The following is a 115,343-nucleotide window of genomic DNA, read 5'->3' on the forward strand; positions in this document are numbered from 1 at the left end:
TTCTTAGAAGAACTGCAATTCACCGGTAGTCTCGGTGACCTCTCTTTTTACCGCATGCGCGGTACGGACAAGATCGTAGTGCGGCGTAAAGGCGGCGCCTCAAAAGAGACGATCAAAAAATCACCCAAATTTGCTCTTCCACGACTTTACATGAGCGAATTTGGCGGCTGCTCGACCATGGGCAAAGAAATTCGTTTTATGATGCACCCGATGCGTGCACTCGCCGACTATAATTTCAGCGGGTTCATCAACAAATCGCTCAAGCTTATTCAGAAGCAAGATTCCACCAGCAAATTAGGCCAACGTGCGATCGAGCTTTCGAAACACCCCAAGTTACTGGAAGGTTTTCAACTTAACAAATATACTACATTCGATTCGATGCTGCGCAGTACCTTGAGCTGGTCGATCGATGTAGAAAAAGGCTCGGCGAAGGTGGAGATCCCGGCGTTGGTGCGCGACATTAATTTCTTCCCGAATAACCGGCATTCGAAGTTTAGTATTACGATCTCTTTGGGGATTGTGCCGGATTTTAAGTTCAATCAAGGAACTGGTAAATTTACAGCGCCGAAGTGGTATGATACAATGTATGGATGCAGTTATACTTCGTCGGAGTGGCATTCGGCGCTGAAGGGATCACCGGCCACTACGTTGGAATTGTCGTTAGATCAACTTCCGCCGGATGGTGGGTATAGCTTGATGTTGGGGATTGGGGTTTGTTTTGGGGATTCGATGGATGGTGGTGAGGTGAAACAGATTAAGCGTGCGGGGGCGGCGAAGATTTTGGGGATTGTAGCAGGAAAGGAGAATCAGAGCGAGAGCGAGCCTGAGAGCGAGAGTGGGATGAATGTGGATCGTGAGGCTGAGGAATTTGCGAATGGTAGCAAAGATATTGCTGTTGTCGATACCAGCAATGATGTAGAGAATACAAGGGTAGCGTCTCCGATCGCCACGGCTGCCGTGCTGAGCGATGTGAAACGGGGCGCGGCTTTGAATCGTAAGGAGCCGGCGGCAGCTGTTCAATCCTTGGTGTACCATTATACGGTAGGCCTTGCGCAGCCTGGTACGACGGTAAAAGAGGTAACATATTCGTACGCGATGACCACGGGTTTAGATTGTACCTGGTCTTCCGGCAGTTTGGAGACTGCAGGCAGTTCCAGGCACAAGTTCCGCACCTTCGCTAACGCTTGGCGCTAAAACTTGCGCCAGCAACGCTGGTTCGCTCTCACACTTCACACTCACACTGTCTCTCCTGCCGGTCATCCTGTTATTTTGCTGTTCGTATCAGCGTTAAGTGGATTTTAACGGGTTATTAAGTGGGTGCGTTTAGTATTGTGTATATTCTGATACTAAACAACTTTGTATGTTGCAATCTACACGCACGCTCGCCTTCATTCTTTTCATGCTCTCCTGCTGGGGGACGGTTTGTCACGCTCAGTCTGCGAGCCAGGCGGAGCTGTTGCGGCTATGGTATGACAAGCCGGCGACGAATTGGAATGAGGCACTGCCCATTGGCAACGGAAGGCTGGGGGCCATGGTGTTTGGCGGGGCGGCGCAGGAGCGACTGCAACTGAACGAGGAGACGGTGTGGGCCGGTGGACCGGGAAACAATCTGCCCGACAACAGATTTCGGGAGGCGTTGCCGGAGCTCCGCAAGTTGATCTTTGATGGCAAGTATCAGGAGGCACAGGACCTGGCCGCACAGAAGGTGGCCGGGCCGAATGTCAATCATGGCATGCCCTATCAGACGGTGGGTGATCTGCTCATTGACTTTCCGGGGCATGATGGGGCTACCGGTTATACGCGCGACTTGAATATTGATCAGGCGGTGGCGTCGACGGCGTATACGGTGGGTAATGTGCGGTATACACGCGAAGTCTTCGCTTCGTTTACCGACCAGGTAATTGTGATGAAGGTGACGGCGGGGAAAGGTGGTACGGTGGATTGTACGATTCGGCTGAAGAGTCCGCATACGAGTAAGCGCATCTATACTGAAGGGCAACGGTTGGTGTTGACGGGGACTTCGGGCAGTCATGAGGGTAAGACAGGACAGGTAAAATTTGAGACGCTCGTAGCGCCTGTGCTGGACGGTGGTAAACTGACCACGACGGATAGCGCCTTAGTCGTATCGAAGGCCAGGGCTGTGACAGTATATATATCGATGGGAACGAACTTCCGGAATTACCATGACCTGCGTGGTGATGCCCATCAAAAGACCTTTGGTTACTTAACCGCCGCCTTGAAGCAACCCTATGCCAGTGCGAAAAGCAATCACACCGCGTATTACCAAAAATTCTTTCACCGGGTGTCGCTTGACCTCGGCACAACGCCTGCAACAAAACAGCCTATCCCGGCCCGCTTGCAACAATTTGCAACGGGGAATGATCCACAGCTTGCGGCGCTATACTTCCAATTTGGACGCTATCTATTGATCTCCGCTTCGCAGCCGGGTACGCAGCCCGCAACGTTGCAGGGATTGTGGAATCATCAACTGATGCCGCCGTGGGATAGCAAGTATACTATCAACATCAATACGGAAATGAACTACTGGCCGGCGGAGGTTACGGACCTGCCGGAAATGCACGAGCCGTTGTTTACCATGCTAAAAGAACTGGCTGTTACGGGGCAGGCGAGCGCAAAAGAGATGTATGGCGCGCGCGGATGGATGGCGCATCACAACACGGACCTGTGGCGCATTACGGGTCCGGTAGACGGTGCGTTCTATGGCATGTGGCCGATGGGGGGCGCATGGTTGTCACAGCATCTTTGGCAACATTATCAATACACCGGCGATACGAATTTCCTAAAGAGTGTATACGATGTTCTGAAGGGCGCGGCGTTATTCTATGCCGATGCTTTGCAGACGGAACCTTCGCATGAATGGCTGGTGGTGGTCCCGTCGATGTCGCCGGAGAACGAACATCGTCGGGGGGTGTCGATGACCGCGGGCACTACGATGGATAATCAACTGGTGTTTGATGTGTTTTCGAATTTCCTGGGAGCGGCGGCGGTGCTTCGTGCGGATCAGGCGTTGGCGGATTCCATTCGCGTGAAGCTGGGGAAGCTGCCACCGATGCAAATCGGGAAGCATGGGCAGTTGCAGGAGTGGCTGGAGGATTTGGATCGACCGGATGATAAGCACCGGCATGTGTCGCATTTATATCGGTTGTATCCGAGTAATCAAGTGTCACCATACAGAAATCCAGCGTTGTTTCAAGCTGCGCGAACGTCGCTGGTGTATCGGGGGGATAAGTCTACCGGGTGGTCTATGGGTTGGAAGGTGAACTGGTGGGCACGGTTGCAAGATGGTAATCGTGCGTATAAGTTGATGCAGGATCAGCTGACGCCTTCGCATGATGATGAAGGCGGGACCTATCCGAATTTGTTGGATGCCCATCCGCCGTTTCAGATTGACGGGAATTTTGGATGTACCTCGGGGATTGCCGAGATGTTGGTGCAGAGCCATGACGGGGCAGTGCATCTGCTGCCGGCGTTGCCGGATGCCTGGCATACCGGGAAGGTGACGGGATTGAAGGCACGTGGCGGCTTTACGGTTGATCTGGATTGGAACGATGGGAAGATTAGCCGGTTGGTGGTGAAGTCGGCGTTGGGTGGGAAGTGTCGCTTCCGAATATATGACGAGCTGAAGCATGCGGGGTTACACGTTGCGCAGGGCATGAATGGCAATCCGTTCTTTGCTGTAGCAGCCGTGAAAGAACCCGTGATCGTTGCTGCGGAGCAAGTTGAGCAAGTGCGGCGTGTGTATGAGTATGATTTGGCTACCGAGGCGGGGAAGGTTTATACTTTCTCGTTTTAGATTCGTTAACGCAATTTTAATACCACTATCCTTTATTCCCGGATAGCGTTCACATTGCGCGCATATCCTAATACGTTGATAAAACTGGTCTAACGCTATCGTAAATCTCATAGACGATCTTCGTACTATGAGGTTTACGTTGCTTTTCTGTTTGTTGATTTCTTTCAACGCACTGGCGCAGCAGGGGCCGCGGAAGGTTGTGTTGGTTACGCTGGACGGACTGCGGTGGCGTGAGCTGTTTCAGGGAGCGAATCCGGATAGGCTTCGTGATACGAAGGTTACCAGAGATGCAGGGGCTGTTGAACAATTTGGGGCGACGGATGCTGAAGCGCGGCGGAAAAACCTTATGCCTTTTATGTGGAATACGATCGCCGGGAAAGGGCAGCTTTATGGTGATCGTACGGTAGGCAGTAAGGTCAACTGCTCGAATTCACATTTGTTTTCGTATCCGGGGTATAGTGAGCTGTTGGTGGGATTTGCGGACCGGCGCGTGAAGTCGAACAAGAAGGTGGAGAATCCGAATCGGACGGTGTTGGAGTTTATTGCATCGGATCCGGCGTATGAGGATAAGGTGGCGGTGTTTTCTACGTGGGAGGCGATTCCGTATGCGGCAGGAGCCTTACGGGGCGGACTGCCGTTTGCATCGAAGTATGAGACGACGTTGGGCGAGCGACGCTACGAGTCTCACGGACCGCAGGCACAGGAGCCTGATGTAATCGCGAAACATTCGGATCGTGTTACGTTTGTGCGGGCGTTTGCGTATTTACAAGAGTATAGGCCACATGTTTTGTTTATTGGATTTGACGAGACGGATGACTACGGACACAAAGGGCAGTATGATAAATATCTACGTGCCGCGCACGACACCGATAGCCTGCTGGCGTCGTTATGGGAATGGATTCAGAACGATGAGGAGTATCGGAATAATACGACGCTGATTATAACGACGGATCATGGGCGCGGGTATCTGTTTCGGAGCTCGTGGCGGAATCATGGGATTCTTTCGCCGGGATCGCGGCATATTTGGATGGCCGTAATGGGACCGGATACGCCCGCGACGGGCGTAGTGGTGGATGGGAAGAAGTATTATCAGAAACAGGTAGCCCAAACGATAGCGGCGTTGGTTAATCTCGACTATAGCAATACGCGACCGGTTGGGGCGGTGATGCAGGGGGTGCTGCATGCCGGGATGTTGACGAGGAAGTAGAGAAGAGAGCGTAGCGTAGGCTTTGCTGAGCACATTTTACCCTTCTATTTACAGATATTACCCACGTTCTGAATAAGGGGTCGCACGTATTACGTTCGATTTGTATATTGCGTTTTATCATATTATCCCTAAACATGGTATCACGCTTCTCTCCCACGCGGCTGCGCTTGTCTGCTGACCTTCTTCTATCACTTCTTTTAGTTTTTGTACTTAGTGCTTGTCAGGGACCCGCTGAAGAAAGTACGCTGGCATTTACCGTGTCAATGCCGAAGCCGGCGAATCAGTTGTTTGAGGTGGAGTTGGTGTGTGAGAATCTGTCGCGTGATACAGTCGTGTTTAAGATGCCGGCGTGGATGCCGGGGCTTTACCAGGTGCGGAATTATGCGGACCATGTCACGAATTTCGGAGTGAAGGATGGCAACGGCCAGGCCGTGCGCTGGGAAAAAGCTGGACGCTCGGGGTGGCGGGTGTTTAGTCAACGGGCGAAACGGATTACCCTCCAATATTCTGTCAAGGCTACGATGTCTTTTGTGGCGGCTAACTTCCTCGACGACACGCACGGGTATATTGCTCCTACCGGACTTTTTATGCACGCTGATGGGATTCTGCAACATCCTGTAACAGTCACGCTAAAGCCTGCGCCACAGTGGAACCGCGTGGCGACCGGGCTCGACTCGGTGGCGGGTAAGAAGTATACGTATACTGCGCCGGACTTTGATGTTTTGTACGACAGCCCGATCCTGCTCGGCAACCTGGAGGAACTGCCGGCGTTTACGGTGCATGGTGTTCCACACCGGTTTATCGGATATAAGCTTGGGAGCTTTGACCGCAAGGTGTTTATGGAGGAGCTGAAGCGCTCTATTACCCTAGCGGCAGATTTGATCGGGGATATTCCGTATAAGCATTATACGTTTATCGCCATCGGTCCGGGGCGCGGTGGCATCGAGCATTTGAACTCAACGGCTGTAAGCTTTGATGGGAACGAGCTAAATAACCCGGAAGGGCGTGAGCGCATGTTGAGCTTTCTTTCCCATGAATATTTTCATCATTACAACGTAAAGCGTATTCGCCCGGTGGAGCTGGGACCGTTTAATTACGAACGTGAGAACCGCACCAACTTGCTGTGGGTTTCAGAAGGGTTCACGTCGTATTACGAGTATATCATGCTGCGCCGGTCCGGGCTAATTACACGCGAGGCGTTCCTGGCGGCTTTTCAGCGAACCATTGCATCGTATGAAAACAACGCGGGACATTTATACCAGTCACTGGTGCAAGCCAGCTACAACACCTGGGATGGTAATCCTTTTGAGCGGCCGGATGTATCGAAGACGGTTTCATATTACGACAAAGGTACCGCCATGGGCCTGTTGCTGGACCTGGGCATCCGGCAGGCGAGTGGAAACAAACAGTCGCTTGACGATGTCATGCGGTACTTATACCGGCATTATTATCAGGACCTGAAGCGCGGCTTTACGGATGCCGAGTTTCAGCAGGCGTGTGAGGCTGCTGCCGGCACACCCTTGAAAGAGCTGTTTGAGTATGTGTATACTACTAAGCCTGTTGACTATGCCAGGTACCTCGCCTATGCGGGGTTGGCTATCGATACGACTGTGCGGGATGGGAAAGCTTCTTTTGCCATTACGCCAATCGCTACGCCTGATGCGCAACAGTTGGCTATATTGAAAAACTGGTTGGGTGATAACACTCGCCAGCAATAGATTGTAGGAAGTTCATGTGCGTGCCTCGAATTGTTACGCCCTTTCAGATTCTGTATCGTCTGTGTCCGTCTGCCCAGGCCTTCGCTGCCGCTCTGACCTGGGCTATTGTATTACGCCCTTTTCAGGGCTGGCTGGAATTAAGAAAACTTATCTAAACACCCTTGCATAAACTTATAGAAATCGCCAGTTACCGTCGGCTTTTCTTACACTTCTTGCAACTGTGGAGATATTTGCAAAATTTGCATAGATTCACTGTTGCTTTTTTGTTCTATGCGTTCATTTCTTCCTTTCTGTCTTTTGGTGTTGGCGGCTTGCGGCCCGATGGCGTTTGTCGACCTGCACGATGTCAACCGTTTCCTGGAGTCGCCGACGATCATTAAGTCGGGTGACCGGTATTTTATCCGTTTCCGGTATGCGGATAAGGAGGAAGGTCCGCCGTTGACGTTTATGGCGATCCGTACCCGGATTCAAAAAGACACATTGCTATTCTATATTCCGGCCATGGCCAGCGATGGCAGCATGGCGGGCCGGCTGCAAATTGAAGAGATCACCGAATCCAGGCAGATCACCCTGATCGACCAGGGCAAGTTCTTTTGGAAGGAAGTGAACAACGCGCGGGCACCGCTGCCGTTGCAACCCCCTACCGAGGAAGACCTTGCCCTGATCGAAGCCGGGGTACAGGAGGTATATTAAACCACCCGCTCTGCCACGCGCAGGTTATAGATCGAGGCAGAAATAATCTCGCCGGCGCGTTTCAGGAATTCGAGCTCGTGCGGCTGAAGCGTCGCGAATGTCGCGAGCTCGATGGCGCCGACGGCATGCGTTTCGGTACGCAACGGCAACAATGCCAGCATCGCCGGGGTTGCTTCGCCCAGGCCGGACGTGATGCGAATGTAACCTGCGGGTATGTCTTTCAGGTGTATGATCTCCCCTTCCAGTATACATTGGCCAATGAGCGACTCGCCCCAGCCGAGGCGGCGCGAGAGGTATTTTTTGCGCTCGTAGGCATAGACCGATACCAGCTCGATGTAACGATCTTCGTCCTCACCGTGGATGATAAACAGGCCGCCCTGGTTGGCTTTAAGGATTTGTACCAGTGTTTTGAGCACGTGGTCGTAGAAGCCTTCGGTATTACTCGCGTTGCGGCGGATGACATCGTTGAGGCGTGCCAGACCATCGTTTTGCCATACGCCTTTGGCCTCTTCTTCGCGGAAGCGTTTCAGGTTGGTGCGCATGGACTCCAGCGCCAGGCCCAGCGTGTCGTCTTGTCCGGATACCTGGAATACGCTGTCGAACTTTCCTTTTCCGATGTCGACGGCAAAGTCGATCTTGTCTTTCAGGTTGGCTTCCAGCGCATAGACAGATTCGGTCATTTCGCGCAGCTCGCCCCGCAGCCTTCGCGTTGTACGCGCCATGCCGATCTGTCCACGGGCCAGCGCCTTGAGGCGGGCATTGATGGCGTTCATGGGATGCGTGATGCTGTTTGCTATTAAGACGACGCTTACAATCAGCAGGACAAGGCCCAGGGTGCTGAGCAGCAACGTGCGGAGCAGGATTGTGTTGATGCCTCCGTTGATGGATGCTGTCGGTACGATGGTGCCAATGGACCAGGGGTTGTCGGAGCGGCCAATGTGTAGTGGTGTGAAGGCAATCAACGCATCGCCTGCCGTGCTGTCGTTGTACGACAGGATGTTGCCTTGCTGAATGCTGGCGAGGACGGCCGTGGTGTCGCCTTTTATGACGGCTGACAAAGGTTTGCCGATCATTTCGGGTACTTCGTGCGAGACGATGATACCCTGGTTGGATACGAGGAAGCTGGTGGCCCCTTCGAAAGGTTTTATGCGGGCGATAAAATCAAGGGCGTCCAGCGTGATGTCCATGCCTACCAGGCCGAGGAAGCGGCCGTCTTTTAACAGGGGAACGCAGACCGACGTGCCCAGGTAGTTGTTGCGTTGGTCTTTTACCGACGATGTGGACGACAGTATATACGGTTCGGTGAGGGCTTCTTCCTTCGCCGCTTTCAGCGTCGCGTACAGGCTGCCGGGTATGTCGCCGGTGGTGTTTACGGTATCGATCAGCGGCGCACCCGCGCGGTAGTAGGTATAGCGCTTGCGGCCGTAGGGTCTTGTCCAGGCGGTGTCCACGGCCGAGAGTTCCATGCTGAGCCAGGCGCGAGGTATCGCGGACTCTGCGCGACGGCACCGGTAAGCGCTGCTTCTACAACCTGTTCGCGCACATTCGTTTCCAATGATGTCGTGCGCGTAAACGTCTCGGACAGGGTGCGGGCAATTTCGAAATCTCCCTGTACAATCACGCGGGCGCTACTGGCCTTTTCGGCAAGTTGCGACAGGGCTACCTGGCGTGCGCGTTCCGTTAAGTTTTTTCGAAAGTTTACGATGGTGAAGGCGATGGCAATTCCGTAGATGCCAACAATAATCCAGACTAATAGGAACAGTCTGTTCCGAATGGTCCATTTCATGGGTCAAGGTAGGTTTAGGTTAATTGAGTTGGTGTCTAAAAATAGACACAATGGTCTCCAATGTCAAATAATTGCGACAAAACCAAACGAATCAATCGATTGTTTCCTTAAAATTATATTTACTATATATCTTCTGTCAGCTCGTCGGGGGTATTGGTAGTATAAATCTGCGGTTTCGACCAATGGTTCAGGGTTCTGACGCTTGGTCGGTCATTGGCGACCTTTCATCCGCTTTCTCGTCCGTTCGACAGTATTTCTATGCGGCCCCGGGTCGGTTGATTGCTTATACAGCAGATTAAAACCTATACCATTTTGTTCTATGCGCTTCCCCTGTTGTTTACTGATTCTTGCCCTTTTGGCGAGCTGCTCTCCGATGGCCATCGTCGATCTTCGCGACGAGGCTCACTTTACCGAATGCCCTACGATCGTAAAAACCGGTAACCGGTATTTTATACGGTTCCGGTATGCTGACAAAGAGAACATGCCACTGTATTTTATGACGGTTCGTTCCAGGATCATGGCCGACAAGCTGGTGTTTTTTATACCGGCCACGGCCAGCTCCGGCAACATGGCCGGCGAGCTCCAGCTCGAAGAGATCACGTCGCGCAAACAACTGGACATGATCCGCCAACAACATGCCTTCTGGAAAGAAGTCAATGGCCAGCTGGTGACGATGCCCGTACGCGATGCCGACGAAACAGACGTTGCGCTGATCCAGAGCGGCGACGGGTATGTCTACTACTAAAAAGTTGTAAATTCCGGCAATCCTGGTCATCTTGACGGAGCATCCACGCGATGTCAAAAAGACCACCTCATGAGAATTTTTCTTTCGCTGCTGCTGGCAGTGCTGTTCATGCACGGCCATGCCCAAGAGGAAACCGAAATCCGGGTTCACAAGTATTATATCCCCGCCTCGAAGGAGGTATTTTATGTTCTGAAGTATAAGCCTTCGATCAAGCATGGCTCCTATCAAAAGCAAGTGCAGGGGCCGGCCGCGTATAAAGAGAAAGGACAGTATGACCACAATGTGCGGACGGGAATTTGGGAGTATTCGGATGTAAAGGGGAAGGTGATCCAGCGAATTGATTTTAGCAAGGACTCGGTGTTGTTGAGTGATGGTTTTCCGGATCCGACGGATGTAAAGATCCTGGACGGTGCGGAGGCCAGGACAAATGATACGGGCAGGACCCCTTTATTGTTGGGGGGACGGAGTAAGCTGGCGTACTATATGCTCGGATTTAGATATCCTACTGCTGCGCGGCAGGCGGGGATTAAGGGGACCGTTGTGGTTAGTGCCACGATCACGCGCGAAGGGAAGATGGTGAATGAGAAAGTTGTGTCCGGTCTCGGACATGGGTTGGATGAAGAGGCGCTGCGCGTGGCGCGGTTGATACCGGATGATTGGTTGTCGTTGAAGGTTAACGGCGTGGCCGTTGATGCCAGGATACTCATTCCGATGACGTTGAAGCCGGGATTTTAGAAACAGCTTGAATGTGGAGGCGAGGCGAATACCAGGCGGAAGCATAAAAAAGTCCACATCCACATTTACTGAAAAATATTACAAGCCTCGCAGGGTGTGAACGCACTTGTATACAAATCAAAAACTTTGTATATTAGTAATAACTATAGAGCCCATCTATTCAGCCAGAGAATATTCTGGAGGATAGATGGGCTTTTTTTTTGTGAATAAAGATAGCCTTGAGCTAACCCGCGCTATATACAAGGTGCAGTAGGGAATTACCGGTTCATATCAACACGTACTACCATGATTTTAAAAGTACCAAACTTTAAGGAGTTACTTATTGAGTTAAATATCGACCCCAAAATCATTGAGAATATTACACGATTTTCACTTGACGATTATAAACTAACCTTCGCAGAGGCCGTGCTCCTATATGAAGGAACAAGTCTGGGAATTGCCGATTGCCGAATCTCCGCTGGAGAGATCGAAAAAAAGAATCTAAGCATATACAATCTATGCATCAGCGGCGAGTTTCTAGAACTACTCTTAATGCCAAAGATATCCAAAATCCTATTTTCCACAGATAAATTAATTATTCAGGGCGCAAATATATATCGGCGTACAGACATCATCCGATTAACCAACAATGCAATCCTAAAAGAAAATTATGCTTTAAACATTCATGACACTGCCATAGATCTTGACATCATTTTCAGGGACTGCATTTTTGGAGGAGGACTCAATTTACAGAACTCGCAAACAAAAAGTTTAACATTCGAACGTGTCAAAATCTACAAGTCACAAAACCTATTGAATTCAAAATGGGAAAGTTTTTCCGGAATGAATTTGAAGATAAATGGCAGTTTGGTTTTTACAAACCGCCATACAGAAAGCCATAGTAAACAGGAAATTACTCTAAGCACAAAGATAAGCCACGGCGGTTTACCCAAAGAAGAAATTACCAATTCCGAGGTGGATACAGAGTCTAGTTCCCTGGACCGAATGGATCTCAGCTATTACTCGGCCAATATCAATCTACAAAACGCTCGTATTACCGATCAACTGGAATTTCAAGACATCAAATTAAGCGAGGGAATTGATTGTACAAATATCAGGGCTACGGGAATCGTTTCAGAAAACTGCTATATGCAACACGACTGGATCTTAAGCGGTGCGATCATACAAAATCTGTTTGAAATCACAAACCTGAGGACACATGCCAGTATAAATTGCTATAACCTTAAAGCATATCAGCTTTTCATCCGTACATCTGTCATTCAAAAAAGCCTACACTTGACATTTGCCAAAATCGAACACTTGTTTGCCTGTACCGATACACTGCTAATTGGCGGCTCTGATAGATCAAGTATGGATTTTAGCAATTCGTATTCACTCAACGCAAGAGGAATGGTTGCGGGAAACATCTTCTTACGCGAAGGATTTGTAGCAGCAAACGGAGTCGATTTACTACGGTGTGACATCAAAGATGGAATTGATTTTTCAGAGTCCTTGATTGTCGCAAATCTGCAAGACGGAATTGCCGTCAACTTATCGGGCTCCAGAATAGCAAGCGATGTTCAATTTTCTTCGGAGGCGATCTTTATGGGCTCTATTTCACTGGATGAATCCAATATTGGCGGAAATATCACATTTTACAGAAGCAAGTTTATCAATACAATTGGAGGCCCCTATACCATAAGCGCCAAAAACGCACGAGTAGCTAAATCTATTCGATTTTCACCATCTAACATTATAAAACAATCACGATACGAAAAACATCTCTTAGACAGAAAATCTGAGGAAGATATCTCCGCGTTAATCCCGCACGCTGCGACTGTACAACGAAAAATAGTCGCCGCGAGAGCTAAACTTTATCGAAACAACGATCGGATAGTCTTTAATTATCTTAAAGACATTACGCATACCGCAAAGGAAAACTTCAGTCATGAGCTATATAAAGAACAAGATCACTATTTCGAGGTGTTAAAAAAAGATGAAACCTTTATCGAAAATGCGCTGTCATGTTACGACAAAGCGCTTCAATACTTGCATTTCACCGCCGAAAAGGAATCAAAGTGCCTGTTGCCGGAAAATAAATTATTCGAACTTATCCTCGAAAACACCGTGGTAATAGGCGAAACTTTTTTCTCTGGAATCCATGTTTGCGGCCAGGCCGATTTTTCAGGCGCACTGTTCTATGCTATGGATAAATCAATAGGGAATGATAAGACCTTGACCTCTACTTCGATTTTCAGAAGTAAAAAGATCAATAAAAAAGAAGAAGACTTCCCCAACGCGTTGACGATGAAATTCTCCAGAATAGACGGAGAATTATTTTTAAACGAAGGATCTAAAAAGAACAATTTACCTTTCCGTGTATGCGGCGAAGTAAACTTACATTCCTCAAAAATCGGACAATTGTTTATTTCACCGGGCAGAGGCATTGAAGATAATGCAAAATGGAAAATCATTGGTGTTAAATACAATTATATTTATAGCAGTGAATCATATGCAGAAACAAGTCTTCTAGAACTGTGTAAGTGGTTTCATAATTATAATGAGGAAAACAACAGGCAACCTTACGAAGAACTTGCAGCCGCCTACTTAAGGGCAGGAGACGACACGAAAGCCAGGAAAGTTCTATTGAGGACTGTTCCCCGAAATACTCTTGAAAAAATCAGCACCGAAGTATTAAAGACAATTTCAAGATTAGGCATACCGCATTATCGTTCATTAATCGCGTTATTAATCCTTTATATTTCCGGCTGTCTCGTCTTCTATCGTGCAGCGCATACAGGTGCCATTATACCCCTGAACCGTTTCCCTGCTGCAGTAGAAATCACACAAAAAAACTCCAACGCCGCCATTTATTTTTCTCCTTCAAGCTACTCCTATCAAAGTCTGTTTCCCTTCCTAAGCTCAGAACAAAAACAAGCCTTTGCGATCGCAAATCATAGCAACCAGAATTTCTTCCCTTCCTGGATGCGAGTATTTTTGGATTCCGGGAGCGTCGTTTCAGTCTATGCAAGCATCCATATGTTCGCCGGAGTGCTATTCTTATCTATGTTTATTATTGGTATTACTCGAATAATTAAACGTCATTAAAATATGAATTACAGAAATCAAATTTACCAATGGGAAGTTATCGACCACAACAAAGAGTTTACAGCAGAAGATTTTTTTAATTTAAATGGATCTTTCAACACCATTAAATTCAATCCCAAGCATAACATGACGATCAAAAAATCCATTGGCATGGACATCTATCGCAAAAGCCAAAAGGAGTACATCTGCTATGATTTGAACAATACATCTATTATACGTCCATTTTCCACGAAGATACTATACAACAAGGAAACCGGCACTGTAAAAAATCTATTGGGGTCCAATCGTCCAATATATGACGCTAATGAAGAGGCCAAGCTATTTAACGATATCACCGTTGACTTAGATGATAAAGTGCTGCGATCCAATAATCTCGAAAACATCAGAAAATATATTCGCTTTTTCTTCGACCATGTAAGTGGCAAAAAAGGATTCTTCTACGTCTGTGAAAGTTATGAAGAAATCCAGGAAGCGATAAATATTTATTATAAAGACGATGAAAACAAAAAAGATCTGGATGACCAAAAAGTGCATCTGAACGAAATAAAAAAGAGAAACGACATGACGAGGCTTAGAGTTCTTCTTGAAAAGCACTTTGCTACCCCTTCTAGAAATAATAAATTCAAAATAAGTCTACTGGATGATTTTGAGCGCAAAAAATACAGCAGTTCAGTTCGCGCGTTTATGGTATTCAAAAATGCATTATTTAAAGTGAATGTCAATATTGAAAAGGATAGCCCATCAAAATACATATCACTCGACAACGAAACACTTGGAATCAGCGACAATGATATTTTCGGGCAAGGTGCCAACGATGCATTTAAAGAATTCGATTACGACGAAAAATTACCGCCATTTGATTTAATCTAACAACTCTATGAAAAATGAATACTTTAATTTTACCATCTCGGCACACTTTGTTAATGAAATCAACTTTGCAAATCCCGAAGGAATCAGAAGCTTGAATGGAGAAGAAGCGCCAACGGTTGAAGTGAACGTACATGTAGACTCATCTCCATTATCAGAGTACTTTTATGAATCGAAGCTTATCATCAAGTTCAATGCCACAAGGAAGTTAATCAAAGACGGTACAAGTGAAGCCGAACAAGTGATTGCTTTTATCGGATATATTTCTTATTCAACAATTGTAAATATAATTTACCCAAAAGACTTACTGTTAGCCAATCTGGAAGAAAAAGAGGAAATGGAACGTCGAGAAAGGCTGAGGTTTACATTGATGGTAGAAGCACCTAATTTGGCCTTCCCATTTATTCGCCATCAAGTCGCTAATATCACCAAAGATGGCGGCTTCCCCCCTTTACTTATCAATCCGATCGATTTTACTGAAATGTATTATAAAAATACTATCGACGCAGAGAACCAAGAATAAATTAATACAAATTACCACGCCATTGATAATGGGAATTTCAAACAAATTATCTATGAATCGATGAAGAGTACAATTGCGTTGTTCGACAGCGCTTCGAAGGTCACTTCAGAGGTATTCCAGAGGGCGATCGCGTCGCGGGGTTCGAGGAGGCGGTTTTCGATTTCGAACGCGCCGTGGATCACGAAGGCGAAGGTGCCTTTGTTGGAGTCGCGCGGAATGTATATGCCTTCGGCACGGCCCTGGTATTGGCCGATGTGAAGGTCGGGAGTGAGGTCGCCAAGGGGAATTAGTGTGTTTTGTTGGTTCAGGTCTATGGTATACTCTTGTACTTCCAGGGTGCGTGTCATGGGCTCGGGGATGAGCCAGAGATGCAGGAAATTTATACGTTCGTCTTCGTAGGAATTTGTGATGCTTAGCTGCGAGCCCGTGGAGAGCCCGAGGCGGTGCGTTTGGCCGGGCTCTACCGAGCCCTGTACGCCGGTGGCGGTTTCGTATTGGAAGGCTCCGACGAGCGGTATCAGCCAGACGATACTGTCGGCGCGGGCGGTGAGCATGCGTGTGCCGCCGGCGCCGAGGGTATCGTCATTGAGGGACTGGAGGTTGCCGAAGGTGCCTCTCCCCTCGCGTATATAATTTTCAAAACTTAGTGTGTGGTCACTGCGGTATATATCCGTTTGCGAGCAGCCGCGGCGTCCTGCCAGGTAGATCGTTGCTTCGGCTGCCGACATCATGCGGGCGGCTTAAGCGTTGACGACAATGGTGTGCGTGAGCTCAAAGCCGTCGGCGACACTGCCTGTGATCGTGCCGATCTCGTTGTCGAGGGAGTCGGCAAAGATGTTATCGCTGGCATTGGTGGTATAGCCACTCATGCCTTTGGTATAGCCGTTGACCGTCGAGGCGTTCACCAGGCTTACGGCGCTGTTGGAGCCTTCGGGGAACGCGATCTGCGTCACGAGGAGCGAGTCACCATCGGCGTTGTAAATATGCACGTGGATGTGCGTGGCGCGGCCCTGGTACCAGCCGGGAAAGATCGATGTGAAGCCTACTTTTCCGTCGGCATTTGTTACCTGACGGCCGCGCAGGAAGTGCATGCTCGTGAAATCCTGCTGCTGCATTTGTGTGCCGCCGTATTCAGAATAATAGCCGTCTTTGTCACAGTGCCATACGTCCACGATGGCGCCTTCGAGCGCAGTGCAGTTTTCGGCTTTGTTTTGTACGGTGATCGTGAAATTAAATAGTACGCCGGTGCGGTCGGAGCGAATGTCGGTCAGGACGAGGGAAGCCGGGCTCTTGGTGGGAAATGGGCCGGCGGTTTCGCTGTCGGTGAGGGCGCAGTCGCCCGTTTCGGTGGTAGCGTTGGCGTCGTCATCACTGCTGCATGCGTGCAATAAAGGCATCAGCATGCTTGTCATCCCCAGGGTCTTCAAAAATTGCTTCCGCTGCATGTTCGTTGTTGGTTAGGTAAGTCTTTGTTGGTATGCATGTCTGCATTACGTCTTTTGTAACCACTTTCGTATGTGCAGGATCGCGAGCTTGCGACAAGCCACGCCTTTGTGTAGACAAGTTACGTACTTCTTCAGAAAAAACAGACAACGAATAGCGGAAAGTATGGGCGCGGCCGTTATGATAAATGCACGTGATACACTAAATTCCACTTTTCTCTTTATTACGTTAACCATACCACCAAAACCCATGAACACGACATCCCCCTCCCAGAGCCGCAGAAGCTTTCTGCGCACGACAACACAACTGACGGCCGGCCTCGCCGGACTAACTGCCGGACTTAGCGCCTTTGCGGCAGATGCCGCCGTGCCATCGGTAAAAGACGGTGTATATGTCATCGGGCCTATACCCGGTTATTCACCGCAGATCGGCACACTGGTGTCGATGTTGAATTACAACCGGTTTACGATTTTGAGTATGACGAAGGCGTTTACGAAACAGGAACTGGATTACCTGGTTGATCCGAAGGCCAATACTATTGGCGCGTTGTTACTGCACCTGGGGGCGACAGAGACTTTCTATCAGGCCAATACGTTTGAAGGGCGTCAGGATCTCAATGATGCGGAGAAGAAGGAATGGGGTGCGGCGATGGAGCTTGGTGATGAGGGACGGAAACAGATTAAGGGCAATGAGATAAAATATTATGTAGATAAGATCACGGCGGTGCGGGAGAAGACGTTGGCGATGTTAAAGACGAAAGATGATGCATGGTTGCTGGCGGTTGATCCCGAGTGGTCGAAGGAGGAGCCGTTGAATACCTATTGGAAATGGTTTCATGTGTGCGAGCACGAGTCGAATCATAGAGGGCAGATTGCTTTTCTGAAGAGTCGGTTGCCGGGGGCGAAGGCTTCGAAGGAGTAGCATCGCTACGTTTAGATTTGCGCCGGTTATGCTGCTGGCGCAAGAGTTAGCGCGTAGCGCGGCTCTTGTGACTGAAACTGCAGCCAGTCTTAGACTGGCGGGGAATATTTTAATGCCGCCCCGCTTCGCGGGACACACGGCAGTCTAAGACTGCATACAGTTTCAGTCACAAGTTCCGCACCTCCGCTAACGCTCGGCACTAAAACTTGCGCCAGCAAACATTCGCGATAGCTTGTGCATTTATATACTTTCATACATTTTATATACTTCTATATATCTTCTAACGCAACAACGACAACGCTGCCGCGCTCATAGCAGTGATGCCCGTTTGTAGCGATGGATTCACTGCGGGGGCAAAGGTGGCGGCGTGTAGCGACGGTAAGGGTTTGCCGGTTTGTTGGGATGTCTTTAAGGCTTCTGCGCCGGCAGTGCCGAGCCAGAACATGCAGAGAGGGACTTTCTTTTGTTGGAGGGCGAACCAGCTGAAGTCTTCGCCGACCATGGCGGAGGGGATTTCGGAGACGCGGTCTTTGCCGAAGGTTGTTTCAAATACGTTGACCAGTTTTAGGGTGAGGTCCTTGTCGTTGATCGTGGCCGGGACACGCGGTTCGTTGATGGTGATTTCGGGAAGCTTGGTTTCGGGAAGGCCCGCCTGGAGGGCCAGGTGTTTTGCTTTGTTCCCGATGGAAGCGATGATTTGTTTGCGTACCGCGGGGGAGTATGAGCGGAGTGTGAGCTGTAATTTTACTTCGTCGGAGATAATGTTGTGTACGGTGCCGCCGTGGATCGAGCCGACGGTGATGACTGCCGGTTCAAGAGGATTTATTTCGCGGCTGACGATGGTCTGAAAGGCGAGGATCATCTGGGCACTGAGGACGATCGGGTCGATCGTTTGATGCGGCGCGGCACCGTGTCCCCCCTGGCCGCGGACGGTAATGTTCATCATGTCTACGCTGGCCATGAAGTTGCCGGGATTGTAACCGACACTTCCGGCGGGTAGTGTGGCGTGGTTGTGTAACGCCAGGGCTACGTCGGGGTAAGGGATCTTTCCGTAGAGTCCGTTGCTGAACATCTTCTCGGCGCCAAAACCATTTTCCTCGGACGGCTGTGCTACCATCACCAATGTTCCATGCCAGTGTTTTCGCGCGTGTACCAGCGCCCGTGCTGTACCGATGAATACGGACATGTGCAGGTCGTGGCCGCAGGCGTGCATGATGCCTACCTCCTGCCCCGCTGCGTTGATCCCGCGGGCCTTGCTGGCATACGGCAACGCCGTCTTCTCTTCTAGCGGCAGTGCGTCCATGTCGGTGCGGATCAGGACTACGGGACCGTCGCCGTTCTTTAATATCCCGGCAAGGCCATAGCCACCGATCTTTTCGATGACGCCAAAGCCGAGTTGTTTTAACTCCTGCGCCATGCGTGCAGAGGTCTTCTCTTCCTGTACGGACAATTCGGGATGTTCGTGCAGGTAGCGGTAGAGCTGTTCCAGGCTGGCCTGCTCGGTGGCAATGCTTTCCGCCACCTTCTTCATGGCGGGTGTTTGAGCATAAGCAACACTGGCGAGGAGAAATACTATCGCGGGAAGAACGCTTTTCTTTTTATACATGGCGATTATCGTTATATACCCTTTGCTGTCTCTGACTGGCCTTCGGCGTGATAGTTTTTCTCACCAGCCTCTACGGATACTTTCAATATGTTTTGCACGGGTGGTAGCGGGCAGGTGGCGTAGGGGGTGAAGACGCAGGGTGGATTGTGCGCTTTGTTGAAGTCAATATACACTTTGTTTTCGGCATTCGGTTTATCGGTGTATATGAAGCGGCCGCCGCCGTAGGTGTCTTTGCCGCTGGTCTCGTCGCCGAAGATGATAAAAAGCTCGTCGCCTTCCTCGAGGGCGTCCAGACGATATTCCTGACCGTGCAATGTGAAGACCAGAGCGCCTGGCGAGGACTGGGCGGTTGTCTGGCCAATGACATTGATTATGTCGATGGTGTGCGTAGAGTCGGCACGCTCAAAGGTGGCTTCGATGCGATAGGCAGGATCGACAGGGTATCGGTCGATGCCCTTGAATGCTTTTACGGTTGGGCTGTTCAGGTCGCGTAAGCGGATGCCGAGGCGGGTGTCGCGACGGAGGATGTACCACTCCAATGAGCCACAGGTGAAGGTGGCGCCGCGGAGGGAGTCGAGGGGAATGGTCGTTTCTTTTACAATAGGTCGACCGTTGATGGCGATGGCCGCTTCGATGGGCAGGAAGGTTATGTCCTGTTGGTTCACCCTATAGTAGCCGGCGTTGGCGGCGATTGTTTCTTCGGGGAAGATGATCTTGTTGTCAGGGGCCGTGCCGAAGGTGTTGATGCCGGGTTCCAGCCAGTATAAGCCGACGAGGTTGAGCCAGCCCTGGGGGGACTTTACCTCGTCGAGGCGCTCCTGGTGCCAGACTTCTATTTCGGACTGGTAGGCCTGGAACTCTTCGGGGGTGAGCTTTTTTGGGGAGCAGGTGGTTAGGGCTGCTATGATTAAAATAAAATATAGGCGTTGTGTGTGCATATGATTGCGTTAGACAAATATACACGGTGGGATGGAAAATGAAAGCTATAGGGAGTTGGCTGGCGCAAAGTTTAAGCACCAAGCAACTCCTCGATTTTCAGTGGCGTGAGGGCGAACTTCTTTCCGAACATCCGCTCGATGGCGCGTACTATACCGCCGTTGTATTTCCAGTCCAGCTTTTGTTTTAACAATACCGAGGGGTCGATCTTGCGGACGATGGTTTCCAGCGACTGGCGGTCTTCGGCAGCGGGATGCTCAAAGATCTGGCGCAGGTAGCCACGGAATTCTTTCACATTCCAATAATGAAAGACGTAGGCGTCGAGCGGGTTCAAGCGCCTGTCGCGTTGGAAGGTATAGGAGATGGCGAACTGCTCGATGATGTGACGGATGTAATAGTCCAGCAGTTGGTCCGTTAAGGCCAGGCTTTTTTCCAGCAGCGGTGCGGCGGCGTTGGTATAGCCTACGGCACCGGTGTTCCAGATCTCTACCTCCTCGGTGAAGGTGACGGGTACACCGTCTATGGTGGCGGTATGGTTCAGCAGTGGCTTATAGATCTTCGAGCGGTCCAGGTGTTTTTCCATGCGGTCCATGAAAAGCTCGCCGGCCTGGATGCGATTGAAAATAGGTGCGAGGTTTTGCTGGGCGTAGGTGTCGGAGTCGAGGAAGAGGAAGTTGCCGGTGTATTTGGTCAGCACGTCTTGCAGCGTCCGGACCTTGGCGCGGTGTACGAAGTTGTGTTTGCCGCGCCACTCGCGCATGATCTCGGGTGTCATGGTCTCGTAGTGCACCTGCAGATGGCCCAGGTATTTTTGAAAGGCCGTCGAATCGTCGGTGTAGATAATGAATGAGACATCCCGCAGGTCCTGGCGTATGGCCAGGGAGTAAATGGAGTACAGGGCTTCGTAGTAGATGTCTTTGCTGGAGTGCGAAAGATAGACGATATAGTTCATGCGAGTTGTGCTTTGATGATGGGAACGATGCCTTCGGCATGGGGTGCAGCGGCAATGTCATGGTCAACCTTGACGAGGTGGTCGGTATAGTTGCCAGGCGTCTGGCCGGGCATGGCGGGGGTACCGATGATGGTGCACTGGAAGACGTGGTATTGTTCGTCGCGTACGTCGTAGACGATCCAGGGACCCAGCTCGCCCAGGGCGGGGTCCGCGCCTTTGAGGAATATGGGGAAGTCGAACAGGTCGATGTCGCTCAGCTCGGGAATGAGGTTGCCGTCGAAGAATTCATATTGATATAACGTCGTGGCGATGCCGGCCTGTTGAAGCTCTTCTTGTATGGCCTCCAGTCTCTGGCGCATCACCAGCAAGGGATTTACGACAGGCGAGAACAGCTCGATGGGCTCCCACTGGCCGGTGCCTACCTGCAGGAACTGCAGCAGGTCGCGGTTCATGTCAAGCTTGTAGTCGAACAAGGCATAGCCGGGCACAAAATAGCCGGGGTAAAAATACTGAAAGCCCTGCTGGCGGCAGTATGCCATCTTGAGGTATATCAGGTAACGGCCGAGGCTGTATTTACGGTATTCGGGATCGTAGATGCTGGTGATGCCGGCGGCGCCGTTACGGCCGAGGTCGAAGAAGCCGCTGGCAATGAGGCGGTCTCCATCGTATATATTTACTTCGTAGGTATCGTATATCGCGTAGAATACTTTACCATATAGCAGGCTATTGAGTGACGTGGCGGCTTCAAACGATACGCTGGCACGGTAAGTAGCGAAGAGGGCCTCTTGTGCCAGTGAAACCTTGGCGGGTTGTATCTCCGTGCGGAAGGCGCTGTTGCGTTTGATGATTTTTTGCTGGGTTTTGTCGGCGGTAAACTTCTCCAATGCCACGCGCAGCCAGATGGCACTATAGAACTGTCCTTTAAAGTTTAGGAAATTGGTGGTAAAGATGCTTTGGGCCATGCGAAACCAGCCAGCGGCCAGGTACACATCGAGGTCTTCGGGAGCAAGCTTTTGCGGGAAATGTACGTGTGAAAACATAGTGCTCCTGGTGCGTATAATGGCAGACCGGTACCTGCTCCGCAAAATTAAGCGGAATCACCCATTTTCCCTAAAACATTCATAATCAGCTTGTCTTTGAACCCTGCTTGAATCGTTACGGGGATATTTCCGGGTATTGACTGGTAAAATAGTACTATGCCTTTACGACCGGGTGTTGGCAGGATTTGCTAACATTACAGTATGATAAAAACGAACATGTCTTTCGTTCTCTATGGAATTCAATCCTGAGCTTCATCAAAAGGTCCGATATTTCAACCACCTCTACGTCGTCTTTCTAGACGAGTTTCCCGACTTTCTGTCGGCGGGTCGTACCTATACCGTGGTATTACATCCGATCTGGAAGGACTGGATCGTGCGTATGACCAGCGAGGCCGTACGCCGCGAAATGACCGTCACCAAAGGCGATTGTATCCTGGAAGAGCACGCTGTCTTGCAATAGCGCTTCTCTCCTAAACTGTTGCCATTTTTCCACACGGATATCTTATAAAAAAACACCCCGACATTTTTTGCCGGGGTGCCATGCTATCGTAATGCCTATGCGTTGGTTTGCTTAGGCCAACAGTTGCGGTTTCTGTTTATATACTTTCCACAGGAACTCACCAAAGAGGGTGTTGGTCCAGGCGAACCATGAACGGGTGAATTTCTTCGCATCGTCTTTGTGGAACGACTCGTGCATAAAGCCGGTGTCGCCGTGCGAACGCTTCAGAATATCGATGCACGCTTTGATCTCCTGCTCGTCGTCGCTGGTAAGACCGCGCATGATGAGGCTCATGGGCCAGATCATGTCCTGTCCTACGTGCGGACCACCAATACCTTCGCCGGCCGTGCCTTTGAAGAAGAAGGGGTTCTCGTCCGAGAACAGGAATTTGCGGGTGGTGACATATACCGGGTCGTTCTTCGCGACGGCGCCCAGGTACGGCAGGGCCAGCAGGCTGGGGATGTTGGCATCGTCCATGAGCAGGTAGCTACCAAAGCCGTTTACTTCGAACGCGTAGAGCTTACCGAAATCTTTGTGCTCCGTTGTCGCGTAGAGCTGCAGTGCTTTTTCTACTTCGTCGGCCAGTGCTTTCAGCTCGCCGGCGGTCTGGTTGTCTTTGGCAATGGCCACGAACATTTCCGCTGCCTGGCGCAAGCTTACTACGGCGAAGTAGTTAGACGGTATGAGGAATGAATGCACTGTGGCGTCGTCGCTGGGACGAAAGGCCGAGCAGATGAGGCCTACGGGTTTTACCGGATAGCCATAGCCGCTCATCGGCTGCGTATCGGTTGCCACGGCCGTCTCGCGTTGGAACTTGTAAGGCCCGAGGTTTTCTTTGCGTTGCTGATCTTTGAATGTTTTCAAGATCGCCTTGACAGACTGCTGCCAGTTGTTGTCGAAAGGCGCGGTGTCGCCGCTGATCTTCCAGTAGTGATAGGCCAGGCGGATGGGGTAACACAGGGAGTCGATTTCCCACTTGCGTTCGTGCACGCCGGGCTTCATGTCGGTGTGGTCTTTTGCCCACTCTCCTACTTTGCTCTCGTCGCCGTAGAAGGCGTTGGCGTAAGGATCTTTCAGCACGCACGCTGTCTGACGGTTGATGACGCCGGCGATGAGCTGCTGCAGGGGCTTGTCGGCTTTCATGAAGTCGAGGTAGGGCCACACTTGCGCGCTGCTGTCGCGGAGCCACATGGCGTCGATATCGCCGGTGATGACGTAGGTATCGGGGCGACCGTTTTTGGTGGTGTGGAATACGGTGGTGTCGAGCGTATTGGGGAAGCAATTTTCAAACAACCAGGCCAGCTCTTTGTTCTTGACGTTTTTGCGAAACTCGGCGATGGCTTGTTCCACGGCCTTGCTCGTGAATTTACGTTTGGACGGCGCCGTGCGTACGATGGGGAAGCCCGCATCTTCTGCACCCAGTGCCAGTTGGCTGCTTAACAGAATGCCTGTTCCTGCCATTCCGGCCTGCTGCATAAATGTTCTTCTGTTCATAGTTGGTGTTTCGGTTGCTTAGTGGAAACGGATTATCCTACTGCCGCACCCCGCGGGTGGGCTTTGGAATCCGCAAAGCCAAATGTAATAATCAGTTTTTGACGTTAGCGCATCAGAAGACAAATTTCGTGCGGATTATGGGCTGTGGGCCGTGTGATTTTACTGTCAGGTGGTACGATTTAGCATTTTTCTATGGTTTGGACCAGCGTTGTGTTGGGCCGATGCCCTATTTCCGAACATGTTCACGTTGGTTACATTGCCTGCAAAACCCGTATTTACACGATCCTGATGCCGTATCTTTTTTTGCGCTGGGACACCATGGAGCACGTTTATTCCTTCCCTGCGGAAGAGCTCAGATTGGAAGCATGTCTTTAATTTTTTAGAGCAGGTCTGGTACCACCAGGACTTAATAACGAACACAAGAAAAAAAACAACCATGCAAAGCTTTTTGCGCGTATGTATGTGGGTAGCGTTGGCAATCCTGACAACCCAAAGCCTATCTGCCGCGGTGGTGGCGCCTACCATCAGCTCGTCCGAGATCAATAACAACACCACCGGTAACAGGTTTACATTGACGATTGTGACAGACCAGAATGCCACCGGCTATTATGTGGTCAGTACAGTCGCCGCATCTCCCTCGGCTGCCGATATACGGAGTGGTAATCTTAGCAGCGGAAATCCAGCCTCCATAAAGGGTTCTTTTGGCACTACCTCGGCAGGTTCTTCCAATACGATCATTACAGGTCTTACGCGCAACCGGACATATTTTATCTACTTTATCGTAGAGAATTCCAGTGGTGAGCAATCCGCTGTCGGCAACCTCACGGCTGTGGCTGCGGATGTGACGGCACCTGGTTTTCTCATATCTTCGATCGTCAATATTGGCGAGACACAGTTTGACCTGAGGGTCAGTCTGAATGAGGTTGGTACCGTTTATTATGTCGTCAGTACCAGCACTGCCGAGCCGTCGGCTGCGCAGATCATCAGTGGTCGCGATCACACCAATAACACCGCGTTTAAGTATGGCTTATTTAGTGTTACTTCGACCAATACGAATACGTCCATGCCCATTATGGGGCTCAACAGCGGCGTGACATATTACGTATATTTTGTGGCGGAAGACGCCGCGGGCAATCTATCGCTGGTGAATGCTAAGTCTGCCACCACGGGTTCTTCCGCTACACCGCCTGTCTATAATTCATCGTCGATCATCAATGTGACAACCAGTCAGTTTAACCTGCGTGTCAATATCACCAAAGATGCTACCGTCTATTATGTCGTGACGACCAGCAATGTTGCACCGTCTGCCACCCAGATTATCGGCGGATTGGACCAAAGCAATAGTCCTGCGTTAAAATCCGGGTCTGTGGCTGCCACGGGAGGGGTGGATGCCACTACTTCGGATATTGCCGGTCTCACGGCAAATACACTCTACTACGTCTATTCTGTCGCGCGTGATGCTGACAGTAATAATTCGTCCGTGAATACGCTTAACACACTCACGGCGTGCACGGCGACCAATGCGACCGCGTTGACGCTGCAGGACGGCGTTACCACTGCCGTGCTAGCGTGGACGAACCCTGCTTGCTTTGACGAGATCCTGGTGGTGGGCAGACAAGATAACGCAGTGACTGCCGTCCCTACCGGCAACGGCTCGGCCTACACTGCGAGCGCCAACTTCGGTGCAGGTACGGCGCTCCTTGCCAATCAATATGCGGTCTATAAGGGCATTGGATCAACCGTGTCGATCTCATCGTTGAGCTCAAACGCGAGTTACCACTTTACGGTGTTCACCCGCAAGGGCACAACGTGGTCGGCAGGCGCACCGGTAAGCGCGGTGGTGGGCCCTCCCGCGGTTGCATCATTCTCACCGGCGGACAACAGTACGAATATCCCTACGACCCAGGTCTTTACCATTGCCTTCACCGAACCGGTATTTATCTCGACCAACAGTGGCGGAACCACGTCTATTACATTTGACGGCCCGGGTACGTCGGACCTGGTTATAAACCGTAACAGTACTGGGAGCAATGGCACGATCAGTATAGCGGGCAACGTAGCCACACTGACCCTTAATACCGAACTGGATATTGCGTCTACCTACAATGTGCTGGTGGGGAACCGCGTGTTCAGCGACCAGTATGGCAACGACTACTCCGGCACACTATCCGGTCACTGGAATTTTACCACCGCCACGACTGTTACTGCCGTCACCGCACCCACTACTGCTGTCTGTATAGATCAATCCCGTGCGTTGGGCAATATTGTGCTGACAGAGGTTGCCACGAATAACTTTCAGGGAACGGACAACGGCACCCTGACGCTCGCCCTTGCATTCAATAAGACGGGCTTTAGCTTCAGTCCGGGTACGACCGGTGTTACCGCTACGGCGGCGGCGGGTGGTGATGTAGAATCGGTGACGGTCACGTCGGTGACTGCGACACAGGCTCTTTTCTCCGTGAAATTCAAAGATGTCGCCAACGACGCAGCAGCCCGCGATAACGTTGATGTCATTACACTGTCAGGTCTGAAAGTGACTCGGAACGGTGCGAGTACTCCGCCTGCCGACATTGTTTTAAGCGCTTCGAGTACCTTGCCTGTGCAAGGCGTTACGCCGGGTACTACTGTGCTGGCAAATATTACTGCCGGTACCATACCGGCTGCCCCCACGGTGGCCTGGCCGAATAGCAAGAGCGCCTATTGTCAGGGTACAGACCTGAGCGGCATTGCCGTTACGGCGTCAGGAGGAACTTCTTACAATTGGTATAGCGATGCAGGGCTGACGACATTGATCGCCGGCGGAACGTCGTCACAAACCGCTGCGCAGCTCTTTGGCACATCGCCGGGGGTAGGTGCTACGAAACGGTATGTCACCAATGTGAACGGCTGTCAAAGTACGGCTACGGAGGTAACGCTCACCACCCTGTCAGTGCCCGTGGCAGATGCCGGTGCGGCACAGACTGTTTGTCCGCAGGCATCGGTAACGCTTGGCGGGGCGCCGACGGCCAGTGGCGGTGCCGGAAACTATACGTATGCGTGGACGGATGCAGGCGAATTTTCTTCGACCCTGGCAAACCCTGTGCTTAGCGCCCGAGAGAATACAACCAATGCCAATATGAATATTGTGTATACACTTACCGTGACCGATAGTAAAGGTTGCCAGGCGTCAGATAATGTTACCGTTACCGTGAAGGAATTGTCACAGGCCGTAACGATAACACAGCCGACCAAATTTACCTATGCCATCACCGGCGGTCCGGTGACCCTGCAGGGTCAGCCGACCAATGGTAGCTTCAGCGGAACAGGCGTGACGCAGCAAAGTGGAGTGTATCAGTTTGATCCCGAGGTGGCAGGCATCGGCACAACATCGGTAATCTATACCGCTACACTGTCTAACGGCTGCACAAAATCCATTACACAGCAATTTGAGGTAAAAGAACAGCTTGTGACGGGCATTGAACCCTCTGTCGCAGCGCAGATCGGTATGCACCCGAATCCGGCCAACGAGGCGATCTCTATTACCCTGCCGGAGGTGGTATTCCGCGAGTCCGTGACGTTGATCGTGATCGATGCCTTTGGTCGCACGGCCACGGTTACAGAAATTCCCCAAGGGCAGAAAGTTACCACAGTTCATACCGCGGCATTTGCTCCTGGAGTATATATCGTCAGATTGGAAACTTCGGCCGGAGCGTTGCACCGCCGGGTTGTTGTGACGCACGACTAAACTTGTCTCCTCCATAAACAAAAATCCCGGCAGGTATCTACCGGGATTTTTTTTGGCTCCAGGCCCGATGCTACGAAGATCACTTCAAATGTGCACGGAGCATCCAGGCCATCTTTTCGTGCTGTTCCATCAGGCCGGTGATGAAGTCGCTGGTGCCGGCGTCGCGGTATTCGTTGGCGAACGGTTCAATGTTTTCGCGCAGGAAGGTGATGATGCTGTCGTGGTCGGTCAGCAGCTCTTCGAGGAAACCTTTGCTGGTGTTTTCACGCTCGCTATATTCGGTCAGGTGCGTGAGCTGCAGAAAGCTCTTGAGGGTACCCGGGGCGTAATGGCCCAGGGCGCGCACGCGCTCGGCTACGTTGTCGATGATCTCATCCAGTTGCCCGTACTGGCTTTCGAAGAAAAGGTGCATGTTGTGAAAGTCCGGACCTTCTACGTTCCAATGCGCATTGCGTGTCTTGGTGTAGAGTACATACTCGTCTGCCAGCAGCTTGGACAATTGGACGGCCACCGCCTGGGTACGATCTTCCTGAATTCCGATGTTTGTTTTCATAAAGGGGTTGGTTAGTATATCATCTTTACTATTATACGGGTTGAGGTGTCGGGTCGGGCACTTCCGTTTCCCGTTTTTGTTGGATACGGATCAACCCCGCCGCCGCCAGCGCACCGGTCAGCGCCATGAGCACGCCTACCCACTCGGGTGCGGTATAGCCCAGACCGGCCGCGATGGGCAAGCCTCCTAAATAGGCACCCAACGCATTGCCCAGGTTAAAGCATGCCTGCGATACCGCGGCGGCCAGCATCTCTGCACCTTTTGCTGCCTGGATCATCAGCACCTGAATGGGCGCTGCCAGGGCAAAGGCAATACCGCCGGTGAGAAATGTCATGATCAGGGCGAAGGCTTTGTTATACGATAGGAAATATACAAGAATAAGTGATACGGCCATGGCGACCAGCAATGCCGCCGAAGTTTTGGCCGGTGAAAAACGGTCGGCGAGCCAACCGCCCAGGATGTTACCGAACACCATGCCCAGACCCGCGAAGGCCAGAATATAGGGAACGGATTCCGGAGCGAAGCCCGAGACCTCTGTCAGCAGCGGTGCGATGTAGCTGATCCAGCAGAACAGTCCGCCGGTGCCAATGGCGGTGATACAGATGATCAGCCAGGCGTCGGCGCTGCGGAAGAACTTCATTTGCTCTTTCAGGCTGCCGTCACTTTTTGCTTCCAGGCGTGGCATCCACAGCTGTATACACAACAAGGTGACCAGGCCGATGAAGGCGATGAGTACGAATGCATACCGCCAGTCGATGTGGTGGCCAATATAGGTTCCCAGCGGTACACCGGCGAGGTTGGCAACGGTAAGACCGGCAAACATGATCGATACGGCTTGCGCCTCTTTACCTTTGTCCGCCAGGCGGCTTGCTACCACGGCGCCTACTCCGAAGAAAGCTCCGTGCGGCAACCCGGACAACAGGCGTGTGAGAAACAACAGGTCGTAGCCCGGTGCCAGCATAGAGAGTGCGTTGAAGCCGGTGATCATCATGACCAGTGCCAGCAATATCTTCTTCGGCGGATATGTGCCGGCCAGTATCACCAGCAATGGTGCACCGATCACTACCCCGAGCGCATACGCCGAGATCAGGTGACCGGCTACGGGAATGGATATGTCGAGGTCTTTGGCGATGTCCGGCAGGATGCCCATCATCACAAACTCCGTCGTACCGAGGGCCAATCCGCCCAACATCAATGCGAGTAAACTCTTCTTCATCTTTTTATTCGTATGGCTGGAATCTTGCAGCAGGCAAAAATACTGAACATATTCTGCCCCTCGAATAATTCCCGCATCGCGACTATAAAAAACCACCGACATCGTTACCGATCTTTAGTATGCTGCTTCGCCTACGAATCAATATTTCGTTAGCTAACGTTTGCAGCAATATAACAAGTGGCATCCCCCGTTTTGCAAGAGCGATGATCGATACAGTTTTTTTTACGAAAAGCATACAACACTATCTTCCCGGCACATCGTCCTGCGACGTCCCATAGAACGCGCTGATCCAGGCAAGGGACTCCCACACAACTTCTTCCCGGCCCGCTTCGATGGCATACAATAGCTCGACAGCAATGCCGGCTTCGGCGGCGATGGATTCGATGCTCCTCCCCTGCTCCTCGCGAAGCGCTTTTAGCTTGGTTCCGATGCGTTGTAGAATGGCCCGTTGCGAAGGGGTCAGGTCTTCTGACTTGCTCATGCTGTATATTTTAATAACCGTTTCTTTTTTTCGGCGCGGGCGGGAGCAACCTTTCTGAATAAAAAAACCAGGTGATGATCTGCGGGAGGATCATTACCTGGTCTAAAGGTATCATTTACTTTTAATTCTATGCTAAAGGTATAGCCATCATCATTTTCGTTTCCGGCAACGGAATAAAAATTTATACACTCTCGATCTGCTTATCAGGATGTAATGAAGTCCAGGTCTTTGCGAAACTCTTTTTGCACGAGCTCATCGATCTGCGCGAGGCGAATGGACAGCTCTTCGTTAACTTGTTCGGTGTCGAGGATGCCGTGCTGGAGCAGGGCTTTCAACTCGAGCTGTCGCTTCATGATGGAGGTAAGCTTGATTGAGTTCTCGATGTTGTACTTCAGCAGCGTGATCAAGGCTTTATCGGTGCTGATGTGGGGCGTTGTGGTATTGTCGGGTGTCTGGTTCATGGGCAAAAGGTACTAATTTCCGGAAAACATTACGCGGTTGTGCGTTGATAATACAACGTGACTACACCCGACGTATAGGGTACCGCTTTCAGGAACGTAAGGCCTATCCGTTGTTTTATATCCTGGAAGAGTGCCTTGCCGCCGCCGAGTACAATAGGATGTACAGACAACCGGTATTCATCCACAAGGTCCTGGTTTACAAAGGTGGTAATCAGCGACGCGCCGCCGAACAGCCAAATGTCTTTGCCGGGTTGTTCTTTGATCTTGTTTACTTCTTCGGCGACGTTGTCTTTGACTAACGTGGTGTTGCCCGTTACGGTATTGAGTGTGCGCGAGAAGACGTACTTCTTCATCTGGTTGATATCGCGGTAGAAGTCGATGACCTCCTGTGGACTGTTGGCGTCGGGTTGGTGATTACCAAATTCCTGGTAGCTGGTGCGGCCGTACAACACGGTGTCGATGGACGCGCGGAATGCCCGGAAGTATTTTCCGACTTCATCGTCCATGATGCACCAATCGATTTCCCCGTTGGGGCCTTCGATAAAACCGTCGAGTGTGACGGCAAGGTCTAAGATCACTTTTCGCATATCGCTGTTGTTTTATTTGTACACCGCAAGGTGGCAACGGGCAGTGACAAGGGTATGTCAGTAGTTATAAAAAAAGCTGCCCAGGTTTCCCCGGGCAGCTTTTTTTATGCGATTCGTTTATTGGTGCGGCGTTATCGGCTGCTCTACGGCATATGCCGGTGGTTCATCCACCTTCCTATTGCGGTATGCAATCTTGGTCACCAGCACATACAGCACGGGCACCACAAAGATTGCCAGCGAGCTGGCGGCAAGCATCCCCCCGGCTACTGTCCAGCCGATGGTTTTACGTGCTTCGGCACCGGCACCGGCCGAGAAGGCCAGCGGCAATACACCCAGGATGAACGCCAGCGACGTCATGATGATGGGGCGGAGACGCAGCTGCACGGCTTCGAGTGTAGCCGGTATCACATCGATACCCCGGTCAAAACGTTCTTTGGCGAACTCGACGATCAGGATGGCATTCTTCGCCGCCAACCCAATGAGGGTAATGAGACCAATCTGCGCGTAGATGTTGTTGGTCAGACTGGGCAGGAACGTCAGCGTGAGGATCGACCCGAGCGCGCCAACCGGTACTGCAAAGAGTACCGAGAAGGGTACCGACCAGCTTTCATACAGCGCCGCCAGGAAGAGGAACACAAACACGATGGAGATCGCGAAGATCATACCGGTACTGCTACCAGCCTTGATCTCTTCGCGGCTCATGCCGGAGAAGTCGTAACTGTATCCCGCAGGCAACGTTTGGTCTGCTACCTCGCGTAGCGCCGCGATGGCCTGACCGCTACTGAACCCGGGCTTCGCAGCACCCATGATCTCCGCTGAGCGGTAGAGGTTGTAGTGCGATACCACGGCAGGGGTTTCGATCACGCGTGTGGTGATCAGCGCGCTGAGCGGCACCATGCCGCCGGCACTGTTGCGCACGCGGTAGCGACCGATGTCGTTGATATTACCACGGTAGGATGAGTCGGCCTGCGCCATTACGCGGAAGTTACGACCATAGATATTAAAGTCGTTTACGTACGAGCTTCCCAACAAGGTGGCCAATGTGCCATACGCTTCCGCAACGGATACACCGAGCTTCCTGGCTTTCTCTTTGTCCACATCAACCTGGTAGCTAGGCGTGCGGGCAGTGAAGAACGAGTAGGCCATGGCAATCTCCGGACGCTGGTTAACAGCACCGAGGAATTTACGCATCACGCCTTCAAATTTCTGCACGTCGTCGGTGCTGGTCGTTTGTTGCAATTCGAATGTAAAACCAGACGATTGACCCAAGCCCGGAATGGCGGGCGGCGAGATCGCGATAACGCGTGCCTCTTTAATGTCGGCGGTACGTTTCTGGATTTCGGCTATAATAGCGGGTACACTTTCGGTCTTGAGGTTACGATCGTTCCAATGCTTCAAGGCAATAAACACCGTACCGGAGTTAGACTTGTTGGAGAATGTCAGTACGTTCAAGCCGGCCAGACCACCCACTACGTCTACGGCGGGGATTTGTTTGAGGCGTTTCTGCAGGTCCAACATCATGGCGATGCTCCGCTGGGTAGACGCACCTTCCGGCAGTTCATAGGTTACGATCACACGCTTTTCATCTTCCGTCGGGATAAAGCCCGTTGGTTTATTTTTAAAGAGCAGGAACAGTCCGACAAATACACAGACCATCATGATCATGACCAGCGGGGTACGTTTAATCCAGGAGTGTACACCACCGGTATACGCGTGTGATACGCGATCGAACCAGCGGTTGAAGGCATCAAAGAAGCGGTCCAGGAAGTTTTTCTTGCCATTCTTATCTGCCGGCTTCAGCATGAGCATACACAGCGCGGGTGTCAGCGAAAGAGCAACAAATGCTGAGATCAGTACGGAGATGGCGATGGTAATGGCGAACTGCTGGTACAGTTTACCGACGATACCGGGCACAAAACCTACGGGTACGAATACGGCCGTCAGGATCAGCGCAATGGCGATTACCGGACCACTAATTTCACGCATCGCTTTCTGCGTTGCTTCTTTCGGCGTAAGCCCTTCATGGTCCATATTATGCTGTACCGCTTCCACCACGACGATCGCGTCGTCCACCACGATACCGATGGCCAGCACGAAGGCGAACAGTGTCAGTGTATTGATCGTGAAGCCGAACGGTATAAAGAAAATGAATGTACCGATCAACGACACCGGGATGGCCAGGATGGGGATCAGGGTCGAGCGCCAGTTCTGGAGGAACAGGAACACCACGAAGATCACGAGTAACAGGGCTTCCACGAGGGTGTGCAATACTTCTTCGATGGATACTTCCACAACCGAGGTTGTTTCTACGGGAACGAGGTAGTCCACATCTTTCGGGAAATTTTTCTTCATTTCCGCCAGCGCATGATTTACGCCTTCGGCTGTTTCCAGGGCGTTGGCACCGGGCGCGAGGTATATCAGCAGGAACGCGCAGGGCTTGCCGTTTACATACGAATTGTTGCCATAGTCAAATCGTTTCAACTCGACGCGGGCTACATCTCTCAGGTATACCATGTTGCCCGTGGCCGGGTTGCTGCGCACGACGATGTTCTCGAAGTCTTCTTTTTTGTTGATCCGGCTATTGGTCAGTACGTTGTATTCAAACGCCTGTACACTGCGTTGCGGGTTACCGCCAACTGAACCGGCAGCTACCTGCAGGTTTTGTTCCGCCAGGGCCGCCGTTACTTCGGCCGGTGTCATGTTCAGGGCGGCGAGTTTTTCCGGGTTCAGCCAGATGCGCATACTGAAGTCGTCACCGCGGCTGAAGATATCACCGACACCTTTCACACGTGACAGGGCGTCTTTCATGTAGATGTTGGAGAAGTTCCCGAGGAACACAGCGTCGTGTGTGCCTTCGGGCGAGTACAGCGCCAACGCCATGAAGATACTGGGGTTACGTTTCCGCACGGTTACACCGAGACGACGCACTACTTCGGGCAGGGTCGGTTCGGCCACGCTCACGCGGTTTTGCACGTCGAGGGTGGCGATGTTGATGTCGGTACCGATGTCGAATGTTACCGTGATACTGCTTTGACCACTGCCGGTACTGTTGGAGGACATGTAGGCCATGCCGGGTGTACCGTTGATCTGAGTCTCCATGGCCGTGGTCGTGGTCTGTTCCACCGTTTGCGCGTCGGCGCCGGTATAGATACCCGTTACCGACACCGTGGGCGGTGTAATGTCGGGGTATTGCGAAATGGGAAGAGTCGTCATGGCGATCAATCCCACCAGTACAATCACCACCGATACGACGATGGAAGTGACCGGCCTTTTTATAAATACGTCTGCTATCATTGCTTTTCCGTATGGTAATTCAATCCGTCTCGGTTATTTCTTTTCTGCCTTGGCCTCAGGCTTCGCCGCGCCCGCTGCCGGGGCACCAGCCGCAGGAGCACCAGGCGCTGCGCCAGGCTGTACTACTGCATAGGAGGCGCCTTCGCGCAGGTTCTGCACACCTTCTACCACGATCGTTTCGCCGGCTTGCAAGCCACTCTTCACGATGACGTTGTTTCCGATCTGCTGACCCAGCACTACTTTGCGCTGCGTTACTTTGTTGTCAGGTACTGTTACATATATGAAGAACTCACCCAGCTGCTCGGTAACGGCTTTGTAAGGAACCAGTACCGCTGCCGTGTTTGACGTTGACAATACTTGCAGTGTGCCACTCATGCCCGCGCGCAGTACGTTGTCGGCGTTCGGGAAGGTGAGACGCATGCGGATGGAACCGGTGTTTTGGTCTACCGCGCGGTCAATCACGCTGATCTTACCGGGTTTGTTATATACTTCACCACCGAAGGCCAGACGGAAGGTAGAGTCCTTGGGGCTTTGACCTTTCGCCTGCAGTTGTGTAAAGCGCAGGATTTCCTTTTGGTCTACGGTAATGTCGGCCGCAATCGGGTTGTCTGATGAAATGGTGTTCAACAGGGTTTGACCAGCCGATACCGCGGCACCTAAGCGCACTTGCGAAATACCGATGGTACCTTCAAACGGCGCGGTGATGGTGGAGTAGCGCACATTGGTTTGCACTCCTCGTACGCCTGCTTTCGCAGCATCTACCTGTTTCAAGGCTGCGGCGTACGCTGCCTCTGCATAGTCCACCTGTTGTTTGGCAATCGCGTCGCTCTTTGCCAGTTCGCGGTAACGTGCTACGTCACCTTCGGCTTTGAGCAGGTTTGCTTCTTGCACGGCCAGGTTGGCTTGCGCTTGTTGGTAGGTAGCCTGGTATTGTTGCGGATCGATGGAGTACAGCTTTTGTCCTTTCTTTACGATCTCACCTTCGGTGAAATGAATGGCGGTGATATATCCGCTTACCTGTGCCCGTAGCTCCACTTCGTTCAGGGCGCGTACGGTGGCCGGGTATTCCTCATAATAAACAGCATCGGAAGCTTTCACCTCGTGCAGCACGACACCCGCCGGCGGCGGACCTTGCATCGCACCCGGTTGATCTTTTTTACCGCATGCCACTGCCAGCAGCAGCAGGCCGAGTACTGAATAGTTCTGTATTGTGTTCACTGACATATAGATGTTTGAGAATTTTAATTAGTAATTGATTTGTCCCAGCGCACGTTGTACGTCGATTTTGGCGGCAAGCACCTGGTACAGCGCGTTGAAGTAGTTGATGCGTACGCTACGCAGATCGGTTTCCGCAATCGTCACGTCCAGGTACGGACGAATACCGCTGCGGTATTGCAGTTGGATGACGCTGTATACTTCTTCGGCCAGCACAACGTTTTCTTTCAGCGCCAGGTACGTGGACAGGCTGCTCTTATAAGAGGCCAGCGCACGTGAGTATTCGGTAGTCAGGTTGTTTTCCAGGTTCACCATGTTCCAGTCGAGCTTCTTGAGTGTCCAGCGTTGCTCGCGGATGCGGGCGTTGCGTTTACCCCCCTGGAAGATCGGGAGCGTCAGCGTAGCACCGAAGTAGGAGTTCGGAAAGCGTTGGGCATACAATTCGTTGAACTCGTTATTCTGGTAGTTTGCGATATATGCACCGAACGCGTTCAGCGTCGGAAGGAATGCCCACCAGGCGTATTTCAGGTTGGCCTTCTGCAGCTCGCGCTGGGTGAACAACAGTTTGTAGTCTATATGTTGGCTGTAGCTCAACGCCTGTACGGTATCCATGGCAATCTCGCCTTCCATGGCCAGCGTGTCGTATTGAATATTCAAGGTACCATTCGGCGGATAACCCATCATGGCACGCAGGTAGTCGAGCTTGTATTTCAGCGCTTCCTGGTTGGCTTTGAGTGTAGCCTTGCCGTTTGTCAACTGAATCTGCGCGCGTTTGTAATCGGTCTTATCGACCACACCAGCGCTGTATTGCGCTTGCGCATCTTTGAGGCTGCGCTCCAGACGAATGATGTCTTCCTGTCCGATCTTGATCTGTTGCGTGGTAGCCAGTACGTCGTAAAACGCTTTCGATACATTAACCACTACGTCGATCTTGGTGGCGCCTAGCTGCTGCTCGGCCTGGATACGCACTTTGTTCGCCGTGCGGCTGGCCAGCAGTACGTCGCGGTTAAACAACGTTTGTGTCGCAGTGAACTGCAACGATGAGGTGTTGTCTACTCCTAACTGGATCGCGCGGCCGTCGATGACGCTTACCGGCAGGTCTACGTTGTGCTGATAATTATAGACAAAGTTGATCTGCGGAAACCAGTCGGCCAGTTTGCCGTCGATGGTGGCCTCTACAATTTCCTGGTCGGCTTGAGCCTGTTTCACCATCGGTTGATGATCCAGGGCATACTGCACAATCTTCTCCAGGGTAGCTTCCTGCAAAAGACTGTCGGAGACTGCTTGCTGTTGTGGTTGCTCCTGGGCGAAGAGCATACCGGGTGCGAGCAGTACCAATAACAGTATCAGGGTTAGTGGTCTTTTTTCTCTTTTGGATAGTAGCATAAAAATTAAATAGTTCTTCAGAAGTAAGTATATAAGTAGGCGAGTGTGTGCGCTTCGTCAAGAAATGCCCTCGGGCATTTCTTCGTTGAATATGGTGCAGTAAATCATGCGTTTCCGTTCCTGGAGGAATTTACGATACGTTGTATCGCTCATGCCGTGGACACTTTGCAACACGTTTTTTGCTAATAACGGGTAGTTGCACATCGATACCAGGTTAACCATAAAGTGCTCGGTCGGGATGGGCTGCATGCGACCGGCGTCGATCTCCTCTTGTAGCTGCTGGCGGATCAGGACCGCGGAGCGCTGCTTGTCCTTGCTGCAGAAGATCTTGGTCTTCTCCGGATCCCGGGCCGTTTCAGAGATGATGAAATTTTCCAGGTATGGATAGGCCATGCCGACGTCGATCACCTTCTCTATATACAGCGCAATCTTATGCCGGAACGGCCTGTCGCTGGAAAAGATTGCCCGCACCCGCTCGCGCTTCTCGGTCACCACTTCTTCCAATAAGGTGTCGAGCAGTTGCTCGCGCGACCGGAAGTAATAGTGTATCAGTGCGCGGTTTACACCGGCTTCATCTGCGATCTCCTGGGTGGTCGCATTGAGGAATCCTTTTTGAAAGAAAAGCACGCGTGCTTTCTCTTTTATCAGGACCTCGGTTTGTTGTTGTTCGCGGACACTCACGACCTTATCGATATTGTTTAACAAATTTGTTAACGCAAAGGAATCGCTTTTAGGTTCACAAATCCTACGGCGTAGGGACAATATTTTGCCGCAATCGTGTGAAGTCTGGTGAATACGGTAAGGATCGGCGGGACTATGGTAGCGGCCTCCTGGGCAACACTCGGTAGGTAAGGCGAGGAAAGTTATTAAATAAAGATGGCGAATACATGTGCCAACCCTATAATATATTGCACCGTAGCGCGAATGGTTACATTTTCTACGGCTTGAAGCAAAAGGCGCCGGGAATGATGCCCACCTTGAAAGTATCCACCGGTACGGCTTGGGGTGTATAGCGGTATATAATGCCCGCCTGCACATAGTCGATGGCATCGGCCACATACACTTCCGATGTGATCGGGTCTACCGTTAATCCATAAAAACCGCCGCTAAACCCAGACTCATATGTACTGGTTATGAAAGGCTCCTTCGGAAAATGCGTGCCGTCTACAGGCATCTTCCAGATGTGGCGGTTGATAAAATAAAGTGTATCGCGCGTGCCGTTTAAACAAAGCTCGGAGGGCGAGTCCCCCAGGGCGAAGCGGAACACTTGCTCCACCGTGCGCGTAGCAGCATCCATGCGGATCAGGCCCGGGGCTTCATAGCCATAGGGACTGCCGGGATAGCCACCATCGGTCACGGTCCAGATCTTGTTGTTCTTGTCGAGAATGAGGCTGGTGGGTTGTAACAACACTTCGATAGAGTCTACGACAGCATCGGTATGTGTATCGATCACCAGGATCTGGTTGTCGTACGACCAACAGTTGGTGAATACGTATTGGCCGCAGGCTACCATTTGCTCGGTGGGGTGCTGATAGAACATGCGGTCGTGGTTGTTTACTTCAATGTGGCCGGTGACAGAAAACGTGCGGGGGTTGATGATGGCAATGGCCTTGGCATACAGATCCGTGACATACGCCTTTTCGTCGTTAATGAAATGGATGTAGCGCGGCGAGGTGAGGTCGGTGATCTTGCCTACCGGCGCAAAAGTATTGACGTTGATGATGTAGATCTTGCCACTGTTGTTTACCACGATGTAGCCGAGACTATCGCGGATCACCATCGACTGCGCAACATCTCCCAGGGGCAGGCCACTGGCGGGAAAGAACACGTCCTCCTGGATTTCGTGTGTGTCTATATTATAATAGGACAACGATGCGTTACCGTACATGAAGTTGCCTTCGTTTGTAATGAACAATCCCCGTCCTTCACCCGCGGGCTCGGGTCTATGTCGTTTTACCCACAGGTCATCGTTCATACAGCCTGCCGGCAACACGAGCAGAATGAGCATTGTATAGATCGGGTGGATGAGGCGGTTCATTTGAAGCGGAATATAAGTAACACCATGTAGTGACGCCGCGGCATGGGCCGTCCCAACACCGAGCGGTATCGCTCGTTTAAAAGATTGTATACTTTCACCTGCGGCTCCAGCGAAAACCGTTTCCGCTCTATCTTTCTGGAAAGATAGACATTGCTCATAAAATAGGGGTACAGGTAGTCGCGTTCGGAAAGATCGTTGCTGGTGGTGGTGAAGCGTGTGCTGTAGGAGTTGTATTGATAGGTGAGCGTATAGTGTTTCCAGGTGGCGCTGGCAAACAGATTGCCCGAGTGCACGGGAATGTATACCAATTGTTTGCCGTATGACTCATCGCCCCAGATTCTTTTATCACCGTAGTTTAGCGAGCGCGTCAGGGCATAGTTGCTGTTGATCGTTACGTCTACGGGGCCGATCTTGCCTTTTACTTTTATCACTACTTCCAGTCCTTTGGAGATAACACGCTTTACATTGTGAGGCTCCCAATTCTGTCGAAAGGTCGGCACCCACAAGATCCAGTCTGTGATGTCGGCGTGATAGCCCGTGAGTTGTGTTTCAACGACAAGCCTTCTAACACCCTGTGCCCACGCAAGCGTTACTTCTTCCTGCAGGCCTTGCTCCGGCCGCAGCGACGGATTGCCACCCGGTTGCCAATACAAGTCGTTGAGCGTCGGCACGTGGTAATTACGCGTGATGCCAGCCTTTAAGTATACTCGATGCTCCCGCAGCAGCTTGATGTCAATGCCGGCGGAGGGAATGATGGGAATGAAGCGGTCGTCGACATGATCTTGCCGTACGGACAACCGCACGTTCACGCGATCACCCAATTGTTGGTAATAGCCGGCGTAAAATAAGATCTCGTCCCGGGCTTTGTCGTAACCTGTTTTCTTCACCGAGTCCGCCGACATAACGTCGTGATGATTGAAGTTTACACGCACGCGGAACGAAGATTTGGCAGAGAGGTCGTGCATCCACTGAACATGGTTGATCAGGCTGACGGCCTGGCTGACCGAGTATACGGCAGGGATCATGCCCTGGCCGTTTACATAGTTGCGCAGGTAATAATCGAGGTGCTGGATGTTGCCCCCGGCCCCGGCGGTAATAGATCCGCGGGCATAGAGGTGATCCCACGAGGCGATGAACCGATACGAACGATCCTTCAGCTCGTTGATATTGGCATTATCAGCGCCTTCGAATGTATTGAGACGCGGCAAGCTGCGATTGGAAATATGCGTCCAGCCGTTGAGTGAGAGGATATCGCGATCGGTCACCTTGCCGTAGAGCTCCTGCATGACGCTGTACATGCGGTAAGACGCGTGCTCGTTGCGCTGGCGCGTGTATTGTACCGCGCCGGTGACAGGGTCAATGTCACCTACGCCATTATTCAAGAAAGGAAAATCGTTTTTTGAATAGGTATAGTACGCTCTCGTTTTGGACTGGAAGCTGGAGGTACCGACGTTGATCTGTGCAAAGTCTTCCATGGTGGAGAAGCTACCGCCGCCGGTCACCACGTTGCCGCTGAGGGTATTGCTCCAGTCAGGCTTGTTGTTCATCGAGATGCTGCCGCCCAGGGCGCCGCTGATGTCTTCCGTCGAGGCAACGCCGTGCTTGAGTGTGAGGTCATCCATGAAGTACACGGGTATGAGCGAGAAGTCGACCATGCCCAGCATGGGTGAGTTAATGCTCATGCCATTCCACAGCACCTGGGTGTGCGACGGCGCGGTGCCGCGGAACGAGGCGGTTGCCATCGAACCGCGTCCGTAGGATTTGATAAATATGGGGGTGGTTTGCGCCAGTACTTCCGAGAGCGTATGGTTCTGATGCTCGGACAAAATCACGGAGTCAACATGTGTCTCTTTAGAGCCGGCATTCTCTTTGTCGAACAGCCGTCGGTCCAGGATCGTCACCTCTTGTAAAACGACCGAGTCGGCAATCTGCGCCAAAGAAGCCAGGGCGTATAGCCACAACAACAGTGCTCCCGTCAGCCTTTTCATTGCTTTGCGACTTTATAATGATGCACGTTGTTGCCTTGCGTAAGTGCCAGAACATATATACCTGCTGGGAGGTTTTCCACCGGTATATCTTCTCCTTCAAAGATTCCTTGCTGTAGCACGCGACCACTCAGGTCGCGTATGCTCCAGGGTACAGGTGGACCCGGTGGTAGTCCTGCGATGGTAATCCGATCAATTGCTGGGTTAGGCCAGACATGTACGGTTTCCGTATGCTGTTCCGGAATTCCCACGGGCACATCGCTGCGCACCCAGAGATCGAGCGATGCATTCCCCACACCGATGCGCTGACGACCGGTATTCAGGAAAGCCAGTGTTGCACGGCCAAGCTCATCGGTACTAACGGCGGCGCCATTTTGTACTGCCGGCTGTCCATTTACCACTACCCTTTCCCCCTGCACGGCATTCGAAGCAAGCGTGGCAACCTGGCGTTGTGCATCGATGCTATGCTGCGACCAGGCGACGCGTATGGTTGCAGACTCCTGAATCGTGATCGTGTCTTTATCGATGGCCATCTGTGTCATTTCCCAGGGCTGCGCGATATTGTCAACATGATACACCACGATCTCGTCGCCGTCACGCAGGCGCAGCATGTGCAGATTGTTACAGTATGTGTATTGGTTTATCTTGACAAGCCACGCCCGTGACATTGTTTCGGCGGTGGTGCCGCCAAAGCCGTAGCCATACGTCGTGGATGAGGATTCGACTTTTGGCACGCGCCACAGGTATAGCTTTCCGTCGCCCGGGCCGTCATCGCGGAAGCGAAGGTCACTGACAAAAGCTTCGTTGGCAAACAGGGTGGCGATGGCGTGGGCGGCGGTAATATCCGTTACTTTGCCGATGTCATAATCTTGCCCGGGTCGGTCTACGTACGGGGTCAGGTTAAAGTTTCCAACGGCGATACGCCGGCGCGGGACAATGTTGCCTTGCGCGTCTTTTATAGTCAGGTATACTTCCCGTGTGGATGCTTCGGGTAATACAGTTACCAGGATGCTGTCTTTGAGGGGGCGCTTACTTCCGGTCTCGACCACCAGCCAGCTCGTGCCGAGAGTATGGGCTTCCGCATACCAATACCCTTCGTCTTGTACAATATTCAGTACGTCGGCTGCCGTACTACGCCACGTCAGGGGTATGCCGTCCAACACATCTCTATACTGATCGAGCACTTGCGCGGACAATGGAATACGGTTGTTCAGACGGAGATTGCGTGGCACATCGATCATTTCAATTTTGTCAGGCGCCACGATCTTCACGGTACGTTCATCATAGATCGCAGGATTGCGGCGTAGTGTGGCCCGCACGGCGATGGACCCGATGGCTTTGGCCTGTAGCATTCCCTCCGTTATCTCCGCCAGGGCTGCCGGGGTAATGGTAATATCCACGACGTCGTCTTGTAGAATACCTTTATAGAAGGCATAGGCTTCCAGTGGAGTTACATCGTCTACTTCCATCTTAGAAGGCAGGTCTGTGCCTACTACCTGATCGAGTATGCCTGTAATAGCCGCATTCGGCGCGACGTCGACAACGCCGCGTATTTCTGTCGATACTTCGCCGAGCCAGCCGGCATCAGCGTTGATGCCGGTATAGATCATAATGAAGTCGATGCTCTCAAGATGTACAGAGTTTCCGGCGGCATCGATCGCCCAGTCGATGTCAAAGGCGTCCCCTCCCCCGCCTTCTACGACGGGTGTATAGGGATTATCCGGAACTGTCACGGGCCCAGCGCCCGACAGCGCATTGTCGGCGTATCCAAAGCCGCGGCGATACGATTGAATATAGGACGGATCGGACCGATCAACCGCGGCGCGAATGCGCGTGCCGGTAAAGCTCATGCTTTGTTGGGTGATGTCGGGAAAGGAGTCGCGTTTAGGATAATAGGGTTGCGCGTGATATTTGTTGGTCAGCACGGCACCTGTTTGGCCGTCGTTATCTGTCCAGGGAACATGGGCCGCAACGGGTTGTTGGGGGTTGGTATAGGTGATGGTATAACCGTGCTGTGCTGATGGAAAGACATGGTCACTGCCCGCCAGCTCGTACCAGGTATCATCGGGTTTTCCGTTGCCGTTGTCGTCGCGCATCACGCGTACGATGCCGGCTTCTGACCAGGTAACAAATGTACCCGTGGCCAGGGGGTTTCCGAATACGGTAAAATCTATGCCGTAGGGGTTGTTGGGATCATTTTCAATACGATGGTCGAAGCCTACTACGATGTAACCACCATAGCCCCCCAGGCTTATCCCGCCCCGGAGGCTACCAAGAAGCGACTTCGTTTTGTGAGGTGTTCCCCAGGCGCCGTCATTTATAAACTGACCAGGTGCCGGACGATACTCCAACACCCGGCTGATATAGGGGCTCTGCGCCTGCACGCCTGATACGACCGCTGTCATCAGGAGTGCCAGGTACAGTGTCCCTTTTTTCATACACCTTTTTATGCGGTGCACCATAGCCGTCTATTCTTTTACAATCTTCGTTCGTACAACGTGCGCACCCTGGCGCAGGGTGAGCACATACAGGCCGGTGGGTAACGCGCGCAGATCTACCGTTTCGCCCGACCTTTCGGTCATGACATGTTCTGCTACACGGTTGCCCCGGGTATCGGTGATGTACAAGGCCGCCGGCAGGGCTGTCACTTTTACGTTCAATACATCTTTTACCGGGTTCGGGTAAACAGTTTGTACAATCGGTTCTTGCGGCAGACCCGTAATGACTTTCTCGCGTACGATCACTGCAATGTTTTGTACGGCAGGATCGTCGTAGTACTGATCGTTGGCGGTGACTGTAATCAATACCGTATCCAGCCTGGCATCGGCCGCCGGCGAGGCGGTCAACACACCGTCTTTGAGCGTGATCCAGGAAGTAGCCGAGTTGTCGGGTGTCGTCATGGTATAGCGCAACGACTCGTTGTCGTCGTCACCGAAGTACTCCGATAACGTAATGCTCGTGGCAAGTTCCCGGGGCGCGTCAACCGTTTTTAACAATACAGCATTGTAGGGTGCGCTGTTGGTCACCCCATAGCTGATGGCCATACGCTCGGGCGAGTCTTGCACGCCCTCGAAGCTGCCGACTTTATTACCTTCTTTGTCATAGATGAGGCCGATGCCCCAACCCCACCATTGTCCAAAGGTGAAGTAGAAACGTTCTTCTTCGCGGTCGTAGGCAGATGCCATCAGTGCGTAGCTATTGTCCACGATCTCAGGATCGATGCTCATGCCAATGACGTCCAGTTTGTCAATGGTAGCACTTTCCAGGTTGACTCGGCCGAAGCCCTTGTTCCACGATTCATCCATCAATTTTGAATACAACATACCGTCGATAATACCCACCGCAAATGGCGATGAGCTGGCGTCGGAATGTCCGATCGGCAAGTCGTATGCGTCATGTTTGTGTTCTTTTATGGAATATTTCAACAGCCTGTTTTGGGCCAGTATATACAGGACATCGCCTTGCGCAAACATCTGCATGATTCCCGTGCCTGCGTTGCCGAAATCATACTCTTCCTTGTTCTCCAGGTTTACCAGGTCGATAATCGCCAACTGCCCTGACGTACCCTGGAAACCACCATTTAATGCTACAAACGCAGAGTCTCCTACAATAACCACATCGGCAGCCTGTGTTTTTACCGGTATTTTCTTTACCAGCGAGAGATCTTGTTTGTTATAGATGCGAACGTTATAGCCGTCTTCGGGTGCCGCCGCGCTATTCTGACGGGTGACGATCAGCCAGTTTTTATACAACGTCATTGAGTGGTTTACACCATATGCCTCTTTGCCCTGACCGTCTGCTTCGGTCTCCGCTGTGTCCTGGGTGTAACGCCGTGTTACTTCGGCGCCGGTAGCCATGTCGTATTTGAGGATGTAGTAGTCGGCGGAGATGTATACGTAGCGCCCCAACGCTTCTATATCTTGTACCGAGTTGGCGGCATCAAGATCGGCGAGCTTGCTGGTGGTATGGGTCGTGGGATCGTAGACCTGGATGCTGCCGCTGAGGCTCCCGAACTGGCCTCCGTTGACAAACACAACCTGCTTGCCTTTTGAGACTGCGACGGATGGCGTGACAGTTATCTGGGCGACCGCGGGATGCGCGGCGGCGTAGCAGCACAAGCACACCAGGGAAATTTGAATGTAAAATTTATACATGGATTGTTGGGTTAAGCATGACGCAGCACGACATGACAAAACCAGGCACTGACAGCTTCCGCTACAGGCAATGCCCGGCGGTTATCAGCAAGTCGTTGGCAAAAGTGTTTGTAGTGGCATGGGTATCGTACGCATGGATTACAATAACAGAAAATTGTAACGTACGATTACAGAGAAGACGCGTCGTAGCGATTCCACTGATCCGTATACCCGTTCACCGCAGGCTACAACATCCTGATGGCATCGGGCAGGTCTTCTGACTCTCCTGACTTTTGACGCTCCTTCCCATCCCTGGTCGGGACAGTGGAGATAACGTTGTCAAAAGCTTCTATTCCGCCGTGGGCGGAATCAGGATTACAGCAGCGGGAACTGTTGCCGGTTTTCACGGCATTCCCTTTTAATCGCCTTGCGCTTGTGGCGCATGGTGAACCAAATGCTGGGGTAAAAGTATTGATTAAAGGGACGAAAACAAAGAGCAATAAAAAAACCGCCCTGAAGGACGGTTCTTTACTTTATTATAAACTATCAACTCTAAACAGTCGGTATTAGCGGTCGCGGGTGATTTGCTGGGCTTCGAGGGCAGGACCGGTCATCATGCTGATGATCATGCCGCACATGCCAACGGTAATGATGGCAACCAGGCCGATGGCAAAGAATGCGGGGTTTGATTGCACGAAATCTGTCCAGGTGGTATAAACAAATCCGAAAAGCATGGACGATACGACGATCATGAAGAAGGAAATAAGAAATGCGGGTTTCATGGTTAAAGTTGGTTAGATAGATATTGGTAAACCTACCTTTCCGAATTCCGTGCCATTGCTGGAAATGGCGTTATTGGCCTAAAAACGAAAGCGGAGGCGTTTTCCATTCCCAAAACAGGATTGCCTTTTCCCAGGCGCCTCTTAAAACCGGCATGTGTCAGAAATACCGTTCATAGGTTAGCCCGTACGTTACCAGCAGGTTTTCGCGCTGTGTCTTGCTCAATTTATTGTACACCATCGCGCTGGTAATGCTTAGACCTTTCTTTAACTTGATAGACAGGCTCGTGTTGGACTTTACGATGTAGTCTCTACGATCAGACAACGCATGTTGCAAAAAGTCAGAGCCTTCCACTATAATCACTTCCCGAATCACGATGCGGAATTTCAATCGAAACGAATTGCGAAAGACATCGTAACGATTAGTGCCATCTTCGGGTGTGTCATACAAGTCACTACGCTCATACAAGATACCATCACTGAGCACCACCCGAAGCTCTTCGCGATCAAATACGCTATACCCTACACCAAAACCTCCTTGCGAGCGGTTGTTGATCTTGAGCGAGAAGCTTTTCTCATAGCTGGCCAGTCCCCAATAGTAAAAATGCTCCCACGTTTTGTAGAGGTTTCCGTCCAGGGCTGAAAAGAAATCGCTATTGCTGAGATTGCCGAGTGATTTGCCATATACCCAGCTGTTGGTCGTATTAAGCACGTACTCTTTTCTACTGATACCGAAACGCAACGCATTATTCAGCACATAAGAAGACCCTTCGTTCGTCTTATTGATCGTACCGGTGGACACATAGTTGACGGAGTGGTGTGTGGAGTCATTGTATTGCGAGAAGGCAGGCAGGCCATATACCCACAGCAGCAACAATGTAATAACCTTCGGCATGACATTCCATACCTTCATGTGTCATCGTTAGGGATTTGGCCTCTTAAAAGATATAAATGTCACCTGTTTTCCTTCCGCATCTAACCCGAACTTGTTTATCAGGTCACCGCGTGTGAGGTAGAGCATATAAAGTCCCGTGTTTCGGTTCAGGTATATTTCACCATCCTGCCAGCCATCATATATGTCCTTTTCATTGAGTGCTTTGCGTACCCGGCGTGGCACTTGCTTACCCGTGACCAGCACGCTGTCTTTGGGCTGACCAATGTCCTGGGGGAGCTCACTGTTGTATACTGATTGGGGATCCGGAATGTCACGCCGCGTATGGATCGTATCACGTACTACCACTGCGCTGTCCGTCTGAGCGTAGAGATAACCACCGGGCAATAAAAAGAAAATTAGCAGCAGGCGTTTCATGACAGCGTGTTTTCGGTACGGCATAAGAAAATTATGCCAGGCCAGAAACTACACCTACAATAACAGCCACCCCACCTGCCCGCCTTTAGTGCGGACAAAATGCGAACTTTTGTAGCTCGCCAGGATTTCCACGGCAGTAGCTTTGTCGAGGTACGCCAGGGGAACGCTCTGCTCGTCGTTGTGTGATAACAGTACTGCGGGTGCATCGAGCTTGCGTGCTTTTCCTTTGATTGCCTCTCCTACCAGCTTCTTCTCCACGTAGCCCTGACGCTCGTCTGCCAATACCACCCGATACCAGGCATCGCTCTGCGCCACGATTTTGACGTAGTCGTTTTTGTCGAGCGTTTCTTTCAGTGGGTATTTCACACCGGGGCCGGTGCGCATCATCGATTTTTTTGCTGTTACCCGGTACACTTGCTCCTGGAACGATGTATCCAGTGGTGTATTGCCCTTGAGCGCATCTTGTGTCAGCAAGTAATGTATGGGGTCTTTCGCGCGTGCCTGGTAAATGCCGAAGTGCAGGTGCGCAGGTGTTGTGCGGGCGTTGCCGGTGTTGCCGACAAGGCCGAGGGTATCGCCTTGCTTGAGCTTCTGTCCAGGTTTGACCAGCTGCTCGTCGAGGTGTGCGAAGTAATACGAGTGGCCGCGCTTACCGTCCTGCATCCACACCACTTTGCCCCCGAGGTTGCTCGTGCCGACACGTGTCACAACGCCGGCGGCGGGTGCTACAATGGGTGTGCCTTTGGATGCGAAGATGTCGACACCTTCATGCTTGCGTTTGCCGCCATCGCGGGTATCGCCATAGAAGCTGCCAATGGAGCGGTTCGAGGCGCCCGTCACCGGATTGATAAGTACCGGCGTGAGTGAAATCGTGACGGAATAATAGGCATTTACCAACAGCTCTGGCTGCAGACGCAACAGGCATTTCGCATCGCGATCAAATTCGTATGACAGCGTCAGCGCGGAATCCGCATGCGTGGCCTGTGTCCAGGTGGTATCCTTCCAAACGAACAAGTCCAGGAAAATGCGAGCGTTTGCCTGTGCCTTCAACATGCCCGCTACTTTCAATACCTGACCGTCTTTCACGGCAAAGGTGTACGACCGCGCTTGAGGCTCTGCCGCCTGGAATACGCCGGCCTCGGAGAAAGGCAGGTTGATCTGAATGGAATCATATAACGAGCGTTGGCCCGCTGCTACCCACGCGGTAGCCATCGGCGTCGCGAGCAGGTTGGCATCTTCCAGCGACTTCCGGTATTGCTCATAGGGGCTTTTTCTGACAAAGCCTGACTGCAAACTGTGGAAACTATTACACGCTATGAGGAGTGCAGCGACTCCCAGAATATATAGTTTAGACATGCTTTCACAACACATACACACTGAATTAAGTTTATATCACCCCGACAGGCACAGGTTTTTACCCTTTCACAAAGCCACGCCCATGGTTCCCAGATCCTTCGTTAAAAAAGTATGCACTCTTACCGGCTATTTGTATTCTTCATTCTTTGGTGTGCCTGCTGCACAACTGTGTCCGCACAAGACAAAAAAGAAACGCCGGCGCAACTGGCAGCCGATAGTCTTGACCGGCAAAAGTTCCATTTCCTGATCAACGCCAACCGCGAGCAGAGTTACATGACCATCACGGACGGCGTGAGTAACCTCGAGCCGTTGGTGATGGAGACCAAGCTTTCGCCGAGCTATTTTTTCTCTCAAAAGAAGACAACCTGGGCCATTCTGTTAAATCCACAGGTGCAGATACGCATGCAAAGCAAAGAGTCCTTTCCCATCAGCACGCCTTCGTATAAAGCGCACCTCACCTTCTTTCACGCGATTGATTTCTGGAACCGCAGCGCATTCCTCAAAAGACTGTTTTACGAAAACGCATTGTGGTCCGTGTCGCTGGGCCACCATAGCAACGGTAAGGCCGGCAGTTTTTACATAGGGGATACAACCAACACGATCGACTTTGAAAACGGAAACTTCGCCACCAATTACTTTATGGCAAATATCTCTACATATAAAGTAAAGAAGGTGATGAAAACCATGGTTGCTTACCGGCTACTCAAGGCCAGTACGGAAATACACCCGCCGTCATGGTCGCAACGGGAGATTCGCCATATATACGGCAACTATCGTTTTTTTGGTGCGGTCGGATTTGGAGGTCCCTGGCGTGAGGCGAAAAAGACCTGGTTGAACAACTGGCTGCAACACTCCAGCTTTGAGCTACAACTCGGCTGGATCGCCGGCCGCATGAACGGCGCCAGCCCGGTGGAAGCGAGCAAGCGTTTGATCATCGATATGCACTATCAATATTATCCACCCTGGTTTGATGAAATTGCTTTCTTTGTACGCTATTACCGTGGACAGGATTATTACAACGTTTATTTTATCAACAATATCTACGTATTGAGCTTCGGGTTAACCTCCAACATCCTCAACATGCAACAAGCGGCCAGGTTCATTGGCAATAAGAAATAAGCAACGCGGACGGAGGCCATGGCAACAGTACCTCCGCCCGGTTGTCAATCAATTATTCTGCGACGTTAATGACAAACGACACGTCTACATCCGTCTCGCCAGTGTTATATCCTGACGTGGCTGATTTCAGATCGGGTTGATGTTTCAAGACTACGCGGAAAGCGCCGTTGGAAGATGATCCATCTTTGGTTGCCCAGGTAGTGGTCAGTCCCACCGGCAATCCGTTTTCGTCCAGGTCAGCATATACCACCGGGTTTTCGCGGTTATCGATGTTGCCGTCACCGGTCGGGTTGGCAAACAGGTTAGCCGTCCATGAGAAGAAAAACATATGTTCGTCGTTCTCTTCTTCTACTTCTTTCGTAACATCATATTCTTCGTCCGTCTCGGGTAGCAGACCGTTATACAACTTCAGATCCAACGTATAGACAGTGCCTGTCTTCAACGCTATTGGGCCGTCCGCTTTCAACTCATCGGTACCTTCGCCGTCCGGATCGGTGGCGGTAGCCTTTACAGCGGTTCCGCCGCCAACGGGTGTGAACGTGAGCTCTACGGTGGTGATCAGCTCGGGTACGTCTTCTTTTACCGGATCGTCATCGTCGCTACAGCCGCTAAAGAATACTGCGCCCGCGAGGGGAAGCGCGAGGTAAAAGAGTGAGCGTACAGCGTGTGATCGAAAAATGGAAGTTTGTTTCATAGTAAGCGTTATTACATTAAAAGATACATTTCATAGAAAAGATAAAGTTGCGGCCGATCTCGTCGGCGAAGTAGCGCAAGCGATTGGTATACTCGCGATACGAGGTATTGAGTACGTTGTCGACGCCCAGCCGGAAGTCATACCGAAGCTTTTCGCGGGGTAGCGAGATGCCCGTCGAAACGTTCAGCAGTGCGTAACTTACCGGTGCTGCCTGGAAGTCAAAGTTCTTGCCATCGGCGACAAGATTTTCTCCTTGCTCCTTTGCGTCTTCAAGCTGGCTCGGGCTAATCGCGCGCGGCGCATTATATTGTTTCAGCACATAACGCACCTGCGATTCAACATAGAAGTCTTTCCAACGCGACACCGACTGTTTTTCATACCGCATACCCAGGTCAAACCGGTTGGCGGGTATAAACACCATGTAGTCGCGTTGACGCTCGTCTGTCACGCGCAGCAACGATGCCCGGGGTGTAACCCTCCATGCCTTGGATACTTGCCATTGCCCCGTGATGTCGGCACCGGTAAACAAGGCATCGGTTTGCGTATACCGAAAATAGGCTGCGGGTCCTGCGACCTGCCGAAGGACACCTTCCGGGCGCAGGTAGATATAGTTAGCAATATAATTCACATAGGGTGTCACCTCTATAAAAAAGTCCTGCCAGTCGCGGCGATACGTAATGATGCCTTTGAATGCCTGCTCCACCTTAAAATCTGACTGGCGAATGTCCACGACGTTACTTGCCGTGTCCAGCAACAAGCCCAATTCATAGGCACCCGTACCCAGGTTTTTGCCGGTGCTGTAGAGCTCGGCCACATGCGGCGGGCGCCAGGCACTGCTTATATTCAGATGCAGCGATTGTTTCTGTGGCAATCGCACAGTTGCCCCCGCAGTAAAGCTGGCGTTATGAAACTGAATATTGGCTTTATAGAGTATATTCTTCGAGTTATACCCCACCACGTCGTAGTGACGATAGTCGTAACGGCCACCGAAGTCTGCGTCCCAATGCTGACCCTGGAACTTAACGATGGCAAATGCTCCGCCGGACAGGGTGGTGAAATCCGGTATCAGCGGTATACGCTTCGTGCCGGGTTGGTTGTTGTTGTCTTGCATCATGCCCGTTACGCCGACACATAACGTAGACGAAGAACCGGCTGATACCTCCCACTCGGTTTCAAGCGTATGCGTATTTAGCACCAGATCCAGGATAGGCGTAGACGACAGGCCACCGACCCGTATGTCGTACTCGGCACGCGCATTGTTTTGAAATCCATATTGCATGCGCAGTATGCCACGGGGTGTGTTTAGATGCCCGTTGAGCTTAAACAGGTTGTGCGTCACCTCTTGTCGCGGCTCGCCAATGTCATAGCTAAACGATCGCGTGTATTGCGGTGGCTCGCGGTCCATGGCTGCACCCAGGTCGCCGATGCTGCCCACGGATGTTCCTTTCAAAATACCAATCTCGGTTTGAAAGCGGCTGATGAATGCCTCGATGCCATAGGTATCACGGTGATAACCAGTAGCGGCGGAGAAGTTCAGCTCCTTCACACCCGTATTGGTCAGGCTATAATCGGGTGTGTGATAGTCGCCCGCGCGCTTGGCAGTACCTTGTACGCGCCAGCCCCAACCGTCATGCCCCGTGATGCCGCCTTCGAGCGTGCCCGACACGGTGCCCGAGCGGCCGTTGCTTTGCGCTACCGTGTTCACCGAGCCACCCAGCCCCGCCTCCGTCGGAAGCTCCGGCGGGTTGACAACGATTACACCACCCAGCGCATCCGGGCCATACTTGATCGCTGAGGCATCTTTGATGACGACAATGTTCGAGGCGATAAATGGATCGATCTCGGGTGCATGGTCTGCACCCCATTGTTGTCCTTCCTGGCGGATGCCGTAGTTCAGGATCAGAACACGCTGACTGTGTACACCGTGAATAACAGGCTTGAAAATTCCGGGACCTGTTTGAATAGTACTCACGCCCGGCAACTCTTTCAAAGATTCGCCCAGGGTCTTCCCGGCAGTCTTTTCCAGGTCGCGCTCGTGGAGAACTGCCACGTTGTGGGCATGCTCTGTATTCAGCGGCCGCTCTTCGATAACCACTTCCTGCAGGCGTTGCAGGTCGGGCACCAGGTGTACCACAAGCGTGGCCGAGTCGGTTAAGGTGATCGCATGCTCGAATGCCTGGTAGCCCGTAAACTGCGCTACAAGTGTATACCGGCCGTTGCAGAGGCCTTTAAACCGGTAGTGGCCTGTGGCATCGGACAGTTGTCCACCCGACACCTCCTTCAGCGAAAGCGAAGCTCCCGCGACGAGTGCGCCGGTCTCATCGAGCACCTGCCCCGTTAGCACACCACGACAGGGCTGTGCTACCACGGACACACACAGGTGTAATGCCACGAAAAGCATTACGACTTTGTTTGTCATAGTCTGTAAACTGTTGGAAAAGAATATACCCGGCGCGGGAAGTATATTCCCTACACCACGCGCTAAAAGATAAAAGAGCTTTAGGCTACCGGCGGTGCCCGGGAAGATGAGAAATCGACATCGCCCACGCACGGTAACGTGGCATTGGCGACAGTATGGAGCACAACAGTGTATGCTGTCGTTGCATCATCCGGTGCAGGCACCAGGTGCGCAGCATGAAATACAAGATGACAGGCAGCACACTTCTTTTGCGTCGTGTAGTGTGCAGAGTGATCGCAACCATCGCCTACTGCAGCGTGGTACAATGCGCGGTGGCACGGATCTGTTTCCGTGATCGCGGTGTGTTGTACTTCGGCCTCGTCGCTGTGCGACAGGTGGTGCAGTGTTTCGGGTTGAATGTTACCGGCTACATAGAGGAACAACAACAGGAACGCGAGCAGGCTGTTGGCCCGTCGTGCAAAGTTTGTTGTATGGATGTGTCGCCGCTTCACCTTTCAAAGGTAACACAATCCCAATAAATGCAACGCGCGTGCATCTGTTTTTACAGCAAAACCTCGCGCCAATACGATTCAGATGGGCCGAAAACGGTGGAAAATTCCGTTCGGCGGGGTAAATCCAGGAAAGGATACACCACTCTTGACAGGTATAATCCCTGGGGGTAAGCAGGCCGGATGGTCTTGGGAGGCACCCGATCGATCAGGTATTGTTCAAACTCGTGCAGGCTCATACTGCCATCGCCCACCTGCAGCAACCGGTGCATGATGATGCGGATCATCTTACCCAGGAAGCGGTTGGCTGAGATATGAAACCGGACGCGATCACCCGCTTCATTGGTAAATAACTGGGCTCGTGATACGGTACAGATCGTGGTGCGATATTTATCGGGGCTGACGCAGAAGGCGCGGTAATCGTTGTATTGCGTAAGCAAGGCCGCGGCGCGTTTCATCAACTGCAAGTCGAGCCTCTTCCCGAGATATAGCGCGCTGCCGGAATGCAGGAACGGGTCTTTGTAGGTATGAATAAAATAATCATACGACCGTTGTATCGCATCGAGGCGTGCATGCGGAGTGCCCTCCACGGGAAGTATATCAAAGATGGCAATGTCGGATGGCAGTCCTTTGTTAAGGCGGAACAAGAGGTCGACGTCTTCGGGTACGGTCAGATCTGCGTGGAAAAAGAACTGGCTGGCATGTACCTGGGCGTCAGTGCGACCGCATCCATTGATGGTAATGGGTGCTTTTAACACGCGGCTCAGCGTAGTCTCGAGTACTTCTTGTATGCTGATGATGCCGGGCAGCTTTTGCCACCCGCTGTAGGCTTGACCGTGATATCCGATGTGAAAGAAGTAGCGCACGAAGAATCGCGGGGTGCCTACTTCGTGAATTGGCTTAAGATCTCGGGATCGACAGCGATCGTGCGATCGTCTACCCGGTTGAATAAGAGGCCGCGTGACTGGAACAATCCTTCCAGCACTCTGTCCCGGATCTCGCGTTTGCTGCGCGAGTTTTCCGCATTCTCCTGGGCGCTGTTCCAGCTATGGCCGAGGCGGTGCGACACCTCGCGGTATTCATTAATCATTTGCATCATGCTAAAGCTAGCACGCGTAGCGGTAAGCGCAAAAAGATAGTCGTCCTCGAGCATTTTGATGGTAAAGCCTTTCTTGAGACGTTCCATCGCTTTCTTCAGATCGTTCTTGAACACCACGCGAAGGGCGGGCTTCAGGTTCTTATACTCTTGCAACGAAAATTTGCGATTCAGATCCGATAGGGTATCGGTTATTACATTATCATTCATGCGATAAAGTGACTAGGAAAAAAAATAGCGTTTCTGTTTGAAGAAGGTATACAGTAAGATGGGGGATTGGGCCATTCTGGTGGCCTATAACCACAAAGATAACTGTTGTTAGGGATAAAACGAAAACTGGCCCCCGAAAGTTCTGCCCCTATCTGCCTGTCGGCCGGTCTGAGACCAAACGTTCATTTTTGACGTTTAACGCCGGAATATTGTATAAAACCGCCCGTCTACCGGCAGGCGGGCCATTCTGCCGTCACGATCTGCCAATCATAAAACCACCTGACGTTATCTTAAAAATACATGCCTCCATTTCTTAGCTATACGCGAGTCAACCGGTACACTTCCTGGGTTGATGGGCGGAAAAATTCCGGGGTTGACGGCTTTAGGGCCAAAACCTGATAAAGATCAGGCGCACAGTTGAGCATCATCACCGGGCTAACAAGAGGGGCCCGGTACTTTTGACAGTGCGAAAAAAAGCACACCGGTTATGGTTGCCACGGAAAAACAGATTGTTACGACCTGCTACCACTGCGGACAGGTCTGCGAAAAGGAGGTACTCCGCCTGGAAGAGAAGACTTTTTGCTGCTATGGATGCCAGACCGTTTTTGAAATTCTCAATACCCACGACCTGTGCGAATATTATAGTCTCGACAAAACGCCGGGCAATCAACACAACGTTACCGGCGATGATGTGTATGCATACCTCGACGAGAAAAGCATCCGGAAGAAGTTACTGAAGTTCGACTCTTTCGATTTTGCCAGCGTTCAATTTTATATTCCCGCCATTCACTGTGTGTCTTGTATCTGGCTATTGGAAAATCTGCAAAAGGTAGATGCCGGCATCCTGCGCTCGGAAGTAAACTTTGCACGCAAGACCGTATCGGTCGACTTCAACCCACAAAAGGTCGCGCTCAGTCGCATCGGCCAATGGCTTGCCAACATCGGCTACGCACCGTCTGTTGACCTGGCGGACACTACACGTGAAAAGCCAGGCACCAACAAGCAGGCCGTGTTGAAGCTCGCACTCGCCGGCTTTTGCTTTGGCAATGTTATGCTCTTCAGCTTTCCGGAATACCTGGGCCTCGATGCCAGCGACGCCGGCCTGATGCGCGTCTTCTCGTGGCTCAACCTGGTACTTTCCATGCCGGTATTCTTCTACAGTGCGGCCGGATATTTTCAGGCATCATTGAAAAGCTTTCAACAGCGGCAGATCAACATCGACGTACCGATTGCGGCCGGCCTGCTGGCATTGTTCCTGCGCAGCACCTACGACATTGTTACCGCCACCGGTCCGGGTTACCTCGACTCTTTTACCGGACTGGTTTTCTTTCTCCTGATCGGACGGTGGTTCCAGGCCAAGACGTATGAGAGCCTGGCCTTTGACCGCGACTTTACTTCATACTTTCCGCTGGCTGTGCAAAAGCAGGTAGCCGGACAGTGGAAACCGGTGGTGATCTACGAGTTGACACCGGGTGACACGATTCTCATTCGCAACCTGGAGATTATTCCTGCCGACAGTCTGTTGCTGGACGAGACCGCACACATCGACTATAGCTTTGTGACCGGCGAAGCACGCCCGGTGCAAGCGCGGCAGCACGACGTGGTCTATGCAGGAGGACGCGTCATCGGGCCGCCGGCGACGTTTCTGGTGGAGAAGCTCACGTCACAAAGCCATCTCACCAGTCTTTGGAACAACGACGCTTTCCGTAAAACGGACGAGCGAAACTATCAGAAAATTATTGACCGTGCAGCACGGCGCTTTACGTGGATTGTGTTGGGGATCGCTGTGCTCACGGCCTTCTATTGGTATTATACCACACCGGCCGGCATGTGGCTGGTCATTACCTCGGTGTTGATGGTAGCCTGCCCGTGTGCGTTAGCGCTGGCGACGCCGTTTACATATGGCAGCATGCTGCGTGTCATGGGGCGCCATTCGTTATACCTCAAGAACGCCGACGTGATCGAACGCCTGGCGACTGTCGACGCCGTTGTCTTTGACAAGACCGGCACGATTACCCTGGGTGATAAGCCGGATGTATCGCTCACGGGAAGCCTGTCGGGTGAAGAGTATGCCTGGGTCAAACTACTGACCAGCTACTCTACACACCCCCTTAGCAAATCTATTTCAGCGGCTATTCGCCTGCATACGGGCGATGTTGTGACCGGTTTTAAAGAAATCCCCGGTAAAGGTATCGAAGGTGTTATTGACGGCAACGTGATACGCATCGGGTCGGCATCGTTTACCTCATACAATCGTAGTCCTACTCCGACACCGTCAGGCCAGGTGTTCGTAGCCATCAACGGCGAGGTGCGTGGACTCATGACAGTACAAGCTTCGGTGCGCAAAGACCTGAAAGGTATGCTTGACCGCCTGGGCCGTCGCTGTGCGGCATTGCTGTCGGGCGATACCGACGGCGACCGGAATAAAATGCATGCGCTCTTTGGCGAACACGCGCCGATGCACTTCAACCAAAGCCCACACGACAAGCTGGACTATATACGCAATCTGCAGCGGCAAGGTAAAAAGGTATTGATGGTGGGCGACGGACTGAACGATTCCGGCGCGCTGAAGCAAGCCGACGTGGGCCTTGCGGTGACGGACGACACCGGCATCTTTACACCTGCGTGTGATGGCATTTTGCACGGCAGCCAGATCCAGTCACTCGACCGTTTCATGCAGTTGTCAAAAGCTTCTACCCGAATCCTGAAGATCGGGTTTATCATATCGTTTATGTATAACGCCGTGGCGTTAAGCTTTGCGGTGACAGGACATCTTACACCGCTCATTGCCGCGATCCTCATGCCGCTAAGTAGTGTGAGCGTGGTGGGCTTTTCATCCATTGCTGTGAATGTTGCCGCGCGGCGCATCTTAAAAAAGAAATCAGCTTAACCTCTTTACCATGATCATCATCGTATTGCTCATTACAATCAGTCTTGCCATCGCGGTTACATTCCTGGCGGTGTTTTTCTGGAACATCAAAAGCGGTCAATACGACGATATGTATACGCCTTCGGTCCGCATGCTCTTTGATCCGAAAAAAGACGACAATAAACCTGTGTCATGATCGCTACCCCCGAAACTTCGCTGCTCAAAAAATACGATGTACCAGTGCCCCGGTATACCAGCTACCCCACAGTGCCCTGCTGGAACGTGAATGCTTTCTCTGCCAGGCCGTGGGTACAGGCTGTTGAAAAAGCGTTTGATGAAACGAACGACAGCCAGGGCATCAGTCTGTATATACACTTACCGTTTTGCGAGAGTCTGTGTACCTATTGCGCTTGCAATACACGCATTACAAAGAACCACGCAGTAGAAGAACGCTATCTACGCAGTGTATTGACAGAGTGGGAGCTGTATCGTTATATCTTTGGTAAGAAGCCGCAGTTACGGGAGCTGCATTTGGGAGGTGGCACGCCGACGTTCTTCAGTCCTCAGAACCTGCGTTTGCTTTTGCGTACGATCCTTGACGCGTGTACACTGCATCCGCACCGGGAGTTTAGCTTCGAGGGGCACCCGAATAACACGACAGCAGAGCACCTGCAGACGCTATACGACCTGGGCTTTCGCCGCGTGAGCTATGGGGTACAAGATCTCGACCTTACAGTACAAACCGCTATACATCGTATACAGCCTTTTGAGAATGTCGAAACGGCGGTGCAGAACAGTCGCAGGATTGGGTATGATTCGATTGGTTTTGACTTGATCTATGGCCTGCCTTACCAGACGGTGGAGACGATTGCTGAAACGTTCCGGCAGGTGATTCAGCTGCGGCCGGACCGCATTGCTTTTTATAGCTACGCGCACGTGCCGTGGTTGAAACCAGGACAACGCGGATATGAGGATGCCAACCTACCGAACGATACTACTAAGCGCCAGCTTTATGAGACGGGACGGCGTTTGCTACATGCGGCCGGGTATCACGATATCGGGATGGATCACTTTTCGCTGGAGTCCGACTCGCTGTATAGGACGGCACAGGAGGGGACGTTGCATCGGAATTTTATGGGGTATACTACGAGCCATACGCAATTGTTGGTGGGGCTGGGGGCTTCGTCTATTAGTGATGCGGGGTATGCTTATGCGCAGAATAGTAAGAGCGTGGAAGAATATGAAACTGCGGTGGCGGAGCACCAGCTGCCGTTGCTGAAGGGGCATGTACAGACAGATGAAGATCGGTTGTTGCGGAGGTGTATTTTGGAAATTGCTTGCCAGGGGAAGCTTGGTGGTGCATTGTTAGCACGGGTTTCGGATGAAGAAATAGTGATGGGGTTGCGGGAATTAGAGATGGATGGGATTGTGGAGTTCCGGGGGGATGGGTTGTGGGTTACTGAAAATGGACGGGCGTTTATGCGGAATGTTTGTTGTGTATTTGATAAGAGAATGAGAAGGCAGCAGACGGGTAAGACTCCGGTATTTAGTAGGGCTATCTGAACCTTCCTTCCACAGCAAGCCTAACACCAAATCCAAGCATTTAGAATCGATATAAAGAGCGACTGATGAAAATCAGGGAGGCCACTAACGTGGGTCATACGGGTTGGTAAGAGGGCAATCTAATTTTAGGTCATAAAAATTAGAGAACAAACTGCTAACGCGCATGGAACCTGACAAATTCAGTTACGACAACCGGATCGTCAAAGCCTTTATCATTGCCACCGTGGTCTTTGGACTGGTGGGGATGTTGGTGGGCCTGACGGCGGCTATTCAGCTGGTCTACCCGGTCTTTAACTTCGATCTGCAGTATACGTCTTTTGGGCGCATCCGACCGCTGCACACCAATGCCATCATCTTTGCCTTCGTGGGCAACGCAATGTTTGCCGGTGTCTATTATTCCATGCAGCGTCTGCTCAAGACTCGCATGTATAGCGACCGCCTCAGCTGGCTCCACTTTTGGGGCTGGCAACTTATCATTGTCGCCGCGGCAATCACACTGCCACTCGGGTTCACCTCTTCCAAAGAATACGCCGAGCTGGAATGGCCGATCGACATCGCCATTACCGTGATCTGGGTAGTATTCGGGTGGAACATGCTGGGCACGATCATCAAACGCCGCGAGCGGCACATGTATGTAGCCGTTTGGTTCTATATCGCTACGTTTATCACGGTGGCGGTATTGCACGTCGTCAATTCGTTTGAGATTCCCGTAACCCTTTTTAAAAGCTACTCGGCCTATGCCGGTGTACAAGATGCCCTCGTGCAATGGTGGTACGGCCACAACGCCGTGGCATTCTTTCTCACGACACCTTTCCTGGGCATGATGTATTACTTCCTGCCCAAAGCGGCCAATCGCCCGGTATACTCCTACCGGCTCTCCATCATCCACTTCTGGTCACTCATTTTTATCTATATCTGGGCGGGCCCGCACCACTTGCTGTATACTTCTCTGCCCGACTGGGCACAATCACTCGGCACAGTGTTCTCGCTGATGCTTCTTGCGCCGTCCTGGGGTGGTATGCTGAACGGCCTGCTGACGTTGCGGGGTGCGTGGGACAAGGTACGCGAAGATCCGGTTTTGAAATTTATGGTGGTGGCTGTGACGGCATACGGCATGGCTACGCTGGAAGGCCCCCTGCTGTCCCTGAAGAACGTTAACGCGATTGCGCACTTTACCGACTGGATCGTGGCACACGTGCACGTAGGCGGGCTGGGCTGGAACGGCTTCATGACCTTTGCCATGCTGTACTGGATGGTTCCCCGCATGTGGCGCACCAAGCTATACTCGACACGAATGGCCAATGTGCACTTCTGGTTGGGTACGCTCGGCATCATCTTCTACGCCCTGCCGCTCTATGTAGCGGGTGTCGTTCAGAGCCTGATGTGGAAAGAATTTAACCCGGAAGGTTTTCTGATGTACAAAAACTTCCTGGAAACAACGGTACAAATACTGCCATTGTACGCGCTGCGTGCGATTGGCGGCGCGCTCTACCTCGGCGGCGCGATCCTGATGACCTACAATCTTATCAAGACCGCGTATGCCGGTAGCTTCCTGGCAAACGAAGACGCTGAAGCCATGCCGCTTACAAAAAGCTATGTAGCCACCAGCGGTGGCTGGCACCATCGCTTGCTGGAACACAAACCCGTACTCTTTACGGTACTGACCTTGATCGCTATTCTGATCGGGGGCGCATTGGAAATGATCCCTACGTTCCTGGTGAAGTCCAATGTCCCTACGATCAGTAGCGTCAAACCCTACACACCGCTTGAGCTTCACGGCCGCGACATTTACATCCGCGAAGGCTGTGTAAACTGCCACACGCAAATGGTTCGCCCCTTCCGCTCGGAGACCGAGCGCTACGGCGAGTACTCCAAGGCCGGTGAGTTCGTGTACGACCACCCGTTCCTGTGGGGCTCGAAACGCACCGGTCCCGACCTGCACCGTGTCGGCAGCAAATACTCCAACAGCTGGCATTACAACCACATGCTGGCGCCCGACGCGGTGTCTACGGGCTCGATCATGCCGGCATACCTGTGGCTGTCCGAGCAGGCCATCGACAAAACCGAAACCCGCGGCAAGATCACCGCGCTGCGCAAAGTAGGGGTGCCATACGAAGAAGGCTTTGAAGAGATCGCCAACGACGAGCTCGAAAAACAAGCCCAGTCTATCACGGCATCGCTGAAGGCCGACGGCATCGAAGTATCGGCCGACGCCGAGATCATCGCGATCATCGCCTACCTGCAACGCCTGGGCACGGACATCAAAGCAGCTCCGGCCGACACCGACGAAGCAGCCTTGAGCGCCAACCAATAACCGACTTCCTATATGTATAAGAACGTATTGCAAAACATCGACAACATAGCGATCTGGCCCGTGGTGTCATTCGTTATCTTCTTCCTCTTCTTTCTGTGCCTGCTGTGGTATGTGTTCACCGCCGACCGGAAGTTCATCGACAAGATGAAGAACCTGCCTGTGGAAGCCACCGGCGACGACGCGATCTCCAACACTTCTAATGTATAGTGGTATGAAATATTCATCTATTGCGTTGCTCACGGGCGGCCTGCTGGCCAACGGCCTGGTCGCCGATGCATCGTCCCCGGCCACTACACCAGGCTTCTGGGACGATCCCGTCAACCATCCACTCATGCCCCTCTATGCCCTATCATTGTTCGCCGCCATCGTAGCCATCCTGGTCGTGGTAGTATGTTTCTCGCTGTTGCGGGTGCTGAATGTACTCGTCAACCTGACCGAGAAAGATCGCGCCGAAAAGCAGGGCATCGCCTATATACCGCGGGGTACTTTCTGGCAACAGCTTGTGCAGAAGGCCAACGCTTCGGTACCACTCGCACAAGAGCAGGACATCGACATGGGGCACGACTTCGACGGCATTCGCGAGCTGGACAATCACTTGCCGCCGTGGTGGAAGTGGCTCTTTGCCGGCACCGCCGTCTGGGCCCTGGCGTACCTCGTTGTCTACCACCTCTACGGCAACCTGCCGCTGCAGCGCGAAGAGTACGACCAGGAAGTGGCTATTGCTGACCAACAAATGCGTGCACGCAAAGCCGATCAGCCGGTAGAAGAGATAGACGTCAATACACTGAAATATACCGCAGACGCAGCGGCCCTGGAAAAAGGTAAGGGCGTTTTTGCCAATAACAACTGCGGTTCGTGTCACCGTGCCGACGGCGGTGGTAACACGATCGGCCCGAACCTGACCGACGCCTACTGGCTGCACGGCGGTGGCATTCAAAATATCTTCAACACCATCAAGACCGGTGTTGTCGAGAAAGGCATGCCTGCCTGGGGTAAAACGCTTAGCCCACAGGATGTACGCGACGTGGCCTTTTACGTCATGAGCCTGCAGGGCAGCAATCCTGCCAACGGAAAGGCGCCGCAAGGTGACATCTTCCAGGAAACACAAGCGGCGACCGACAGCACCGCGGCGGCGCCGCAAGCATCGCTCTAAAACATCATGTTATGACCGACGAAGTATATCAATTCAATGAAGAGTTCCGAAATTCCATCGCCACAGTTGATGGACAGGGTAAACGCATCTGGATTTACCCCAAGAAACCCGCCGGCACCTTTCACCGCTGGCGTATTGCCGTCACCATACTCCTCCTCACAATATTCTTCGCCGGCCCATTTCTCCGCATCGGTGGTCAACCCTTCTTGCTGTTAAATGTATTCGACCGGAAGTTCGTCATCCTCGGGCAGGCATTCTGGCCGCAGGACTTTGTACTACTGGCCCTCGTTCTCATTGCATTCTTTATCTTCATCATCGTCTTTACACTGGCTTTTGGGCGTGTATGGTGTGGGTGGATGTGCCCGCAGACGTTGTTCATGGAAATGGTCTTCCGCAAGATAGAATATTGGATTGAGGGTGACGCCCCGGCCCAACGCCGGTTAAACGCGGCGCCGATCGACTTCCAAAAGGCATGGAAGAAGACGGCCAAGCACCTGATCTTTCTTATCATTTCTGTCATCATTGCCCATACTGCCCTGGCGTACATGATCGGCACGGACCAAACGCTGGCCATCGCCAGCCAATCGCCGATGAACAACCTGGCGGGCTTTCTTGCGCTCGTGGCCTTCACGGCAATCTTCTATGGAGTTTATGCACGCTTTCGCGAGCAGGCATGTATAGCGGTGTGTCCGTATGGCCGCTTGCAAAGCGTGCTTCTCACCAAGGAGTCGATTGTCGTGGCGTACGATTGGCTGCGGGGCGAGCCTCGCGGACAGCTGCGCAAGAAACAAACGGCGGAAGCGCCGAAAGGTGACTGCGTGGATTGTAAGCTTTGTATTCACGTCTGCCCCACGGGCATCGATATTCGTAACGGCACGCAGCTGGAGTGTGTGAACTGTACGGCTTGCATCGATGCGTGCGATGATGTAATGCTGAAGGTCAACAAGCCCACGGGATTGATTCGCTATGCTTCGGTCAGCGCGATTGAAAAAGGCAGCACCAAAATCCTGACGCCGCGTTTGATGGCCTACACCGGCGTACTGGCGGCAATCGTCGCGTTGCTGGGGTTCACACTCGCCACACGTTCCGATGTCGAAACGACTGTGTTGAAGGTATCTGGCACGTTGTATCAGAAACCGGGCGACGGCTATATTTCAAACCTATACAACGTAGAGTTCATCAATAAGTCCTTTGACGCTGTGCCCGTAACGGTACGCGTAGCATCCCCGGCCACGGCCGAGCTTCAAAAAGTTGACGGTGAAGATATCTTGCTGCCCGCTGAGGGCTTGATCAAAACCGTATTCTTTATACGCATACCGGAAGAGAAGATTAAAACCGCCCGCACAGTAGTACACTTGGAAATATACCATCGCGAGACCGGTAAGCTGCTGGACCGGGCTAAGGTAAAATTCATTGGCCCTGTCCGATCTTCGGCCGATGTCAACAGCCGTCTGAAAGACGAACAGTCACACTAAAACCTGTACGATTATGAACTGGGGAAAAAGTATTATTCTGGCGTTTATCTTGTTTGCGTCATTCATCGCCGTACTCGTAACCGTCTGTATGCGGCAAGATGTGAACCTGGTGTCTAAAAATTATTACCAGGAAGAGCTAAAATACCAGGACCAGATCGACCGCATAGCCAACACGGCACTGCTGGCGAACAAGCCTGTTATTTCTACCACGGCACAACACGGGCTGACGCTGTCGTTTGACCAACTGCCAGACATCGAAACGGGCGAGCTGAAGTTGTTCTGTCCGGCGAATGCTGCCGCCGATAGAACTTTTGTACTAAAGCCCACACCAGAGACCACGCAAGTATTCGGTAGCAACCTGCCGCAGGGCAGGTATCGCGCCCGCATGACGTGGCGCATACAAGGCCGCGAATTCTACCTCGAACAGATCATTCACCTCTAAACAATACCCTTATGTGGCTCACGGCGCTGATCATCGGCCTGGCGGGAAGCATCCATTGCGCGGGCATGTGTAGTCCGCTCGCCATGGCCGCGACCGTACGGAACGCCCGCGTGTGGCGCGCCCGCTTGCTATACAACGGCGGCAGAATCCTTACCTACGCAATAATCGGCGCGGCGATCAGCAGTATCGGCGCATGGTTGCCCCTCGGAAATTTTCAAACCATTGCTTCCCTCCTAACAGGCCTCATATTGTTACTCATGGTTGTCACCGGCACCTATGCCTGGAAAGTGCCGATCCTCTCCAGTGCCTGGATGCGGCTGGCATCGTTCCTCAAATTGCGTTTTGGCGTACTGCTGCAGCGGAAAGGGCTTCTGACAACGACATGGCTGGGTATGTTAAACGGCCTGCTACCCTGTGGCCTCACTGCGGTAGCGTGGTCGTATTGCATCACGCTGCGGGGGCCGCTCGATGGTTTTAACTTTATGTTACTGTTTGGCCTGGGTACGGCACCGGCGATGATCGGGCTTCCCTCCGTATTCCAATGGGTCGCCCGTTCCTTTCACATCTCCACCCGGGCTTTAACCACGAGCTTACTCGTGATTTCGGCGGTGCTGCTCATCGCCCGCATATTTCTGACACATCCCGCAACGGCAAATCCGGAAACGGATATTGTGTTGTGCCGCTAGCGGGCCACGTTCCAACGAACTACCTTCTCTAACTTCGCAGCCTGCACAATACGGATCTTGCCACCTTCTATTTCGATCAGTCCCTCGTCTTTAAAATCTGACAACACCCGAATAACAGATTCCGATGCCGTGCCGACGATCTTGGCCAGGTCATCACGCGAGATCTGAATGTTCTGTTTGGCATCGCGTAGTTGCTCGACCTTGAGCAGGGCTTCTGCTGTACGTTGCCGCACGGAGTTGTAGGCCAGGTGCAATAATTGATTTTCTTGCTCGGCTACTTTCTTACAAAGCATCGAAATAAAGCTGGACGATACATCAGGGTGTGCCTGGAATAATGTAAGGAAGTCGTGGCGGGGTATTACAATCAATTCACAATCCGTCATCGCAATCGACGACTCCTGGTATGCATGGCCCGACAGCACCGCCTCGAAGCCAAAGAAATCGTTGACATTATAAATATTGGTGATCAGCTCTTTTCCGTCGGGGTGCGACTTGAACACCTTGACACTGCCCGACCGTACAAAGAATACATACAGCGGTGTATCACCCTCTGCGAAAATCTCTGCTTTCTTTTTAAATGGCTTTACTTTCTTGTCTTTGCACAGATCCTCCAGGTGTAGCACCTGGCGGGCATCGCGAATAAAATTATCGAGACCCTCTTCGGTGGTGTCATAGAGCTTGCGTTGCAGATCACTTTTGCGTAGGCGGGCTTCAATGGCATTGAGCAGCTCAGTATCGTCGAAGGGTTTAGTCAGATAATCGTCCGCGCCCAGGTTCATGCCTTTGCGTATGTCGGTCTTTTCGGTCTTTGCCGTCAGGAATATAAAGGGAATGCCGGCGGTCTCATCTTTTTTACTGAGAATGTGCAGTACACCATAGCCATCCAGCTCGGGCATCATAATGTCGCAGATAATGAGGTCCGGTTTCTCCTGCATGGCCAGCTCTACGCCGTTCTTACCATTCGGTGCTGTCACGACGTCGTAACCCGCTAGCGATAAGATCTCGCCGATGTTCTCACGCACGTCGACGTTGTCCTCAATTAACAGAATTTTCTTCATACGTATCTGGAATTACAAGGGTAAATGTACTGCCGGTACCGGCTTCACTGGTAAAGCTTATACTGCCGCCGATCAGGTCGGCATAGCGTTTCACGATGTTGAGTCCCAGGCCTGTGCCCTGCACCTGGCCGGCATTGCTTGCGCGAAAGAACCGGTCGAACAAATGTTTCTGCTCGTCTTTCGGTATACCGATGCCTTCGTCGCGTACGGAGAAAGAGACACGGTCGGAATGGCGCCGGCATTCGATAAAGATGCGTTTGCCTACATCCGAATACTTGCTGGCATTAGAAATCAGATTAAAAAGAATGTGGCGCAGAATGCGTGCATCGGAGTAAATAGGCTGTGCCATAGGTGGGCAGAGCAGTACTATCTGCTGTTGTTCTTTCAAGACCGAGCCGATCTCTTCCTTTACCTCCTGCACAAACGGCAAGAGCTCGATGCGCTCACGTGATACCTCGATCATGCCTTCTTCCAGGCGGCCAAGTGATAACAGGTCGTCGAGAATAGACGTCAGGTGGTTGACCGACGTCTTGATGCGTTGCACGTGTTTGCGCACTTTCTCCATGTCATGTTTTTCGCTATACTGTTGTATAAGCGATGCCGAGCTGAGAATGGCACTCAGCGGCGTGCGAAACTCATGCGAGGCAATCGAGACAAACTTTGACTTGAGCTCGTTCAGCTCCCGCTCTTTACCCAGCGCATGGTGCGCATCTTCTTCCGCACGCTTGCGGTCTTGCACTTCCTTTTCCAACGCCTCCACCATACCATTCAGCGCCTGCGTGCGGCTCTCGACTTTTTTCTCGAGCTCGACAGCATAGACAATCAGTTGCTCTTCGCTACGGCGCAGGGCGTCTTCGGATTTTTTGCGTAGCGTGATGTCGCTGATGAAGGCCATGACATACAGCTTGCCCTTCAGGTGGGTATAGCTCAAGCTGATCTCCACGGGAAACTCGCGGTTGTCTTTTCGCAGCGCCGTGAGGTCGCGGCCTATGCCCATGCGGCGCGGCTCGGGATGTTCATTAAACTCGCCGCGGAATGACATATGCCTACCCCGATAGCGCTCTGGCAACAGCTGTTCGAGCTGCATGCCGTTCATCTCGTTCTTCTCATAGCCAAAGAGGTGTTCGGCCACAGCGTTGGCCGTGATGATCTTGCCCGCTTCGTCCACCATGAGGATTCCCTCGGACATGCTTTGAAAGATCTCCCGGAAAGCATCATTCGATTCAAAGGATATAGGAAGTGCGTTTTCCATTATACAAGTATTGCAATTACTGCCAGACACGAATATGATAAAAATCAGCTTCAGTATTGACTTAAATCGGCCCTAACCGTTTAAAAGACGCCTAAGTTCGTATGTGAATAAGCATCGTGTGAAAACGCCTACAGAAGATATCCCCCTTACCGGCAACCGGATTCTGTGCGCAGTTGACTTTTCGGAGTCATCGCTGCACGCCCTGCGGTGGGCCGCCAGCCTTGCCCGTCAGTTTGACGAGCACCTCACCATTCTCTACACCTACCGGCTCATTAAAGCCACGCACGGCCACGCACTGGAAATGAAAAGGAAAATCGAAGAAGACTCGCTGCAGCATTTTCAGCTGCTCGAAAAAGAATACCTGGCGGACCCGTTGTTGTCGTACGACTTTCAGATGGAGATTGGTTTTATGGCCGACCGTATCACGGACCAGCTACGCCACAATCACGTCTCGTTTCTTGTCATGGATAAAAGCATGCACGTCGTGAACAAAGAAATGTTTGACGACCTGGTAGCCCGTCTTGCCATTCCCCTGGTATTGGTGCCCTAGTCGCGTCGATTACTTCAGCGGCGAAACGCCCACGCCTTCGTGTGTGATCTTTACAGGCTTTATCATGCCTTGCTCGTCAAAATACATACGATCGATGCACGTTACCCGGTGGTCGCGACCGGTATCGCCCAGCGGACGACGGTGATAGACAATATACCACTGATCTTTTTTCTCGTCATGCATAACCGAGTGGTGCCCCGCTCCCGTGGCAACGGCGGCATCTTGCTGCAGAATCTTACCGATACGTTTGAAGGGCCCGAAGGGCGAGTCGGCGATGGCATAGGCTACCGAATAGTCGGGGCCTCCCCAGCCGCCTTCCGACCACATGAAATAATATTTATTGTTGCGGATAAACATGAAGGGTCCTTCCACGTATCCTTCGGGTGTGATCGACTTAAACACCTCACCATCGTCAAAGGGCTTGAAGCCGGTGAAGTCATCTTTCAACCGGGCGACGTTGCAATGACGCCAGCCCCCATAGAAAAGATAATACGAACCGTCCTTATCCTTAAAGACAAACTGATCGATGGGCTGTGCGCCGTGATGAAATTTATCAATCAGGGGTTTCCCCAGCAGGTCTTTAAAGGGACCTTCGGGACGATTGGCTACGGCAACGCCGATACCACCGTGATCCTGGTCATTCTGAATATCATTGGCGCCAAAAAACATATAATACTTACCGTCTTTGGCTATGATCGATGGCGCCCACACCGCGCGGTGTGCCCATTTTACATTGGCAGTGTCGAGCACATGGGGATGCTTTTTCCAATGCACGAGGTCGCGTGATGAAAAGGCGTCGAAAAATACTTGTTCTTCGTATAGCGCCGAGTAGGTGGGATAGATCCAATACTCTTTGCCGAAAATAATTCCTTCAGGGTCAGCATACCAGCCCGGAAACACCGGATTGCCGGGGGCAGCTTTGGATGATTGTGCCGCTACCGAACATGCCACACACGAGCAGAAAAGAAACAAAACAATATTCTTCATGTAAGCCATTAAATAATTCTTTAGTAGAAACATATGAAATTGGGAACATAACACCCCCGAACGTAGTCATCGCTGTGCAAGCTCCATCGCCAAAGCTAAAAAAAGCTGCGTGGTTCATCGCACACGGCATGGCACAAAGTTTTCTGGTCGTGCGACGTGCTCGCGAAATGATTGTCAATGAGCAATTTGGCCTTCGATAAAAACGCGCCCCTTTCAGCAATATATTAAAATACATTTTAAAATAGTACTCCTCGATTTTATATCATTTTTCTAATTATGCCTCCAGATATGAGCAACCCCAAGACTTTTTCAACGACTGAAAACGAAGCGACCGACATTGTCGACGTCATTCGTAAGCTACGCAACGACCTGATCAAAGACTTTCTGGATGAACGAAGCCTCGCGGCATATGTAGCGGATCATTACAAGATCACCGACCTTTCGCCGGTGAAGGTGGAGTTTATCAAAGGAGAATTGAAGAAGATGCTGATCGCCCCCGTAGACGTGGAGTGGTACAAACCCATCCTCGACGACTTCCAGGCGACCGGCAGCGCGGCCCTTTCTGAAGGAAACGAAAAGCTGTTCTACAAAGAGATCGAGAACATGCTGAAAAGGTTTATCTATTAACAGCAACAACCTGTTAAAAAGAAGAAGCCGTCACACGTCCAAACGGCTTTTTTTATTGGCATCTTAAAACAACTTCAACTGTCCGCCCCGCGGCGGCTTGGCACGACCAAACACGGTGCGCCCGTCGTGTTTCCATGATTCGTTCCGCTCCTTCTCGATCACCGCTTCTAAATTGGTGTTTGGCATAAAATCTTTCTCGGCGCGATAGGATAGCTCCGATAAGCTGCGAATGGCCTGCTGGCGATCGGTCTCCCCGATCTTCGCCCGCTCAACGGCTACCTTCAGCGTGGAGATCGTTTCGTCGTATACCTTTAGCGGCACAGGAAACGGATGCCCATCTTTGCCACCGTGTGCAAATGAAAAGCGCGCAGGGTCGGTAAAGCGCGACGGCGTACCGTAAATCACTTCGCTTACCAATGCAAGGGACTGTAATGTTCGCGGTCCGAGTCCTTCCAGCAATAACAGCTCTTCAAAATCTTTCGGGGTTTTCTCGTGAGCCAGCCAGAGCATGGCGCCCAAACGCTTCAAGTCAACGTCTTCTGTCCGCACATCGTGGTGCGATGGCATCACCAATTGCTGGATCTCACGCATCATGGCTGTCGGCGACTCTTGTGTCATCCCGAGGATAGACGTGCGGGCGCCGCAGGCATCGTGCGCTACCATATTTAAGATCTGCCCCTGGCTTTCGCCACAGATAGAGGCGTGTGGCTCATCGACAAAAGATTGAAGCGATGCCGAGTGCCAATGATAACGACGCGCAGTAGCACTTGCAGGACTCATGCCTTGCTGCACAACCGCCCACTGTCCTTCGTCACTGACGATGAACGAGTGCAGGTATAATTGAAAGCCGTCTTGCACGGCGGTGTTGTCAACTTTTGCGCTCAGCTTGCTGCAGCGTACGAGATAGTCGCCCGGCAGCCCGGTACGTTCGGCTACTTGCAGCAGCTCCGCGGGCGTCTCGCGCGACTGTTTGCCTTTGCCGCCACAGATGTAAATGCCGAGTTCTTTTGCGTGTGGATTGATAGACCGTTTTAACGCGCTCATGACGGCGGTCGTAATGCCCGATGAATGCCAGTCCATACCCAGCACGCAGCCCAGGCTCTGAAACCAGAACGGGTCGCTCAGGCGTCGAAGTACTTCGGCCTTACCGTATTCTGCCAGGATCGCCTCGGTGATGGCCAGCCCCAGCTTGCTCATACGCGCGGCGAGCCACGGTGGCACGGCCCCGTAATGCAGCGGAAGATCCGCCGACCCCGATCGTTTAAGCGTAGACATTCGCTCAAAGGTACGGGTTAAAACAGAACCATTTTTTTATTTCCAATGCAATAACCTCTGACTGCAGACGTTGTAAAGAGCAGGTTGGCACAGAATTTTAGTAATAACGGGCGTAACACGTTAACAAAGTGTTCACGAAAAGAAAGATCGCCGTAAAACAAACAGTAACAGCGATTTTTAATTTAAAGAAGCCTTAGAATAGAGAATAAGGATAAATAATGGTTAGGTTAGGTGACTTAAAGGCTGCTGCAAAGCAGCCTTTTTGTATTTAACGCGGCCAAAAACAGTTAAACATAAGTGTGCCGTTGTGGGTTATCTATTACACACTTTTTCAACAATTTGTAGAATATTCTCCGATGCAATTCCTCTTACCACCGCGATAAAAAAGAAGAGCCATCCCCTCAGGAATGGCTCTTCTCATAAGACGAAATTTCGAGATTAGTCTTTCGCGAATTCGCCATTAGCGATAAGCTCCACTTCGTCGCTTACAGCAGAGCTCGGAGTGCCTGCGCCAATGCCAAAGTCAGAACGCTTCAGCGTGCCCGTAGCCTTGAAGCCGGCGATGGTCTTCTTCGAGTACGGGTGTACGCCAGTACCACCGAGTGTCAGGTCTAATGTAACCGACTTAGTAACGCCGTGCAGGGTCAGGTCACCAACCAGTTTGTACTTCTTCTCCGCTACCTTCTTGATCGAAGTGCTTTTGAATGTCAGAGAAGGGAATTTCGCTGCATCAAAAAAATCAGCATTTTTCAAATGACCGTCACGCTGTTCGTTGTCCGTGTCGATGGTGTTCACGTCAGCTGTCAATTCAAACACAGCATCTGTAAAGTCGGCTTTGCTTGAAGTGATCTTCGCGTCCACTGATTTGAAGCTGCCGTCTACGGTAGAAACTAATAAGTGAGTAACGCTGAAGCCCAGCTTAGAGTGTGCCTTGTCCAGGGTCCAGGTTTGTCCGAAGACGACTACACCTGACAACAGCAAAAAGGTGACCAATACGCTTTTTTTCATAGATTTGTATATAAGTTGGTTACTTAAAGTAACTCAAAACTATTTGGTAACCACCAGCAGTACAAGCAGAGACAAACACTTACGTAAGGCACATGGGGGTAACTATTGCTGATAATCAACCAGTTGAACGCAGAAAAAAAATTGCAAAAATTCTCGAGGAGAAGGCTAATGGTCTGTGTCCGGTCCATGATTTCCTGATTCACTTCGCGAATAAGTGGTCTATGCTGGTGGTCCTCAACCTGGGCTATGCCGGCAGCCCTCGATTTAACGAGCTCAAATCGCGCGTGTCGGGCATTTCCCAACGCATGCTGACCGTCACCCTCCGCTCCCTGGAAGAAGACGGACTCGTGACTCGCCAATTATACCCCGAGATTCCACCCCGTGTGGAATACCAGCTCACCCCACTCGGCAAAAGCCTGCTGGATGTGATGATGGGCCTGGGTGAATGGGCCGCGAAACACGAAGCCGAGATTGCCAAAGCCCGTAAGAAGTTCCGAGGCCGCAACACTGCCTAGCGGCGTATGCCTACACGGCGAACGGTAACATTTCGTCCCTTCTTTACTATATATCGGGTAGACCTTCTACTCTCTAAAGGTCATTTTACAGCACCTAATTTAAACCGCTTCTAAATAATGATATATTGCCGGCCTGAAACAAGACCGGCGACCCCTTGTCATTACTAAACCTCTATAGCGACGAACGCCTCCTACACCTGCTCCAAGCCGGCGACGAGCGGGCATTTAAGATCATCTTCGATCGCTATTGGGACCAGGTATATACTGCCTGCTATCGCGGCACCCGCACCCGCGAAGAATCGCGCGAAATGACGCAAGACATTTTTAAGTCCCTCTGGGAACGTCGCGAGACACTACAAGTCCCAGGCACCATCAGTGACTATCTCGGCAAAGCCGCCCGCTACCAGACCTACAATTATTACCGCAACCGGCAAACCGAAAAGCGCCACCTCGACTGTTTTTTCCTCGACTACTGCGGCGAAGAAAACTGCACCGAAAACCAGGTGCTATACCAACAGCTGGAAGACCGCCTGGACCAACTGGTGGATAAGCTTCCCTGTCAGTGTAAAAAAGTGTTTTTAATGAGCCGGACGGAGAATTTGACGCACAAGCAGATCAGTGAACGGCTGAATATTTCGACCAGCACAGTGGAATATCATATCGGAAACGCGTTGCGGTATCTGGCGAAAGAGCTGCAGGAATCGTAATATCCCCCATCTTCGCAGGCATTAAAACCGCGGTTCAAAGGGGGTCTACCCGTATCAAAGCCGTACTAAAGCCATACATTACCCGTATCAAAGCTATACCATAGCTATCCCTGAGCTATGGGTGACATATCGCAACCCTATCCCAACCTAACGTCTGACGGCCACAGGGTACCCACCTCCCCTATCAAAGGTATTTTTAAGAAAAGCCTCAATTTCCCCAAAAACTACACTGTGGTCATAGTAGTCCTGGGGTATAGTCATACGTAGGCATTACCCGCCGCGTATGGAAAACATTACACCAGAACTGCTGGAGAAATATTTCAAAGGATTCTGCACGCCAGAAGAAGAGGCGCTCGTTATCCGGGCCCTCGCCGGCAAGAATGCTCCACCGCCTCTGCCCGACGACAAAGAAATCTTTCACAGCATAGACAAACGTGCGCTGCACGATGATCTCTGGAAACAGGTGCAGCCGCCAACGCAATCCAAAAAGGCTGTACACCGATGGCTGCCGTTGCAAATCGCAGCGTCCCTCTTGCTCCTTGCCGCTACAGTGGGTATCGTGTATCAATACCGCACTACACTTGTCATTACCGATACGCAACCTACGCCAGGCGCCAGCCGCGTGATGCAGGCCGCCCGTGGTGAAAAGATCCGCATGACATTGCCCGACGGTACTATTGTGCACCTGAACTCGGGTAGCACGCTTACCATACCAGATAAATTCACCGACACCGCACGTATTGTTCATCTCTCCGGCGAAGCCTATCTGGAAGTGGCCAAAGACGCCACACGTCCCTTTTCTGTATTGACGTCCAGAACAACCGTACGTGTACTCGGCACTGTCTTTAACATAAAAGCCTACCCGGACGATATCAGCACGACCGTTACAGTAGAAGAAGGCAGAGTGCGGGTATCCGACGCTGCCGGTTATCACGTACTGCTTACGCGCGACCAGGGTGTTGTCTGTATACCGAACGGCAAGCCACTCTCGGTGCAAAGCGTATACGCCGCAAACTATACTGCCTGGCGACACGGTACACTGATCTTTAAAGATCAACCGCTATCCCAGGTAGCCACTATTCTTGCGCGTTGGTACAACGTGCCGGTACATATCCAGAACAAAAAACTGGCTACACATCGTTTTACCGGCCGGTTCAACAACAACCCTGCCCTGGTGGCTGTGCTGAAAGAGCTTAGCACGGTGATGCAATGTCAATATGATCTGAACGACAAACGACTGATCCTATACTAAGGAAGATTTATCCATGGTAGCAATAACAACACGTTTTCTGAAATACCCGTCGGTATGGTCCACCGCGGTCTGCGCCTGCCTCGTTGTAATGAGCCTGCAGACCGCGGCAGCGAACATACCGGTTTATAGCATTCTCGATAAGAAGATCACCGTGCGCCTGAATGATACGGCGTTGAGCGATGCGCTCGATGTTATCGCCGGTCAGGCAGGCTGTTCCTTTTCGTATAGCAGCACCTTGTTGGGTGGAAACCGTCGTGTTACAATACACTATACCGACACACCCTTACGGGATGTGCTCGCCGACCTGCTACGCGATACGCTGGGCAGCATACAAGTGCATGGCAGCAAAGTATTATTGGTTGCGGCTTGTGCCCACATCGATGGAAAACTGACGACGGCCGAAGGCGATCCGATACCCTATGGCACCGTGCGCGTGGAAGGTAAACCGTACGGCACGACTTCCAGCGAAAATGGCGCCTTTACACTTCGCGTACCCGATGCCGGGCCGTGCGTATTGATCGCCACCGCGGTTGGGTATGAACCGTTAAAGAAAACGTTCGCCATATCCCCTGGGCAAACACTGCAGCTTGCCTTTACCCTGCAGGAGGCCACGGTACAAATGAACGAGGTGCTCGTCACCGCAGACCGCACCCTGACGTCTACGGCTACCCGTACGGCAGTGCCTGTAGGCGATCTGCCCATGCCCGTTATGATCATCGAAGGCCGGCAGCTGGAAATGATGGGGAGCCGTCGCCTGCACGAAGTGCTGCAAGAGCAAACTGGCCTCGCCCTGACAACAGACCCGAGCGGCGCCTCCAGTGCGCTGGGACTACAAGTACAAGGGTTTGATGCCTCGTATACCATGATCATGATCGACGGCCAGCCCCTCATCGGCCGCAACTCGGTGGGTATTCTCGACCTCTCCCGTATCACCGTTGCCAACATCGAACGCATCGAAATCATTAAAGGCACCTCTTCTGCCATCTATGGAAGCGACGCGCTGGCCGGTGTCGTCAACATCATCACGCGTAAACAATCTGCTGATCACCCGCACGGAACAGCTGCTTTGCGCTACGGCAGCAATCAAACACTCGATGCCACATTCGACGGCAGCATGCCCTGGCTCGACAAACGCGCGATCACTTCCATCTCGACCAATTTTTATCGTACCGACGGCTTTGATGCGGCACCCGACACGCCCGGCAAAACACTACCGCCTTTCAATAGCTATTCCTTACAGGGAAAAACACAATACCGCCTGGCACCGACGACACTCCTGACGGGCTCCGCGCGGTTTGCCTCGCGCCAACAGCACAATCAGTACGACATGGATCGCATCGGTCGCCGTGAAGACAAGAATGTAGAACAGGATGTAAATGCTTCCGCCATGCTGCAAAACACGTTTCGCGGGAAGATCGACATGCAAACGCAATACTACTTCACCCAATACACAGCCCGGGCTACCTCTACCGATCTCGACAACGACATACGGGTAAATGAAAATAAATTCCAACAGTACTTCCACCGCCTGGAGTCGTTTGCCAGCTATAACCCGTGGCGTACGCTAAAAACTACCATCGGTATGGGTGGCAACGCCGAAATACTGCAGGCCTCCCGTTACGGTAACCGGCGCGATATGCAAACTGGTTTTGCCTATTTTCAAACCCACTACACACCGAACGACAAGATCGGCATCCTGGCCGGTGTACGATACGACATACACAACCTCTACGGTCAGCAAGTAAGCCCACGCTTTGGCGTACGATATGCCGTCAACGATTGGCTCATACTCAAAGCAACGGCCGGCACAGGCTTTAAAGCCCCCAGCTTCCAGCAACTATATCTCTCCTTCACCAATCCCTCGGCTGGATACACTGTACTCGGCGCCGCTGTTTTCGATCAGGAAGTGGCACGCCTGCAAGCAAACGGTGAAATTCTCGAGCTCTACCCCGTAGCCGAAAAAGTGGGCAGCCTGAAGGCCGAGCACTCGCTCTCCTTTAACGCCGGCTTTGTACTACAACCCGCTGACGATGTCTCATTTGAAATAAATGCGTTCCGCAACAATATCGACAACATGATCCTGGAAGATCCCGTCGGCGTGAAACGGCAAGGAACACAACTATATTCTTATCGCAACATCGACCGGGCCTTCACGCAAGGTCTCGAGACAAACCTCCGCTGGACCATCACACCGGGATTGCAGTTCGCGATCGGCTACCAGTTGCTCTACGCGAAAGATCAGAGTATCGTAGACAAGATCAAGAAAGGCGAAGAACAAGTACGTACAACGGAAGGCCGTATTCGTACAGCAAAACCTTCCGACTATTTCAACCTGGTCAGCCGCTCGCGCCACATGGCCAACGCCAAGATCTTTTATGAGCACAAAACGCGGGGCATCAGTGCCAGCTTCCGCGCAACATACCGCGGCAAGTATGGCATCGGCGACCGTAACGCACCCAACTTGTTTATAGATCCTTATGATCTATACGCCGATGGCTATGTATTACTAAACGCCACTGTCGAAAAACGACTGCTTCAAAAACAGCTGGGCATCCAGCTTATCTGCGATAACATCACTGACTATAACGACAGCCTTATTCCCAACCTGCTCGGCCGGCAATTTATCACGGCATTGTCATGGCGTTTTAATAAAAATGATTGATCAACTGTAGAAAGGAAACTATGCGTCACAATTCCCCCTTACAAAAACTCTCCCGTTATACGCCCTGGTGCCTGCTCATCGTACTCCTGGCGGCATGCTCCGACTCCGACGACGAGACCGGCGCGCCTCCCGTGGTACTCACGCCCATGGATACATACACCAGCGTAGACGAGCGCACCAGTACCCTGTATGTCAAAGACCTGCCAGGATCCGTCGGCAATACGTTTGAATCGGGACACATACCCATCTTCTTCAACCTGCAAGACCACGCCGTCATCAATGCGCACGATGCCGAAGGCGCGTGGCTTACCTTACCCGAAGCAAAAGCGCAAGACAACAGCTGGGATGTCTGTTTCAGCGGAATCTACAACTCGTACATCACCTTCAACAACGGCAACATCGAAGCCACGCCAGGGTATGGTGGTACCGGCAAGGGCGGCATGGTAGTACTCGACGCCTTGTTTGACGAGCTCGACGAAGCCCCTTCTGACGAAGCCTTCGACGCCTTCATGGCCGAGCAAACGTCTTCCGGCTGGCATGACTTCCCGGTGGGGCATAAAGGCTGGTATTTCTATAGTCTGCAAAGCCATATCATGTCGGCCATCAGCGGCGTGACCATTGTCATCCGCAACGGCGACGGCAAGTTTGCCAAGCTGGAAATGAAGACCCTCTACCTGGGCAACCCCGAGAGCCCAACGGTCAACACCCCTACGCCATACTTCACTTTCCGGTACTTCCTGCAAGAAGACGGCAGCCGAAATCTTTCTACACGCTAAACTTATATACTCACATTGTACCCCCACACTATGCGATACTCCTTCCTGCGCGATATGCACCATCACTTATTATATGCGCTCTTCGCTTTTGCGGCGCTGACGGCCTGCTCCTCCGACGATCCCGGTCCCGCTGACGGGATAGACGATCCCGAAGAAGAAGAACCAGTCTCCGGCATCTACACCGTCGCAAACCTCGCAGCGGACACGCTCGCGACCTCCGCCGGCGACGCTACTCCCTTGTACTTTAGCCTGGAGCAAAATAAGGTCATTCCCGCATCGGAAGTGCAAACAGGCAACTGGGACCTAGCTTTCCTGAGTATCTACAACAGCAGCATCGCTGCGAACAACGGCGCCGCTACTACCTCTCCAGGATACGGCGGCCCGGGCAAAGGCGGCATATACCTGCTGCAGTACGAAGACATTGACAACCAGTATTATGATGAGGGCGGTAAGCCCATGAAAGCGTTGCCGGCGCGCAGCCTCTTCGAGGATGCCTTCACCCGCACGACCACCGTCACGATTACTGACGACAAATTCCTGACCGGCAAGCGCATTGACCTCGACTACTTTGGAGGCACAAAGAGCGGCTGGGCCTACTACGACTTCTACGGCCAAATGTACCCGGACCGTCCTTCAAACGAAAAGGCGCACATCTGTTACGCCATGCCGCGCCCCATTCTCGTGCGCACGGCCAAAGGCAACTACGCGAAGGTCATTCTCTATAGCATGTACAAAGACGCACCGGCCGACCCGGACCGCTCACACAAAGCCGGATTCCTCACCTTCAAGTACGCTATCCAAAAGGACGGCACCAAAAATCTCAACATTACCGAAGCGAACTAATTGACAAAGCGATCAACCTCTATGAACTATATTCGGAACACCTCCTATTTTGTCTGGCTGACCCTCGGCCTCCTGGCTGCCTGTACTGACACCGAGACCGTCGAGCCCCCGGCCCAACGCGCAAACCGCGTACTTACGTATGAAGTCGCCAATACCACCGAGCCGCTCTACGGCGCCGTAAACGACCAGGACTCTACCATCAAGGTATACCTACCGTATTTTTATTACCTCTCCACGCTGGAAGGTAACGTGACCGTATCGGACGGCGCCACCGTTACCCCGGCCAGCGGCACCTTGCTAAAAAATGTACCCGCCATTGCCAAGGGTGATACGACCGTATACTACACCGTGACGGCAGCCGGTGGAAGCTCCAAGCGGTATACGTTACTGGTGGACACGCGCCAACCTGAACTGATCGTGGATGAGCTCACCACCGATCCGGAGACGCCGGCAGCCTTCTACAGCTCCGTGATGTATAAAGACTTCCCCATATACTCGAGTCTGATGCTGACCGGCAAGAACATTTTTAACACCGCGCAAGGCACCCGCCTTGCCAAAGTCACCTTTATTGCCGAAGACGGCACCGAAATACCCACCGCGGATGCCGGCTCCAACGAATCCATTTCTTTGATCGTAACATTGCCGCTCAACACCGCCATGCCCAACGGCCTGTACAAAATCCGCGTCGATTGTTATAGCCAAACGGTTACGCTTAAAAACCCCATCCAAATCACTTCACCACTCTAACCGAAAACGAAAACAGAATATAGTATGCGCTCCTCCCTACACGCAACCTTATACAGCGCCTGGCTGACCATGGCTTTGCTTCTGGCCACCGCCTGCGATACCGAATACGAAAATGCTCTCTACCCCTATAAAGAGCTGACAACGTTCTCCTTCACCGCCGATGGCACGCTGGTCGAAGCAGCCATCGCCGAAGGACAAATCCTGCTGTACTGGCCGCACACACTGGACCTTCCCGCTACGATCACACCGCAGCTCTCAGTTTCCGAAAAAGCCACCATTGCGCCTACCTCCGGCACACCGATACCGTTGCACGACGATATTACCTATACCGTTACAGCAGAAGATGGCAGCACGGCTACGTATACCGTAAAAGTTATCGTGAACCAGCCACCGCTCTCCCTGGATGACGAGAATCCCGCAGTTGTATCGTTTGGGCAGCCGGCCGATATTCGCGGCACGAACATCCTGCTCGACGCCAGTCGTACAACGATCTCGCTCATTGCCGCCGACGGCGAAGAGACACAGATGGAAATCGACACCATTGTCGACGGGCTCGGCACCGGCTTCGGCTCGAATATACTGATCCAGCTCCCGGAAGAAGGCACCACCGCCCTGGACACCGGCTGGTACAAAATCAAAGTCGTCACCGGCGTACGAACAGTCACAACCTCCAACGCCGTGCTGTACATCCGATACCGCTATCCAGCCTTTGACTTTATTACCCATGCCATTACGGTACACCCCGGCGAGGCCTTCACCTTGACGGGAGAGTATTTACGGCAACTGGACGATGCCCGCGTCATGGTACAAGACGGTTCGGAGGAATATTACTCCCTCGCAAAGGTCAGCTCCACACCGACTGAAGTGACCTACCGCGTGCCCGACGATATGCCTGCCCGGGAATACTACACGATCTTACCGGGCATCATTGACCTTTTCTCCGGCAACGTGGACTACACATATCAGTTGAATGTATACCCCAACGTACACCCGCAACTCATCGTCACTGAACAACAGGAAAACTAGTATGAAACTGCCAGCACCCATGAACACGGGGTAGCGAAAGATAAAAACCAGCAACTGTCTATCGTAGCCGCAATCTTCGAAGAAAACGAAGAAGCCGGGCATTGCGACTGCCCGGCTCTTCCAATCTCCGAAGCAAAATAAATCGTAAACATTGAACCGTTTAAAGACAATGAAAACAACATCAACTCCCGCTCCGGAAACCGGACGCAATTTAGTAAAAAGCATGAACAGCTTTGCACGCGTATGCGCAGTAGCATTGGCCGTAATTTTCACCGCATGTCAGGAAGACGAGATCGCTCCCACCGATCCGTCCCTGAAGCATCAAACCGTGGCGGCGAGTCCGATCGCCGGCGGCGCCGCCGTAAGCTTTACGTCGGCCTCCACTTTTGGCACCGTACGCCTCGACAACACCGGCGTATACTACGTAGAGGACTTTTTCCAGGGCACACCAGGCACCGGCACCGACCCGCACGTACCCAACGCTACGTATTATTACCGGTTTGACCTTGTCGATGGTGGCACGTCGTCGAACTACGTACTGCGCTTTGCCGGTACTGCCAACGGCGACATCACGGTAGCGTCGGGCTATACCCTGGCGTATACCAGCACCAACTTCAATTCCGTTACCAGCAGCACAGCGACAACGGCCGTAACCGGCGCCTTTGGGTATAACAACATCACCATGGGCACGCCGACTTCCTTTACGGTAAATCCGTTGCACCCAGGTTGGTACAACTACAACATCGTGAACCACATTGTATATCCGCTGGCTGACAACGGTGGCAGTGTAACACTGGTGATCACCAACACCAGCACCGGCGTGAAGTATAAAGTCGAACCCCAGGATATTTATCAGGGTGGTATCCCCAACTCGGCTACCCCTCCGAACAACTATCCTTATCTGAAATTCCGTTACAAACAACTCTAATCAAAGGCTTCAGGCGGCTCCCTGAAGCTGGTTGCTGGTTTATGAACGTTCTGGCCTCCGGGCCGGAACGTTCTCTTAATAAAAAAATACACATGAAGTCAACGTCTCATCGCTTCTGCCCGCTCGCCATCCTGTTCAGCATCATGCTGCTCGTGGCAGGCGCGTGTCAGGATGATGACGACAACGGTCTGCAAATTCCGTCGGGCACACGCGCAGAGCAAACGGCAGACTCCATCTTTCTCTACGCGCGTGAACTATACCGGTGGTATGACGCCCTTCCGGATTATACAACCGTCAATCCCCGCCAATACGTGGCCGGTGGCGATAACATCGAAAACCTGCAGCGGGAGCTTTTCGCCCTTACGCAGTACGCTACTAATCCCGCCACGGGCCAGCCCTACGAAACATCAGCCCGGCCCGGCCAACCGAAATATTCATTTCTACAATACGTCTCCGACGCCTCCCCAACGGGTCGCGCAAACGCCGGGCCGCTGAACGAGTCCATATACGGATTTGGCCTTGAAACCGCTGTACTCAGCACCGGAGAGCTATACATTCGTCAAATACTACCCGGTTCTCCGGCTGCCACGGCCGGCCTCTACCGCGGCCAACACATAATCACTGTTAATGGACAAGCGATCGACATTCAATCGAACGAAGACCTCGAAAACATCCGGAAAGCCTGGATCAATCCTTCTTTAACGATTACCGTACACGGACAAGAACAAGAAATAATACTATCACAAGCTAGCTACACCGCTGACCCCGTATCAACACACATGCTACTGGACGCGCCTGATGGCACCACCGGCTACCTTGTGCTAAACTCCTTCCCACCACTCGCCGCCGCGCAAGCATCGCTGGACAATGTTTTTGCTATTTTCGCTACGGCCGGCATCACGCACCTGATCATCGACCTGCGCTACAATGCCGGTGGCTATACAGAAACAGCCGAATATCTGCTCGGCCTCCTGGCCCCGACACGCCTGCAAGGAGCCGTCCTCTACACCGAGCACTACAACGCGCTCCTACAACAACGGCAAGCTCCCATTCTCACCCGGCAACGGCTACTGGACGCAAACGGTAACGCCATCCTCTACAAAGGCAGATACGCGACGTACGCCGATGTCGATTACTCGCCCGAAGCCAATACTTATACCCTCGCCAAACACGGCTCGCTCGAAACCATCACCGACGTAACCTTCATCACCACGGCCGAAACTGCATCTGCCAGCGAGCTCGTCATTCACGCGCTCCGCCCGCACCTGCGCATACGCCAGGTGGGCACTACGTCGTACGGAAAGCCCGTTGGTTTTTTCCCGGTCACGATCGACCAATATATGCTTTGGATGCCTACCTTTAACATCACCAACGCCACCGGCGACGGCGACTACTACAACGGGCTGCCCCCCGACATCGTAGCATCCGACGATGTCACCCACAATTTCGGCGACCCGCAGGAAGCCAGCCTCGCCACAGCCTTATCACACACAGGAAGCAGCCGGCTGCCATCGGGCACAACGTTGCAACACCCACAAACCATCAACACCACCCCCCGGCACACCGGTCTGATCGAAACGAGAAGAACCCTAACCAGAAATTGATAACCCTATTCGAAAAAATATATAAACACTATATGGAAGCAAAAACCAACGTAAGCACCAACATCAAAGAAGCCACAAAAGACGCGCACGTCGCCCTGGAAAAACAAGTAGTGCAGCGCCTTAAAAGCATACGCTCCAACGCTGACTATGCCGCACTGTTGAAATATTTCTATGCATATTTCAACCACGTAGAAAAAGCCATTGCACTGTACATCACAGAAAGTCTGCTGCCCGATTATAAAGAGCGGCGGAACTCGATCTATATTAAAAACGACATCCTCGCACTGGGTAGTACGACGGAAGATTTGCCGGCCACGACGGTACCAGTAATTGACAATCATGTGAAGGCGCTGGGCGCACTGTACGTGATGGAAGGCTCCATCATGGGAGGAAGCATTATCGTCAAGATGCTGGAAAAAGGCGGCATTACCGACGGCGTATCATTCTTCTCAGGCTACGGCGAGGCCACTGGCCCTATGTGGCAAAAATTTGTAGCCATCATGAATCGCGAAGCTGTCTCTGAATCACAGCAAGCTGACATGATCCAAGCAGCAAACGAGACCTTCTCGCATTTCTCTAAAGTATTTGAGCAAACGCCAGTGGTCCAGTCTTAAGGGGATTAGTAACATACAGGAGACTTCCGAAACCCGGCGCTACAACATAAAAAAGGGGCTCAACCAAAGCCCCTTTTTAATATAGTCTGTCTACTACTTACTTCTTAACCGGCTTCGCCCCCATAAAGAACGTAAGCTGCCCACCCTGCGTAATATCCGCATGCGTCAAATACAGCCGATTCAATGTCTTCCCATTCAACACCAGCTTCTGCACATACACATTCTTATCGCTCTGGTTCTTCGCTTCAATCGCAAACGTCTTCCCATTCTCCAACGTAAGCGTAGCCGACTGAATCGCCGGGCTTCCCACAATATACTGATCTGACGCTGGTGCCACCGGATAGAACCCAAGCGTCGTGAAAATATACCACGCACTCATCTGTCCACAGTCGTCGTTCCCACCAAGCCCATCGGGCGTAGGCTGATACTGCTTCTTCAGGATCATCCGCGTGCGCTCTTGTGTCTTCCAGGGTTGATCTGTCCAATGATACAGGTACGCAGCATGGTGCGCCGGCTCATTGCCGTGTACGTAATTTCCAATGATGCCTTCGCGGGTGATGTCTTCGGTGTCCGCAAAGAACTCATCCGGCAGGTGCATCGTAAACAACGAATCGAGGTGCTGCACAAAGCGTTTCTTGCCCCCCATACCAGCAATCATCTGGTCAGGCTCGTGCGGCACATACAGGCTATAGTTCCAGGCATTTCCCTCAATATATCCCTGACCATGCGTGCTCAGCACATCAAACTCCTTCCGGAAACTGCCGTTGCTCAGCTTCGGACGCATATACCCGGTGCTGGCATCGTATACATTGCGCCAGTTGGTCGAGCGCTTCTGAAACTCCGCATACACATCCTGACGGTTCAGCTTCTTGGCAACCTGCGCAATACACCAGTCGTCATACGCATACTCCAGCGTCTTCGAAACAGACGAAGAGTTCTTGTCCTCCGGCACATACCCCAGGTCGATGTAATAACCAATACCGTCAAATTTACGATAGCGGGCAGTGGCCACGCAGGCATCCAGCGCACGATTGACATCGCCTGTGAAGTTCCCTTTGATGATCGCATCGCATATCACCGATACGCTGTGGTAGCCGATCATACACCAGTTCTCGTTCGCATAGTGCGACCACACGGGCAGCATTTTGTGTACGCTTTGGTCGTAGTGCGCGAGCATGGACTTTACCATGTCGTCGTTACGCTTGGGCTGGATGATGTTAAAGAACGGGTGCAGCGCGCGGTAGGTATCCCACAGCGAGAAGGTGGTGTAGTTGGTAAACCCGTGTGCGGTGTGGTTGTTCTGATCGAGGCCGCGGTATTGACCATCGCCGTCGTTGTATACCGTCGGACCAAGGAATGTGTGGTACAGGGCGGTGTAGAAGTTCACGAGGTCGCCACGCGTGGCCGCCTTTACGCGAATCTTTTGCAGCTCCTGCTCCCAGCGTTGTTGGCCATCGGCTTTTGCTTTTTCAAAATCCCAGTGGGGAATCTCCTGTTTCAGGTTGGCCAATGCCCCGGCGGTGCTGACCGGTGACAATGCGAACTTGATCTTGATCTTTTCGCCTTCGGTAGTTTTGAAGTCGAAGTACATGCGCAGCTGCTCGCTGGCCAGGTCGGGGAAGTTATGTTCCTGATCGAACTTGCGCCAGAACCCTTTGTACACGTCGGGCTTAGAGAAGTCCTTGGCACCGTACTGCACGAACGGCTTCGAAAAGCTCATGGCAAAGTAAACGGTACGGGTACGCGCCCACCCTGCCGTCTGGCGGTAGCCGGTAATGAGGGTATCGTTCTCTACGCGCACAAAGGTCCATACGTTCTTGTCAGCGTAGTTGTAGATACCGTGCATCAGGTCCAGGATGATGTGAGCCTGATCTGATTTCGGGAATGTATATTGGTGAAAGCCTACGCGGGTGCTCGTGGTAAGCTCCGCTACAATGCCGGGCTCCGTTAGCTTCACGCGGTAATAGTTCGCTTCGGCATGCTCTTCTTCGTGCGAGAAAGTCGAGCGGTAGCCTTTCTCCGGATGCTCCTCCGTGCCGGGATTCAGCTGCAGGGGCCCCGTGGTAGGCATCACCAGGAAATCACCGAGGTCGGAGTGGCCGGTGCCGCTAAAGTGCGTATGGCTGAAGCCTACAATAGTCTTGTCGTCGTATTGATACCCCGCACAGTATTTATACACCAGTGGATTGTATTTGCCCTCGGCTTCATACGGTATCGTGTCGGTATCGGGACTAAGCTGCACCATGCCAAACGGTACGGTCGCGCCTGGATACGTATGGCCCATCTTATACGTACCGATCATCGGGTTGACATAGGGCACCAGTTTCTCCTGCTGCGCAACGGCTGAAAGCACTGACAGCGCTAATAGCGCTGTCAGAACTTGTTTTTTAAATGAATTTTGTACGATCATTTCTTTTTCTTGGTGGTCGTCGGAGCGTTCTCTATTGAAAATGAATACGGCGCATCTTCCTTGGTGATACCACGCTGTTTCTGCGGCTCAGCGGCCATGTCAAAATCCAGCGTAGCGCCTTGCAGCAGCGCTGCGTGGCTCAGCCAGTTTTTAGTATACGGCTTGCCGTCAACTTGCAGCGAAGAAATGTAGCGATTCTCGGCGCTGTTCTTCGGTGCGTTCAGCGTGATCTTCTTGCCGTTCTCCAGCGTCACGACTGTTTTCTTAAATAACGGAGCTCCTACAACGTACTGGTCGGTGGCTGGACATACCGGGTAGAAGCCCATGGCCGAAAATACATACCAGGCAGAAGTCTGACCGTTGTCTTCGTCGCCGCAGTAGCCATCGGGCGTGGGCAGGTACATACGATTCATCGTCTCACGTACCCAGTACTGTGTTTTCCAGGGCTCGCCTGAGAAGTTGTACAGATAAATCATGTGCTGAATAGGCTGGTTGCCGTGTGCATATTGACCCATGTTGGCGATTTGCATTTCGCGAATCTCGTGGATCACCGCGCGATAGTAGCTTTCATCGAACGTGGGAGCCATGGTAAACACCTCGTCGAGTTTGGCATTAAACCTCTCTTTACCGCCCATCAGGTCGACAAGACCCTGGATATCGTGAAATACCGACCAGGTGTAGTGCATGCTGTTGCCTTCGGTAAAGGCATCACCCCACTTCACCGGGTTGAACGGAGCCTGGAACTTACCGTCTTTGTTTTTACCCCGCATCCAGCCGGTCTCTTTATCAAACAGGTTGCGGTAGTTCTGGCATCGCTTGGCGAAAAGGTCGATTTCTTTCTGAGGACGTTTCAGGGCTTTTGCCAACTGGTAGATGGCGAAGTCGTCGTACGCATACTCCAGCGTGCGCGCAGCATTCTCGTTGATATTAACATCGTATGGAACATAGCCAAGCTCGTTGTAGTATTTCACACCGGCGCGGCCAACAGCCGTCAGCGGGCCTTCGTTGTTGGCATCTTTCAATACAGCTTCATACAGGGTGTTGATATCGTAGCCCCGTCCGCCCTTCAGGTATGCGTCGGCTACAACGGAAGCAGAGTTGTTACCCACCATCACGTTGCGGTAGCCCGGGCTGGCCCACTCGGGCAACCATCCGCCTTCTTTGTAGGCGTTTGCCAGACCTTCCTGCATTTGCGCATTCAACGTAGGATACATCAGGTTCAGGAAAGGGAACATGGCGCGGAAGGTATCCCAGAAGCCGGTGTCGGTAAACATATAACCCGGCAGCACCTGGCCGTTGTAGGGGCTGTAGTGTACGACCTTTCCTTGCGCATCGAATTCAAAGAACTTACGGGGGAAAAGCAGTGAGCGGTACAGACATGAATAGAATACACGCAGCTGATCGATGCTTCCACCGGTTACGGCTATGCGCGTCAACTCTTTATTCCAGGCAGCTTTGCCTTTTTGTTTCACCGTTTCAAAGCTGTCGCTGCCCAGTTCCTTCAGGTTCAACTCAGCCTGCTCTGCACTGATGAACGAAGATGCTACGCGCACATGCACCAGCTCGCCACGGCGGGTCTTAAAGCCTACAACAGCACCGGCATGCTCGGCCTTTACCTCGAGCGCGTCTGTCTCGTTGTATTTATCCCAACCTTTGGCGAGCGTAAAAGGCTTGTCAAACTTCAGCACGAAATAGTTCTTGAAGTTGTCGGGCACACCGCCGCTGTTGCGGGTCGTGTAGCCGACAATCTTTTGTTCGTTCGGAATGATCTTTACGTACGAGCCTTTATCAAAGGCATCGAGAATAATATAGGCCTGATCGCTTTCAGGGAATGTAAACCGGAAAATGGAAGCCCGCTCGGTAGGAGCCAGCTCGGTGGTTACATCGTAGTCGGCCAGGTACACGCTATAGTAGTATGGCTTGGCAACCTCTGCCTTATGTGAAAACCAGCTGGCGCGCTTTTCTTCGTTCAGCTCCCGCTTGCCGGTAATCGGCATGATGGAGAACTGGCCGTAGTCGTTCATCCAGGGCGAAGGCTGGTGAGTCTGTTTGAATCCTCTGATTTTAATAGCGTCGTAGGTGTACGCCCATCCGTCTCCCATCTTACCCGTCTGCGGCATCCAAAAATTCATACCCCAGGGTAACGCAATGGCTGGATAGGTGTTACCGTTGGACAACGCGTGATCGGAGTCGGTGCCAATCAGCGGGTTTGCCCACTCTTCCGGATCAGCTATCGGCGCGCTTACTTCCTGCGCCCGCAACGGCATACTTCCCAGGCACACTAGAATCAGGAAACAAAAAGATCTCATCATGATGTAAAAATTGGTTATCGTTGAACACTCATTTCAGCCGCCTCGCCGGTGTAGCGGTCCCAAAGCTCATCCAGCGTATAGCCGGTTTGCTCTTGCCACAGTGCATCTTGAAAGATGCCCATCTGCAGCTTCCGGTGCAGCGTGTAGACAATTCCCGGTTGAATGCGCTCTTCCATCCATACGAGGAAGCGCGCCGCCACCCGGTACCCTTGCATGTAGTGCTGGCCGATGCGGTATGGCGGTAAAGACCACCCCGCGCCGCTGTTGTCAACCCCAAATTTATAACGCGCGTAGTCGGCAATGCCTTCTGTCAGCCAGCCCGGGCACCGTTCCCACGGATAGGCCTGAGCAACATGCATGACCTCGTGCGTAACCACGTCGATATCCTCGGGATACGCGTGCAGCCAGCGCGAGCTGAACCGCACGTGGGAACCGCCTGCTTCGGCCACGCCCGTGTACGCCGTGTCTACGTGAAAATTAACCTGGCGCTCCGCCAGGGGGTTGTACTGCGCCGTCAGCACAGCATACACCTGGAAAAAGGTCTCGATCATACGATCTTTTACCTTCACATCCAAGGTACTGTCTTCGCTTTCAAATATAAGTGTAAAACCATTGCGATGATACACATCGGGGTGTTCCTGAGAAAATCCGCAAATACTGGCTCCCAGGCAGACTCCTGCCAGGAAGCCTTTCAGCTTGTTACAAAACGATACCATAGTGGCGGTAGTAGATTGTCTCGGTAAACGATTACTTACGCTCGTCGTATACGCCAAATTCCATGATTACAGGTGCGTTGCTAAAACGGTCCACCGAAATACGAACTTTGCCGCCCCAGACACGATCAAAACGGTGAATCTTGATCTTATTGGCATTCTCGCCCGCAAAGATTGTCTTCCAAACACCATTGAGCTCGTACTCCAGCTTGTACTGACGAATGTTCGGCTGATCCTCGTCGATAATGATCATATTAAAAGGGCGGTCCTTATCCAGCACCACTTCGTACCACGGCGTCTTTACCGTGCCATTCGACCTCCAGCCCGTGCTGAAGTCGTCGTCGTTGGCAAAGTCCATGATCCACATGTCATCGCTCCAGCTGGCATTGGTGGGCTGGCCTTTGGCAATGTTGGAAGAAATGATCGGCGCATCACTCGGCGGCAGCAGCGACAAGGGACCTTCGTGTTTCCACAGCTTGCCAATTTCTTTTAACCCTGCCAGGGCATTGTTGTCGATCAAACCGTCGCGGTTAGGCGCCACGTTCAGAATGAAGTTGCAATGCGCCTGGTTAAAGGGCACCAGGTTGTCCTTCACCAAGACGTTTACGTCTTTGATCGCCTCCGTCGGAAAGCGGCTCTTCCAAAACCACGATGCCTGCAACGGCAAACATGACAGTGCCGGCAGCTTGTTGGCCTCTTTAGAAATATGCTGGCCCGCGCCCTGCTCATACGACTTGATATCGGTGTAATACAACGCTTCGGCTGGATACTTGGCAGCGTTCAGGTCCATCACCAGGCAGTTAGGCTGCAACGTCTTGATGAGGGTATAGATCTCTTCAAACGGAATGTCGTCATACGAAATACGTGACCAGGGAGCATCCCAGCCATCGATGATCAGCGCCGTGATGTCGCCATAGTTGGTCAGCAGCTCCGTGAGCTGAGCCTTCACCATCTCGATATGCGTTTTGGTAATGTAGCCCGGGCGCAGCTTGTGGTGCGTGTCCAGGATGGAGTAATACAGCATCACCTTCAGGCCGTTGGCACGAAAAGCGTCGGCATATTCTTTTACCACGTCACGTTTCAGCGGGCTGTTCATAACGTTATACGACGTCGTCTTGGTATTCCAGATAGCAAAGCCGCTGTGGTGTTTTGTTGTCAGACAACCATACGTCATGTTCGCCGATTTAGCCGCCTTGGCCCACGAATCGCAATTTAACTTCGATGGGTTAAAGAGGGCCGGCGACGCATCAGGGTCGGCCCAGTCCTGGTCCATATACGTCGGAATGTTGTAGTGTATGAACATGCCAAAGCGAAGATCAACAAACTCCTGTTGCAGTTGCGCCAGGCTTCTGGCAGGCGCACTCTTCCTGGCGGTCTGCTGTGCCTGCAAGGCCATGCCGGGCAGCACACACAGCATACAAACAAATACAAAGCTTCGTAGGGAGTAACAATTCATGGTGATAGGTTAGACGTAAAGTATAAAAAAGAACAGAGGGCACCAATGCCCTCCGTATCTATATTTTTCCTAGTGAAAAAGCTCCTCCAGCTTGGCATTTAAGGTTTCGGCTCGCAGATCTCTCGCAATAATCTTGCCATCCGGGCCGATCAGGAAGTTGGCCGGCACCGCACGGACACCATATTGCACGGCCGCCTGGTTTTGCCAGCCCTTCAAATCACTGATGTGCACCCACGGCAGCGCATCTTTTTCAATGGCTTTCTTCCACGGCTCGGCCTTGCTATCGAGCGATACACCCAAGATGTTAAAACCTTTGCCGTTATACTTTTTATACTGCTCGCGCAGGTTGGGGTTCTCGGCACGGCACGGTCCGCACCAGCTGGCCCAGAACTCGAGCAGTACATACTTGCCCTTGTACGACGAAAGTTTCACCGGCTTACCGTCAACATCGTTCATCACAAAATCGATATACCCCTTACCCACTTGTGTTGCGCGCAGGTTGGCGATACGCTCGGTGATTTCCTTGGCCTTGGTCGTCTTCTTCAGGGGCTCGGCCAGTTTATTGAAGATCGCTTGCGACTCGTCCAGGTTCTCCGCGCTGATACAATTCATCAGCTCATTCAAGCTCGCAAAGCTGTTCAGGTGGTCCAGCACAAATTGTTTGCGCACGCTCATTTCACCACGGTACATTTTGTCGGCATCTTTCTGCAGGGCTGCCGCTTGCACGGTATCACCCGCAGTGCGCGCCTGTTCGGCCTTGTTATAGACCTCCATGACCTTGGCGCGGTATGCCGCGATCTGCGCCTCCAGCTGTGCGTAGTCATTTTGTACCGGCGAGCCTTTTACTTCCAGTTTGTCCAAAGCGTCGGCTTTGCCCACCAGTTGCAGGTCCATATTCTGTACATAGAATACTTTCTGAAAACGTGCCTCCGGAGAAAAAATGATGGTCATGTCCGCCGGTTCCTGGATACGGCCGCGAAATACAAATGAGCCGTCGGTAACGTTTACCGTATCGGCAATGTCTACGCCATTTTCCATGTGGCGCATGATAACGTTGCCTTTCAGGCCTTCGATCTTGCCAGTAATCACGTAGCCGCGGGGGCTCTGCGCATAGGCGCCCACACCCAGCAGCACCAGCATCGTAACGACAATGAATTTGTTCTTCATGTTTTTTAAGTAAGGGTTACAGTATGTAAAAGATTCTGTAAGCACTTTCCGTACGAATATCGCTCGGTTGGGCTACAGTGTAAAACCGGTTATATAAATTATCCGTACACCCGCCGGTTTAGCCAGGAGTTATTTTGTAGTCAACGCACGGAGTGCACGCACAGGAATCGTTTCCCGCGATACCATCTGCACGTTGTTGTCGCCATTGTACAGCGATCGTGTCGCCGACACAATGCCAATCACGTTGCCTTTGTCGTCCAGCACGGGCCCACCGCTGGAGCCCTGCGAGAAGTCGGCCGTGACGCTCATCTTATCACCACCGTTGCGGCGATACCAGCGCGAGACAGTACCTTGCGTAAAAGAGTAAAACATGTTGTGCGGATGACCAATGACGTTGGCATCATCGCCCGGCGCCGCATCCGACCCCAGCGGCAACACCGGCAGTTTCTTGCCTTGCGTGTCGATCTTAAAAACAGCAATATCGTCGGCCAGGCTTGCCGCCAGCACTTCCGTCACGGCATATACCGTGCCATCCGTATCCATCACCACCACCGTTACGTCCGTTTTCTCGTCCGTCGCGTCGCCGCGGAAGATGTGATAGCTCGTCACAGCAACACCTTCTTCGGCAATCACAAACCCCGAGGCCGCGCGCAGGTGGTCGTTCGGACAATGCGAGCATTTGTACAACGTACCCACCACCAGCACGCCTTTCCGGCATTGCGCATAAATGTGCGTATCGGGCATCGCTTTCGCCCGAGACTTCGGTAAGGCCACCGTGCATCGTGTCCGGTTCAGCTCTTCGGCTAGCGTAACGAAGGCCGTTGTCTTGCCTTCGTCCACGAGCCGGCGTGCACCGCGCTCCAGGCTGCCATAGACAAATTCATCGTCGATCACGAGACCACCGGCCGTCTCGACCGTACCTTGCGCGCGTACGATCCGGTAGGCCGGAATTACGAGCACCATCACAAAAATCAAAAGGGTAATGCGTCTGTAAACTTTCATCTTCTTCACTTCTATTTCAATATCCACAACAGAGATCCCCTCGGGCGATCTCCGCGCCATGATTATTAGTCACCCAACCGGCCGGCATCCCTAAGCCGGTAATCGCTTTTCCCTACCGTCGAAAACATTCGCACAACCGGAGGAATAAACCGCTATATCTAAAAGAACCAACGCTGTACAAAGGCACAGCGTCGGTTCTTCACAGGCAAACAAACTATTTCCGTATAGCCACATCGATCACGTCGCCGTCCAGTCCGTCCAGCGTATACGTAATATTCCCATTTTTACCCGTATCAATATCCAGGTAATACAAAGCCCCTTCCGTACCCGCCAGCAGGACATCTTTGCCGTTGATCTTATCCAGCTTGATCATCGTGACCATCTTGCCGCCGAAGTCGGCATCCAGCGCCACAAGATCCTGGTTTACGTGGTTGAATTTGTAGATCTTATCGTCGGAATTGAAATACAAATCTTCATAGATCGTACCGACAAACTTCGTATTCTCGCGAACCAGGCTGCCACCTTTAAACTCCCGTCGATACTTCGGCCGGACGGTTGCTGGATCATGCGAGAAATTGTACTCATATATTTTGCCTGCACCGTCACGCGCAAAAGCCAGGGCCACCGAGCTGTTCAGGTGCTCCATCGCAAACATGTCAATGCCGACATTTTTGGGGTCGAAACCTGGACCTGTAGGAATCACGTCATAGGTAGTATCTTTATACACAGTAGCCATGTCAAACGTCACGATACGTTTTTTCTTCGTATCAAACGTTATATAGTATTGCGGACCGGGAGTCTCCGCCCCTGCCAGGATATAATCATCGGCCAGTTCGTAATCACCGGCGGCCGGCAGACCATATTTGCCATAGGTGGGGAACCCATAGAATGTATTGGAAGTACCTCGATACAGTTTATGATCAATGACACCCGTCGTTACGCCAAAGAAATTTCCAGCCTGAAGGTTGTTGATCGAGAACGACGCCGGCGGATCAAAAAAGTTATCGCGAATCAGCGAGGCCTTTTTCATTGTGCTGGCGTCGATAATCACACCTGCGTTTTGCGGATCGCCGCTCACAACCCAGTAGTCAATGATGTTCGTGGGTTGGAACGCCAGGTTCCGGGCCAGCAGTTGTTTGGGCTGCGACGGCAGCGGCTCGCCATTCAGACCTTCGTACAGATTGGGCATGATGGTACCATCCGGCTTTACAAAGGCCAGCTGTGCTGCTCCCCCGACATCCGTCAACACGACAGTGCCTAAGCTGAACTCGGTCTTGGCACTGATCTTAAAGTCGTAATAGTATTTCAGGTTGTTCGAATTGTCCGTAATCGTCAATGTAGCATCGTACGTACCGGGCACGAGCGAGAACAGCGTTTTCAGCGTCCGTCCTTCAAAGTATTGAAAGAACGGCTCGTACGGAAACATGAACTGCCATTTATAGGTCAGCTGATCGGTGCTGGCCAGGCTGTGAATGACCGTGGGTGTGATTTCCAGTGTGTCCCCCACGATCGCATCGAAGGTAGAGTCAACGAGGTCTTTCACGACGGGAATCTCAACAGTAGTATAATCGTAGCTCCCTTGATCTTCATAGCAGGCAGCCGTTACGAATAAAAGAACGATAATGGAAAAATATATTCTTGTACGCATGGGGAAATCCGTTTAATTGAATAACACTTTGCTGTTGTTTTCATCGATAAAATAATAACGCTTCGCGTCGTTATCCCATCGGATCTTAAACCGGAGGGTGGTCGGGTTAGCCTTGCTGAACAAAACATACTCCTGATCGTCCACAATCGTGTCGATTTGGTAATCCGGGTTGGATTGCACCCACGTAAAAGGATCTATCAAAAAGCGACGGAACTTGTCCATAATGAACAGGTTGTAGGGAATATTGGCGCCTTCCATAATCAGGGGAATATTGCCAATAGAAATGAGGTATAGCTGATGTTTTGTACGGGAGTAGTCCATAAACACCGACTCTACCCCAGCCCACCAGTCTGGTTTCTCCAGCCGGCTGGAAAACACCAGTTTAGCGTACACGCCATACGGCAAGGCTGTAACGAAATCTTCCGTCGGCACAAGCATGAAGTGTACGGCTACACTCTTATCTTGTAATAGCGTGTCCTGATTATACAGGATCACCGGCACCCGCAGCGTCCCTGAATCTGCCGGAATCATATAGAAATCCTCCAGGGGTTTGTAATGCAGCCCGGGCGTCGCCGTGCTAAGAGAGTCCTCCAAGACGGTCAGCTTAAAGAGACGGTCGTGGGATACGCGTAAACCCGAAATACGTACAGGAAGGTATACCGTGTCTGACACTTTCTCGGGTGTATAGGCAAACGAGAAGACAACGCTGTCGCGATCGCTCGTTTCTTCATCGTCGAAGTCGAAATAGATATTGTCAGATGTCTCGTACCGATCGATCTCCACTTCGCCGCAGGAGAACAAGGCACTGGCCACCAACAAGAATAATATGGTTTGTTTCATACGAAAAGACGTTAGTGGTTGAATTAATTACGTTGGCCAAAAGCAATCTCGTCGTCCGGCATTGGCAATACGAAGATCTTGTCGGAAGCCGGAATCGCTATTTGCTGCGCACCGAGTATGTCGCGATTCAAACGCTTATAAGCATAGAACACCTGGCCCTCGGCAAAGAACTCTTTGCGATACTCTTTCACCAGCTCGCTTAGAAAGACTTCCCTGGAAGTTTCACCATGAATCTCGGTACCAATGCCTCGGTTGTAGCGCACCTGATTGAAGTAGTTCCAGGCAGTTTCCGGATCGGAATCGAAAGAACACTCCGCCGCGATATAATACATTTCAGTCAGGCGCAGCATGGGCGCAATGAGCGGGTGACGATTGCCGTCGCCATCACGCCTGTACTTTTGCAGGAAAAGCGCTGTAAATCCGCTTGTAGTACCCTGATTCAACCATTGTTTAAATCGATAGTCTGACGAGCCAACGCTACCCGTCTCGTAGATCAGCGTACCGTCGTCTACCAACGTACTCAATGATGTAGGATTCTCATAGAAGTAATTCTCTATATCCCCACCGCGCTTGTCAATGTCCCAGCCAAACAAAACTTCTTTATATGCAATGCGGTCTTTTTCCTCATCGGCATCGGCATTAAAATCTTCCTTTGCCGTCCAGGGGAATTTACCCGCGTCGATGACAAGACGTGCATGCGTCAACGCTGCCGCCTTATCGTTTTTATATAGGTATACACGCGCCAACGCGGCGCATACCGCATAGTAGTTCAGGCGATGACGGCGATTCTGAAGAAACATACGATCCGCCGTTTCGGTTTCCTTGGCGTCATCAGGGTACCCGACGACATACGTGTCTTTTACGATAGGATCCCACGCTTCCAGCAGATCTTTGGCTTGCTGCAGATCAGCAATCACTCGCTCTACCAGCTCGGCGCCGGTCGACTGCGGTGTTACAGCATTCGAAAAGATGGTGACATACGGTATCGCCGTTGCGCCCGGATCGCTGAGATACGAAGGCGCAAACATGCGGTAAAGATCGAAGTGCAGGTATGCTCGCAACGCCAATGCTTCCCCTTTGATGATGTAAAAATCCGCTTCATTTTGGAAGATCGTTTTCTTATCATCGATGCGCTCCAGGATAACGTTCGCATTTGCAATGGCTTTGTACAATCCTTCCCAGATATCGTCGCGTCGCTGTCGAAAATACTCGTGCGAATAGTCAAACGTCCGGGTCTGCAAATATTGCTTTTCCCAGACAGCGTTTGTATTGGCAGGAGCGTAATAATCCTGGGCGAGCACGTCGGGTGTGCCGGCCAGCAGCTCATATCCATACAGCTCTCTCGTTATACAGCCCAGGTATACGCCGACTAACGCCTCCATGAATCCCTCCTGTGTGCTGAAGAGCGTTTCTACCTCCACCTGCGACTTGGGCTTCACGTCCAGGTAGTCCGAGCAGGAGACCATCAAACAAGCCACCATTAACCAACAGAATATATGCTTTTTCATAGGCTTAAAATGTTGAAAAAAGAGAGAATGTCACCGTCCGCGCAAAGGGGTAGTCAATGCCGCGCTCCATCTTGATCGTAGACCAACGGGTGATGTCGTTGGCCGTTGCGCCTACCCGCATCGTACGCATTTTCCAGCGATGTGCAATAGCCGACGGCACTTCATAGAAGATGTTAGCACTACGCAACTCGATTGTGTTCTCACGCTGCACAAAGCGCGACGAAGCACGCGTCTCAGTCAGGTCGGTGATATTCTTAAAGGCTGCGTGATCGCCGGGCTGTTTCCAACGCCCGTCGAATACCCGCCGATCTACGTTATTATACGGGCTGGCATTCTCCACTCGGTCGATGAGGGTCTGGTTATACATGTCACCCCCAAATTTACCGTAGAAGTTCAAACTCACCGTAAAGTTTCTATAGCTAACGTCTGTACCAAACGAACCATCTATTTTAGGCGCTTCGTTGCCTACAGCCACGAAGTCTCTCACACTATATTCGTAGGTGAGCGTGCCATCCTTTTTCACAAAGATTTCTTTCCCGTTTTCAGGGTCGATACCAAGCGAGCGAATAGCGTAGATCGTTTTAAGCGATTGACCTTCGTTGTAACGAAGCAGCGGCGTCGTGCGATTATCTGCCTCATTCTGCTGATCATCGATCTGCTCGTTATACTTCTTCAAAGACTCGGAGATCTTCTTGATCGTGTTGACATTTCGCGACGCGTTCGCCCAAAGCGACACGTTCCAGTGATTGGTACGATAGACCGTGCCACGCATGTAGAGCTCAAGCCCTTTATTTTCCATCTTACCCAGGTTCGACTTGTATGACGTGAAACCTAGCGACGGCGGCACCACAATATCCGCCACCAGATCGTCCGTCAACTTATAGTAACCGCGCAGCGTAAAGCTCAACCGGTTCTTAAAGAAAATGGACTCAATCCCCAGGTCATACTGGCGCGTACGCTGCCAGCGTAGGTCATTGTTGCCATAGCCCATAAAAGAAGCACCTACGCCGCTCGAGTACCAGTCATTGAAATACTTATATGTAGTCTCCGCCAAATACGATTCGAACGACACTTCACCTGTTACACCGGTCGTGGCGCGCAGCTTCAACTGGTTGATGTTAGGATTCCCCTGTAAGAATTTTTCCTTGTGCAAGTTCCAGCCAAGACCCGCGGCCCAGAAAGGTGCAAATTTGTTGTCATTGCCAAATTTGGACGAACCATCCATACGTAGTGACAAGTCGGCCAGGTATCGATCTTTGTAAGAGTAGTTGGCGCTGGCAAAATATCCCAGCAAACGCTCTTGCGAGTACCAACCGCCCGGCATGTCGTCATCCTTGTAACGCGTAGCAAACCCGACCTGATCAAAACGGTCGTTTACAAAACCAATGGCACGGAAGGCCTTGAAATCGGAGGTATAGTTACGAATGTTAGCGCCAATGTTAGCGGCTATCACATGTTTACCGATGCTTGTGTTATAGTTCAACACCAGGTTACCATCATACGTAATCTCATCGTTGGTTTTATACTGGTACTCGCCACGTTTCTTTAAGTCGTCACCAGTGTAGTTGGCATACTCGTTCCGGAAAGGCGACTTAAACATATCCTCCTGTGTCAGCTTTTTATCAAGGTTCAGCTGACCGCGCAGCTCTAACCGGGGCGTCATGCGCCAATAGAAGCCTGTTTGGTTGATGATCTGTGTATAGACGTTTTTCTCAAAGCTATGCAGGGTCGCATCGTATACCGGGTTCCTGTACCTCACAACATCGGAGTTATCATGAGCACGAAATTCGTCAAGCACCTGGAGCACGTTGCCGTTTTCGTCCGTTTTGCGGTAATACGGGTTCATCTTCACATACTGCTCAAAGCTACCGTAGGGCGACTCGTGTGCGCTGACCTGGTTTATTTGCAAGCTATTGCTGACACTGAATTTTTCTTTGTTGTATTGCAAGAATGCCTCCAGCCCCGAACGATCGCGTTTCGAGCCTTTCATGACGCCAGCGAGCGTTTGATATCGGCCGGTAAGTCGGTATGTCAGAGAGTTTGAGCCGCCCTCGATTGCGAGAGAAGCTTTGTGACCAAGCTCGGTCTGGATCGGCTCTGATAACCAGTAAGAATTTCTTCCTTCTTCTACCGCTTGTGCACGATGATTATAAAGTCGATCGAGGTCCAGTTGCGTCCAGGTCGAACGTCCGGATTTATTCGAATAAACACCGGCCAGGCGCTCATACTCAAGCTTGTCTTTAGCATCCAAAACATCGTATACCGACAGGTCCGGTCCCGTTACCTGCATGTCGTAGTTAAACGTTACCTGCAGCGCACCTTCTTCTGGTTTTTTCAAGGTAATAACCACCACACCGTTGGCAGCGCGTGAGCCATAGATAGCCGCCGCCGCTGCATCTTTCAACAGCGTGATCGACTCAATGCGGTTCATGTCCAGGTCATAGATGGTTTGAATGCTTACCTGGAAGCCGTTCAAAATAAACGTGGGAAGGTTCGGATTATTCATCTGCGCCCGGTTTACCAGTCCATTGGTCTGATCCGTTGCTGTAGCATTAGACGGCAGCCCCGTTGCACCACGCACCTGAATGTCGGGCAGTTTGTTCGGGTTAGAGCCAAAAGAGTTATCCTGTTGCACGCGGAACGAAGGGTCAAACGATTGAATGCTTTGCAGCAGGTTCATGGGGTTGACACGCCGCAGCTCTTCGCCCGACACCGTGATCGGTCCGCCGGTAAAGCTCTCCTTGCGACGTTCGCCGTAACCGTCTTGTACTACTACTTCGTCTAGCTCGGAGGCATCGGACTCTAACACGACGTTAACTTGCGTGCGACCACGCGCCGGCTGCTCTTGCGTCTTAAAACCAATGAACGAAAATACCAGAATGTCATCTTCGCCTACTGCAAGTGCATATACCCCGTTGTTATCGGTGGTAGTACCCTTGGTAGAACCTTTTACCAGAATGCTTACACCCGGCAACGCCATGTCGTCGGTATCGGTCACGCGACCGGTAACGGTCTGTGCCAGCCAACGCTCGGCATTCGGCTTCGCATTTTGCACAACCATGGATTCCTGCCCTTTGAACAGCAGGATGCGGTCGTCCATAATTTTATACTGTATCTGCTGGGAAGTCAGCATGTCACGCAACACGTCAGCTACAGGCTGGTCGGTAACATGTATCGACACTTTTTGATCTACCGGCACCGCCGTGGAACTATACACAAACTTGATCCCGGTTTGTTCCTGGATGTGCACCAGCACCTGGCGGATCTCTTCTTGGTCTACGGAAAGGGAAACGTGCTTATCAGTCAGTTCTTGCAAGAATGGAGTAGCAAACAACGGTTGGGCCAGAAAACCGGACAGCACGGCTATAATAGTGACTTTCCAAACCGCCTGAAGACAGGCGATAAGTCGCTTTTTTTTCATACCTTTAAATGTTTTGTTCTGAAAATGATACTCCGGGCAAAACGCTACCCCCTCAAAACGGATAGCTTTTCTAAGCTGGCAATGCCCCACATTGTCAGCTTTTTTGTTTTGCGGTTATAGGATGCTGTAGAATCGTTGCTGCATAGTGATCTTTGATTAGGTTTAGGTTATGTATTATAGGTTAGGCACTTCTCATGTATATTATTGCTTTCCCGGACAACCCTTTCCGGTAATCCGGATGGTTGTACCCTCGATGGTATGACCCGCCCCCACGGAGCTGCAGATAAACTCCAGTCGTGTTTCCAGATCTTCGCCGGCCAGGTCGCCCGTAAACGTACAGTTATACAGGTTTACATCTTCCGGTTGGATCGTAATCCCATACGCCCGCTCGAGGTTGCGCAACACTATTTTCAGCGGTGCCTCCTCGAATTCAAAAACAATGCTTTCTGCTGGAGCATCTTCTGCCGACAGCGGCACCGGCTCCGCCACCAGCGATACCGCCAGCTCTTCCGTTTCCAGGTCCAGTACCGCCCGTTGGTTGGGCGTAAGGTATACCTGGTGCTCTTCCGTCAGCAGGCCACGCAGAATCGCACCCTCGGTATTGCGCGACACCATCACTTTGCCTGTCACGACGGCTACCTCGCTGGGATGCCCTGCGCCTTGCGCCTTCACGATAAAGCTCGTGCCGACCACCTGTGTGATCAGGTCCTCGCTGAGCACCAGGAACGGCCGTTGCTTATCCTTGCTCACTTCAAAAAAGGCCTCTCCTGTCAGGAACACCTCGCGCTTGTTGGCCGCAAACCGATCCGGGTATTGCAGCACGGCGCCTGGCGCTAACGTTACCCGCGTGCCATCTTCCAGCTGCACCGATACCGGCAACAGGGTCATGTTCTGACGCATCTGCAACGTCGCGCCCGCTTCGCGGGCAATGGCGTCCGGCGTAGCGTGATCGATGCTGACCAGATACCCCATCAGCAACAACCCGGCGATCAGCGATGCCGCCATGCCCAGCTGAATATTACGCCGCCGAAAAAAGCTCACCCGGCGCGTTTCAGTGGTATCGTCCAGCTTCTGGCTGAGCGTCGCCCACAGACGATCGTCCATCGCTTCCAACTCGCTTTCCTGATAGGCAGGCAAGCCTTCCCGGTCCAGCACGTTGTACCATTGCTCGACGATCTTTTTCTCCTCCTCGGTACAGCGACCTTCCAGGTAGCGCTTCAATAAACTGTGGAATACTTCTTTGCTCATGCAACGGAATTTGGTTTGCCTGTTATTAAGTCAATATAGAAGACTATCATCCCTAAATGGATAGTTAATTTTTTTAACACTTTTTTAACAAGATCAGGTGATCAATTGCCTGGCAGCAGGCACCATACACCGTAGTAATGGAGGGGGTTATAGAAGATAGATCAGCAGAAAACCGTATATCAAATAATCCTTCAGGTGGACACGCATACGTTTCAGTGACTGGGTGATATGATATTCGACAGCCTTTTCCGAAATGTTCAGATCGCGGGCAATCTCCTTGATCGAACGGTTCTCAAAACGACTCAGCTTAAAGACCTGTTGCGTTTTTTCCGGCAGCAAGGCAATGCCTTTGTCGATGGCTTGTGAGAGGTCGTGGTGTATCGTCGTTTGTTCGGTCGTGTGCGCATGGTCGGACGCCGTATGCTGCACATAGCTCACGAATTTCTCGTGAACGATTTGCGACTTATAATGATTGATGATGCTGAACTTAATCGCCGTAAAAAGCCACGCACGCACGTGCTGAATTTCTACCGTGGCGCGCCGCTCCCATAAGTTCAAAAACAGATTTTGCGTAAGCTCTTCGGCGATCTCTTTGGTTCCGGTCTTGCGATAGGCCACTAGTAGAACCTCCTTCCAATAGCGCTCGTACAATACGCGGAATGCTCCCTTCTCCTCATGTTTCATGAGGCCTATTAAGGCTTCGTCCGGGAGAAGAGAATAGTCCATGATTGGATGTTGGGAAATCTAAACGCGGAATTAAAGGTAAACAAAAAGCAGGCATATAAAAAAACGGATTCGAGGCCAACGACCGGGATTTATTCTAAAAACGCTACTAAAACGTTTACGATATTCTAATACAATCGAAAATTTTGAAATAAAATTCTAATTCTAAAATCCTAAAAAAAGGGATATTTAGGGATACCACCCGTTTGGCTTACTGTGCGTATAAGCCCTTGCTGTCACTTGTTCGGACAACGGCGACGAAGTAAAGATCATCGATTACACGAGTGCAGATTTAGGGGCAGCCAGACAAACACACCGGCTCAGCCATCACTCGAACGACACTTGGCGTAGGGAATTATTCGTCGTAAAAATCTTGTAAGGCTCCAAAGTAGACGTTGTTCCAACCATCGACGATCTCGTCATAGTCAGCGTCAGGAATATTGGTGTGGCGTAGCTCTACAGAGGTGCCGCTGCCGGCAGCGTGGAGCTTGATCGTGACGATCGACTCTTCCGTTTGATCATCGCCGAAGTACCATTGCTGCACGATCATTTTGTTTTCTTCGAAGGAGATGTTCTTGCCTACAATGCTTCCCTCCCACAACGAGAACTCGCTGCCGGGCTCGGTAGACATTTCGGCTTCCTCGCCCGACCACAAGTGAATGGTGAGGGGATTGGTCAACGCCAGGTAAACGTCTTCCGGAGGAGCGCCAAGCGTGTAGTACTTTTTGAATGATTTCATGGTGTCAGCGTCAAAGGCGGGATAAAGATAACAAAAAGCAAACGGCTGTAGCAGAAGGCCTATGCTTCTTCTGCCGGCGGCAGGTTGGGTAGCTTTACATAAAAGACGGAGCCTTCGTACGGCACACTGGTAAAGGCGATGGTACCGTGCAGCTTTTGCACGGCTTTCTTCACAATGTACAATCCCAGGCCATTGCCCTTCGAGTTTTCGTTACTGCGAAAATACATGTCGAATATGCCGTTGTGATAGCGCGGGTGTATGCCCTGTCCGTTGTCGCCTACCTCCAACACAATATCATCTGCCTGCCGGTACACCCGCACGTGTATGTTGGGCCGGTCCGGACGACGGAAATTGATACAGTTTTCAATCAGGTTACCCAGAATGACCGTCACCAGTGATGGATAGGAATAAAACGATGTTACCCCTACCGTTACACGAAAGTCGATCTGCGCCTGGGCCAGGTCATCCTTAAAGGTTTTGAATACACCGTGCAGCAGATCGTGCACGTCGATCTCGGTAAACTGCAGCCGTTGCAGCCCCACGTCGCTGATCGATTGCAGCTTCACCAACATCCGGTCAAGGTGGTGAGCCGTCTGCTGCACGCGTTCAAACAGCTCAAGCACGGAGGGATCTTTTACAGTGATGCGGGCTACCTGCACCAGGCCCAGGAAGGTGGTCACAGGACGACGAAAGTCGTGCGAGGCACGATAAAAGAAAGTATCGAGCTCTTTATAGGCTTGGGTCAGCTCGGCGGTGCGCAGTTGTATGGTCTCCTCTTGTTGCTGATTGATCTGCGTGATCTCTTCCTTCTGTTCGGCAATTTCGTTGTTGAGGCGGGTAAGCATGGCATTGTTCGCCGTGAGCTCTTCTGCCTGTATTCTGATCTCTTCTTTCTGCTCGGCGACGTTCTGATTCAACCGCTTCTCGCGTTTGAATGAGCGGTAATTTATCGCTGCCAGCACGGCCATTAGCAAGGTAATGACACCTGCCAGCACGGTAAAATACCGCTGCCGGTCCAGCAAGGTCTGCTGCTCGCGGGTTTCGGCCCGGCTCTTTTCCAGGAAGCGCGAGAGCTGCCGGGTGGAATCTTGTACAAAGGGAGTAAAGACGTTTGACTGATTACCCGAGGAAGGAACGGAGTCGTATGGCGAGGCCGTGTTAACGCTCACGATTACCAGCAAGCACAAGAAGCACAGAACCAGGGTCAGGCGGGTCTTCACATATAGAGGGTCTAGGGAACGAAATATAAACAACTCCCCGCGATAATTCCTACTCCCTCTACACCCACAAGGCCTCTTTTTACAGTTGCCACCCCGTTAGCAAGTATCGATCTGCCGGTGTATACCCCTTTTGGGTAGTATGTATCGGGCGTTATGCGCCGCCCAACCGGATGGCCATGACCAGGATGTCATCGGTCTGACCGCGGCCGTTCATCCACTCTTCAATGGTCTTGTCCAGGATGGCGTGCTGCTCCGTCATAGGCAATGCATGGATGTCCAACAACAGCTTGCTGAAGCGCTTCGACATAAACTTCATGTTCTCCTTGCCGCCAAACTGGTCGCGGTAGCCGTCGGAGAAAAGGTATACCGTGGTGGGTACGTCGACCAGGATCTCCTGTTTCTTAAACGACAAGGTCGGCTTCGTCTTACTACCGCCAATGGGGTGAATGTCGCCCTTTACCTGGTGCAGGGTATTGTTCTGAATATAGATCAACGGGTTCTTGGCCCCCGAAAATTCCAATATCTTTTTCTCCCGGCGATAGATGCACAACGCGGCATCCATACCGTCGTTGTTGCCCGTTACTTCCTGGCGCAGCGCAGTACGAATCTCTTTGTGCAGTGCATCGAGAATGGCATTGGTTTCCGTCACACCCCGGTTGACGATACCGTTCAGAGCGTTGATGCCGATCATCGACATGAAAGCGCCCGGCACACCATGGCCGGTGCAATCTACCGCGGCAAATGCTATATCATTATGGGCCGGGTCGTCATGCCCATTGGGCACATCGGAAAACCAATAGAAGTCGCCGCTAACGACATCACGTGGTTTAAACAGTACAAAGGAGTCGCCGATCTTGCTTTGCTGATCCTTGCGGGGCAGCATGGCTTCCTGAATGCGCTTGGCATAATTGATACTGCTCTTGATGTTCTCATTCTGCTGATGCAGCCGCTTGTTCACGCGAATCTTGCGGCGATAGCCAACGATCAGCACGATCGCCAATGCCCCCACCAGCAAAATGCCGACGATGACCGAGCTTCGGAACAAGGCCTCCTTCTCGATCAGCGCGTTTTGCTCACGGATTTTGGCACTCGCCAGTTCCTTGTCTTTGTTTAACAGGTCAATCTCCAGCTGCCGCTTCAGGCTGATCTCTTCCACGATGCGCAGCGAGTCCTCTGTTTGCTGCAGCTTCATGCGCTGTTCCAGCAGCTCGGACTCGGTGAGCTTCTTTTCCGACTCCACCTGGTCGATCTGCGCCTTCAGCTCTTCCATCTTGCGTGCATTCAGCTGTTGGCTTTTTTTACCCTCACGTGTTAGCTCGCGAATTTCTTTTGCATTCTTCTGCCCGAGAATGATGGCGTTATAATGGGCCAGGTATTCGGTGGCCTTCTTTTCGTCGCCAAGGGCTTTATAGTATGTCGCCAGCAACGAGTAACATTTGGCCTGCGCTTCGATGTCGCTCCGCTCGAGTGCCAACGCGAGTGCTTCCGTGAGCGGCTCGATGGAACGCTTCGGCCGGTCGAGGGCTGCCTGCGCCATGGCATATTGTATCAGACTCTCTGTCTCAAATGCTTTGTTCTGCAGCGCGTGCGCAGCTTTGGTAGCACTCTGAAAATTATCCGCTGCCTTGCTGTAGCTCCTTAACGTACTGTATATGCGCCCAAGCTGGTGGTAGGCCCGGTATTGTCCTTCGACGCTGGACGCCTTCTTGCTATAGCTCAGGCTTTGTGCCAGGTAGGTGGCCGCTTTGTCAAGCTTGCCGGCGTCTTCGTACAACGCCGCAATGGCATAGGCTTGCCCGGCGGCTTCGGCTGACCTGTTACCTTTCGCAGCACTGGCCAACTGCTGCTCGCGCTCGGCAAGCTTAGCGGCGTCCTGGGCCATCCCCGAGGGGACGAAAGCAAATGATACTACAACAACGAGGAGAATGCAACGAACTACGACAAAGGTTTCTTTCATAGGATATATCAACCCAGTTTCCAACAGGAATCATGAGGTGCGAAGTTTGTCAACTGCAGCCAACTAAATGCAGCGCAACGACCCAAAAACTTACAAGGGCAAGAACTCAGAAATGCCCGCTGTCTGAAAATAGAGCCCGTCAACACGTTACAACGGCGTCAGGCGGGAACAACGTACTGGCCGTGCACAGGCCGTACAGCCCGCTGTCGCGACCGTCAGCAAACCACACTTTTCTTCATCTACACGTCATATACAAACCACTGGCACACGACGCACACCGCTACATTTCTCCTGGAATTTGCCCGCCAGGAGAAAAGATAATACATCGCGACCAAAGTTCCGAACCGGACAAACACCGCCTTCAAACTTTATTCAACCCGCCGTTACCCACCATCGGCATGATCAAAACCGTTCAGCACGCTGTACATTTCCGGATATACATCCCCCGTCGAACATGGCTGGAGGGCGCTAAAACGCCTTTTTAAACCTGGCCATAATTTTGTTTTACACGCTGCAAACGACTACTGCCGTGAAAACACTCCTCGCCCTCATCTTATGGTGCCTACTCTTTGTGCTGTGCTGGCCGCTGGCCCTGGTTATGATCGTATTGTTCCCGATCGTCTGGTTGTTGCTCTTGCCGTTTAAGATCGTCGGCCTGAGCATCGACCTGGTGTTTAAGCTCATCGGCGCAATCCTGCTTTTTCCTTTCAAGCTCGTCAAGTCGCTGTAGAAAAGGGCCCGCGTGTGCAGCGGATGTAGTATCTTGCCGCGGTGGAGAAGAACCGAACATCATCTTTCCGTTCATTCATAACTTCGCTGCGCAAGGCCTATACCCTGCTGCGCCGCAATGACCCACTCATTCTGGCTTCTTCCACCGCGTTCTTCGCCACCTTCTCGCTGTCGCCGATCATCGTGATCCTGGTGAGCGTCTTTAGTCTTTATTTTAAGTCAGAGCAAATCCGGAAACAGCTTTTTGAAAAGCTACAAACCACCGTCGGCCCTTATGCTACCGAAGAGATTGAGAAGATCGTGCACAACTTTATGGCTGTGACCGAGAGCGCCTGGATTACCATTGGAGGGTTTATCTTCTTGCTCTTTGTTGCCACGACCCTGCTCGGCATTATCCGCAAGGCGATACACCAGCTGTGGTATATCCGCCGGAAATCGTCGGTACGGATTCAATATGGCATCAAAGAGCGAATGATTGGTATCGGTATGCTGCTCTTCCTCGGGCTATTGTTTCTGGTAGCCCTGCTGTTAGACGCCTCGGTTGCCGTAATCCGCGAACATTTTCCCGACGTCAACACGGCCTGGATACGATTCATGAATATCCTGTTTTCGCTATTGGTCGTCACCGCGTGGTTTACAGGCGTCTTCAAAATCTTACCCGAAGCGCGCGTAAAATGGAAAGTGGCGTTGGCCGGTGGTCTGCTTACCGCCGTGTTGTTTAGCATCGGCAAGATCATCCTGGGAAAGCTGCTGGTGGAAAGTAATTTGCAAACGCTCTTCGGCGCCTCCGCCTCCATTGCACTCTTATTATTATTTATCTTCTACTCAGCCTTGATGATGTACTACGGCGCCGCCTTTACCCACGTATACGCCGAAGCCATTCATCAGCCGATACAGGCCAGCCGTTATGCTGACGAATACGAAAAACGTGTGGTGCAGCACTCCTGATCTTCGCGCTTCCGCACGATAAAGTGTTCGAAAATGATCAATACATCTGCTACAGGACTGACAAAAAACGTGCTCACAGCGTAAAAATCGCATCTTTATACATCCGGCACGCTGCTTGAGCAGGGTTAGGGGCCTTTTATATCAAACCCTTTACCCTATGTTTAAAAATTACCTGCGATTTTCCACGCGCGTCTTTCTCAAGGACAAATTCTTCGCTACACTCAACATCCTCGGCCTTGCGCTGGGCATTGCCGTCAGCATTATACTGCTGCTAATCTTACAGAACGATCTGACCTACGATCAGTACCATGTACACCACAAACGCATCTATCGGCTGGGCGGCCACTTAAGCGCCACCGGCATTGACATTCGGGTGGCCCGTTCTGCGCGTGAGCTGGGAAATGTATTACAAGCAGAATTACCCGAAGTGCAAGCCGCCGTGCGGGCAAATAGTTGGGACCACACGCTGGTAAAATATGAACCGCGCACCGGTGAAGAACGTGCCTTTTATGAAGAGAACATCGTACGCACCGACTCCAACTACTTCCAGGTGTTCTCGCATACATTTCTGGCCGGCGATCCCAAGACCTGCCTGGTCGACCTCAATACACTCGTACTGACACAGTCTACCGCGAAACGATATTTCGGCGATGAGCCCGCACTGGATAAAACGTTGCTCATCGACAACACGGCGTATAAGGTAACCGGCGTCATTCAGGACCTGCCATCAAACACACACCTGTCGTTCGATATACTTCTCTCCCAACTTTCCGACCGCGAATGGGTGCGTGAGAACGGCCAGATCAAATCGGAAGCATTCTGGAATCCGGATGTGTACCTGTACCTGCTCATGCCCGAAGACTACGAACCACAGGCATTTTATAGTAAGTTTCCTGCCATCTTCGATAAATACTTCAAATCCTTTGGCGACCAGGTGGGCGGTAAATACGAACCGATCCTGGAACGTCTCGACCAGATTCATTTTCATTCCGGTCTGACTTCCGACGAGCCGCAAGGCAACATGGCCTATCTCTACGCCTTTAGCGGAATCGGCATCTTCATCATTCTGCTCGCCTGCATTAATTATATGAACCTCTCTACCGCCAAGTCGGTAAACCGGGCTGCGGAGATCGCGATGAAGAAGACGCTGGGCTCGGGCAAACTGCAATTGGTAGCATCCTTCCTGGGTGAATCTGTTTTTCTATCCATCATTGCCTCGATCCTGGCACTGTTCATTGCTGCCATGGTCATTTACGCCACTTCCTTCAACGCCCTGATCGGCAAAAATCTTGCGCTCGACTTTGTGCACAACCCGGTGTTGCTATTCGGAACGGTAGGGCTAACAGTATTGATCGGCATCGTCTCGGGCCTATATCCGGCCTTCTATCTGCCTGCCATTCCTACGCTGCAGGCGCTGAAGGGCTCCTATAAACACCGCAAATCAAGCCTGGTGCTCCGAAAAGTGTTAATCACAACACAATTCGGCATCTCCATCTTCGTGGTGGTATGCACACTCTTCATGCAACGGCAGATCCGGTATGTGCGTAACAAAGAGCTGGGCTTTACGAAAGACAACGTCGTGGTGCTGCCAATCAACGACACGTTGGTGCAAAACCAGATCGAAGGCATTAAACATGAATTCCTGCAACGACCTACGATCACACAGGCCACTACGGCCTACCATGTATTGGGTATGAATGTCGATGGACAGCCCGTAATGTGGGCGGAAAGCGAAAGCGGCATGAAGCAGCAGGCCTTCACACTGATGTTTGTGGGCGACGATTACCTCAAGACCATGGGTCTGACGTTACTCGACGGCCGCGATTTCCAACCGGGCCTCGCCGATGAGGGGCATTCTTTCTTAGTGAACGAAGCCGCCGCGAAACTGATGGGCTGGGGTAACAGCGCAGTCGGTAAAAAGGTCAAGTTCTTCCACGACAACGAGGACAAACAAGTGGTTGGCGTCGTCAAAGACTTTAACTATAACTCCCTGCACAACGCCGTAGAGCCGCTTTTGATAGCACGAGGACGTGACAGCGGTGGCTTCCTACACCTGCGTGTGCGAAGTGAAGATCTGCCCGAGACCATGGACTATATCCGGCAAAAGTGGTCGCAGATTGATCCCAACCACCCCTATGAATACTTCTTTCTCGATCAACGTTTCAACGAACAGTACCGCGCGGACGAGATTCAGTACAAGCTAGTATCGACTTTATCTTACATCTGTATTTTCATCTCCCTGCTGGGGCTGCTGGGTCTGTCGGCGTTCACGGCGGCGCAGCGCACAAAAGAGATCGGCATACGCAAAGTGCATGGCGCCTCGGTACCGCATATCATCTACATGTTGTACAAAGATGTGATGTATCTTGTCTTGCTGGCGTCGGGGTTGATCATACCTGTCGCCTGGTATGTCGTTACGCAGTGGCTGGGCAACTTTGCCTATCAGATGCCACCGGACTATGCGCTGTTTGTTGTCGTGACCATCTTTGCCATAGCCTTCTCGTTCCTCACGGTTGCGTTTCATTCCTGGAAGACAGCACGTACAAACCCGGTGGACTCATTGAAATATGAATAATCGATCGCAAATAATACATGCTTAAGCCTGGTTAATGCAAGCGAATTGAGTTGTTTTTGTCGTGATAAATTGGAAATAATAATTTGTAATTATATTTTAGCGGCTCAAACAAATTAAATTTTATAGCTATGGCAAAATCAGCTAAAAAAACAGCAAAGAAAGTAGCGAAGAAAGCTGCTCCTAAGAAAGCCGCTAAGAAAGCCGCTCCTAAGAAGGCCGCTAAGAAAACTGCGAAGAAAGCCGCTAAAAAAAGCAGCAAGTAATTCAGTTGAAGGCAGCATAGACAACTATGCTGCCTTCGCTATTTAAACACGTTACCCGTCACCCTCCGTTCTCCCTTTCTCCTCCTCCACCTTTGTCTTCCTGATCACCAATCTCCATCAACGCATATAAGCGACGCTTGCGTAGCACTCTTCTCCTGTCCATACATTTACACAGAAATATCCCCAATAAGCCCGTACACGGCCTCAAATACGCATTAAATACCTGTTCGATGTAGGCATACATTTACTAAGGGATGGTATAAGACAAAGTTTGAAGCTATGGAAACCGAGAATAACATCAACCACCACGAGCTGATCATCGAAGTAATTACCTGGACAGCATTGGTCGCCATTGTGCTGTATTGATGCCGGTCACACCCGGCGCGAACAGCTGACCGAAGGGACAACCGGTCCGTTAGTTCCTAACTATTCAGGAACCGTTCGACTGACAATCCCTCGAACTTTTCGGGATTTTCAATCTTGTGAAAGACTTTCTCTAACGCCTGATTGAGCGCTACCGGAAGCTCCAGCATCGGAAAATGACAGGTTCCGTGAAGTACCGTCAGCTCATAACCGGCGTTGGCATGTTTGCTCAACAGGCTTTCGTCCGTAGGAATGTAGTCTACGTTGATCAAATATAATTTCCACCGGAGCTGTTCCAACAGCTCCCGCTCGCGTGCAGCAAAGCCAAAGATCGACGGTAACGAGCCAATCACCATCGGCGGGTATGCCGTACGGTAATCGTTGGTAACCATGTCAACAATGCCGATATCCGTATCGTGGGTTAATAATCCTTGTTTGGCGTACGACTCTACCGTGTTACCAAAGTCTGCCTGGAGATTTTGCAGAATACTGCTGACCTGCTGCGTTACCTCCTCCGGCATTTCGGAACCGGCCTGCTTCAGTGCATCGATCACAACAAGTCCCAATACCGCTGCCGGATTGAACGCGGACGCTTCCAGAATAACATCAGATCCCATCGAGTGGCCAATCAAGATGACCTTGCTAAGGTTTAATTCCTGGATGACCGCGTTCACATCGGCAGCAAACGCTTGTATCGTCCACTCCCGACGATCTTTTCCCGACTGCCCATGTCCCGGCAGGTCGATCGCGATCACGCGATAATGTTGTTTAAAATGCGTGACCTGTTCCTCCCAGTATAACTTGTCAATGCTGGAGCCGTGCACGAAGAATAAAGTAACCTCTCCGGCACCGGCGTCGATGTAATCAATCGGAAGACCGTCTCTGTAAACTACCATAAGCTTGGGGATTGTGAACAGCCAAAAGTTAAAAAAGCATGCCTATTCAGATCTTTTTGCGCGTCGTTTCCGGAAATACATCCACGTTCCGGCCACCAGCAACACCAGCAATCCGCTATAGATATGAAATTTTAATTTCCATGCGCCAGACGCTTTCGCGGAAGAACTGGCGGCGGCATGCCCCCACGCGATGAACGCATCGGCCATCGGCAACTGTCCAAAAAGATACCGTTTCTTTCCATCGTGGGTCATCGGTACACCAAAAGCCTCGATGCTGTTTCGCAAACCGACATAATCTTGTTGCTCATGATAAAGTGCCAACGTGCGTAAGCCTGCCAACGAAGCTGCTGCTCCTGCGTGTAAGATCACCGGCCCCGAATCGATGTCGCCGAAGCCAACTGTTCCGGCCGGATACTCGCGTATACAGGGCAAGCCAAATCGATGCGCGATGAACAGCGCGCGGTAACGCTCGAACTGCTCGCGGGCAAAGGCCGAATCGATCTCTGGCAGAAAGGAAAGCATCAAACTTTGCGACGAACCGCGCGCGCCCTCTCTCATCGCGCCCGTGACGGGGTCAACTTCATGCGGAATCAATCCGTGGCCATCCAATTGCGCGCGCACTCGCTTGATCCATGCATCGATGACATTTTGATAATGCGGTTTGAAGAGTTTATCATGCAGCGACAACGAGGCTACTCCCACTATGACATCGGCCGGCCAGGCGCCAAATCGATACGATGGTGGATACGGCGTTTTATCTGATTGAATGGCCTGTGCAATATCTTGACACCGCCCCCGAAAGGCTGCTACTTCGCTGGGCGACCGCTTCGAGGGAGCCTGCAACAACAGTTTTCGACCAACAACATAGTTATACCAACCCTGGTAAAAAGCTCCGTACGACAGCGGAAGAAATTCGTCAAAGATCTCTCGTGCGGTCTCCGACCCAAGATAGTCACACGATCGTTCAACTTCCTGGAATGCTTCGCGGTATAAGGCGTCGCCCGCATCCGTCTGCCGGGCTACATCTGCCCATGCCAGTCCATACAAGGCATTCATAAAAACATATCCTTCCGGGTATAACTCCTGCATATCATCGGCCGCACCGTCGTCCAGGGACTGCTTCAAACCCCGAAGCTCCTGCAGCAGATCATCGTATTGCACATGTCCATCCCGCATGTCGACAACCGGCTGATAGTACAGCGTAATGTTCAAATATAAAATGAGTACTACCAGTAATCCACCAAGGGCAATGCCTATACTGTTCCAAAACTTCTGCATCCAAAAAATTTTATACACCCGTAAAGCAGCAATTTACCCTGTAAATCCGCATCAATCGCTAACTCTGGTATAGAATATTGGAAGTGAGCCGTTCGTTGCGTATATTCCCTGATCTTTGTCGTTCGGATCGCTGTTAAAATTTTCCGGTATATGCGCGCGCTACTATGCTTATCGCTGGTCCTGCTTACTGCCTGTCAATCGGGAAGAATTCCTTGTCCCGAGCCCAAGGCCGTCAAGGTCAAACGCTCTGTGATTCACAAACGCTTTCTGAATTCCGATCAAACGCTTTCTGCCAAGGCCGATGACGATCCTAAAGCCCGCTCGGCGCGGGATGGGAACAAAAGTTCCGTACGCGTAATCAGCAGTGTGTCGGTCGAAGAATGGGATTGTCCGCAACCCGGCCGGAAAAAATATATGCCGCGATCCGTCAGGCAGAATATCCGGAAAAATATGAAGAAGATCAATACCCCCGAGAACAAGCGAGACTCCGTCGCCACGCAGGTACACCCTTAGCGATTACAACCTCCCCGACGCCCGCGCATCTTTCACCACCCGCATCGTAACATGTAACTGCCCGGCATGACGCTGTGTATGCTCCGCGGCATGTACGAGCAGGCCAAGCACAGTCGACGGTATTTGTTTACGACCCACCCCACGGCTTTCCAGCAACGTGCGCTCATCGGTTTGGCGCAACTGCTCCAGACAAACATCCACCTGCTCTCGAAATTTTGTGAGTAGCAAGGCCACGGTGCATCCTTCAAATGGCCGGCCTTCGCCTTCCAACGCTTCCAGTTGTTTATCGGAAAGTACTTCGCCCCGCGCATAGGTAAAAAGCCGGCTGAGCACGCCACTTAAATGTTGCAAATGAAACCCGACCGAAGCCACCGATGCAGGCTGAAGCCACAGGGCGTCATCCGGAAAATCAGTCATCCATGATTCCACCTCTTCGCGCGCCTGCAACAAAGCATGTGCCACAGGTTGAAGATGTGGCGGAATGCCGTCAATCGGGCCCCGCAGCCAGACTTCCAATATATTGTGATTCATGAGCGTGTCGTACACAACAAAGGTAAGTTGTTTATGAACGATAACCACCAGGCACAGCCTTTTACGTTGTTGTTGCGATATGAGGCCACAGCACAACGATATGACAATTCTCGCGGCACCATCGATTCTGGGCCTTCGCCCCTCGGGTGTCGAGCGACTAGCCGAACAATTGTTACAGGCCGGCTTAGCAAAACGGCTTGGAATAAAACAACCGCTGCAATACGTACCCACACAAAACGATCGCTATAGCCAACAGCGCGATCCGCAAACACATTGCCTCAATACGCTCCCCTTACGGGAATTTTCGAAAACATTGGGTGCCGCCGTACAGCGATGCATCCCTGAAAATTTTCCCGTTGTATTGGGGGGTGACTGCAGCATCTTGTTGGGCATTATGTCGGCATTAAAACGGCTCGGTACCTATGGCATCGTTTCGCTCGATGCGCACGCTGATTTCTACGAACCCGAGAAGTCAACCACAGGCGAAGTTGCCGACATGGACATGGCCATTATTACTGGCAGAGGCCCCGACCTGCTAACCAACATCGACAACCTTAAACCCTATGTACAAGACCAACACGCCATCCACATAGGACAACGCGATTGGACGGAAACACAACACTACGGCTCACAAGACATTCGTCAAACCACCATCACCTGCATCGACCTGGCAACGCTCCGGCAACACGGCGTCGCCCGGCAGAGCGCATGGGTGGCGAGTCATTTGCAATCGCTGCCTATCGCAGGTTGCTGGCTCCATTACGACACAGACGTACTGGCGGACGATCTAAACCCCGCAGTAGATTACCGGCTACCGGGCGGCCTGCACTACGACGAAGTCGAGCTATTGGTACGAAGCCTGCTTACCACCGGTAAAATTGTCGGTATGAGTGTCTCGATCTTCAATCCCGCCCTCGACTCCGAAGGACATATTACCGCAAGTCTCGTCGAACATTTCGGGCGCATCTTTAACGTGTCGTAACACGCTCATTTGCGTGCATGGCGGCGCACAAAAATATCGAAGCGAGTGTATTCCAGACTCTTGCGGGACAGCCCGGGAGTTGTCCTGTTATCCAGGTCGACATGATAGCATTCCGTATCGACGAGTTTTACTTGCCGATTAAACATTTTTCTCTTACCTTAATATACCGAGCAATTTTCGTTGAAGTCACATTCGTTGAAGCCATAATGGCGATATGAATCCAAAAATATCCTCCATTACCCCGCGCAACGTAATTGCGTTGATCGGGATCATTTTCTTCGCATCAGCAGTTCTGATCGTGATCAACTATTACACCATCCTGATCACATCGGGTGTTCGCGCGTATATTAACGGCGAGT

Annotated in this window: 97 protein-coding genes and 1 riboswitch (1 of these 98 running past the window's edge); of the genes, 43 read left to right on the top strand and 54 right to left on the bottom strand. The window is 51.9% G+C overall.

Translation table 11 applies throughout. The features are described from left to right. The 5 genes from KK062_RS11995 to KK062_RS12015 form a co-directional block, all read left to right on the top strand. The coding region (locus KK062_RS11995) for a hypothetical protein (RefSeq protein ID WP_254084539.1) at positions 1-1,194 on the top strand (1,194 nt) is incomplete at its 5' end. A 166-nt stretch (positions 1,195-1,360) separates the two neighbouring features. After that, positions 1,361-3,814, top strand: coding sequence for a glycoside hydrolase family 95 protein (locus tag KK062_RS12000; RefSeq protein WP_254084540.1), 2,454 nt, complete (start codon positions 1,361-1,363; stop codon positions 3,812-3,814). A gap of 127 nt (positions 3,815-3,941) precedes the next feature. After that, the gene (locus tag KK062_RS12005; protein WP_254084541.1) at positions 3,942-5,021 is read left to right on the top strand and encodes an alkaline phosphatase family protein; all 1,080 of its coding nucleotides are present in this window, start codon (positions 3,942-3,944) and stop codon (positions 5,019-5,021) included. A gap of 263 nt (positions 5,022-5,284) precedes the next feature. Continuing rightward, complete coding sequence (locus tag KK062_RS12010) at positions 5,285-6,739, top strand: M61 family metallopeptidase (protein ID WP_254084683.1); 1,455 nt, start codon at positions 5,285-5,287, stop codon at positions 6,737-6,739. Positions 6,740-7,009: 270 nt separating this feature from the next. Beyond that, entirely contained in the window at positions 7,010-7,432 is a 423-nt protein-coding gene (locus KK062_RS12015; protein ID WP_254084542.1) for a hypothetical protein, read from the top strand. Here the strand turns inward: KK062_RS12015 and KK062_RS12020 are convergent. Together KK062_RS12020 and KK062_RS12025 are read right to left on the bottom strand one after the other, a co-directional pair. Next, entirely contained in the window at positions 7,429-8,898 is a 1,470-nt protein-coding gene (locus KK062_RS12020; protein WP_254084543.1) for a cache domain-containing protein, read from the bottom strand. The two genes, KK062_RS12015 and KK062_RS12020, sit on opposite strands and share 4 nt — an antisense overlap. After that, on the bottom strand, positions 8,814-9,218 hold the full coding sequence (locus KK062_RS12025) for a hypothetical protein (protein ID WP_254084544.1): 405 nt from the start codon (positions 9,216-9,218) through the stop codon (positions 8,814-8,816). The genes KK062_RS12020 and KK062_RS12025 overlap by 85 nt, the downstream gene beginning before the upstream one ends. 319 nt (positions 9,219-9,537) lie before the next feature. On the opposite strand from KK062_RS12025, the gene KK062_RS12030 reads away from it, so the two are divergent. The 5 genes from KK062_RS12030 to KK062_RS12050 all read left to right on the top strand — a co-directional run bounded on the left by KK062_RS12030 (position 9,538) and on the right by KK062_RS12050 (position 15,175). After that, the gene (locus tag KK062_RS12030; protein WP_254084545.1) at positions 9,538-9,963 is read left to right on the top strand and encodes a hypothetical protein; all 426 of its coding nucleotides are present in this window, start codon (positions 9,538-9,540) and stop codon (positions 9,961-9,963) included. A 69-nt stretch (positions 9,964-10,032) separates the two neighbouring features. Then, complete coding sequence (locus KK062_RS12035) at positions 10,033-10,698, top strand: energy transducer TonB (protein WP_254084546.1); 666 nt, start codon at positions 10,033-10,035, stop codon at positions 10,696-10,698. A gap of 285 nt (positions 10,699-10,983) precedes the next feature. Then, positions 10,984-13,785: a hypothetical protein gene (locus KK062_RS12040; protein WP_254084547.1), complete on the top strand. Its 2,802-nt coding sequence runs from the start codon at positions 10,984-10,986 to the stop codon at positions 13,783-13,785. Between the two features lie 3 nt (positions 13,786-13,788). After that, positions 13,789-14,655: a hypothetical protein gene (locus tag KK062_RS12045; RefSeq protein WP_254084548.1), complete on the top strand. Its 867-nt coding sequence runs from the start codon at positions 13,789-13,791 to the stop codon at positions 14,653-14,655. 7 nt (positions 14,656-14,662) lie between these two features. After that, complete coding sequence (locus KK062_RS12050) at positions 14,663-15,175, top strand: protein-export chaperone SecB (protein ID WP_254084549.1); 513 nt, start codon at positions 14,663-14,665, stop codon at positions 15,173-15,175. A gap of 50 nt (positions 15,176-15,225) precedes the next feature. Here the strand turns inward: KK062_RS12050 and KK062_RS12055 are convergent, their stop codons facing one another. Together KK062_RS12055 and KK062_RS12060 are read right to left on the bottom strand one after the other, a co-directional pair. Beyond that, complete coding sequence (locus tag KK062_RS12055; protein ID WP_254084550.1) at positions 15,226-15,906, bottom strand: pirin family protein; 681 nt, start codon at positions 15,904-15,906, stop codon at positions 15,226-15,228. A 9-nt stretch (positions 15,907-15,915) separates the two neighbouring features. Continuing rightward, the gene (locus KK062_RS12060; RefSeq protein ID WP_254084551.1) at positions 15,916-16,620 is read right to left on the bottom strand and encodes a dioxygenase family protein; all 705 of its coding nucleotides are present in this window, start codon (positions 16,618-16,620) and stop codon (positions 15,916-15,918) included. 247 nt (positions 16,621-16,867) lie between these two features. On the opposite strand from KK062_RS12060, the gene KK062_RS12065 reads away from it, so the two are divergent. Next, on the top strand, positions 16,868-17,539 hold the full coding sequence (locus KK062_RS12065) for a DinB family protein (RefSeq protein WP_254084552.1): 672 nt from the start codon (positions 16,868-16,870) through the stop codon (positions 17,537-17,539). Positions 17,540-17,819: 280 nt separating this feature from the next. Here KK062_RS12065 and KK062_RS12070 read toward each other — a convergent pair whose 3' ends face one another. From KK062_RS12070 to KK062_RS12085, 4 genes are all read right to left on the bottom strand, one after another. Next, the gene (locus tag KK062_RS12070) at positions 17,820-19,145 is read right to left on the bottom strand and encodes an amidohydrolase (RefSeq protein ID WP_254084553.1); all 1,326 of its coding nucleotides are present in this window, start codon (positions 19,143-19,145) and stop codon (positions 17,820-17,822) included. Positions 19,146-19,156: 11 nt separating this feature from the next. Continuing rightward, positions 19,157-20,083, bottom strand: a complete 927-nt coding sequence (locus tag KK062_RS12075) for a DUF1684 domain-containing protein (protein ID WP_254084554.1) — start codon at positions 20,081-20,083, stop codon at positions 19,157-19,159. Positions 20,084-20,154: 71 nt separating this feature from the next. Continuing rightward, positions 20,155-21,033 carry a hypothetical protein gene (locus KK062_RS12080; protein WP_254084555.1) on the bottom strand — a complete coding sequence of 293 codons (879 nt, stop codon included), beginning with the start codon at positions 21,031-21,033 and terminating at the stop codon, positions 20,155-20,157. Further along, complete coding sequence (locus KK062_RS12085) at positions 21,030-22,073, bottom strand: GNAT family N-acetyltransferase (protein ID WP_254084556.1); 1,044 nt, start codon at positions 22,071-22,073, stop codon at positions 21,030-21,032. Before KK062_RS12085 ends, KK062_RS12080 begins: the two co-directional genes overlap by 4 nt. 232 nt (positions 22,074-22,305) lie before the next feature. Between KK062_RS12085 and KK062_RS12090 the strand changes: the two genes are divergently transcribed. Then, complete coding sequence (locus tag KK062_RS12090; protein ID WP_254084557.1) at positions 22,306-22,533, top strand: hypothetical protein; 228 nt, start codon at positions 22,306-22,308, stop codon at positions 22,531-22,533. 111 nt (positions 22,534-22,644) lie between these two features. Here the strand turns inward: KK062_RS12090 and KK062_RS12095 are convergent, their stop codons facing one another. Then, positions 22,645-24,066 (bottom strand): glycoside hydrolase family 125 protein, encoded by a 1,422-nt coding sequence (locus KK062_RS12095; RefSeq protein WP_254084558.1) that lies wholly within the window; start codon positions 24,064-24,066, stop codon positions 22,645-22,647. 436 nt (positions 24,067-24,502) lie between these two features. On the opposite strand from KK062_RS12095, the gene KK062_RS12100 reads away from it, so the two are divergent. After that, positions 24,503-27,790, top strand: a complete 3,288-nt coding sequence (locus tag KK062_RS12100) for an Ig-like domain-containing protein (RefSeq protein WP_254084559.1) — start codon at positions 24,503-24,505, stop codon at positions 27,788-27,790. Positions 27,791-27,869: 79 nt separating this feature from the next. Here KK062_RS12100 and KK062_RS12105 read toward each other — a convergent pair whose 3' ends face one another. The 17 genes from KK062_RS12105 to KK062_RS12185 all read right to left on the bottom strand — a co-directional run bounded on the left by KK062_RS12105 (position 27,870) and on the right by KK062_RS12185 (position 48,583). Further along, positions 27,870-28,343: a Dps family protein gene (locus tag KK062_RS12105; protein ID WP_254084560.1), complete on the bottom strand. Its 474-nt coding sequence runs from the start codon at positions 28,341-28,343 to the stop codon at positions 27,870-27,872. 31 nt (positions 28,344-28,374) lie between these two features. Next, positions 28,375-29,559 carry an MFS transporter gene (locus tag KK062_RS12110; RefSeq protein WP_254084561.1) on the bottom strand — a complete coding sequence of 395 codons (1,185 nt, stop codon included), beginning with the start codon at positions 29,557-29,559 and terminating at the stop codon, positions 28,375-28,377. A gap of 241 nt (positions 29,560-29,800) precedes the next feature. After that, positions 29,801-30,040 carry a helix-turn-helix domain-containing protein gene (locus KK062_RS12115; protein WP_254084562.1) on the bottom strand — a complete coding sequence of 80 codons (240 nt, stop codon included), beginning with the start codon at positions 30,038-30,040 and terminating at the stop codon, positions 29,801-29,803. A gap of 203 nt (positions 30,041-30,243) precedes the next feature. Then, on the bottom strand, positions 30,244-30,501 hold the full coding sequence (locus tag KK062_RS12120) for a hypothetical protein (protein WP_254084563.1): 258 nt from the start codon (positions 30,499-30,501) through the stop codon (positions 30,244-30,246). A gap of 29 nt (positions 30,502-30,530) precedes the next feature. After that, on the bottom strand, positions 30,531-31,088 hold the full coding sequence (locus KK062_RS12125; RefSeq protein ID WP_254084564.1) for a dihydrofolate reductase family protein: 558 nt from the start codon (positions 31,086-31,088) through the stop codon (positions 30,531-30,533). A 117-nt stretch (positions 31,089-31,205) separates the two neighbouring features. Continuing rightward, the gene (locus KK062_RS12130) at positions 31,206-34,382 is read right to left on the bottom strand and encodes an efflux RND transporter permease subunit (RefSeq protein ID WP_254084565.1); all 3,177 of its coding nucleotides are present in this window, start codon (positions 34,380-34,382) and stop codon (positions 31,206-31,208) included. A gap of 33 nt (positions 34,383-34,415) precedes the next feature. After that, positions 34,416-35,606, bottom strand: a complete 1,191-nt coding sequence (locus KK062_RS12135; protein WP_254084566.1) for an efflux RND transporter periplasmic adaptor subunit — start codon at positions 35,604-35,606, stop codon at positions 34,416-34,418. Between the two features lie 21 nt (positions 35,607-35,627). Beyond that, on the bottom strand, positions 35,628-36,935 hold the full coding sequence (locus tag KK062_RS12140) for a TolC family protein (protein ID WP_254084567.1): 1,308 nt from the start codon (positions 36,933-36,935) through the stop codon (positions 35,628-35,630). 105 nt (positions 36,936-37,040) lie between these two features. Continuing rightward, positions 37,041-37,664, bottom strand: coding sequence for a TetR/AcrR family transcriptional regulator (locus tag KK062_RS30920; RefSeq protein WP_254084568.1), 624 nt, complete (start codon positions 37,662-37,664; stop codon positions 37,041-37,043). Positions 37,665-37,920: 256 nt separating this feature from the next. Beyond that, on the bottom strand, positions 37,921-39,021 hold the full coding sequence (locus KK062_RS12150; protein ID WP_254084569.1) for a YncE family protein: 1,101 nt from the start codon (positions 39,019-39,021) through the stop codon (positions 37,921-37,923). Further along, positions 39,018-41,009 (bottom strand): TonB-dependent receptor plug domain-containing protein, encoded by a 1,992-nt coding sequence (locus KK062_RS12155; protein ID WP_254084570.1) that lies wholly within the window; start codon positions 41,007-41,009, stop codon positions 39,018-39,020. Before KK062_RS12155 ends, KK062_RS12150 begins: the two co-directional genes overlap by 4 nt. Further along, positions 41,006-43,444 carry a T9SS type A sorting domain-containing protein gene (locus tag KK062_RS12160; protein WP_254084571.1) on the bottom strand — a complete coding sequence of 813 codons (2,439 nt, stop codon included), beginning with the start codon at positions 43,442-43,444 and terminating at the stop codon, positions 41,006-41,008. The genes KK062_RS12155 and KK062_RS12160 overlap by 4 nt, the downstream gene beginning before the upstream one ends. 30 nt (positions 43,445-43,474) lie before the next feature. Beyond that, positions 43,475-45,160 carry a T9SS type A sorting domain-containing protein gene (locus tag KK062_RS12165; RefSeq protein WP_254084572.1) on the bottom strand — a complete coding sequence of 562 codons (1,686 nt, stop codon included), beginning with the start codon at positions 45,158-45,160 and terminating at the stop codon, positions 43,475-43,477. A 229-nt stretch (positions 45,161-45,389) separates the two neighbouring features. Next, positions 45,390-45,609: riboswitch (cobalamin riboswitch) on the bottom strand. Positions 45,610-45,705: 96 nt separating this feature from the next. Continuing rightward, the gene (locus KK062_RS12170) at positions 45,706-45,921 is read right to left on the bottom strand and encodes a hypothetical protein (RefSeq protein ID WP_254084573.1); all 216 of its coding nucleotides are present in this window, start codon (positions 45,919-45,921) and stop codon (positions 45,706-45,708) included. Positions 45,922-46,078: 157 nt separating this feature from the next. After that, positions 46,079-46,831, bottom strand: a complete 753-nt coding sequence (locus KK062_RS12175; RefSeq protein ID WP_254084574.1) for a DUF481 domain-containing protein — start codon at positions 46,829-46,831, stop codon at positions 46,079-46,081. 9 nt (positions 46,832-46,840) lie between these two features. After that, positions 46,841-47,227: a hypothetical protein gene (locus tag KK062_RS12180; protein WP_254084575.1), complete on the bottom strand. Its 387-nt coding sequence runs from the start codon at positions 47,225-47,227 to the stop codon at positions 46,841-46,843. A 54-nt stretch (positions 47,228-47,281) separates the two neighbouring features. Then, positions 47,282-48,583, bottom strand: a complete 1,302-nt coding sequence (locus tag KK062_RS12185) for a peptidoglycan DD-metalloendopeptidase family protein (protein WP_254084576.1) — start codon at positions 48,581-48,583, stop codon at positions 47,282-47,284. A gap of 111 nt (positions 48,584-48,694) precedes the next feature. Between KK062_RS12185 and KK062_RS12190 the strand changes: the two genes are divergently transcribed. Then, complete coding sequence (locus KK062_RS12190; protein WP_254084577.1) at positions 48,695-49,702, top strand: hypothetical protein; 1,008 nt, start codon at positions 48,695-48,697, stop codon at positions 49,700-49,702. Between the two features lie 52 nt (positions 49,703-49,754). Here KK062_RS12190 and KK062_RS12195 read toward each other — a convergent pair whose 3' ends face one another. The 5 genes from KK062_RS12195 to KK062_RS12215 form a co-directional block, all read right to left on the bottom strand. Further along, on the bottom strand, positions 49,755-50,396 hold the full coding sequence (locus tag KK062_RS12195) for an SRPBCC family protein (RefSeq protein WP_254084578.1): 642 nt from the start codon (positions 50,394-50,396) through the stop codon (positions 49,755-49,757). 16 nt (positions 50,397-50,412) lie between these two features. Beyond that, a complete protein-coding gene (locus KK062_RS12200) occupies positions 50,413-52,815 on the bottom strand; it encodes a TonB-dependent receptor (RefSeq protein WP_254084579.1) in 2,403 nt (800 codons plus the stop codon). 80 nt (positions 52,816-52,895) lie between these two features. After that, complete coding sequence (locus KK062_RS12205; RefSeq protein ID WP_254084580.1) at positions 52,896-53,306, bottom strand: hypothetical protein; 411 nt, start codon at positions 53,304-53,306, stop codon at positions 52,896-52,898. A gap of 50 nt (positions 53,307-53,356) precedes the next feature. After that, entirely contained in the window at positions 53,357-54,169 is an 813-nt protein-coding gene (locus KK062_RS12210; RefSeq protein ID WP_254084581.1) for a tRNA pseudouridine synthase A, read from the bottom strand. A 17-nt stretch (positions 54,170-54,186) separates the two neighbouring features. Next, a complete protein-coding gene (locus tag KK062_RS12215) occupies positions 54,187-54,609 on the bottom strand; it encodes a hypothetical protein (RefSeq protein ID WP_254084582.1) in 423 nt (140 codons plus the stop codon). A 487-nt stretch (positions 54,610-55,096) separates the two neighbouring features. Here KK062_RS12215 and KK062_RS12220 point away from each other — a divergent pair, with 487 nt between their 5' ends. The 9 genes from KK062_RS12220 to KK062_RS12260 all read left to right on the top strand — a co-directional run bounded on the left by KK062_RS12220 (position 55,097) and on the right by KK062_RS12260 (position 65,111). Further along, the gene (locus KK062_RS12220) at positions 55,097-57,499 is read left to right on the top strand and encodes a heavy metal translocating P-type ATPase (RefSeq protein ID WP_254084583.1); all 2,403 of its coding nucleotides are present in this window, start codon (positions 55,097-55,099) and stop codon (positions 57,497-57,499) included. Positions 57,500-57,509: 10 nt separating this feature from the next. Further along, positions 57,510-57,674, top strand: a complete 165-nt coding sequence (gene ccoS / locus KK062_RS12225) for a cbb3-type cytochrome oxidase assembly protein CcoS (protein ID WP_254084584.1) — start codon at positions 57,510-57,512, stop codon at positions 57,672-57,674. Further along, on the top strand, positions 57,671-59,041 hold the full coding sequence (hemN, locus tag KK062_RS12230) for an oxygen-independent coproporphyrinogen III oxidase (RefSeq protein ID WP_254084585.1): 1,371 nt from the start codon (positions 57,671-57,673) through the stop codon (positions 59,039-59,041). Before ccoS ends, hemN begins: the two co-directional genes overlap by 4 nt. A gap of 163 nt (positions 59,042-59,204) precedes the next feature. Then, the gene (gene ccoN / locus KK062_RS12235) at positions 59,205-61,355 is read left to right on the top strand and encodes a cytochrome-c oxidase, cbb3-type subunit I (protein ID WP_254084586.1); all 2,151 of its coding nucleotides are present in this window, start codon (positions 59,205-59,207) and stop codon (positions 61,353-61,355) included. A gap of 12 nt (positions 61,356-61,367) precedes the next feature. Next, positions 61,368-61,562 carry a hypothetical protein gene (locus KK062_RS12240; protein WP_254084587.1) on the top strand — a complete coding sequence of 65 codons (195 nt, stop codon included), beginning with the start codon at positions 61,368-61,370 and terminating at the stop codon, positions 61,560-61,562. A 4-nt stretch (positions 61,563-61,566) separates the two neighbouring features. Next, positions 61,567-62,508, top strand: a complete 942-nt coding sequence (locus tag KK062_RS12245; protein ID WP_254084588.1) for a cbb3-type cytochrome c oxidase N-terminal domain-containing protein — start codon at positions 61,567-61,569, stop codon at positions 62,506-62,508. A gap of 11 nt (positions 62,509-62,519) precedes the next feature. Next, positions 62,520-63,983, top strand: coding sequence for a cytochrome c oxidase accessory protein CcoG (ccoG, locus tag KK062_RS12250; RefSeq protein WP_254084589.1), 1,464 nt, complete (start codon positions 62,520-62,522; stop codon positions 63,981-63,983). Between the two features lie 13 nt (positions 63,984-63,996). Continuing rightward, the gene (locus KK062_RS12255; protein ID WP_254084590.1) at positions 63,997-64,425 is read left to right on the top strand and encodes a FixH family protein; all 429 of its coding nucleotides are present in this window, start codon (positions 63,997-63,999) and stop codon (positions 64,423-64,425) included. An 11-nt stretch (positions 64,426-64,436) separates the two neighbouring features. Then, the gene (locus KK062_RS12260; RefSeq protein WP_254084591.1) at positions 64,437-65,111 is read left to right on the top strand and encodes a sulfite exporter TauE/SafE family protein; all 675 of its coding nucleotides are present in this window, start codon (positions 64,437-64,439) and stop codon (positions 65,109-65,111) included. On the opposite strand, the gene KK062_RS12265 is transcribed toward KK062_RS12260, so the two are convergent. Next, positions 65,108-66,169, bottom strand: a complete 1,062-nt coding sequence (locus KK062_RS12265; protein ID WP_254084592.1) for a response regulator — start codon at positions 66,167-66,169, stop codon at positions 65,108-65,110. The two genes, KK062_RS12260 and KK062_RS12265, sit on opposite strands and share 4 nt — an antisense overlap. Next, positions 66,147-67,421 (bottom strand): sensor histidine kinase, encoded by a 1,275-nt coding sequence (locus KK062_RS12270; protein ID WP_254084593.1) that lies wholly within the window; start codon positions 67,419-67,421, stop codon positions 66,147-66,149. The genes KK062_RS12265 and KK062_RS12270 overlap by 23 nt, the downstream gene beginning before the upstream one ends. Before the next feature lie 118 nt (positions 67,422-67,539). Between KK062_RS12270 and KK062_RS12275 the strand changes: the two genes are divergently transcribed. After that, positions 67,540-67,971 carry a universal stress protein gene (locus KK062_RS12275; RefSeq protein ID WP_254084594.1) on the top strand — a complete coding sequence of 144 codons (432 nt, stop codon included), beginning with the start codon at positions 67,540-67,542 and terminating at the stop codon, positions 67,969-67,971. A 9-nt stretch (positions 67,972-67,980) separates the two neighbouring features. Here KK062_RS12275 and KK062_RS12280 read toward each other — a convergent pair whose 3' ends face one another. After that, entirely contained in the window at positions 67,981-68,958 is a 978-nt protein-coding gene (locus KK062_RS12280) for a glycoside hydrolase family 43 protein (RefSeq protein WP_254084595.1), read from the bottom strand. Positions 68,959-69,246: 288 nt separating this feature from the next. On the opposite strand from KK062_RS12280, the gene KK062_RS12285 reads away from it, so the two are divergent. After that, positions 69,247-69,585, top strand: a complete 339-nt coding sequence (locus tag KK062_RS12285; protein WP_254084596.1) for a hypothetical protein — start codon at positions 69,247-69,249, stop codon at positions 69,583-69,585. Positions 69,586-69,648: 63 nt separating this feature from the next. On the opposite strand, the gene KK062_RS12290 is transcribed toward KK062_RS12285, so the two are convergent. Next, the gene (locus KK062_RS12290; protein WP_254084597.1) at positions 69,649-70,860 is read right to left on the bottom strand and encodes a DUF763 domain-containing protein; all 1,212 of its coding nucleotides are present in this window, start codon (positions 70,858-70,860) and stop codon (positions 69,649-69,651) included. Between the two features lie 438 nt (positions 70,861-71,298). Further along, positions 71,299-71,868 carry a YceI family protein gene (locus tag KK062_RS12295; protein ID WP_254084598.1) on the bottom strand — a complete coding sequence of 190 codons (570 nt, stop codon included), beginning with the start codon at positions 71,866-71,868 and terminating at the stop codon, positions 71,299-71,301. Between the two features lie 92 nt (positions 71,869-71,960). Here KK062_RS12295 and KK062_RS12300 point away from each other — a divergent pair, with 92 nt between their 5' ends. The 11 genes from KK062_RS12300 to KK062_RS12350 all read left to right on the top strand — a co-directional run bounded on the left by KK062_RS12300 (position 71,961) and on the right by KK062_RS12350 (position 83,542). Beyond that, positions 71,961-72,383 (top strand): winged helix-turn-helix transcriptional regulator, encoded by a 423-nt coding sequence (locus KK062_RS12300; protein WP_254084599.1) that lies wholly within the window; start codon positions 71,961-71,963, stop codon positions 72,381-72,383. 155 nt (positions 72,384-72,538) lie between these two features. After that, positions 72,539-73,090 (top strand): RNA polymerase sigma-70 factor, encoded by a 552-nt coding sequence (locus tag KK062_RS12305; protein WP_254084600.1) that lies wholly within the window; start codon positions 72,539-72,541, stop codon positions 73,088-73,090. Positions 73,091-73,373: 283 nt separating this feature from the next. Beyond that, positions 73,374-74,342 carry a FecR family protein gene (locus KK062_RS12310; RefSeq protein WP_254084601.1) on the top strand — a complete coding sequence of 323 codons (969 nt, stop codon included), beginning with the start codon at positions 73,374-73,376 and terminating at the stop codon, positions 74,340-74,342. Positions 74,343-74,355: 13 nt separating this feature from the next. After that, positions 74,356-77,004, top strand: coding sequence for a TonB-dependent receptor (locus KK062_RS12315; RefSeq protein WP_254084602.1), 2,649 nt, complete (start codon positions 74,356-74,358; stop codon positions 77,002-77,004). Between the two features lie 20 nt (positions 77,005-77,024). Continuing rightward, positions 77,025-77,780, top strand: a complete 756-nt coding sequence (locus KK062_RS12320; protein WP_254084603.1) for a hypothetical protein — start codon at positions 77,025-77,027, stop codon at positions 77,778-77,780. A 30-nt stretch (positions 77,781-77,810) separates the two neighbouring features. Continuing rightward, entirely contained in the window at positions 77,811-78,623 is an 813-nt protein-coding gene (locus KK062_RS12325; RefSeq protein WP_254084604.1) for an HmuY family protein, read from the top strand. Positions 78,624-78,644: 21 nt separating this feature from the next. Beyond that, positions 78,645-79,370: an SGBP N-terminal domain-containing protein gene (locus KK062_RS12330; RefSeq protein WP_254084605.1), complete on the top strand. Its 726-nt coding sequence runs from the start codon at positions 78,645-78,647 to the stop codon at positions 79,368-79,370. Positions 79,371-79,394: 24 nt separating this feature from the next. Then, positions 79,395-80,396: an SGBP N-terminal domain-containing protein gene (locus tag KK062_RS12335; protein ID WP_254084606.1), complete on the top strand. Its 1,002-nt coding sequence runs from the start codon at positions 79,395-79,397 to the stop codon at positions 80,394-80,396. Positions 80,397-80,565: 169 nt separating this feature from the next. Further along, positions 80,566-81,324, top strand: a complete 759-nt coding sequence (locus KK062_RS12340; RefSeq protein WP_254084607.1) for a hypothetical protein — start codon at positions 80,566-80,568, stop codon at positions 81,322-81,324. A gap of 92 nt (positions 81,325-81,416) precedes the next feature. Continuing rightward, the gene (locus KK062_RS12345; RefSeq protein ID WP_254084608.1) at positions 81,417-82,928 is read left to right on the top strand and encodes a S41 family peptidase; all 1,512 of its coding nucleotides are present in this window, start codon (positions 81,417-81,419) and stop codon (positions 82,926-82,928) included. A gap of 32 nt (positions 82,929-82,960) precedes the next feature. Then, positions 82,961-83,542, top strand: a complete 582-nt coding sequence (locus KK062_RS12350) for a biliverdin-producing heme oxygenase (protein ID WP_254084609.1) — start codon at positions 82,961-82,963, stop codon at positions 83,540-83,542. A 97-nt stretch (positions 83,543-83,639) separates the two neighbouring features. On the opposite strand, the gene KK062_RS12355 is transcribed toward KK062_RS12350, so the two are convergent. The 15 genes from KK062_RS12355 to KK062_RS12430 all read right to left on the bottom strand — a co-directional run bounded on the left by KK062_RS12355 (position 83,640) and on the right by KK062_RS12430 (position 105,906). Continuing rightward, positions 83,640-85,952 carry a GH92 family glycosyl hydrolase gene (locus KK062_RS12355; protein WP_254084610.1) on the bottom strand — a complete coding sequence of 771 codons (2,313 nt, stop codon included), beginning with the start codon at positions 85,950-85,952 and terminating at the stop codon, positions 83,640-83,642. Beyond that, on the bottom strand, positions 85,949-88,264 hold the full coding sequence (locus tag KK062_RS12360; protein WP_262899208.1) for a GH92 family glycosyl hydrolase: 2,316 nt from the start codon (positions 88,262-88,264) through the stop codon (positions 85,949-85,951). Before KK062_RS12360 ends, KK062_RS12355 begins: the two co-directional genes overlap by 4 nt. 14 nt (positions 88,265-88,278) lie before the next feature. Further along, positions 88,279-88,980 (bottom strand): basic secretory protein-like protein, encoded by a 702-nt coding sequence (locus KK062_RS12365; protein ID WP_254084611.1) that lies wholly within the window; start codon positions 88,978-88,980, stop codon positions 88,279-88,281. Between the two features lie 31 nt (positions 88,981-89,011). Next, positions 89,012-90,433: an alpha-L-fucosidase gene (locus tag KK062_RS12370; protein WP_254084612.1), complete on the bottom strand. Its 1,422-nt coding sequence runs from the start codon at positions 90,431-90,433 to the stop codon at positions 89,012-89,014. A 69-nt stretch (positions 90,434-90,502) separates the two neighbouring features. Continuing rightward, a complete protein-coding gene (locus KK062_RS30925) occupies positions 90,503-91,600 on the bottom strand; it encodes a redoxin domain-containing protein (protein WP_317195771.1) in 1,098 nt (365 codons plus the stop codon). A 129-nt stretch (positions 91,601-91,729) separates the two neighbouring features. After that, positions 91,730-92,662, bottom strand: a complete 933-nt coding sequence (locus KK062_RS12385; RefSeq protein ID WP_254084613.1) for a S1 family peptidase — start codon at positions 92,660-92,662, stop codon at positions 91,730-91,732. Between the two features lie 154 nt (positions 92,663-92,816). Beyond that, positions 92,817-94,250 carry a PKD-like family lipoprotein gene (locus tag KK062_RS12390; RefSeq protein ID WP_254084614.1) on the bottom strand — a complete coding sequence of 478 codons (1,434 nt, stop codon included), beginning with the start codon at positions 94,248-94,250 and terminating at the stop codon, positions 92,817-92,819. Positions 94,251-94,262: 12 nt separating this feature from the next. After that, the gene (locus KK062_RS12395) at positions 94,263-95,090 is read right to left on the bottom strand and encodes a DUF4843 domain-containing protein (protein WP_254084615.1); all 828 of its coding nucleotides are present in this window, start codon (positions 95,088-95,090) and stop codon (positions 94,263-94,265) included. Positions 95,091-95,113: 23 nt separating this feature from the next. Beyond that, positions 95,114-96,598 (bottom strand): RagB/SusD family nutrient uptake outer membrane protein, encoded by a 1,485-nt coding sequence (locus KK062_RS12400; protein ID WP_254084616.1) that lies wholly within the window; start codon positions 96,596-96,598, stop codon positions 95,114-95,116. Positions 96,599-96,602: 4 nt separating this feature from the next. After that, positions 96,603-100,019, bottom strand: coding sequence for a SusC/RagA family TonB-linked outer membrane protein (locus KK062_RS12405; RefSeq protein WP_254084617.1), 3,417 nt, complete (start codon positions 100,017-100,019; stop codon positions 96,603-96,605). Positions 100,020-100,220: 201 nt separating this feature from the next. Next, positions 100,221-101,267 carry a FecR family protein gene (locus KK062_RS12410; RefSeq protein WP_254084618.1) on the bottom strand — a complete coding sequence of 349 codons (1,047 nt, stop codon included), beginning with the start codon at positions 101,265-101,267 and terminating at the stop codon, positions 100,221-100,223. A 147-nt stretch (positions 101,268-101,414) separates the two neighbouring features. Then, positions 101,415-101,993 carry an RNA polymerase sigma factor gene (locus KK062_RS12415; protein ID WP_254084619.1) on the bottom strand — a complete coding sequence of 193 codons (579 nt, stop codon included), beginning with the start codon at positions 101,991-101,993 and terminating at the stop codon, positions 101,415-101,417. A gap of 352 nt (positions 101,994-102,345) precedes the next feature. Continuing rightward, a complete protein-coding gene (locus KK062_RS12420) occupies positions 102,346-102,729 on the bottom strand; it encodes an SRPBCC domain-containing protein (RefSeq protein ID WP_254084620.1) in 384 nt (127 codons plus the stop codon). A gap of 59 nt (positions 102,730-102,788) precedes the next feature. Further along, complete coding sequence (locus KK062_RS30930; protein ID WP_254084621.1) at positions 102,789-103,949, bottom strand: sensor histidine kinase; 1,161 nt, start codon at positions 103,947-103,949, stop codon at positions 102,789-102,791. Between the two features lie 151 nt (positions 103,950-104,100). Then, the gene (locus KK062_RS12430; RefSeq protein ID WP_254084622.1) at positions 104,101-105,906 is read right to left on the bottom strand and encodes a SpoIIE family protein phosphatase; all 1,806 of its coding nucleotides are present in this window, start codon (positions 105,904-105,906) and stop codon (positions 104,101-104,103) included. A gap of 529 nt (positions 105,907-106,435) precedes the next feature. On the opposite strand from KK062_RS12430, the gene KK062_RS12435 reads away from it, so the two are divergent. The 4 genes from KK062_RS12435 (at position 106,436) to KK062_RS30745 (ending at position 110,421) form a co-directional block, all read left to right on the top strand. After that, a complete protein-coding gene (locus KK062_RS12435; protein WP_254084623.1) occupies positions 106,436-106,636 on the top strand; it encodes a hypothetical protein in 201 nt (66 codons plus the stop codon). A 41-nt stretch (positions 106,637-106,677) separates the two neighbouring features. Then, on the top strand, positions 106,678-107,583 hold the full coding sequence (locus KK062_RS12440; protein ID WP_254084624.1) for a YihY/virulence factor BrkB family protein: 906 nt from the start codon (positions 106,678-106,680) through the stop codon (positions 107,581-107,583). Positions 107,584-107,740: 157 nt separating this feature from the next. Then, positions 107,741-110,158, top strand: a complete 2,418-nt coding sequence (locus KK062_RS12445; RefSeq protein ID WP_254084625.1) for an ABC transporter permease — start codon at positions 107,741-107,743, stop codon at positions 110,156-110,158. A 128-nt stretch (positions 110,159-110,286) separates the two neighbouring features. Next, positions 110,287-110,421 (top strand): hypothetical protein, encoded by a 135-nt coding sequence (locus tag KK062_RS30745; protein WP_262898807.1) that lies wholly within the window; start codon positions 110,287-110,289, stop codon positions 110,419-110,421. A gap of 422 nt (positions 110,422-110,843) precedes the next feature. Here KK062_RS30745 and KK062_RS12450 read toward each other — a convergent pair whose 3' ends face one another. Both KK062_RS12450 and KK062_RS12455 read right to left on the bottom strand, forming a co-directional pair. After that, on the bottom strand, positions 110,844-111,680 hold the full coding sequence (locus tag KK062_RS12450) for an alpha/beta fold hydrolase (RefSeq protein ID WP_254084626.1): 837 nt from the start codon (positions 111,678-111,680) through the stop codon (positions 110,844-110,846). A gap of 42 nt (positions 111,681-111,722) precedes the next feature. Further along, positions 111,723-112,958, bottom strand: a complete 1,236-nt coding sequence (locus KK062_RS12455; RefSeq protein ID WP_254084627.1) for a hypothetical protein — start codon at positions 112,956-112,958, stop codon at positions 111,723-111,725. 150 nt (positions 112,959-113,108) lie between these two features. Here KK062_RS12455 and KK062_RS12460 point away from each other — a divergent pair, with 150 nt between their 5' ends. After that, the gene (locus KK062_RS12460) at positions 113,109-113,471 is read left to right on the top strand and encodes a hypothetical protein (protein ID WP_254084628.1); all 363 of its coding nucleotides are present in this window, start codon (positions 113,109-113,111) and stop codon (positions 113,469-113,471) included. 3 nt (positions 113,472-113,474) lie between these two features. Here the strand turns inward: KK062_RS12460 and KK062_RS12465 are convergent, their stop codons facing one another. After that, positions 113,475-114,002, bottom strand: coding sequence for a DinB family protein (locus KK062_RS12465; RefSeq protein ID WP_254084629.1), 528 nt, complete (start codon positions 114,000-114,002; stop codon positions 113,475-113,477). Between the two features lie 100 nt (positions 114,003-114,102). Between KK062_RS12465 and KK062_RS12470 the strand changes: the two genes are divergently transcribed. Together KK062_RS12470 and KK062_RS12475 are read left to right on the top strand one after the other, a co-directional pair. Further along, positions 114,103-114,984 carry an arginase family protein gene (locus KK062_RS12470; RefSeq protein ID WP_254084630.1) on the top strand — a complete coding sequence of 294 codons (882 nt, stop codon included), beginning with the start codon at positions 114,103-114,105 and terminating at the stop codon, positions 114,982-114,984. Between the two features lie 214 nt (positions 114,985-115,198). Beyond that, positions 115,199-115,343: the 5' portion of a sensor histidine kinase gene (locus tag KK062_RS12475; protein WP_254084631.1), read on the top strand. The gene runs 1,244 nt beyond the window's last position; 145 of the gene's 1,389 nt are visible here — the first part of the coding sequence; the start codon lies at positions 115,199-115,201; its stop codon lies beyond the right edge, outside the window.

This window comes from Dawidia cretensis, assembly GCF_018598175.1.
Lineage (GTDB): Bacteria > Bacteroidota > Bacteroidia > Cytophagales > Cyclobacteriaceae > Ohtaekwangia > Ohtaekwangia cretensis.

Coding starts and splice junctions, on each gene's coding strand:
- KK062_RS12295 (WP_254084598.1), bottom strand. CDS start 71,868: ATGAAAAAAAGCGTATTGGTCACCTTTTTGCTGTTGTCAGGTGTAGTC.
- KK062_RS12255 (WP_254084590.1), top strand. CDS start 63,997: ATGAACTGGGGAAAAAGTATTATTCTGGCGTTTATCTTGTTTGCGTCA.
- KK062_RS12155 (WP_254084570.1), bottom strand. CDS start 41,009: ATGAAAAGGCTGACGGGAGCACTGTTGTTGTGGCTATACGCCCTGGCT.
- KK062_RS12410 (WP_254084618.1), bottom strand. CDS start 101,267: ATGAGCAAAGAAGTATTCCACAGTTTATTGAAGCGCTACCTGGAAGGT.
- KK062_RS12285 (WP_254084596.1), top strand. CDS start 69,247: ATGAGCAACCCCAAGACTTTTTCAACGACTGAAAACGAAGCGACCGAC.
- KK062_RS12265 (WP_254084592.1), bottom strand. CDS start 66,169: ATGAAGAAAATTCTGTTAATTGAGGACAACGTCGACGTGCGTGAGAAC.
- KK062_RS12370 (WP_254084612.1), bottom strand. CDS start 90,433: ATGAATTGTTACTCCCTACGAAGCTTTGTATTTGTTTGTATGCTGTGT.
- KK062_RS12260 (WP_254084591.1), top strand. CDS start 64,437: ATGTGGCTCACGGCGCTGATCATCGGCCTGGCGGGAAGCATCCATTGC.
- KK062_RS12460 (WP_254084628.1), top strand. CDS start 113,109: ATGCGCGCGCTACTATGCTTATCGCTGGTCCTGCTTACTGCCTGTCAA.
- ccoN (WP_254084586.1), top strand. CDS start 59,205: ATGGAACCTGACAAATTCAGTTACGACAACCGGATCGTCAAAGCCTTT.
- KK062_RS12125 (WP_254084564.1), bottom strand. CDS start 31,088: ATGCGAAAAGTGATCTTAGACCTTGCCGTCACACTCGACGGTTTTATC.
- KK062_RS12310 (WP_254084601.1), top strand. CDS start 73,374: ATGGAAAACATTACACCAGAACTGCTGGAGAAATATTTCAAAGGATTC.
- KK062_RS12335 (WP_254084606.1), top strand. CDS start 79,395: ATGCGCTCCTCCCTACACGCAACCTTATACAGCGCCTGGCTGACCATG.
- hemN (WP_254084585.1), top strand. CDS start 57,671: ATGATCGCTACCCCCGAAACTTCGCTGCTCAAAAAATACGATGTACCA.
- KK062_RS12130 (WP_254084565.1), bottom strand. CDS start 34,382: ATGATAGCAGACGTATTTATAAAAAGGCCGGTCACTTCCATCGTCGTA.
- KK062_RS12345 (WP_254084608.1), top strand. CDS start 81,417: ATGAAGTCAACGTCTCATCGCTTCTGCCCGCTCGCCATCCTGTTCAGC.
- KK062_RS12065 (WP_254084552.1), top strand. CDS start 16,868: ATGAACACGACATCCCCCTCCCAGAGCCGCAGAAGCTTTCTGCGCACG.
- KK062_RS12215 (WP_254084582.1), bottom strand. CDS start 54,609: ATGAATGATAATGTAATAACCGATACCCTATCGGATCTGAATCGCAAA.
- KK062_RS12070 (WP_254084553.1), bottom strand. CDS start 19,145: ATGTATAAAAAGAAAAGCGTTCTTCCCGCGATAGTATTTCTCCTCGCC.
- KK062_RS12170 (WP_254084573.1), bottom strand. CDS start 45,921: ATGAAACCCGCATTTCTTATTTCCTTCTTCATGATCGTCGTATCGTCC.
- KK062_RS12445 (WP_254084625.1), top strand. CDS start 107,741: ATGTTTAAAAATTACCTGCGATTTTCCACGCGCGTCTTTCTCAAGGAC.
- KK062_RS12175 (WP_254084574.1), bottom strand. CDS start 46,831: ATGAAGGTATGGAATGTCATGCCGAAGGTTATTACATTGTTGCTGCTG.
- KK062_RS12060 (WP_254084551.1), bottom strand. CDS start 16,620: ATGCAGCGGAAGCAATTTTTGAAGACCCTGGGGATGACAAGCATGCTG.
- KK062_RS12010 (WP_254084683.1), top strand. CDS start 5,285: ATGCCGAAGCCGGCGAATCAGTTGTTTGAGGTGGAGTTGGTGTGTGAG.
- KK062_RS12350 (WP_254084609.1), top strand. CDS start 82,961: ATGGAAGCAAAAACCAACGTAAGCACCAACATCAAAGAAGCCACAAAA.
- KK062_RS30745 (WP_262898807.1), top strand. CDS start 110,287: ATGGCAAAATCAGCTAAAAAAACAGCAAAGAAAGTAGCGAAGAAAGCT.
- KK062_RS12150 (WP_254084569.1), bottom strand. CDS start 39,021: ATGAACCGCCTCATCCACCCGATCTATACAATGCTCATTCTGCTCGTG.
- KK062_RS12090 (WP_254084557.1), top strand. CDS start 22,306: ATGGAATTCAATCCTGAGCTTCATCAAAAGGTCCGATATTTCAACCAC.
- ccoS (WP_254084584.1), top strand. CDS start 57,510: ATGATCATCATCGTATTGCTCATTACAATCAGTCTTGCCATCGCGGTT.
- KK062_RS12180 (WP_254084575.1), bottom strand. CDS start 47,227: ATGAAACGCCTGCTGCTAATTTTCTTTTTATTGCCCGGTGGTTATCTC.
- KK062_RS12360 (WP_262899208.1), bottom strand. CDS start 88,264: ATGATGAGATCTTTTTGTTTCCTGATTCTAGTGTGCCTGGGAAGTATG.
- KK062_RS12115 (WP_254084562.1), bottom strand. CDS start 30,040: ATGAGCAAGTCAGAAGACCTGACCCCTTCGCAACGGGCCATTCTACAA.
- KK062_RS12050 (WP_254084549.1), top strand. CDS start 14,663: ATGAAAAATGAATACTTTAATTTTACCATCTCGGCACACTTTGTTAAT.
- KK062_RS12190 (WP_254084577.1), top strand. CDS start 48,695: ATGCACTCTTACCGGCTATTTGTATTCTTCATTCTTTGGTGTGCCTGC.
- KK062_RS12200 (WP_254084579.1), bottom strand. CDS start 52,815: ATGACAAACAAAGTCGTAATGCTTTTCGTGGCATTACACCTGTGTGTG.
- KK062_RS12075 (WP_254084554.1), bottom strand. CDS start 20,083: ATGCACACACAACGCCTATATTTTATTTTAATCATAGCAGCCCTAACC.
- KK062_RS12270 (WP_254084593.1), bottom strand. CDS start 67,421: ATGGAAAACGCACTTCCTATATCCTTTGAATCGAATGATGCTTTCCGG.
- KK062_RS12020 (WP_254084543.1), bottom strand. CDS start 8,898: ATGGAACTCTCGGCCGTGGACACCGCCTGGACAAGACCCTACGGCCGC.
- KK062_RS12400 (WP_254084616.1), bottom strand. CDS start 96,598: ATGAAAAAGCATATATTCTGTTGGTTAATGGTGGCTTGTTTGATGGTC.
- KK062_RS12120 (WP_254084563.1), bottom strand. CDS start 30,501: ATGAACCAGACACCCGACAATACCACAACGCCCCACATCAGCACCGAT.
- KK062_RS12405 (WP_254084617.1), bottom strand. CDS start 100,019: ATGAAAAAAAAGCGACTTATCGCCTGTCTTCAGGCGGTTTGGAAAGTC.
- KK062_RS12000 (WP_254084540.1), top strand. CDS start 1,361: ATGTTGCAATCTACACGCACGCTCGCCTTCATTCTTTTCATGCTCTCC.
- KK062_RS12185 (WP_254084576.1), bottom strand. CDS start 48,583: ATGTCTAAACTATATATTCTGGGAGTCGCTGCACTCCTCATAGCGTGT.
- KK062_RS12220 (WP_254084583.1), top strand. CDS start 55,097: ATGGTTGCCACGGAAAAACAGATTGTTACGACCTGCTACCACTGCGGA.
- KK062_RS12195 (WP_254084578.1), bottom strand. CDS start 50,396: ATGAAACAAACTTCCATTTTTCGATCACACGCTGTACGCTCACTCTTT.
- KK062_RS12005 (WP_254084541.1), top strand. CDS start 3,942: ATGAGGTTTACGTTGCTTTTCTGTTTGTTGATTTCTTTCAACGCACTG.
- KK062_RS12095 (WP_254084558.1), bottom strand. CDS start 24,066: ATGAACAGAAGAACATTTATGCAGCAGGCCGGAATGGCAGGAACAGGC.
- KK062_RS12105 (WP_254084560.1), bottom strand. CDS start 28,343: ATGAAAACAAACATCGGAATTCAGGAAGATCGTACCCAGGCGGTGGCC.
- KK062_RS12135 (WP_254084566.1), bottom strand. CDS start 35,606: ATGTCAGTGAACACAATACAGAACTATTCAGTACTCGGCCTGCTGCTG.
- KK062_RS12015 (WP_254084542.1), top strand. CDS start 7,010: ATGCGTTCATTTCTTCCTTTCTGTCTTTTGGTGTTGGCGGCTTGCGGC.
- KK062_RS12315 (WP_254084602.1), top strand. CDS start 74,356: ATGGTAGCAATAACAACACGTTTTCTGAAATACCCGTCGGTATGGTCC.
- KK062_RS12290 (WP_254084597.1), bottom strand. CDS start 70,860: ATGTCTACGCTTAAACGATCGGGGTCGGCGGATCTTCCGCTGCATTAC.
- KK062_RS12085 (WP_254084556.1), bottom strand. CDS start 22,073: ATGTTTTCACACGTACATTTCCCGCAAAAGCTTGCTCCCGAAGACCTC.
- KK062_RS12040 (WP_254084547.1), top strand. CDS start 10,984: ATGATTTTAAAAGTACCAAACTTTAAGGAGTTACTTATTGAGTTAAAT.
- KK062_RS12055 (WP_254084550.1), bottom strand. CDS start 15,906: ATGATGTCGGCAGCCGAAGCAACGATCTACCTGGCAGGACGCCGCGGC.
- KK062_RS12450 (WP_254084626.1), bottom strand. CDS start 111,680: ATGGTAGTTTACAGAGACGGTCTTCCGATTGATTACATCGACGCCGGT.
- KK062_RS12245 (WP_254084588.1), top strand. CDS start 61,567: ATGAAATATTCATCTATTGCGTTGCTCACGGGCGGCCTGCTGGCCAAC.
- KK062_RS12030 (WP_254084545.1), top strand. CDS start 9,538: ATGCGCTTCCCCTGTTGTTTACTGATTCTTGCCCTTTTGGCGAGCTGC.
- KK062_RS12340 (WP_254084607.1), top strand. CDS start 80,566: ATGAAAACAACATCAACTCCCGCTCCGGAAACCGGACGCAATTTAGTA.
- ccoG (WP_254084589.1), top strand. CDS start 62,520: ATGACCGACGAAGTATATCAATTCAATGAAGAGTTCCGAAATTCCATC.
- KK062_RS12080 (WP_254084555.1), bottom strand. CDS start 21,033: ATGAACTATATCGTCTATCTTTCGCACTCCAGCAAAGACATCTACTAC.
- KK062_RS12455 (WP_254084627.1), bottom strand. CDS start 112,958: ATGCAGAAGTTTTGGAACAGTATAGGCATTGCCCTTGGTGGATTACTG.
- KK062_RS12325 (WP_254084604.1), top strand. CDS start 77,811: ATGCGATACTCCTTCCTGCGCGATATGCACCATCACTTATTATATGCG.
- KK062_RS12415 (WP_254084619.1), bottom strand. CDS start 101,993: ATGGACTATTCTCTTCTCCCGGACGAAGCCTTAATAGGCCTCATGAAA.
- KK062_RS12110 (WP_254084561.1), bottom strand. CDS start 29,559: ATGAAGAAGAGTTTACTCGCATTGATGTTGGGCGGATTGGCCCTCGGT.
- KK062_RS12100 (WP_254084559.1), top strand. CDS start 24,503: ATGCAAAGCTTTTTGCGCGTATGTATGTGGGTAGCGTTGGCAATCCTG.
- KK062_RS12430 (WP_254084622.1), bottom strand. CDS start 105,906: ATGAAAGAAACCTTTGTCGTAGTTCGTTGCATTCTCCTCGTTGTTGTA.
- KK062_RS12420 (WP_254084620.1), bottom strand. CDS start 102,729: ATGAAATCATTCAAAAAGTACTACACGCTTGGCGCTCCTCCGGAAGAC.
- KK062_RS12300 (WP_254084599.1), top strand. CDS start 71,961: ATGGGGGTAACTATTGCTGATAATCAACCAGTTGAACGCAGAAAAAAA.
- KK062_RS30925 (WP_317195771.1), bottom strand. CDS start 91,600: ATGAAGAACAAATTCATTGTCGTTACGATGCTGGTGCTGCTGGGTGTG.
- KK062_RS12395 (WP_254084615.1), bottom strand. CDS start 95,090: ATGAAACAAACCATATTATTCTTGTTGGTGGCCAGTGCCTTGTTCTCC.
- KK062_RS12355 (WP_254084610.1), bottom strand. CDS start 85,952: ATGATCGTACAAAATTCATTTAAAAAACAAGTTCTGACAGCGCTATTA.
- KK062_RS12465 (WP_254084629.1), bottom strand. CDS start 114,002: ATGAATCACAATATATTGGAAGTCTGGCTGCGGGGCCCGATTGACGGC.
- KK062_RS12165 (WP_254084572.1), bottom strand. CDS start 45,160: ATGTATAAATTTTACATTCAAATTTCCCTGGTGTGCTTGTGCTGCTAC.
- KK062_RS12025 (WP_254084544.1), bottom strand. CDS start 9,218: ATGAAATGGACCATTCGGAACAGACTGTTCCTATTAGTCTGGATTATT.
- KK062_RS12385 (WP_254084613.1), bottom strand. CDS start 92,662: ATGGCGCGGAGATCGCCCGAGGGGATCTCTGTTGTGGATATTGAAATA.
- KK062_RS12035 (WP_254084546.1), top strand. CDS start 10,033: ATGAGAATTTTTCTTTCGCTGCTGCTGGCAGTGCTGTTCATGCACGGC.
- KK062_RS12160 (WP_254084571.1), bottom strand. CDS start 43,444: ATGAAAAAAGGGACACTGTACCTGGCACTCCTGATGACAGCGGTCGTA.
- KK062_RS12045 (WP_254084548.1), top strand. CDS start 13,789: ATGAATTACAGAAATCAAATTTACCAATGGGAAGTTATCGACCACAAC.
- KK062_RS12240 (WP_254084587.1), top strand. CDS start 61,368: ATGTATAAGAACGTATTGCAAAACATCGACAACATAGCGATCTGGCCC.
- KK062_RS12280 (WP_254084595.1), bottom strand. CDS start 68,958: ATGAAGAATATTGTTTTGTTTCTTTTCTGCTCGTGTGTGGCATGTTCG.
- KK062_RS12330 (WP_254084605.1), top strand. CDS start 78,645: ATGAACTATATTCGGAACACCTCCTATTTTGTCTGGCTGACCCTCGGC.
- KK062_RS12470 (WP_254084630.1), top strand. CDS start 114,103: ATGACAATTCTCGCGGCACCATCGATTCTGGGCCTTCGCCCCTCGGGT.
- KK062_RS12365 (WP_254084611.1), bottom strand. CDS start 88,980: ATGGTATCGTTTTGTAACAAGCTGAAAGGCTTCCTGGCAGGAGTCTGC.
- KK062_RS12320 (WP_254084603.1), top strand. CDS start 77,025: ATGCGTCACAATTCCCCCTTACAAAAACTCTCCCGTTATACGCCCTGG.
- KK062_RS12390 (WP_254084614.1), bottom strand. CDS start 94,250: ATGCGTACAAGAATATATTTTTCCATTATCGTTCTTTTATTCGTAACG.